The sequence below is a fragment of the Streptococcus mitis SK564 genome (assembly GCF_000148525.1).
Taxonomy (GTDB): Bacteria; Bacillota; Bacilli; order Lactobacillales; family Streptococcaceae; genus Streptococcus; species Streptococcus mitis_H.
Map to the genome: position 1 here is coordinate 1 of NZ_AEDU01000009.1, position 100,637 is coordinate 100,637.

Consider the following 100,637-nt stretch of genomic DNA (forward strand, 5'->3'; position numbering starts at 1 on the left):
TTCCCCTTTGTCAGTCACAACAGCTTCTGGTAACGCTGGTTGAACTTCAGGTTCCCCTTTGTCGGTCACAACAGCTTCCGGCAACGCTGGTTGAACTTCAGGTTCTACAAGGTTTGTACCTATTGGTTGCGTATAGTCAGGCTTCTCTGCTTTAGGAGCCTCGTCTGGAACAGTACCTACAGGTTCAGTGTACTCTGGTTTTTCATGAACTACTGATTCTACAAGGTTTGCATCTATTGGTTGCGTATAGTCAGGTTTTTCTACTTTAGGCGCCTCGTCTGGGACTGTACTTACAGGCTCAGTGTATTTAGGTTTCTCAGCTTTAGGCGCTTCATTAGGGATACTTTGAATTTCAGATACTGGAACATTTTTTGTCCCCTCATTCTTATGTTGAATTTCTGAAATTGCATTATCATTAAGGGGTAAGTATCCAATATAACGATATCCAGCAATTTGAACTACTCCTTCATTACTTGGAGCTTTCAAAGGATTGCTTATATCGAGAGCTTGCATACTAGAAAGACTAATCAGTCCGATAGTAGTAACTAAGAACAGACTAGCAACTTTTTTCTTTTTATGAACTAAAAGAACTAAACTCCCAATAGCTAATAGACCTAAAGCTGTAAGCACAGAAGTCGATGAACTTGTTGCAGGAAGAGTTTCCTGCTGATAAATAAGAGCATAAGTTTCCTCATTATCAGTAGGAATTCCTGCCTGAATCTTAGTTTGTTCTTCTTGTGTAAGAGCACTTTTTTCAATGTAATGATAGGTAGAAGCATGGATGACTGACGGTGCAACCAAGACACTTCCTAGTAACACCGAACCAACAATCCCACAGATTTTTCGGATCGAAAATCGTTCTTTTTTAAATAATGACAAGCGTAATCACCTTCTTTAATTTCATTTCCTAACAGTAAACACTATTTTTTATTCTCAAAAATTGAACTTCTAAAATCATCAGTTTGGTCAAGATAAGCTTTAAAGATTGCTCTCTTCAACTTATGAACCGCACTGTCAGTCTCTGGATTATAGTTATTCCAATAATAATAATTACGTTCTTCTGCATCCTTCAGAACAGCTTCATCCATTAGTTGTTGTAAATCATTTACTCTTTGAATGGTCTTGGTGGCATTACTCATCCATGATTGCGTCGGATCTTTAAAAGTAACTTTAGTTAAATGATTAAACTGAGCAATGCGCTCTTGATACATATCTTTTTTAAAGGCTGCCCAAGATGAATACTTACCATCAAATAGCTTTTCTAAAACAAGTTTATCTGTCACCAATCCTCGTTCTTTACCATAAATAGTTATTTTTTTACCATTTTGTTTAGCAAGGTCTTCGTATTGATTTGAAATATACGGTACCATACCATCTTTAAAGCCTTTTGCAGCCAATAGTTCATAGGCCATACGACGTCCCATTAGGTCACCCGGAGTTCCGTCATCATTACTTAATGCTGCATAAATCGGCGCAAATAGTTTTATAGTAAAATAGCCATTTCTTTCGTATGTTTTTGACGCATATTCTCTAGACGAAAGAATATTATTATCAATCATATCATTGAATGAATGTAATTTTTCAGCTTCTTCTATTGTTAGATCTCTAACAACATTTGTTGCATAGACCTTATTTCCATCTGATGGATCTTTCACATACTTATTCTCAATTTTTCTGAGAGCTTCCATTTTCTGATAAACACTTAGTTTATTAACGATCGATTGTCCCTCAAGATATTCCAACATATAAACAACATCAAACATGTTGTGTACATATTTTTGAAGATCTGTCGCGTCTTTAAATCTCGTAGTTGGATCAAGTACTTGTAATCGTTCTCCTTCTTTACTATCCGATTTTAAATGTCTCAAGATCGAGTTGATGGTGATTGTCGCATCTTCTGGATGGTCTGGTGCTTGCAATAAGCCTTTGGCAAAGAACTCTGGTCCCAAGCCACTTCTTCGACCATAGCCACCAAGATAGATGTCCTGATCTGAGTCATGCGTCATTTCATGTGTATAAGTGATAGCTCCATCCTTATCCAACATACGATAACCCATATAATAAACGGCATCCCCTGTAGCGTAAGCACCGTGTCCATTATGGCCAACTTTATTTCCAACAGGTCCAAAGAAATGTTTCATTGCAGGATTTGGATTATCAAAATCTGCTACTTCTGTAGCCTTTCCTTCAGTATTATCAGTTCCAAATTTATAGGCATCATAAAGCAAGATATTTCGATAAAGTTTTTCACGCCCTTTTTCATCTAGAATACGATACCAATAATCGTAGTGATCTCGTTGACGTTCGGCAGTTTCGTGAGCACTCTTTTCAACAAAGCTATTCAGATCACCACTTGCTTGATGATCTTTATTACGATAGCGATCATAAGCACCAAAGCCTAGGCTAGAGATAGTTGAAATGACAAATACGGATCTTTCTGGCAAGGTAAGTAGAGGTAGTACCATATTACGGTATTTCCAGCTGTCGTTAGTGATGCGATCATAGACACCGATAGAATACTTGCTTCCTGCTTTTTCTTGCTTGGCTTTCACTTCTGGAATATTAGATTTTTCTTCAACGATGTAAGCCTTGGTCTGAGATTTAAACCATTCATTGTTGCTTGTGTTTGGTAGAAAGACTTTTCGGTAATTTTCAAGCGTGTTAAATAAATCTTTCGTTCCATGATGGCTAGCTAAACTAATAGCATAAGTATCAACGTTGTTCTTGGCAAGAAGATTATTAAATCCTGATTTACCTAACTCTATTAAGGTATCTAACGGAGAAGCATTTCCTTTGCCAAAGAAATCTAGATGGTACATTACAAGGTCTTTTGCACTCACTTTATCATAACTAAAGTTATACCAGCGTTCTAGGTAGCTCATACCAAGTAGCAAGGCCTCCTTGTTACGCTTGATTTTATCTACAATATAACCCGTCATCACTTGATTGTTTTCCACTAGAGCAGCATCCGCAGACAAGAGTTTTTTTAGACTTTCTTCAAGATGATCCTTCGTTTTAGCAAACTGGTCTTCTAGATATAGCTCGGTTAACTTAACTTCTGGAGAAATACCAAGTGTGTTTCTGATAGCCTCTGAGTTGTAGGACACCTGCTGCAATTCAGGTAAGACTTGCTTGATGATAGAGTTTTGGTCATACAAGAATTGGTTAGGAGTATAGAGAAGACCTGTATCTCCTAGGCTATATTCTGCTAGCTTGGCAAAATCAGTCTGATACTTGAGATCAAGCTTCTCAGATGAATGGTCCTTGTAGTGAAGCAAGAGTTTGTTTGCAGTCTGTTTGTTGGAAACAATGTCTGTGATGACTTGGTTATCCTTCATCATGACTGATGACAAGAGTTCTTTCTGATATAAAAGACTGTTCTCATTGACCAGATTTCCATATTTGACGATGGTTGCCTTGTTATAGAAAGGTAACAATTTTTCAATGTTCTTATAAGCCAAGGCTCGCTTAGCTTGATAATTGGCTACCTTAGAAAAATCACTTTCTTTATTGCCACTTGTTGAAAGGGGCTCCACTGTTGGTGGGGTGAGAGGATTGATTTCTGCTTTCTTGCTTGCAATTTGAGAATCATCTAGCATCTTTCCTCTTTCTTCAAAGGATTCCTTGCTGACGACTTCATCGTTTTCCAAGGCAACTTTGATAACTCTATTAGCTTTATTGCTGAATGTAGCTGTCACCTTCATATTGTTATAGTGGTAAGCGGTGATGGCGTTCCCGTTTGTTACATTGACATCGCTAAGAACATTGGTCAAGCTTCCAGCATGCTGTTCCTTACCAGAAGTTCGATCCCATAAATAGCCTGCTACACCAGCGACTTCTCCGAACTGTTTGACATTATTAATATCTCCCTCAGCATAACTATCACGGACATGTGCATCATTGTCCACAAGTCCCACAAGACCACCGACAGTCTGATCTGAACTATTTGCATTTGAGGAAATGGCTATTGTAGCTTTGGATTTAGCAATAGACGCGTTTTCACCTGTCAAATGTCCAACCAAGCCACCAATATTGTAGGTAGCAGTTGTTTCATAGGTATTGACAATTCTTCCCTTGAAACTGCTCTCTGTGATGCTTGATTGTTCGGACTTGGCAAGCAATCCACCAATACCACGTTCCCCAGCTAAGACACCGTCGACATGAACCTGGTTAATTTTTGTCCCATTTTTAGCTTCATTTGCCAGTGAACCGATATCATTCTTTCCTGAAATAGAGACATTTTTCAGGCTCAGTTTTTCTACTGTAGCATTACTTAAGTTGTTAAATAAAGGTTTTTTCAAATTGTAAATAGCATAATGTTTGCCATCTTTTTCACCAATCAACCTACCAGTAAAGTTGCCCTTAATATAAGACTTCGCATCAGACTCCAGTTCCATTTCGTTAGCATTCAAGCTAGCTGATAAATAATAGGTTCCACCAAGATTTTGGTTGATGGCATGAACTAGATTACTAAAGGAAGTAAAGTTTGTCGTTTCCTCTGTAGTCTTCTTAGCTAAATAGAAACTGAAATTTTCAACATATTTATGGTCTATCTCCTGCTGGAGTTTATCAACTCTCGCTGTAATTTTATAAAATGTGCGTCCATCTTTTAACTCCTCGGATATCGATGCAACCGGAAGGTAAACATCTTTAAACGCAGAAGATTTTACCTTTACAAAATAAGTATCTGGATTACTTGGAACACTGTCCAAAGAAACATGTTGTTTGTAAGTTCCATTCGTTTGATGACTATACAATTCAATATCAGAAACATTTCTTAATTCAAGTGTTTTCTCTGGATCTGTTTCTTTTGGCTTCTCAACGGGAGTTTCAGGTTTTAGTTGCTCAATATTCCCCTTGTATTCAGGAAGTGGATCTACCTGTTCTGGTTCTACTATTGCTCCGGCCTGTGGACCTGTGTATTCTGGTAGGGGGGCAATCTGCTCTGGTTCAACAATAGCCCCAGCCTGTACGCCTGTGTATTCTTTCGGTGCTTCTACCTTCTCTGGTTCTACTATCGCTCCAGCTTGTACTCCTGTATATTCTGGTAGGGGGGCTACTTGTTCTGGTTCTACTATTGCTCCGGCTTGCACTCCTGTGTATTCCTTCGGTGCTTCTACCTGCTCTGGTTCTACTATCGCTCCAGCCTGAACTCCTGTATATTCTGGTAGTGGTGCTATCTGTTCAGGTTCACCTTTATCACTTACCACGGTATCTGGCGACTCTGGTTGAACCTCAGTCTCACCTTTGTCAGTCACAACCGCTTCCGGTAGCTCTGGTTGGACTGCTGGTTCGCCTTTTTCAGTTACAACTGCTTCGGGTAACGCTGGCTGAACTTCTGGTTCACCCTTGTCTGTAACAACTGCTTCGGGTAACTCTGGTTGGATTGCAGGTTCAACTACTGCCCCTGCCTGTGGACCTGTGTATTCTGGTAGTGGTGCTACCTGCTCTGGTTCAACAATAGCTCCGGCTTGTGGTCCTTTATATTCTGGAAGCGGTGCCACCTGTTCAGGTTCTCCTTTATCACTTACCACAGTATCTGGCGACTCTGGTTGAACCTCAGTCTCACCTTTGTCAGTCACAACCGCTTCCGGTAGCTCTGGTTGGACTGCTGGTTCGCCTTTTTCAGTTACAACAGCTTCGGGTAACGCTGGTTGGACTTCTGGTACACCTTTATCTGTTACAACTGCTTCTGGCAACTCTGGTTGGACTGCTGGCTCACCTTTGTCGGTTACTACAGCTGCTGGTAGTTCAGGCTGAATTGCGGGTTCAACAATAGCTCCAGACTGTACTTCCTTATGTTCTGCACCAGTCTCAGGTTGTTCCTTTATAACTTGAGCTTTTTTAGTACCTTTTTCGACTATTCTTGTAACAGGCGCAGTCGTTGAAGTTGAAACAATTTCTCGTGAAACCTCTTCATTGTTTACAGAGAATATTCTGATGACTTCAACTTTCTTACCTAATTTACCTTCTTGTTTGACTCTTACAGTTCCTTCAGCTAAATCAGGATTTTCTTGAATTTCTTCTTGAAAATCTATTTTTGTCTCTATAGTTTCCTCACGATATAAGAGTTCAGGTTTATTCAACTGGCCTGATAGAACTTCATCCTGTGGATTTAATGTATTTACCCCAGTCTTTTCTTTTGGAGAAACCTTCTCATCTTTCTTCGCTTCTAGATTCTTATGTTCTGATAATTGTACTTGAGAATCTAAAGATTGTTTCTCTTCTTTTGTTGGATTCGTTAATTCTGTAGAAAGAGGTTTTTCAACTACTTGAACTTCTGTTGGCTTAGTTGAAGAAACAGGTTTTTCTTCCTGCATAGCTTGTACTGTTGATGGATTCTCTACAAAATTCGGTGTAACATTATAATCCACCTTTTGTTGTTTTGTAGGAGTGGCTGCTGATTTTTCTTGATTATTTACTTTAGACTCAGAAGTTATGTTTTCCTCTTTGATATATCCAATATATGTGTAACCTGAAATGTCTTTAGGAAGAGGTAATTTTTCTCCAGAGGTCAATTCATAGTCCGTATTATAATTCAGTAAAAGATTATTTTCTAAAGCATGAGCTGAAATTAGGACACCATTTCCTATTCCTGCAACCAATACTAAATGTAATACTGTTTTATTCTTAACTTTTTTCTTAGAAACGGCAAAAATTAAAATCCCCAAAGCAGCTAAGCTAGTACCAGCAACTAAGGCTTGCATCTCATTCTTGCTTCCAGTATTTGGTAAGTCTCCCAGTTGATTTTGGGAATTTAACTTATAAACAAGATAATAAGTCTCATCATCATTCTCCATGTATGTCGGAATATCATAGACAAGCTGCTTCTTTTCTTCTGATGATAACTCTGACTCTGTCACATATTTATAGTGAACACCTTTAGTCTCTTGAGCCTCTACAGATGAACTAGCTAATACAGACATAAAAAACAAACTTGAAATCGTAGCAGATACAAGTCCTACTGATAATTTTCTAAATGAAAAACGCTGCTGTTTTTCACCAAAATACTTTTCCATTATTCCTCCTTGAAATAAAATTTAAAAATATGTAAGGCCAACTTTATTATATTAGCTTGTTATCTTATAAAAAGGTAACATACTTTAATTATACTCTTAATTTACCAAAAAGTCTTAAAATTGCCTTGCGTTTTCATACTTTGTTTTATATATAAAATACCAAGGAGCAAGGTTTACCATTTCCTATTTTCTCTTTTTGGATAAAATATAACCTACCATGGCATTTCCACGGTAGGTGTTACTTATATCAATAATCGTTCTAAAAATGGTTTGATGCAGTTGAAGAGAATTCCTTCTATCCAGCTTTCTTGTGCTGCTGATAAATGTTCTGCTTGAAGGCTTTCTTTTAAAAAGTCTCGGACTTGTTCTGGTGCAATTTCAAACTCAAAAGCTTTCATTTTATAGAAAAAGTCGATGAGATGATCTGACAGATACTCGGATGAAAATGGTACTTCACCACTTTTTCGATATGCTAATAAGAGACGAGCAAAGCGAGATTTTTCTTCAGGAAGCTCACGGAAATAGGAATTGAGGAGCCAGGTCTGCTTCTGCTTTCTTTCAACTGGATCCTGACTGGCAATTCGTTGGTCTTTTTCCAACTCTTTTTGGTATTGTTTGGCCTTGATAGCCCGTTCTGTTCTATTTTTACCAAAAAGAATTTTCTCCCACTTGCGTTCTTCTTGAGTCAGGGTCTCTGTAAAGCCAAAGTAATCTTGATAGGCACGCTCTGCTGGTCCCATGGCTAGAACTAGATTGTCTGCATATTGCTTGGCGATTTTATCCCTCTTCCTGCGCTCTTTCTCTGCCTGGACACGGAGTTCTTGTTCGTAGTCAATTTTCTCCTTACCTAGCTTGACAAGGTAGAGTTGGTCATCTGGTTTGCCAAGTAAAAAGGGTTTGATACACTTTTCAAGGACTTCTTCCATACGAGCCTTTTTCTTGGGCTCTGCCTTGGTCCAACTTCCTCCTTGAAAGACTTCTAGGAAGAGCTGGTAGTCTCTCTCAGGTGCAAATTGATTACCGCGATTGGGTTTGAAAACACCTTTTTCCCAGAGCCATTTTAGAAGTCGCTCGTCAAAGTCACTTTTATTGACCTTGATTTTCTCCTTTTTCTGGGCTTTTCTGGTCAGATTTTCAACCTTTCTGAGCAGTTTTTCTTCCTCTTCCAGTTGCTGGTCAAGGGACAATCGATGAAAATGACGAACACAGTCGCTACCAATCGGAAAGAGGCGTTGGCCTGTGACACCGTTAAAGAGTTCGTAGGCGTACTTGATGGCATTCCCACAGACACAATTGCTACGGCCGATACCGTTAAAAATCAAGGAAACTTCATTCCATTCCTTGGTAGCTTGTTCCCAAGTATCAGCTTTTGAAGCCTGTAACACCGCATCGTGCAGGGATTTTCTAACTGGAAGTGTCATGAGGTCTCCTTTCTAGATTATACTTTTACAACTTGAACCTCGTCTTTACCGAGTAAAATCAAGTATTTCTCAATATTTTCAATCGAATAGGCTCGAGATAAGGCCTCTCCATAAAGGGCTAACTGAGCACGATAGCGGTTTATGAGTTGACTTGGTTCATCATAGCGGTCTGTCTTATAGTCGAACAGAACGATTTTGTCTTCGTAAAGTAGATAGCCATCAAGGATACCACGGACAACAAAGTCTTCCTGACTCTTTTGGTCTCGTTTGAGCATGGAGAAAGGTTGCTCGCGATAAAGATGGTTGGTATTAGCGAGAATTTCCTGACCGAGTGCTGTGTCAAAGAATGCAAGAATTTTCGAAAGATTAATCTTGTCTTTGACAGCTAGGCTGGTTTGAACTTGTTTGAGAGTTTCTGTCAGGCTAGCAAGCGTTGGTCTCTGGCTGAGGTCCATTCTCTGCATGAGTTCGTGGGTAGCACTACCAATCTCAGCTCCTGTCATCTTTTCTTTGCTTGAAAAATCTGGCAAATCAAAGCTGATTTTCTTGTCTACTGACTGTCCTTGACCTGCAATCTCGACACCTTCCAGATCCATAACTGGTTCATAGAATTTCTTGATTTGGCTTGGGGTTTGAACACTAGGAAGTTCAATGGCTGCGCGGTGAAGAGTATTATATACTTCCACTTCTTTCAGCATTTCAAGGGCTTCCTTAATGGTTTCTGACTGGCGATTGTCTGCTTGAGAGTTATCTTGGAGAGGGCCATTGTTTTCTAATTCTCCGATGGCTTCTCTAGTCAGCTGATCTTCACCAACAAAACTATAACTAAAGTTGAGATTATCCTTGGCAAACACTTTATTGATAGCCCAAATCCAATCTTGGAAATTCCTTGCTTGCAGTCTAGTATTGCTATTTAGTTTTCCATTTTTAGCTGCTGGGTATTCTTTGGATTCCAGCTTTTCACGAGATCCCTTACCGACAAGATAGAGCTTTTTCTCAGCACGCGTCATGGCAACGTAGAGGAGACGCATTTGCTCAGAATAACTTGCCAGCTGTAATTCCTCTTCGTTCTGCCTATAGGTCAGACTAGGAATGGAGAGTTTGATGGTTTTAGGATAGTGATCTTCCACTGCTCCTGTATCCATTTTGGCAATATATTTGACACCAAGACCATTCTGACGACTGAGAATGATCTCTGACATGCTGTCTTGCTTGTTGAAATCTTGATCCATATTGAGGATAAAGACGTAAGGAAACTCCAGTCCTTTACTTTTGTGGATTGTCATGAGCTCTACTGCATCTTTTGGAGGTGCGATGGCTACGCTTGCCAAATCGTGCTGGGCTTCCAAGACTTGGTCAATCATACGAATAAAACGCGACAAACCTTTGAAATTGCTCTTTTCAAACTGATCAGCACGCAGTGCTAGGGCATAGAGATTGGCCTGTCTAGCAGGACCATTTGGCAAAGCTCCAACATAGTCATAATAAAAACGGTCGTTGTAAATCTTCCAAATCAGGTCATAGAGGGAGTGGGTTTTGGCATACAAGCGCCAAGAAGCCAAGATATCCATGAATTGCTTTAGTTTCTCAGCTAGAGCTGTTTGAATCAAGCCTTTTTGACTACTTACCAGTTTTTGAGCATTTACTAGTTTCTCATAGAAATTTTCGTGGACTTTATCCTCTGCTTTCTGAAGAGATAAACGTGCTAACTCGTCCTCATCAAAGCCAAACATAGGAGACTTCATAAGGGCAACCAAGGCATAGTCTTGAAGAGGATTGTGAATGACACGAAGGGTGTCCAGCATGACTTGCACTTCTAGGGATTGGAGATAATTGTTTTGCTCACCGTCTGTTTTGACAGGAATCCCGTACTCAGACAGGGCGAGAAGAATCTGGTCATTACGACTGCGGCTGGAGGTCAGAAGAGCAATTTCTTTAAAGGCAACACCTTTTTCCTGATGAAGTTTAAGAATCTCCTTGATAACCAAGCGCATTTCGCCTGTTAGTTTCGTTTCTGCCTGCCCCTCTTCTTCCTCACCTGTGTCGTCCTTGTCATAGAGGAGAAATTCTGCCTTGTTGTCTGGATTGGGAGTCAGTTTGCTATTGGCAAAAACAAGCTGGTGCATGTTATCATAGTTGATTTCGCCGACCTCTTGGTCCATGAGACGTTCAAATACATCATTGGTTGCTGATAGTACTTCTGAACTACTACGGAAATTTTCCTTGAGAAGAATTAGCTTGCCTTCTTGTGGATTTTGCGCATAGCGTTGGAATTTTTCATTGAAAATCTGCGGATCTGCCTGACGGAAACGATAGATAGACTGCTTGATATCTCCCACCATAAAGCGATTGTGGCCATTAGACAGCAATTCCAACATCCGTTCTTGAATATGGTTGGTATCCTGATACTCATCGACCATAACTTCGTGGAAGCGATCATGATAAGCCTCACGAACTTGCGGGAAATTCTCTAAAATCTCAATGGTGTAATGGCTGATATCAGCGAATTCAAAGGCGTTTTCCTGACGTTTACGCTGACGATAAGCTTCCACAAAGTCACTCATGAAGGCTTGGAAGGTTTTAGCTAGTTCCCATGTATCTCCATGATAACGTTCTTGATAGTCGAGAATGGTTATCTGATCTGCTAGTTGTCCTAGTTTAGCAAACTGGGTCTTTCTCTCTTCGTTGTAGGCATCGGCCAGTGGCTTCAAATCAGCCTTACGGCTGGCATTAGTAAGAGATCGACCGTTTTTCTCTTTCGAAATTGCGACAACACGCGCAAGCACCGCTTGATAAGCCTGACTATCGGACTCTTGATTTAAGGAGCCAATTTCATCCAGAATCAACTGAACATTTTCTAAATAAGCAGCCTTTGCAAATTCCTTGGCATCATTATCCAGATGATAACGGAAAAAGCTTTCCAAATCCCAAAGGGCTTGTTTGATTTGCTCAGTCAGTTTTTCTTTTTCACTGCTAAAATCAGCTTTTTCAAAGCCTTTTAAGAAAGATTCACTCAGCCATTTCTGAGGATTGCTGGTGGATTGGAGGAAGTCATAGATTTTATAGACCTGCTGGCGTAGCCCCCGTTCATCTTTGCCACTCCCTGCAAAATTTTTCAGCAAATGACTAAAGGTCTCTTTCTGTTTACCTTGGTAATGGGCTTCAAATACCTCATGAAAGACTTCGTTTTTTAGAAGGAGTTGTTCACTTTGGTTTTGTAAAATACGGAAATTAGGCGCAATATCAATCAGATAGCCATGTTTACCAAGGAATTTTTGTGTGAAAGAGTCCATGGTTCCGATGGCTGCGTTTGGTAGGTCTGCCAACTGACGTCCTAAGTGTTGTTTGAGGTCAACATCGCCACTTTCTTGGATTTGTTGGCTGATTTTCTTTTCCAAACGTTCCTTAAGTTCTGTGGCAGCCTTAACCGTAAAGGTTGAAATAAAGAGTTGAGAAATTTCGACACCACGCGCTAACTGGTCCAGAATACGCTCGGCCATGACAAAGGTTTTACCAGAACCAGCCGATGCTGAGACAAGGATATTTTGACCAGAAGTGTAGATGGCTTCAATTTGCTCAGCAGTTTTCTTTTGTTCCTTGCTCGAATTCGCTTCTGCTTCTTGCAATTTTTGAATTTCCTTCTCAGTTAAAAAGGGAATAGGCTTCATCAATTCAACTCCTCTCTTATTTTTTCAAACCAAGCTTGCTTGAGTTTTTCTCCGACCAGACGTTTGCCGTCAGCCAAGTCTAACTTCTCTAGGAAACGGGCTTGACCCAAGTGGTAATTGGCTTCAAATCCTGTGATGGCTTGGTGTTGCTGGACGTATGGGGCAATACTTCTGCCATTTTCGGTATAAGGGTTAATGGCGAACTGGCCTGCTAAAATCTTCTCAGCAGCTTTCTTGTAAAGATGGGAATTGTAGTCCAGTAGGAGCTGGAATTCCTCATCTGTCAGCTGATTGGACTTGTTTTTGTTGTAAAATTCGCCCAAATGACTGCTTTCTTTTTCTAAAAAGAGGCCTTGATATTTCATAGACTTGCTGGCTTCTACTACTGCACCTGCCAGACTTTTAACGGCCATCAAAGATTGGACAGGCTCAGCCATTTCCAAGTACATGGCACCGAAAAAGTTCTGCTCCCCTTCTCTTTTTAGGGCAGCTAGATAGGTTGGCAACTGGGAATTAAGGCCATTAAAGAAATGAGGAAACTGGAACTGAGTCAGACTGGATTTGTAGTCTACCACTCCTATCGCCCCATCAGCTTTCAATCGGTCAATACGGTCAACCTTACCTCGTACAAAGATACTGCGTCCATTGTCCAATTGAATAAAGGCCTGCTCTTTACCCCCGAAATTCGCCTCTTCTTTGATGGTTTCGATGGCTGGATTGTGTCGGAGAATATGTCCAGTCGTCCGCGCCACATCAAGCAGAACTTCTTTAGTAAACTGGGCTTCCAAACTTTCTTGATAAATAGCCTCAAATTCGCGTTCTTGACTGGTTTCTTGAATAGCTTGTTCTAAACGTTGGTCAAAGGAATTTTCGTCAGGTAACTGCAAGGCTCGTTCAAAAATACGGTGTAAGAAATTCCCGTGACTACGGGCATCTGGACGCAGGCGCAATTCTTCCTGCAAGCCTAAAACATAACGTAGGAAATAACTGTATTGGTTCCGATAAAACTCCGTCAAACCAGAGGTAGACAGGTAAAACTCCTGATCAGTAGGATAGAGAGCTTGTAAGGTATCTTTGGTCAACTGCTTACTGCTTGGACTAGTTGGAAGGGCAGGATTTTCCAGACCTTGCTGGTCAAGTTTTTTCCCCATGACACGCGCCAGAACCTTAATAAAGGTCAAATCTTGCTCAGTATAGCTCATCTTACCCTGCTGGTGATAGACAACCAGACTAGACAAAAGACTGTGATAGGACCCCATATCCTCCTTAGACAGCCCTTTGTGATTCATCTTCTTCTCTTTCCTGCTAAATCCAAAATGGACTAGCTCTTGAAGATAGGCAGATTCTTTGCTTTCACTTTCATTAAAAAGGCTTGGAGCCGACAAGACCAACTGCTTACGAGCAGAATTGACCAAGGAAAGCATAGTATAGCGATTTTTCTTGAGATTTTCACTGCTGGCAATCAGCAATTGAGCGCCTTCTTCGGTCGCTTGGTTTAAGCTTTGTCTTTCTTCGTCTGTCAAAAGACTGGTATTTTGCGCGATTTTTGGTAAATTGTCCTGAGTTAGCCCAATGGCATAGACAAAGTCAGCAGTCAGTGGTGCAATCAAATCGTAACTCTGCACCAGAACAGTGCCCACTGTCGCTGGAATGGTACGGTATTGGGACAAACTCATTCCAGAATGTAGCAAGGCAAGGAAGTCCTCTAGACTAACCTGTGAACTAGCAAAAACAGTCGCAAATTGTTCTAAAACATGACAGAAAGCCTTCCAAACTTCGGCCTGTCTTTCCTGTTCAAGAGTTTCTATAGTAGCTGTCAAATCTTGTAACTGCTTAGTTACTGCTCCTTCTTTCAGAAAGATATTCCACTTTTGCAAGAGATTTTCAGCCTTTTGTTTTCGGCTGGCAAAGAGAGTCTCAAGAGGTGTTAAAATACGCAGACGAAGAGCATTTAAACGCTCTAAATCAAATTTTCTGTGATGGGATTTGGTAAAGGTTTGCTGAAAGGCTGGCAAGCAATTGATACCAAGATAACGGATATATTGCTCAAAAGCATCAATATCAGCCTGACTAAGGTCGGTATACAAACCTGTTCTGAGGAGATTAATCAAATCTTCCTGACGGAAACGATAGCGTTTCAAAGCCAAAATAGACTCAACAAACTGTGTCAAAGGGTGGTGGGCCATGGATTCGCTTTTGCCTAGATAGAAAGGAATCTGATACTGGTCAAAAATGGTTTTGAGCGATAACTGATATGAAGCTACATCCCCCAAGAGAATACGAAAATGCTTGTAACTCAGATTTGAGTTCTCGTGCAATTTCTGACGAATGCTACGGGCTACTAGCTCCAACTCCTCCTTTTGCGTCAAGCAAGACCAGATTTGTAAGTTTTCACGATCATTCTCATCGACATCCCATGTTAATTCTGAAAAGTCATAAGAAGACTCCAGCAAACGAGAGGCCTTGTCAAAACTATCCATCTTCTCATGAGTCTGAGAACGGTCTTGAGCAGGAGTTTGGTATTTAGAGGCTAGATGATGGAGAAACTCCACACTGGCTTGGTAGAGATTGCCCTCGCTAAAGGGACTGGTATAAGCTTTCTTACTAGCATAAGCCCCAATAACAATCTCAACACCCTTACCGTGAAGTAAGTCCACAATTCGCTCTTCCTCAGCAGAAAAACGAGTAAAGCCGTCAATGACCAAGGCGATTTGAGTAAAATCACTACTAACTTTGTCATTCTCAATAGCCTCAATCAAATGGGACAATTGACTTCTCTGAGCCAACTGACCCTGATCAAGGTAGGCCGTTACCTTCTCAAAAATCAAGAATAAGTCTGCTCGCTTGTCCTCATCCGTCAAACTTTCCAAGTCCAAAAAACTCATCTGAGCAGTCGCTATCTCATGATAAAGTTCAATCAACTGCTGGATAAATTGAGGATCCTGCTTGATAGCTCCATAAACACGTAAATCCTTAGGATCAAGTTCGGCAAGGCATTTGTAAAAGGCCATCCCAAGACCGATGTCATCTAGACTGGTCTTGGCAGGCAAGTCATTCAAGATCAGGTAACGAGCCATCTGCGCAAAGCGCGTGACGGTAATCGCAAAAGAAGCCTGCTGGGACAAGCATTCCAGCACGGCGCGTTCCTTTTCAAAAGAAAGAGAGTTGGGAGCGATGTAGAAGACCCGCTTGCCAGCAGCAACTAGCTCCTCCGCCTCTCTGGTTAGAACCTCAGTCAAAGAAGTCCGAATATCAGTATAAAGTAATTTCATCTCTGCCTCGTTGGAATTTTTCATTACCTTTTATTATACCATGATTAGCCACCCAAGTCTGAAAATAATCAGTTCTTGCTCATCTATTGAAAAGAAAATGCCGGAAAGTTCCGACATTGTTTTAGTAAGCTAACTTCCTGAAAATAGGAGTAACCACACATTCCAGAAGGCAGTGATATTGATGAGAATGTGAACTAGTATTGGATAATAGAGATTTTTTGTCATGCGATACAATAGAGCCAAAATAAGCCCTCCACTAGCATAAATGAAAAAAGCAAGAGGAGTTAAAGCGAAATTGATATGAATATAACCGAAAATAATAGCAGAAAGCAAGACATCTCCGTACCAAGGCGAGTTTTTGAAAAAGGTTATCATAAGCACACCGCGATAAATCAATTCCTCAGCAATAGGGCCGATGAAGCAAGTTATGAGCAAGAAATAGGGTAATTCCTGTCTCCCTATCATTTCTATCGTTTCATTCAAAGAAATTTGATTTGAAGACGAGGGTATGAAATAAGACAAGAAGAAGTCAGACATATACGAAATGATATAGCCCAGTAAAAGGTAGATAAAGTACCTCAGGTGCCATTTAAAATGAAAAGTTTGCTTTCCTGCAAAAACTAGTAGATAGATGACCGCTAATAAAAGAACTACACTCTCCATCAAAAGCAGAATCTGAAAAAATTCACGACTTGCTGGTAGATAGGACTTTGCGAGATGATTGAAAAGCCTCCAAAACCAAGTTGATTTGTAAAAAATTAAGGACAATGCTAGTAAAATCTGAATAATCCGTTTTTTCATATTAAATCCTCTGTTTTCCTTGACTAGATTATTGGATATAATGGTTTATTTAACTGCATAACAAGTTTAGTATAGAATATCTTTTCAAAATATACTCTTCAAATCATAAATTGTCATCAAAACATCCTAGACTGTAAAATCAATTAAACCCTACCCTTTTACCATTATCTCCTCTAACAAAGGAAGACCTATGATTAAGTTACTAACCTTGGACATAGATTGATTTCTCCTAAATGAAGCCAAAGCCCCCCAAAAAAATCAGGTGGTTTATTTAGCCTGAACCTTACGGAGCAAGATAAATAAAAGCCAGTATTGCTACTGACTCTTACATCATTTTAATTTAACAGGATAAATTTATGCTTCTGATTTCGTCATAACTGACTCACTACCTTTTTAACAAAGCAAGTAATTTTTCTGCTTCTGCCATGATACCATTATTATCCATGGTTTGGAGACTCAGATTATTTCGTAAACCAGCTAGGCTCTCTGTCACATTGTTTTTCAATCTAGCATCCGTTACTTTATCAAGTAAAGCTTCTACTTCTTTGAGTTTGGCTTCTACTTTTTCAGTCTCTACTTGAGGGACTTCAGCTTCGTCTGTTGTATCGTTAGCTACTCCCTCTGTCTCGTCTTCATCAGTGCTTGGTTTATAAAGATTATCTACTGAAGGGTTTAAACCTGCATGATTCTCTTTTTCATCAGATTCAGGGCGAGTTGGCTCACTTACTTTATCATGTTCCTTATCTTCATCAGGTTTACTGTCTTGGTCTGCCTTATTTTTACGAACATGGTCACTGGCATTTCCCCAACCATTATCTGAATGAGGGCGTTCATTTGGATGTTCAACATAATATTTTACAGTCGCAAAGAGATCCTCTAAACTATAGCCTTTAGGTGCCTCATAAAGTCCTTCGTCAAACCAAGAAAATTTAATGTTATGGTAATGATCATAATGAGGTATAATCAAGCTACCGTTTTTAACTTCAACAGTATGTTGGAGATTGTAAGGCATGTGATCAAGTGGAACTTTCTTAGCTGCCTTCACTTTATTATAGATTGCTTCTACTCCTTTAACCTCAGTATTTCCTGACCCCTGATTATCTGTTGAAGGAGGCGTCAAACCTTTCTCTTTAGCATAAGCCTGAGCTGCTGCTCTTTCAGCTTCAGACAAACTTTCTTTCTTGATCCAATGACTATGAGTCATATGCGGAGTTACATAGGCATCGCCTTCATCGCTAGTTATATCACGAGGATCAAAGATATAGCCATCTTCTGTTGTATACTTACCTGCTAATTTCGCTAATTTAATTTCATCGTCCGTATAAGCAATTTGAGCATTTGATTTGCCAAGTCGCTCTGGATGGGTAATTGGTGCTAGGAAGGTAAGAATATCATCAACTAACTTGACCTTATCACTTGAGACATCATTAAGACGTTCCAATAGTTTATCCAAAGCGTCAAAATCAGCTTGGCGCCCCTTATTAGAAATCAAATCTTTATGAATTCTTGCTAGTAAATCATAAACCTTGTTGTAAAATTCTTGCTCACTAGAAGGGATGGTACTTTTCTTAGCTCCTAACTCATGAGACAAACTTTCTTGTTTGGAAAGTTTATTATCAATGGCTATAACAGTTTCTGCTGAAAGCTCCTTAGTAGAAATATAACGCGAGGTTCCATTCTCTTCAAAGACATAACCATCAGCTACCTTTCGAACAGCCTGTTTCACCAATTTTCCATCAAATGGATTGCTTGGAGATGGTTGAGGATTTGGGGTAGGTTGCGGACTTGGTACTGGGGTAAGCTCTGGAGCAGGGATTAGATTTGGTCTTGATGGTAACCAATGACTTGAACTATAATGAAGTGGAATCATTCTTGCAATCTTCTGCTCTAGATCAGACATTTGTGAATAAGGAATAAAGTGATAATGATCTCCGTGTGGCACTGCTACACCGTTAGCTGTACGTTTGATGATTTGTGCTGGATCAAAGACTAAGCCATCAGATTCTACATGTCGTTCTGATAAAGGTTTGGCATACAATTCACTTAAAAGTGTTGAAATGTCTTCCCCTTGATTTTGATGATAAGTTGGAGTGACAGTCAGGTTTGGAGTCTCTGTCAAACTTGGTTGGGCTGGAGCTGTATTTGGATTGTTACTACTTGGTTTACTTGAACTTGTAGCAGAATGTGAGCCCTGCTTCCCATTCCAATAGGCTTGGGCTGCAGCCAATTCCCCTGCAGACAAAGCACCTTTTGGTATATAGTGGAAATGGTTGCCGTGCGGTACAATAAAAGCGTCTCCTGTATCTTCAATTACATCTGTCGGACTAAAGACATACCCATCATCCGTTGTATAAGCGCCTCCAGTTCCTCGATTTGGTGCCTGCGTATTGAGATTAAAGTTTGGTTTAATCGGTGAACTTGGTGTTGAACTTGGTTTATCTGTACTTCTTGGTTTCGTATTATCAGAATGACTTTGAACTGGCTGACCTCCAATTGGTAGATTTCGAGCCAATTTTTCTTCCAGCGGTGACATTTGTGAATAAGGAACGAAATGGAAATGATCCCCGTGAGGAACTGCAACACCATTGGTAGTACGTTTTGTAATCTGTGCTGGGTCAAATACCAAGCCATCAGACTCCACATGACGTTGGCTAAGTGGTAAGGCGTACAATTCTTGAAGGAGACTAGCTAAATCTTCACTTTGACTTTCAGGAGCTTTGGAAGAATCTTGAGGTGCCTCAGATGGACTCGTTCTCACACTAGATCTTGTTTCAGCTCTGCTAGAACGATATTCAACCGTACTTAATTGCCCACCTTTTCCAGATAAGAAGGCTTGGGCGGCAGCTAATTCACTAGCAGACAAGTCACTCTTAGGAATATAGTGGAAGTGATTGCCATGAGGAACAATATAAGCATCACCCGTGTCCTCAATGATATCAGATGCATTGAAGATATAACCGTCATCCGTTGTATAGCGACCTTGGGCTCTGGCTGCAGCAACAGCATTATCTGTACTTGAATTATGATTATGACTATGTTCCTGCTTCTGACGTTTAATCTCTTCTTTTGTCCGAATATTGTCCGCGTGGGCAGCATCTTTGAGGTAAACATAGTATTTCCCGTCTACCTTAATCACATATCCACCCTTAATTTCATTGACAATGTCTGAATCCTTCAACTGATAATTCGGATCTTTCATGAGGAGTTCTTCACTGATGATAGCGTCATAAGGAACCTTGCCATTATAGTAATGATAATGGTCTCCATGAGAAGTCACATAACCTTGATCAGTAATCTTGATAACAATTTGTTCGGCGTTGATTCCCTCTCTCTTACTGACTTCATCTGGTGTCAAATTCTCTGCCTTTTGACCAGCCTGATCACCATCTATATAAGCAACTCGATTAGAATCTTTCTTAACTTGTCCAGCTTGATACCGTCCAAGTTCATAGGAACAAACACTTAGGGCAAGAACTGCCACTGAACCTGCTACATATTTTTTATTGATTTTCATTCTTTCCTCACTTTAATTCTTCTGCTAGAACACTCATATTTTCTTCCAGATTTTCTAAATAAGTCTTATCATTTTGTGGGTCTGCCTCTAAAGGATTCAGAGTTTTAAGACCCACACCTGTTGATTTGACAAGAGTTTCAGCTACTTTGGAAGAAGCGTTACTTTCTGTAAAAATCGTTTTAACCTTATAGGTTTTTACAAATTCCTGAATTTCTGTAAGTTGTCGTGGACTTGGTTCTTGTTCAGGAGAGATACCTGCAATACCAAGTTGATTAAGTCCAAATCTCTTCGCTAGATAAGAAAAGGCTGTATGTTGTGTTACAAATGTTTTCTGAGTAGCTTTTTCAAATTTAGGCTGGAATTTCTTAGTCAATTCTTGAGCTTTTTTGATAAAGGCTTGCGCATTTTTCTGGTAAGTTTCTTTATGCTCACTATCCACCTCTGAAAGTTTATCAGCGATAATCTGAGCTTCTTCTCCAGCTTTTTCAGGATCTAGCCAAGTGTGAGGGTCATAGAGCGTTTTTTCATCAACTCCATCCCCTGCTTCCACATCTTCTAGCCCTGGAACACGGTCTAAAGTCATTCCCTCTGAAGCCTCTAAAACCTTCACTTTAGATTTTTTTAGATTGGGATCTAAACTTCCTGCCCAAGATTCTAGCGTATGAGAATGGTAGACAAAGACATCTGCATCATAGATGGCCGCGATGTCATTTGCCGAAGGTTCAAAGGAGTGAATCCCACTACTTGACTGAATCATTCGAACATCATTCAAGTCACCTGATACTTCCTTTACCATAGCGTAGATAGGATAAAAACTGGTCACAATCTTCATCCCTTTACCTGTCTGACTTTCCTTTTGACCACAAGCACCTAAACACAAAAGAAAGATACTTAACAATACTAAAAATAAACTTTGTTTTTTCATGGATAACCCCTTAACTATTTAATTAACTGGTAAACATTCTACTCCTAAAAATTTAATCTGTCAAGCTATTTTAAGAAAAAAATTGAAATTTCTTTCACATATAAAAATCTGCTGAGTTTCAACAACTCAACAGATTCTCACTTTATATACTCAATGAAAATCAAAGAGCAAATTAGGAAGCTAGCCGCAGGCTGCTCAAAGCACGACTTTGAGGTTGCAGATAGAACTGACGAAGTCAGCTCAAAACATGTTTTTGAGGTTGTAGATAGAACTGACGAAGTCAGCTCAAAACACTGTTTTGAGGTTGTGGATGAAGCTGACGTGGTTTGAAGAGATTTTCGAAGAGTATTATTCTTCTATGGTAGAATGCTTATAGCCATAAGTGAAGTAAATAATACTTCCTACTAACAACGCAACTAGGAAAGCAATCCAAGTTTCCATATTATACTGCAACATAAAGGATAAACAAATGATGATTGATAAAATTGGTAATAAGGGTACCAATGGTGTTTTAAATTCTCCAGCTTTGGGCATCCCCTTTTCTCTCCGTAAGCGAATCAAGCCGTAAGCAAGCATAATCAAGTATGCCAAGGTACAAATGTTTAAGAAGGCTGCGATACTGGCTAGTGGGAACATTCCTGCAGCTACTGCTGAAGCTAGACCTGTCAAGATAGTAGCATTCTTTGGTACCTTGCTAGTCTTCGTTAGTTCTTTAAAGGCGGCAGGCATCAATCCGTCACGCGCTAAACTGTAAATCATACGTGATAGGGCATAGGTCATCGAAATACAAACTGTAATCAAGGTCAAGATAGCCACTAATGACACATAGTTGGCTGCCCAACTAATCCCAACGCTACGAAGAGCAAAGGCAACGGCATCGTCGACATTTAGATGGCTATAATGGACCACACCAGTCAAGACAAGCGTCACCAAGGCATAAAGAATGGTTACGATAGAAAGCGATAAGACAATCCCTCTAGGAATATTTTTTTGAGGAGTCTTAACTTCATCTACGGCCATAGAAATGGATTCAAATCCCAAAAAACCGAAGAACATCAAGGACGCACCAGCCATAATACCAGTACTAGCACCATAGATTTGTCCAAAACCATAAGGAGCAAAATTGCTCCAATTATCAAGCTTAATATTCCAAATTCCTACTAAAACAAAGAGAGCTAAAGCGGAAAATTTCAAAATAACTAGAATAGAATTAAAGCGTAAGGCTGCTTTAGCATTGAGTAAAACAAGTGAGGTCACCAAGACCAAGACAAGAATAGGCAATAAATCAACAAATGTTCCTGCTTGAGGATTAAAGGTACCATTTAAAGCCTGAGGAAGGGCTATCCCATATTGAGAAAGCAAGCCTTTAAAATAAGCTGCCCAACCCGAAGCCACACCAGATATGGCTGTCATGAACTCCATCATGGTTAACCAACCAGCCAACCAGGCTGGGAATTCTCCTAAAATAGCATAGAGATAACTGTAGGCACCACCTGTAGCAGGTACTCGTGAAGCAAATTCTGCAAAAAAGAGGGCTGATAATCCTACACACAAGGCAGAAATGACGATTGAAATCACTAGGGCTGGACCAGCAAGCGTTGCAGCTGCAGTACCTGTGATTGTAAAGACACCTGTCCCTACCATGGCTCCAATACCCAGCAAAATCAAATCCCATAACTTCAAATGCCTATGCATCTCCGTTTTATCTAAACTAACATTTTTTGTTCTAAATATATTCATCTTTGACTCCAAAATAAAATGATGATTCTATTTTACCATAAATATAGGAGATTTGTGAATATTTATAAAACATTTTTCTGAAAAAATCTGACTACCTTTTTGTAATAGCTTATACTCAATGAAAATCAAAGAGCAAACTAGGAAACTAGCCACAGGCTGTACTTGAGTACGGCAAGGCGACGTTGACGTGGTTTGAATTTGATTTTCGAAGAGTATTAAGAACCAAAACTCTTGAAGAAGTTGACAATGGCTTGCCAGAGGGAGCTTAAAAAGTTCCCGCCGTCCTCTATCGCCTTATCAGCATCAAAGTTAAGGTTGATATTTTTAAAACTGTCACCAGCTTGTGAAACAATGCTTTGTTTAAGGTCATTCAAGGTTTTAGTGAAGTCTGCATTGCTGAGGATATCACTTTTTGAGAGATTTAAAGCAAAATTGATGATGATATTGATCTGGTTTCCTGTTATAACCTGATCAAGTTTGTAATTTTTCAAGGTATCTTCAACAATTTTACGGACATCTTCCTCTGTCAGATTTCCCTTGCTTTCCTTCGCTTTGGCGAGTCCTGACTTGATATCGGCTAAGGCAACGTTTAATTTATTAGCATCATAGCCTGACTTGTCCTTGTTTTCAGCATTGATATCTGACAAAGCCTTTAGCTCTTCTTGAGCCAAATCTTTGTTGGCTTGTGGCACCTTGGCTCCATTAGCTTCCAGCGAATAGTAAATCCCTGCTAAAGCACTTTCTCCTGTAACGGGAATAGGTGCTGCTACAGTGATTTTGGCGTGTTCCACACCTAAAGTTACGGCCGCATTTCGGTACATATCCTGCGTCACCTTAGTGATGTTTTCTGGTGTTTCAATCTTGACCTCAAGTGGCGACTTGTCACCTAGCTTTTGAATCTTGGCTGATGAATACAATTGTAAGCTAGAGTCATTGGCAACATTCATAATCTTAGAATAGACATCAGGCGTCATAGTCTTGAGTTCTTTAGTATCTGTTGAGGCATTGTAGCCTAGTTTTTTTAGAGTTTGATTTTTTTGGTCTTCAGACAATGATGAACCTAGGACATATTCAGGTTGAACATAGGTTTCATCGATGACTTTTTGCACATCTGTTGCTGCATGGGCGCTATTCATAGCTGTTACTGCCCACAAGACCGCAGCACTGGTCAGAAAGAGTTTCTTTCTCATAGGGAATTCCCTCCTTTACCTTTCTAGAGTAATATATCTATCTTAAAGAAAACTTATAACAAAAACACCTGAACTAGCCAGATGTCGAAAAGAGAGTGAAACATTTGATGATGTAAAGGTTGAGTTGCACCTGTCTAGAATAATAATAGTTTCCTCCATTTACATAGAGTTCGGCTCCATGAAAAATGGAAATAGGGTGAATATAACTATAAGTCTTTCCAGTGGTATTGCCAAGCAAGGGAGCAACAGTCTCACGAGAGTACTGTTTGGCCAGAGCTAGGGTATTTTCCTTGCCATTTTGGGCGATAAAATCGATATAGGCAGGTCCAAAATTATAGGATTGAACAGCAGTCCAGACATCAACACCCTTCTTCTGGGCCAGATAGAGATTGTCTGTCAGAGTTTGAACGCCTTGCCGAATGCTAGAGGCATTATCATTGATGGTATTGGTTGAACCACTGGCAGACTCACTAGACTGCATAACATCGCCTTCTTTTCCTTTGGTTTCGGTATAAATCATAGCGAGCACAAGCTCTTCGTTTGCTGGGGTATCTTTTTCACTCAAGATTTCTCGTACCATGGGTTGATAGGTCATGACTTGCTTGACATCTTGGTGAACGCGGTAAGTTTTATAGCCAGCAAAAAGGAAGACTGCTAGTACAAGCACTCTTCGAATTCGTTTAAACATTATTTACTTTGGATATCCTCGATATTTTTGATTAAGATAGAGTAGGTTCCATTGTCATTTTGGATAAATTCAACAGACTCAGCGTCTTGATAGACGTTATTGGGAACGATGAGCTCAATTCCATTTGACAAGGAAAGTTTTTGGTTTTCAAATTTCTTTAATTGGCGACTGGCATCGATTTCATCGAACTGAACTGGTTCTGGTACAGCTTCCTTGACTTGATCAATAAAGCTCAAACGAGCCGTCAGGTTGTTATCAAAAAGGTCGTTAGCCAATTTCTCAGGCGATAATTCATTGCTTTCTTCTAGGTTGTTGAAAATAGCTGATTTGACCTTGGATTGAAATTGAAAATCATCTGTGTTAAAGGTTTCAGCAATTCTCTGTGCCGTTTTTTCTAGTTCCTTGATGGATTTCTTAGGAGAAATCTTAGGGGCGACGGCAAGGAGATTTTCTGAAAAATAGTTCAAAAAAGTCCCGTTGTACTTGATTCGTTTTTCAATCAGATGGTACTTGCGGCTCTGAAGATTGACTACCAAGGCCTCATCAGCCCCTGTTCCAAATCCAGGCAGGTTATTCTGAGTCAGCTTGATTGGATTATCAACTTCTCCTCCGAGGTGAGTCAAGGTCTCACGCAGGGCAATTCTCAAGAAAGCGAAATGTTCCACACCTTCTTTAGAAAATTGCACAAAAATCAAGTCATTGGTCTTGAGATTTTCAGAAATGCTAAACTCCTCTTTCCAGAGATTAGCCAGTGTTACTGATGTCTCCAACAAATCGTCAGTGATGTGATTGAAGAAGGGATTTTCTTCTTCGAAAATCCCAGTCTTGGCTTCATCTGAATACACACGTTCAATTTTTTTACGTAGGTATTCTTCGATTTTTGGAGTAATATTGAGAAATTTATCCGCTAGAAACAGCTCGGTATCATCCGGGCTAAACTGATGGATAATAGCTTTCTTAATATAAATATCCATAAAAGTTTTAGTCCTCGTATAGTGGGAAGGCATCTGTCAATTCTTTGACTGCACTTCTCACTTCTTCTAAGACAGCTTCATTTTCTGCATTCTTAAGGGTTTTAATGATGAGCTCAGCCACTTTGCGACTTTCTTCTTCACCAAATCCACGTGCAGTAATGGCTGCTGCTCCGATACGAATACCACTTGTCTTGAATGGTGACAAGGTTTCGTAAGGGATTGAGTTTTTATTTAGGGTAATATTGACTTCATCCAGCAAGTTTTGGGCAACTTTTCCGTTTTCTACAACTTTAGTCACATCCACTAGGAAGAGGTGATTTTCAGTCCCGCCAGAAATGATACGGAAATCAGTGTCTTGCAAGAAGACAGCTGCCATAGCCTTGCTGTTCTTGATAACATTAGCAGCATATTCCTTGAAGGCTGGATCTAATACTTCTTTGAAAGAAACAGCTTTAGCTGCCACAACATGCTCCAAAGGGCCGCCCTGAATACCTGGGAAAATAGCTGAGTTGATTTTCTTAGCTAAGTCTTCATCATTAGTCAAAATTAAACCACCACGAGGTCCACGAAGCGTTTTGTGAGTCGTTGTTGTCGTGATGTGAGCGTATGGCACTGGGCTTGGGTGAAGACCAGCTGCAACCAAACCAGCGATATGAGCCATATCTACCATGAGCTTAGCGCCAACAGCATCTGCAATTTCACGGAATTTTGAAAAGTCGATAATTTGAGAATAGGCTGAAGCACCTGCTACAATCAGTTTTGGTTTTACTTCTTGGGCTTGTTTCAAGATAGCATCAAAGTCCAAGAATTCTGTTTCAGGATCCACACTATAAGAAACAAAGTTGTAGGTTTGACCAGAAAAGCTGACAGGAGCTCCGTGGGTCAAGTGTCCACCTGCTGCTAAATCCATCCCCATAACGGTATCACCTGGCTCAATCAAGGCCATGTAAGCCGCACAGTTGGCTTGGCTTCCTGAGTGAGGTTGTACATTGGCAAATTTAGCACCGAAAATTTCTTTTGCGCGTTCAATAGCAAGAGTCTCTACCACGTCTACCACATCCGTTCCACCATAATAACGGCGGCCTGGGTAGCCTTCGGCGTATTTATTCGTCAAGATAGACCCTTGAGCTGCCATAACAGCCTTGGAAACTACGTTTTCCGAAGCAATCAACTCGATATTATTTTGTTGGCGTTCTTCTTCTTTGGCAATAGCATTCCAGAGATCAGCATCGTATGCTTTAAAATCATCTTTATCAAAAATCATAGGTCTTCTCCTTTATTGTGTGACTAGTCCATTAGTTTGATTTTACAATAAGAAAATAAACTAAAAGATGCGAATAAACCGTTTCTGCACTTTATCACAAGTATAACCAACTTTTTCATAAAATGCATGAGCTCCCAGACGATGATCGGCAGAGTTTAAACGGATAAACCCATAACCACGTCTTTTGGCTTCTTCTTCCAACCCTTGTAGTAAACTTTTACCAATACCTTGACCTTGCGCTTGAGGTGAAACTGCTAAGGCTAAGATATTAAATCCTGCTTTGGAATAGAGTGATTCGTAAACTTCAGCGTGGACATATCCAAGCAAGGCATGACTAGCTTCATTCTCATAGCCAAGTAGGAAATGATGGGAATCCTGAGACAGTTTAGCTAGTTGGCTAGCCGTTTCCTCTGAACTAAAAGAATAGCCCAAAGCCTCTCGGTTAATTTCACAAATGGCTTTCACATCAGTTTCTCTTAAATCTCTTAGCATCTCATTCCTCCTCAAAAGAAATCTCTGGCAACTGAGCAAGAATATCTTCTCGCTTAATGGCCCCTTGGCGTAAGATTTTCACCTTGTCTCCAGACAAATCCAAAATAGTTGAATCCTGTCCAGTTAGAAAAGCATCGTCTTCCAAACCCAGAACATCTTGGTCAAAATCCTTCAGAATTTGTTCAAAGGTTACACCACTTGACTGACCTGAAATGTTGGCAGACGGTCCAATCAGGGGTCCTGTCACTCGAATTAAATCCAGTGTGATAGGGTGACTGGGCATCCGAAATCCAACAGTTGCAAGACCAGAATTGACCCAATAGGGAACTCGGTCATTGGCTTCGAGAATAATGGTCAAGGGACCTGGTAAAAAGGTCTCGACAAGTTTTTGTAGATAAGTTGGCTGATTCTTTGAAAAGTGCAAGATGTCCTCGAGAGAATCGATATTGAGATTGAGTGCCTTGTCTCTAGGACGACGTTTGAGTTGGTAAACATGGTCAACTGCTTTTTCGTCTAAAGCCTTGGCAAAGAGACCGTAAACAGTCTCTGTAGGCAGAACGACAGCTCCACCATTTTCCAACTCTTGTTTAATCCTGTCCATCATCAACCACGACCATCCTATCTTGACCAAATTGATCCTTGAGTGTTCGAACTCGCTGTTCAGGAAGATGTTTCCTAAAAAGTTCAGGAACACTTTGACCTTGCTTGTATCCAATTTCAAGGTAAATCTTACCACCATCTTTGAGATAGTCTTTTGCATCTTCCGCAATTCTACGGTAAATAGCTAGGCCATCCTCGTCTGCAAAGAGAGCTAGATGAGGCTCCGAATGCAAGACATTCAAGCCGACCTCTGACGCATCTTTACGAGAGATATAGGGTGGATTGGAAACAATTATATCATATTTTTCAGAAATTTCTGTAAAACAGTCAGATTTTTTTAAAAATATTTGAAGATTTTGATTTTTAGCATTTTCGTTAGCTAAATCTAAAGCATCTTGGGAAATATCTGCTGCTGTCACTGACCAATCTGGTCTGTTTTTTGCTAGAGCGAGAGCAATAGCTCCACTACCTGTTCCAATATCCAGAACTGAAAGATTCGTCTCAGGATTTTCAGCTAGGATAAGCTCCACCAATTCCCCTGTCTCTGGTCGAGGAATCAATACTCGCTCATCAACTGTTAATTGCATTCCATAAAAATCTACCTGTCCAATGATGTATTGTGCCGGTTTATGAGCTACTAACTGTTGGAAAATTTCTTTTACAAATACTTCTTCCTCTTCCGTCACTTCCTTCTGAAGAACAAAGACAAAGTCAGTAAAAGAGAGATTTTTCAGGCTACGATAGACAAAAGAGAGGCTTTCAGCTTCCTCTCCTTGTCTTATCAATTCTTCTTCAAAATCTGAAAATAATTGAGCTAATTTCATTATTTGTTTAATTCTTCTAATTTTTGTGTTTGGTCATATAGCACCAAGGCATCCACAACTTCGTCCAATTTACCAGACAAAATGGTATCTAGTTTTTGGAGAGTCAAGCCGATACGGTGGTCCGTGACACGGTTTTGTGGGAAATTATAAGTACGGATTCGTTCTGAGCGGTCCCCAGTACCAATCGTTGACTTACGCTCAGCGTCTTGTTCGTCTTGTGCAATCTGAGCAAAGTGGTCAGCAACACGCGCACGAATGATTTTCATGGCTTTCTCACGGTTTTTCTGCTGGGTACGTTCTTCCTGCATCTCAACCTTGATATTGGTTGGCAAGTGAACGATACGAACGGCAGTCGCAACCTTATTGACGTTCTGTCCACCAGCACCAGAGGCATGATAGATGTCGACACGAAGGTCTTTTGGATCAATGTCGTATTCAACCTCTTCTACTTCTGGCATAACAAGAACTGTCGCTGTCGAAGTATGAACACGGCCTTGGCTTTCTGTCACAGGGACACGTTGCACACGGTGAGCACCTGATTCGTACTTGAGTTTAGAGTATACAGACTGACCAGAAACCATAGCAACCACTTCTTTGAAACCACCGACACCGTTTATAGAGGCTTCCATAACTTCAAAGCGCCAGCCTTGGGCTTCCGCATACTTTTGGTACATGGTTAGAAGGTCACCCGCAAAAAGTGCTGCTTCGTCTCCACCAGCAGCGCCACGGATTTCAAGGATAATATTCTTGTCATCATTTGGATCCTTTGGAAGGAGCAAGATTTTCAGTTTTTCTTCGTATTCTTCTTTTTCAACCTTGGCATCTTTGAGCTCTTGCTTGGCCATTTCTTCCAAGTCAGCATCTCCGCCTGATTCCTTAATCATCTCTTCGGCGTCAACGATGTTTTGAAGGACTTGTTTGTACTCACGGTAGGCTGTAACCGTGTCACGGGTAGAAGCCTCTTCTTTCGAAAGTTCCATGAAACGCTTGGTGTCAGACACCACATCAGGGTCACTGAGCAATTCTCCTAATTCTTCATAACGGTCTTCTACTGCTTGTAGTTGATCATAGATGTTCATTTTTTCTCCTTATTTCTCAATTGTTAAATCATAGATTGCTTATACTTCGTTCTCGGATATTTCCCCAGTTTCTTTAAATCCATAACTGAGGTAACAAGATCTTGCATGTTCATTTTCTGGTTCATAAGACAACCAAAGTTTATTGCTTAAACCTGCTGGCGCTGTCCGAACATAGTCTAGTACTTTATCCATAATTGGTTTAAAATATCCTTGATTTTGAAAATTCTTATCAATCATAAAACGAAATAGTAAATAATTTCCACTACTAATTCCGATCTTTTTATCATAAGCTATCATCACAAAACCTATAATTGCATCATTATCATAAACTGCCAATGGAGCTACAAAATCTCCATTTTTAGTGTAGACGTATGCTTCAGCTAAACTAATTGCGTTGGTTGCAATGAATTGTTTTTGATATTCCTTGACATCCAAATTCAAAACATCAAAATAATTTTCCATTGTAACATCTCTTAGTTCAATTGTCATAGTTTTGCTCCTTGTTAGAGGTTATCATTGGCGCAAAATAATGTTTACGGCAAACCGAGATATAGGTTTCATTTCCACCAATCTGGATCTGCTCGCCATCATAGACTGGCAGTCCATCCTGTGTACGCAAAACCATAGTTGCCTTTTTCTTACAATACTGACAGATGGTTTTAATCTCATCGATTTTATCTGCTAAAAGCAAGAGATATTTTGAACCTTCGAATAGTTCATTTCGAAAATCATTTTTCAAACCAAAAGCCATGACAGGTATGTCTAACTCATCAACAACACGGGCTAGATTGTAAACATGGTGACGCTTGAGAAACTGGGCTTCATCAACCAACACACAGTAAGGCTTTTCTGCTAGGTCTCGGATATAGCCAAAGATATCCGTCGTCTCCTCAATTGCAAGAGCAGGGCGTTTCATACCGATTCGACTCGACACATAGCCAACACCGTCACGCGTATCCAGAGCCGAGGTCATAATCACAACACCTTTTCCTTGCTCCTCATAGTTATAGGCCACTTTGAGAATCTCAATCGTCTTACCAGAGTTCATGGTCCCATAACGATAATACAACTGTGCCATGTTTCTTGCTTCACGTCCATTTCTAAATTTTTGCTACATTCTAGTATATCATAATTTTCTTAAGCTTTAAACGGCAAAATGTGGTAAAATAGAAGAAATCAAAACTAGCGGAGGAAGCTATTATGCCATTTGTACGCATCGATTTATTTGAAGGACGCACGCTCGAACAAAAGAAAGCTCTGGCAAAGGAAGTAACGGAAGCTGTTGTCCGTAACACTGGAGCACCTCAATCTGCTGTCCATGTCATCATCAACGACATGCCAGAAGGAACTTACTTCCCTCAAGGGGAAATGCGCACCAAATAAGCTAGCTTAAGCAGAATTGCTTAGGCTTTTTCAATCTCCAAGTAGCATCCATTGAAGAAATAGTTCAAATTTGTTACAATTTGAAAAGAGACTTGGAAAAATTTCCAAGAAAAGAGCTATTTATTAAAGGAAACATTATGATTACACGTGAATTTGATACCATCGCTGCTATATCTACTCCACTAGGCGAAGGAGCTATCGGTATTGTCCGCCTGAGCGGAACAGAAAGTTTTGCTATTGCGCAAAAGATTTTTGAAGGAAAAGACTTGAATCAGGTTGCTAGCCATACCCTTAACTACGGTCACATCGTTGACCCTCAGACAGGAAAAGTCATGGACGAGGTTATGGTTGGAGCTATGAAGTCTCCAAAGACATTCACTCGTGAGGATATTATCGAGATTAACACCCACGGTGGGATTGCGGTGACCAATGAGATTCTCCAGCTAGCTATCCGTGAAGGAGCTCGATTGGCAGAACCTGGTGAATTTACCAAACGTGCCTTTCTAAACGGTCGTGTAGATTTGACACAGGCCGAGGCGGTGATGGATATCATCCGCGCCAAGACAGACAAGGCCATGAAGATTGCGGTTAAACAACTTGATGGTTCCCTTTCTGATCTTATCAATAATACCCGTCAAGAAATCCTTAACACACTTGCCCAAGTCGAGGTTAATATTGATTATCCTGAGTATGACGATGTTGAGGAAGCCACTACTGCTGTTGTCCGTGAGAAGACTATGGAGTTTGAGCAATTGCTAACAAATCTCCTTAGAACAGCCCGTCGCGGTAAAATCCTTCGTGAAGGAATTTCCACAGCTATCATCGGACGCCCCAACGTTGGAAAATCTAGCCTTCTCAACAACCTCTTGCGTGAGGACAAGGCTATCGTTACAGATATTGCTGGTACTACTCGAGATGTCATTGAAGAATACGTCAACATCAATGGTATTCCTCTCAAACTGATTGATACAGCAGGTATTCGAGAAACAGATGACATCGTGGAACAAATCGGTGTCGAGCGTTCGAAAAAAGCCCTCAAGGAAGCCGACTTGGTTCTACTGGTGCTAAATGCCAGTGAACCACTAACTGCCCAAGACCGCCAACTCCTAGAAATCAGTCAGGAGACTAATCGCATTATTCTTCTTAACAAAACTGACCTGCCTGAAGCGATTGAAACTTCAAAACTTCCTGAAGACGTTATTCGTATTTCAGTTCTTAAAAACCAAAACATCGATAAGATTGAAGAGCGCATTAACAACCTCTTCTTTGAAAATGCAGGTCTTGTAGAGCAAGATGCAACCTACTTGTCCAACGCCCGTCACATTTCCTTGATTGAGAAGGCCGTTGAAAGCCTACAAGCTGTTAATGAAGGTCTGGAACTAGGTATGCCAGTTGACTTGCTTCAAGTTGACTTGACTCGTACTTGGGAAATCCTCGGAGAAATCACTGGGGATGCTGCTCCTGATGAACTCATCACCCAACTCTTTAGCCAATTCTGTTTAGGAAAATAAGAAAAATCCATGATCGTTCTTGCGGTCATGGATTTTATTGTCTTATTAGTAATCTGGTCTTAAAACCCCTGTTACAGTTGCCTTGGTTGCTTCGTAGTCGCCATCTACGACGACTTTGATAATGCGTTTGGCATCTTCTTCTGGTGCTGGAACAAGAGGTAGACGAGTTGGACCAGCTTCAAATCCCATATAGTTCAGAACTGCCTTAACAGGAGCAGGACTTGGATAAGAGAAGAGGGCATTGACTTTAGGAATGAATTTACGCTGAATAGCTGCTGCTTTCTTCATATCGCTTTCTGCAATGGCGGTAAACATCTCGTGCATCTCATCCCCATTTGTATGGGATGCAACAGAAATAACCCCGTCCGCACCAAGGTTCATGGCATGGAAAGCATCTCCATCCTCACCAGTATAGACCAAGAACTCTTCTGGTTTGTGCTCAATCAAGTAAGCCATATTGGCCAAGCTGGTACATTCTTTAACACCGATGATATTTGGATGGTCAGCCAAACGAAGCATAGTTTCTGGAGTCAATTCAACAACCACACGCCCTGGAATGTTATAGATAATAATTGGTAGGTCAGAAGCATCTGCAATAGCCTTAAAGTGCTGATACATCCCTTCTTGAGAAGGTTTGTTGTAGTAAGGAACAATAGCAAGACCAGCCGCAAAACCGCCAAATTCTGCTACTTCTTTGACAAACTCAATAGAGTCACGCGTATCATTGGTACCTACACCCGCAATCAAAGGAACGCGTCCATTGACAATCTTTTGTACAGCCGCAAATAGCTCCAACTCTTCATCGTGGGTCAAAGTTGGACTCTCAGCAGTCGTTCCAGCTAGAAGAATTCCGTCTGTATGATGCGCTAACAAATGCTCAATCAAGGCTGGAATGGCATCAAAATTGATGGAACCATCCTCATGGAAGGGGGTAATAAAAGCTGTGATGATTTTACACTCTTTTAAATCTTGATAAGACATGAAAACACCTCTCTATTTCAAAGAAGGAGTTCATCTGAACTCCTAAACGATATGACTATTTTAATTCAAATTTCAATTCGGCTGTTGGACGAACCAATCCACGTTCATGAAGAGTTTCAGCAATCTGAACTGAGTTCCAAGCAGCACCTTTGAGCAGGTTGTCTGAAACGACCCACATGTGAATTCCTTTTTCTGCATCCAGGTCTTTACGGATACGACCAACAAAGGTATCACGCGAACCCACTGCATTGATGGCTTGCGGATAGATTTGATGAGCTACATCATCTTCGAGAACAGCACCTGGGAAGGCTGCGATAGCTGCTTTGACTTCTTCGATTGGAGCAACTTCTTTTGTTTCGATGTAAACAGACTCAGAGTGAGCTGACAAGACTGGAATACGCACACATGTTGCTGAAACGGCAATACTGTCATCTTCCATGATTTTCTTAGTTTCCTTAGTCATCTTCATCTCTTCGTAAGTATAATCATTGTCCGTGAAGACATCAATTTGTGGAAGAGCATTGAAGGCGATAGGATAGTGTTTCTTGTCACCGCCTGAAGGTAAGATTTCCGCATGCAAATCACGCGGTTTCACTCCATCATTCAAGACTTCACGAAGTTCACGTTGTGTTTCAAGAATCGCTCCCATACCAGCACCTGAAACGGCTTGGTAAGTTGAAACAATGATACGGTCCAAGCCCCATTTTTGACGGACAGGTTCAAGCGCCACCATCATTTGAATTGTTGAACAGTTAGGGCAGGCAATGATCCCGTTGTGGGCATCAAGTGCATGAGCATTGACCTCTGGAACAACCAAAGGAACATCTGGATTTTGACGGAAGTAAGATGTATTGTCTACTACTACCGCTCCAGCTTTAACTGCGTATGGTGCATACTTAGCTGATGTAGAACCACCTGCTGAAAAGAGAGCAATATCAACTCCTTCAAAAGCTGTTTCAGTCGTTTCTTCAATCGTAATATCTTGATCTTTAAATTTCAAAGTCTTGCCTGCTGAACGTGCAGAAGCAAGTAAACGGATTTTATCGATTGGAAGTGTTGATTCTTCCAACATTTTTATCATCTGAGCTCCGACAGCACCTGTCGCGCCGACTACAGCAACTGTATATCCCATAAATAACCTCTTTCGGAATTTTCTAAAAATTTCTATAATAGATGTATTATACTACTTTTTCCATGAATTGCAAAGCTTTTTCATCATTTTTTGGAAAATAAAAATCCCCAGTCGCTAGACTAGGGACTAAGAGGCATCTTCATGTGATGAGCAGGTTCACACAACTCATCAAGGTCCGCTCCTGCGTTATGACCTCCTTATGCTCAATAGTAGTCCGAAGACTACCTATCGACTCATCGCATCTATTATTCTACTAGATAGAGTCACTTTTGTCAACAGCCAAAACGCTTTAACTTCATTTATACAGGTGCATAAGAAAACCAAGGTTATTTCTTCTCTTTCATGCTAAGAGATATTTTTGAAACATTTGGGGCAGACATAACAAAAAGCCTTGTAAATCAAGAGCTTTTTGTCTAGTTTATGCTAATTGCCGGGATTGAACCGGCGACCTCATCCTTACCATGGATGCGCTCTGCCAACTGAGCTAAATCAGCTTACTTAAGAAGTATACTATAATCAGAAAAACTTGTCAAGTTTCCTTAGAAATTTTCTATAAGAAAAAGCCAGGTAAAGGCTACCTAGCTTGTCCTGTTCTATTTGCTTAAATCGATTCGACGACTAATTTTACCAATAATAATCGCTCCAATAATCAATGAGGCAAATTCACCGATCCCTGTTGTGAACCAAGTAAGGAAAAATGGTAATTCTGCTACAATATTTAACTCTGCAGCGATAGTAAACATGGAAATTGAAAAGAGGATTGAAAAGAAGAAATGATCTTTTCGAATCAATCCGTTAAAGAAGTAATCCTTGCTATATTTTGCAAAAAGCCAAACACCTAAACTGAGGAATACCAAGGTTGATCCGCCACCAACAAAGACATCTAGTAGTCCGAAGCTAAAGAAATTAGCAATCATACAACCGATAGTAACTCCGATGATGTACTTAGGATTGTAAAAAGCCATAAAGTTCATCATTTCTGAGATACGGAACTGATAAGCACCATAGCTGATTGCATTTAGGGGCGGTGTGACAGTCAAAACGACATAAATAGCAGCAACGATTGCAATATCTGCAACATCACGAATAGTTAATTTTTTCATCTTTTCTCCTTTAGCGGTTATCCGCGTGTAATATGCTTGGTGAAAGAAGCTAAGCACCAAGGGTTGCTTTATTCAACCTTACTAGTATAGCACAATAGCCTGCTTTATGCTATACTTAAAACATGAAAATTCGTATTCAAAAATTTTTTAACAATGAAATCTTAGCCTATCTCTTTTTTGGCCTTGCAACAACTCTAGTTTCGATTCTCTCGCGATTGGTCATTTATCAACTAAGTCATCAGGAACTTCTTGCTACTGGCCTAGCAAATATTATTGGTATCCTATTTGCCTTTATCACAAATGATACGATTGTATTTAAGCAAGCTAGGCAGAATTGGCCAAGACGTTTAGTGAAATTTTCTCTTGCCCGCCTTTCTACTTTTCTGTTAGACTTGCTCCTTACTTTTCTATTTGTAACCCAGTTTCCTAATATTATTGGTCAGTTCGTAAACGGGAATCTTGATAAAGTAAATGCAATCGAAACAATTCTTGCACAATTATTGATAATTATCCTTAATTATATTTTTAGTAAGGTTTTTATTTTTAAAAAATAAAATTTTTGAGCATATAGCTTGCAAGTTCTTCTCGATTAATATAAAATGAAGAGTAAAAATTTTTGAAAGGTAAAATAAAAATGTTAAAAGATCTTAAATCATTTTTGCTTCGTGGTAATGTTGTTGACCTTGCTGTCGGTGTGATTATTGCCTCTGCTTTTGGTGCTATCGTAACTTCATTCGTTAACGATATCATCACTCCACTTCTATTGAATCCCGCTTTGAAAGCTGCGAAAGTACAAAATATCGCTGAGCTTGCATGGAATGGTGTTACTTATGGTAAATTCTTGAGTGCTATTATCAACTTCCTTGTAGTTGGTACTGTTCTCTTCTTTGTGATTAAAGCAATGGAAAAAGCTCAAAACCTTACTAAGAAAGAAGAAGCTGCTGAGGAAGCTCCAGCTGGTCCAACTGAGTTGGAAGTACTTCAAGAAATCAAAGCCCTTCTTGAGAAAAAATAATCGATTAAAAGGATCTAGCGCAAAGCTAAATCCTTTTTCTTTACTCTTTTGGTAACTTACCTGCTTTCTCAAGCATTTTCTTGATAAGATAAGGCATCTTAACATTTTCTCGACCTTTTTTCTCAATCAATTTTTTCACAAATTCTGGCATTTGTAAATCTTGAGATTCAGCCAAAATGTTTTTCGTCTCGTCTGAAGGAACTAACTCATCAAAGGTTTCTTCTTCTGGGAGAAATTCCTTAAACTCCTGATGTTCATTAGCTCTGACTGTATTGACCAAGGCATCAATCAAGCGAGAATCCGTATTGGGCATTGGTGGACGATGGTAGTTCACACCCAATTCTTGACACAAGTCATAACATTCCACATCATTATCAAACAAGACTTCAATATGCTCGCTAATGAAGCTGATAGGAACAAAAATATAATGGTCTGGATGTTCTGTCTGTTCTCTGAGATACTCCAAAACATCTGGCTTAATCCAAGGAATACCGATATCACTTTCACTCTGCCAAGTGTTAGTATATTGCTCAGGACTCAAACCTAGTTTTTCAGCAACTAACTTGCTATTTTCGAAAATTTGGTCAATATATGGGTCACCAAAATCCAAAGCAAAAATAGGCACACTATGGGCTGAAAAGATGACTTTAAAGCTATCCTGCTTTACTTCTTCTTTTAAAATCTTAGCAATTTCATCTGCCCAATAGTTTAAGAGCGCTTCTTCCTGATACCAGTCCTTAATGACCAAAAATTGAATTTGCTTGCTTTCTAAAAATTTCTCATAACCCATGACAGAGTAAAAAGAATAATGAGGCTCCAAAATCAAGCAAATACACTGTTCAATGCCGTCTGCTTCCATCTGACCAATCACATCTGGAATAAAGGGACTGGAAAACTTATTGGCAAAATAGACACTATACTCATTCCCCAGTCTAGCTTCTACTAAGGCAACTTCTTCACGGGTAATTCTTTGCAGAGGCGTACCTCCAATAAGTACATAATTATCATAGAGTGTTTGAATCTCGTGATCTTGAGGTCTCACTCCACGACGAATATTTGTGAAAAAATCAGCTACACCTTCAAAGGTAATCTCTTCTGGCGAACCGAAAGTCATCATTAAAATTGCTTTTTTCATAATTGCTTCCTTGTGATATTTTTATCAAGTTTATTTTATCATTTATCCATTAATAAGTAAACGCCAACATAGCGAATTTCCCGAACTTCTGTGTTTTGTTTTTCTCTCTTTTCTATGATACAATGGAAAAAATGAATTCAAAAGGAGTTTTTTATGACTTATCCAAATCTCTTGGATCGCTTCTTAACCTACGTTAAGGTCAACACGCGCTCTGATGAACACTCTACTACTACTCCAAGTACGCAGAGTCAGGTAGATTTTGCTACAAATGTTCTTATTCCTGAAATGAAACGTGTTGGACTTCAAAACGTCTACTACCTTCCAAATGGTTTTGCAATTGGGACCTTGCCAGCTAACGATCCAGCTCTAACACGAAAAATTGGCTTCATCTCCCATATGGATACTGCTGATTTTAATGCCGAAGGAGTCAATCCACAGGTAATTGAAAACTACGATGGTAGTGTGATTGAACTTGGAAATTCTGGTTTCAAACTCGATCCAGCCGACTTCAAGAGTCTTGAAAAATATCCAGGACAAACGCTCATCACAACCGACGGAACAACCTTGCTAGGTGCTGATGACAAGTCAGGAATTGCTGAAATTATGACTGCTATTGAATATCTGACTGCCCACCCTGAAATCAAACACTGTGAGATTCGTGTTGGTTTTGGTCCAGATGAAGAAATCGGTGTTGGTGCTAATAAATTTGATGCAGAAGATTTTGATGTTGATTTTGCCTACACTGTTGATGGTGGTCCATTAGGTGAGCTTCAGTACGAGACCTTCTCAGCAGCTGGTGCTGAATTGCATTTCCAAGGCCGTAATGTCCACCCTGGTACTGCCAAAGGGCAAATGGTCAACGCCCTTCAGCTAGCAATTGATTTTCACAATCAACTTCCAGAAAAGGACAGACCTGAGTTAACGGATGGTTACCAAGGTTTCTATCATCTAATGGATGTAACAGGTAGCGTTGAGGAGGCAAGTGCTAGCTACATCATTCGCGATTTTGAAAAAGATGCCTTTGCAGCGCGTAAAGCAACTATGAAGTCTATCGCTGATAAGATGAATCAAGAACTTGGGAGCGACCGTGTCACTCTCAACTTGACAGACCAGTACTACAATATGAAAGAAGTCATTGAAAAAGATATGACTCCAATTACCATTGCTAAAGCCGTTATGGAAGATTTGGGGATCACTCCTATAATCGAACCAATCCGTGGTGGAACAGACGGCTCTAAAATTTCTTTTATGGGAATCCCAACTCCTAATATCTTTGCGGGAGGAGAAAATATGCACGGACGTTTTGAATACGTCAGCCTTCAGACCATGGAACGTGCAGTTGATACCATCATTGGTATCGTAGCTTATAAATACTAAAAATAGGCTGGACAAAAACTAAATTTTAAGAGAAAATGAAGTAAATCTTCACACAATAAAACGCATAGTATCAAGGTTTTCGGCTCCTGATACTGTGCGTTTTTTGATTATAAATACGAATTATTTAGTAGTACTTCTCTTTATTGATGAACTGCTTGAGCTGCTGTGATAAGGGTCAACTTGTAAACATCATCTGCATTACATCCACGAGAAAGGTCGTTAACTGGTTTGTTCAAACCTTGCAAAACAGGTCCTACAGCTGCAAAACCACCAAGACGTTCAGCCATCTTGTATCCGATATTTCCTGCCTCGATACCTGGGAAGATGAAGACATTTGCTTGACCAGCTACCGTACTTCCAGGAGCTTTCAAAGCTGCAGTTTCAGGAACAAAGGCTGCATCAAATTGCAACTCACCATCAATTTCAAGGTCAGGACGCAAGTCGTGAGCAATTTTAGTTGCTTCTACAACCTTATCGACGCTCTCACCAAATCCTGAACCTTTAGTAGAATAGCTTAGCATAGCAATTTTAGGTTCGATACCAAACATCTTAGCTGTGATTGCTGAGTTGATGGCAATTTCAGCCAAGGCTTCCGCATCTGGATTGATATTGATAGCACAGTCTCCAAATAGGTAACGTTCAGAGCCACGAACCATGAGGAAGGCTCCTGAAGTACGAGTCACGTTTGGACGAGTTTTGATGATTTGTAGGGCTGGGCGAACTGTTGAAGCTGTTGAGTGAATCGCACCTGATACCATTCCATCAACCAAGCCCAAGTAAACCAACATAACACCAAAATAGTTGACATCTTCAACCAAAACCTTGCGTGCATCTTCTTCAGACATTTTGCCCTTGCGACGCTCCACCAATGCAACAACCATTTCTTCAAATTGAGGATAATGTTGAGGGTCAATAACTTCATAACCATCCATGATCCCTTCAATTTCAAGATAAATTTTAATTTTTTCAGGATTTCCAAGCAAAACAGGAATCACTTCTGTTTCTTTTACCAAGCGTTTAGTCGCTTGAAGAATACGTGGCTCTTCCCCTTCAGGGAGAACGATACGAGCATTTTTACCAACTAGGTTGGCTTTGAGACTTTCAAAAACTTCCATGAGTTTTCTCCTTTAAGATAATAATTATACTCTGAATCAGTTTTTATAGAGTATTGGTTGATAACTGGGTAATAAGGTTGCTGAAATCATCCGGCAAGGGACTTTCTAACTGCAAGTCTTGCTTTAAAAATGGATGATAAAAAGATAGGAAATGGCAATGCAGGGCCTGACGTTGAATGCCGTCATCCAGACTACCTCCGTACAAATCATCGCCCAACAAAGGGAAACCAATATGAGAAAAATGGACTCGGATTTGGTGGGTTCGCCCAGTGTGCAGGCGAATATCGACCAAGTGAATATTTCCATAGGAAGCGACAATCTTGTAAGAAGTATGGGCATACTTTCCACCTTTAGCCACCCGTCTGGTGATAATAGAGTCTTCATCACGCGCAATCGGGGCAATAATTTCTCCTTCTGGTTCCAAGTGTCCATCACCTTTAACCAAAGCAAAGTAGCGTTTTTCAATGGACTTCTTCTGCAACTGCTTGTCTAATCGTGCATGAGCATAGCCGTGCTTGGCAAAGAGCATCAAGCCAGAAGTGTCTCTATCAAGTCTGGTCACAATGTGAACCTGCTGATTTTCATAATTTTGCTTGACATAGTAACCCTTGATAAAATTGGCAATGGTATTAGAGTGATTGACACTAGGAATAGAGGCAACTCCATAGGGTTTATTCAAGACTAGAAAGTGGTCATCCTCATAGAGAATATCTAATGGACGCTCAATGGCCTCCAAGGTTTCAAAGCCTTCCTCAGCGGGAATATCAATAGTAACGCGGTCCCCAATATCCAATAGATAGGTTGCATTTTGCGGTTGGTCATTGACCAGAATAGCTCCGCCTCGAAACTTAATCTTAGCCAGCAGCCCCTTAGAAACCTCGTGCTTTTTTAAGAAGGTCTTAACCTTGACATGTTCATCTGCGATAAATTCAAACCTCATTCGTCCACCTCGCCGATAAAGGCATCCTTAACGCGGTTCCAGAAACTGGTATGGCTAGGAGTCGCGACAAAGTGAATCTTATGATGATCAATTTGATACTCGATTCGCTCGATACTACGAAAAGAATAGACACTATTGTCAACCGAAATGGTGTGGTAATCATTTCTTGTTGGAATGAGTTCAATCTTATCCTTCTTAGGCACAATAATGGAAGAGCCCAGCGTTCGATAGACACGATTATTAAGGCTGGCAATCTCCGTTAATTGCAAAGCTTCAATGGTAGGGTGTAAAACAGCACCACCAAGAGACTTGTTATAGGCAGTACTACCAGTCGGTGTCGAAACTGTTAGCCCGTCTCCTCGAAAACGTTCAAAGGGGACACCATTGATTACAATATCCGCTACCATGGTTCGATCAGACCTGCGGATGCTGGCTTCATTGAGGGCACGAAAAATCTTGACCTCTCCATTTCCAAGAAAAACCTTCACATTTAGAACAGGGTAAGAAACCCTTGCTCCGGTATCCAGCTGCAAATTGGTCATTAACTTATCCAACTCAAAATCACGATAATCGGTATAAAAGCCCAGATGTCCTGTATGAAGACCGATAAAGCGTACCTTATCAAGTTGGTCTTCGTACTTATGAAAGGCCGACAAGAGCATGCCATCTCCACCAATGGAAATGACAATGTCCGGACTGCTATCATTGAGTATAAACTGATTTCTCTTCAAACGATCTCGCAATTCATACAAAACCCTTTGACTCTGCGGTTTTCTATTGGCTATCAGGTCAATTCGTTTACCTGTATTCTTCATCTGTATCGTCACTGTTTCCTACACCGTCATTTAATTTTCTACTCAAAGGATCAAAAAGTGCCTGGGCTTCTTGGATATCATCTCGAATTTTACCCATTTCTTCATCCAACTGATGGGCGATTCTAGCTGTAATTTCCAGTCGCTTCTTAATCTCCTCTGGGAAATCCCCTTGGTACTTGTAGTTGAGAGAATGTTCTATCGTTGCCCAGAAATTCATGGCCAAAGTACGAATTTGAATTTCTGCCAAAATAGTCTTAGCTCCATTGATGGTATCAACCATATATTCTACTACCACATGATAGGAACGGTAGCCTGAAGCCTTTCGATGAGTAATGTAATCTCGCTCCTGTATGATACGCATATCCTGACGCTTACGCAAAATAGCCACAACTTCTTGGACGTCATCTACAAACTGAACCATCACACGTAAACCAGCAATATCCTGCAAATCGTGTTCCAAGGTCGCATAAGTAATGCCACGACGAACCATTTTTTCTTTGATGCTCTCAATTGGCTTGACCCGACCTGTCACAAACTCAATCGGAGAATGCTTATTTTGCTTACGATATTGCTTCCGAATACCACGAAGTTTAATTTTTAACTCACCAACAGCTTGAATGTAAGGATCTAGAAATTCTTCCCATTCTAAGGTCATATATTCTCCCTTATTCTCATATTATCCTTCAAAAATATCTTTGATTTTTTCTCCAGATTCATATACAATAAATACAATGCTTATTATACCATAAATCCGCTTTCAACGATAAAGAAAAGGTAAGAAAAATGAAACATTTAGAAATTGAATTGAAAACACTCTTGAAAAAAGATGAGTATGATCGTCTAAAAGACCAGTTCACAGGTGTCACTCCTGTTCTTCAAAAAAATTACTACATCGACACACCTGATTTTGAGCTGCGAGAAAAGAAAGTTGCTATGCGCATTCGAACCTTTGAAGACTGGGCAGAATTGACACTCAAAGTCCCGCAAAGTGTTGGAAACATGGAATACAACCAAAAATTGCAACTAAAAGATGCTGAAAACTATCTGATCAAGGAAGAACTTCCTCAGGGGCTGGTTCTTGATGAATTAGCTAAACATGGTATTAAAACAAGTGAATGGCAGATCCTTGGTTGTCTAACAACGCTTCGCTATGAAATGCAAACAGCTATTGGTCTCATGGCACTGGATGAAAGTCAGTACTTTGATATGACAGATTACGAATTAGAGCTTGAAGTTGAAAATCACGAGCAAGGGAAACGAGATTTTCAACAATTTTTAGAGAAAAATCAGATTTCCTACCAAAAAGCCCCTTCAAAATTGGTTCGATTTGTCAAAAGTATGAAAAATAGCTGAAATAATCTCCATTTTTTGGTAAAATAGAAAAGATAAAAATACACGAATCCCAGTTCATATATGTAAGGCAAATATCACTAGGATTTATAAAGTTTACAGAGGACGGTCTATAATGTCAGATAGAAAAAACATGAAACTTTTCGCACTCAACTCTAACCAAGAGATTGCACAGAAAATTGCTCAAGCTGTTGGTGTCCCACTTGGAAAACTATCATCACGTCAATTTTCAGATGGAGAAATCCAAGTAAATATCGAAGAAAGTGTCCGTGGTTATGATGTTTACATCATCCAATCAACAAGTTTCCCTGTTAACAACCACCTAATGGAATTGTTGATCATGGTTGACGCTTGTGTGCGTGCAAGTGCCCACAGTATCAACGTTGTCCTTCCATATTTCGGCTATGCACGTCAAGACCGTATTGCTTCACCTCGTGAGCCACTTACAGCTAAACTAGTTGCTAATATGCTGGTTAAGGCTGGAGTTGACCGTGTCCTTACGCTTGATTTGCATGCTGTTCAGGTGCAAGGTTTCTTTGATATTCCTGTCGATAACCTCTACACAGTTCCCCTATTTGCAAAACATTACTGCGATAAGGGCCTACTTGGTTCAGATGTTGTTGTCGTTAGCCCTAAAAATTCAGGTGTCAAACGTGCTCGTAGCTTGGCTGAGTATCTTGATGCTCCTATCGCCATTATCGACTACCCTCAAGACGATGCAACTCGTAACGAAGGTTATATTATCGGTGATGTTGAAGGTAAAAAAGCTATCTTGATTGACGATATTTTAAATACAGGGCGTACCTTCTCTGAAGCTGCTAAAATCGTTGAACGTGAAGGAGCTACAGAAATTTATGCTGTTTCTAGCCACGGTCTCTTCGTTGAAGGTGCTGCTGAACTTCTTGACAATACTAAGATTAAAGAAATTCTTGTGACCGATTCAGTAGCAACAAAAGAAAAAACTCCTAAAAACGTATGCTACATCACTGCTAGTGAGTTAATTGGTGATGCCATCGTCCGTATTCACGAAAGAAAACCAGTCAGCCCACTCTTTGCCTACAACAAAAAGAAATAAGGTGATTTTTTGATTTATTTGGACAATGCTGCAACGACTCCTATGTCAGCAGTTGCTATTTCAGCTATGACCAAGGTTATGCAAGAAACCCACGGAAACCCTTCTAGTATTCATGGTCATGGTCGTCAAGCTGGCAAACTCTTGAGAGAAGCCCGTCAGGAACTAGCCCAGTTACTGGGGACAAAACCTCAACATATCTTTTTCACTTCTGGTGGGACAGAAGGCAACAATACTGCTATCATTGGTTACTGCCTTCGTCACCAAGAACAAGGAAAACATATTATCACAACTGCTATTGAGCACCATGCTGTCCTTGAAACCATTGATTACTTGGTTCAACACTTTGGTTTTGAAGTAACCATTATCCAACCAGAAAAGCAAGAAATCACAGCTCAACAAATTCAAAAGGCTTTGCGTGACGATACAATTTTGGTTTCTACCATGTTTGCCAATAATGAGACAGGAAACCTACTGCCCATTGCTGAAATTGGCCAAATACTCAAACAACACCCTGCTGTCTATCATGTTGATGCAGTTCAGGCAATCGGAAAAATCCCTATACAGCCAGAAGAATTGGGCATTGATTTTCTCACTGCTTCTGCCCACAAGTTCCATGGTCCTAAGGGAATCGGTTTTCTCTACGCTTCTAGCATGGACTTTGATTCCTATCTACATGGCGGAGACCAAGAACAGAAAAAACGTGCAGGGACTGAAAATTTATCTGCCATCGTAGGCATGGTTGCAGCCCTAAAAGAAGACCTAGAAAAACAAGAAGAACATTTTCAACATGTACAAAATCTAGGAACCGCCTTTCTGGCAGAGCTAGAGGGAGTTCAGTATTACTTAAATAGAGGAAAACATCATCTCCCTTATGTCCTCAATATTGGATTTCCTGGCCAAAAAAATGACCTCTTACTCCTTCGTCTAGATTTAGCTGGAATTTCTATCTCTACTGGTTCAGCCTGTACGGCAGGCATTGTCCAATCTAGTCATGTTCTTGAAGCTATGTACGGGGCAAATTCAGAACGCTTGAAGGAATCCGTTCGTATCAGTTTGTCGCCCCAAAATACTGTTGAAGACCTACATACCCTAGCAAAAAACTTAAAAGAAATTATCGGAGATTAGCCATATGGCATTTGAAAAAACCATTCAGTTAAAAAATTGTCGTTACGACTACACTCTTAGCCCTTCTGTTAAAAAATTCACCCTCAAAGATAACACCTTTTTTGAGACTAAGGTTGGTAACTATGAACTGACTCGCCTTTTGGAAAAAGTGCCAAACAGCGGTGAAGGCTTCCAACTCAAAATCATTATTAACAAGGAACTTACAGGGGCTAAAATCAATATCACTGACAAGTTTGGGCTACGTCTAGTTGATATTTTCAAATCAGAAGACCACCACATTCATCAGGAAAAATTCTACTTCCTCATGGATAGTTTAGTAGAACGTGGTGTCTTTACAAAATCTGAAAGATAGGTCCCATATGTTTGAACTGACCTATAAGGATAGCTATCATGTAGAGCGTACACTCAAGTATGAAGATTATGAGGCTCTCATGCTGGCTTTGTCAGGATGTGTGACCCTACCAGATACACTTTATGTGACTTCTCTGACTTTTAATGGCCAGAAAGTTTATCAGGGTCTGGTCGGAGACCTCTACCGTTTTCTATCACATGCAGATTTTTTACATCAAAACTAAGATTTTTCTTAGTTTTTTCTTATTTTTGTTGATTTTTTCACAATGTTTCTATAAAATAGAAGAATAGAAAGGTTGTGATTTTGTGAAAGATAAACAGTCTGCTATTCCAAAAGCTACAGCAAAAAGACTCTCTCTCTACTATCGAATTTTTAAGAGATTTCATGCAGAAAAGATTGAACGTGCCAACTCTAAGCAAATTGCAGAGGCTATCGGTATTGATTCAGCGACCGTACGTCGTGATTTTTCCTATTTTGGTGAACTAGGTCGTCGTGGTTTTGGCTATGATGTCAAAAAACTGATGACGTTTTTTGCCGATTTACTCAATGATAACTCTATCACCAATGTCATGCTGGTTGGTATTGGAAATATGGGCCATGCCCTTCTCCACTATCGCTTCCACGAACGTAACAAGATGAAGATTATCATGGCCTTTGACCTAGATGACCATCCTGAAGTCGGTAGCCAAACTCCTGATGGAATTCCCATTTACGGGATTTCTCAAATCAAGGATAAAATCAAGGATGCTGATGTCAAAACTGCTATCCTGACCGTTCCCAGTGTTAAGTCACAAGAGGTTGCTAATCTCTTGGTTGATGCTGGCGTAAAAGGAATTCTTAGTTTTTCACCAGTCCATCTGCATTTACCAAAAGATGTGGTCGTTCAGTATGTCGATTTGACAAGTGAACTCCAAACCCTCCTCTATTTCATGCGAAAAGAGGATTAGAAAGCGAAAATCATTTTATGAAAAAACCAGTTATAGGGATTACAGGAAACGAAAAAACTCATCCAGATGATGACATCATGATGAGCTACGCAGCAAAAGGCTTTGTTGAAGGCGTTAAAGACGCTGGAGGGATTCCCATCATCCTACCGATTGGTGATCAAGAAATGGCCTGCCACTATATCAGTATGATTGACAAGCTCATCTTGACAGGTGGGCAAAATGTTGATCCTAAGTTCTATGGTGAACCAAAAACCATTGATAGCGATGACTACCACCTTCAAAGAGATATCTTCGAACTGGCCCTCATCAAGGAAGCGATTAAACAGAAAAAGCCAATTTTTTCTGTTTGCCGTGGAACTCAACTCTTTAACGTTGCCATGGGTGGAACTTTGTACCAAGATATAGAAGACCATTGGCAGGATTGTTCGGCTGAGTACACAACCCAACGCTTGGTGACAGAACCAGATACTGTTCTCCGAGAAATCTATGGAGAAATCTCCCATATCAACTCCTTCCATCACCAGAGTATCAAGGATTTAGCACCAAATTTAAAGATTGCGGCTCATGATCCTAAAGATGGTATCATTGAAGCTGTCATGAGTACGGATGATGTTGCCTTTCTCGGTGTCCAATGGCATCCAGAGTTTCTTTTTGAAAATCGTCCCAAAGATAAAAACCTCTTTGACTATGTCGTTAATGAACTTTAGATTAAATCTGTTTTTTCACGGTAACTAAAGTAACTAGAATATGAGACAATCAAATGGTCCAAGAGGACAATCCCCATCAGGTCGCAGGCTTCTTTAACAAGTTTAGTGACATGATCATCATTTCGACTGGGGGCTACCGCTCCTGAAGGATGATTGTGAACCAATATGATAGAAGTCGCCATATGCTTGATAGCATAGTGAAGGATCTCTCGTGGCTCAGCAATACTGCGAGTGGCAGAACCGATAAAAATGGTCTGTTGATGGATGATTTGATTTTGAGTATTGAGATAGAGCGCCACCAGGTGCTCTTGTTTTTTGTCCCCTAATTCCTGTTGCATCTTCTTGGCCAACTTTTGACTGCTGAGAATACTTTCCATCTCAATAGTCTCGTGTTTGTGAATACGATGCCCCAGTTCAATCATAGCTTGCAATTCTATAGCCTTAACTCGCCCGATACCAGATAGACTCTGCAATTCCTGCAGGGTCATTTTTTTCAAATCCGTTAGGCTTGAAAGATTGCTCAAGACTTTCTGGGCAATTTCAAAAACGCTAGCTTGACGTGTTCCTGTCCTGAGTAAAATAGCTAGCAACTCTTGATTACTGAGCGCTTCTACTCCTTCCTTGGCCAATCTCTCTCTTGGCAATAATGAATCTTCTTGGAATGAAATACTATACATAAAAATCCTCCTCACTTTATTATTCGTGAGAAGGATGGAAAATTATATTTTTTTCTCAATTGGGGCTACACTAGCCAAAAGTTTTTTCAAACCAACATCTGGGAAATTGATTTTTAATTCCTGCGTAGCACCACTACCTGAAACTTCCAGAACAGTTCCCTCTCCCCATTTCTTGTGGAGGGCAATGTCACCAATAGACCAATTTGCCTCGCTAGACGCTGATTTTGCTCCAGCTGTAAATTGACCAAACGGAAGACCGCTTGACTGGATAGTTTTTGGGGCCGCACTACGTTTACGGTCTTGAAGAGCCTGGGCAAGACTCATACCTTGACCGAAGGCAACCCCACCACTGCTATAAGATGCCTTAAAGCTTGTATTGGCTGGACGGGCCAATCCTTGATACTCAAGTAAGTCTGAACTAATTTCATTAATAAAACGAGTCGGACGGTTGTAGTTGGTACGACCGAAAAGCAGGCGCGAGTTGGCATTGGTCAGATAGAGAATTTTCTCTGCACGCGTAATTCCTACATAGGCCAGACGGCGTTCTTCTTCCAATTCATCTTGATCTTCAGCCGCACGGCTAAGCGGAAAGACATTTTCTTCCATCCCAATCAAAAAAACAACTGGAAACTCGAGACCTTTGGCAGCATGTAAGGTCATCAAGGTCACTTCTGATGTCTCCTGACTACCTGAATCTGTGTCTGCAATCAAGGCCAAGTCATTTAAGAAACGACTTAGTTTATCCAGACCAGTTTCCTCTTCTGGCACATCAGAGGTGTCATCAAAGTTTTTCGTTACAGAAAGGAACTCTTCGATATTTTCAACCCGAGCCTTGCTTTCTAGAGTTGCTTGGACATTAAGAATATCGATGTAACCTGTTTTTTCTAGAACCTCCTCAACCAACTCTGTAATACTTAACTGGTCCAGTTGCTCCCGCAAATCCAGAATCATATTGGCAAAATCCCAGATAGACTGGGCTGCTTTACCCTTGATACCAGATAACATGATGTTTGCAGAAGCATCTAGCATGGACATGTCTTGCACATTCGCAAAGTCACGGATTTTCTCAACTGTACCTGGACCAATTCCACGTTTAGGTTCGTTGATAATACGTTCAAAACTGATATTGTCACTCAAATTGGCAATGAGGTTAAGGTAAGCGATAATATCGCGGATTTCCTTACGGCTGTAGAACTTTGTCCCACCAACCATGGTATAAGGAATGTTTGACTTGAGCAGGGCTTCCTCAATAGTACGAGACTGCGCATTAGTACGATAAAGAACTGCAAAATCCTTGTGAAGGAAGTTTTGACTCCGACCAAGTTCATCGATGGTTTTGGCTACAAATACAGCCTCATCTAGTTCATCATTGGCACGATAGTAAACGATTTGCTCCCCATCAGCGTTTTGAGTCCAGAGATTCTTAGGACGGCGATTTTTATTGTTTTTAATGACCTCGTTGGCCGCTTGCAGAATAGTTTTAGTTGAACGGTAATTCTCCTCCAACAAAACAACCTTAGCTTGGGGATAGTCTTTCTCGAAGTCCAAGATATTCTGCATATCAGCACCACGCCAACCGTAGATAGACTGGTCCGCATCCCCAACCACACAGATGTTTTTAAAGCGCGAAGCCAAGAGTTTGACCAATTGGTACTGGGCATGGTTGGTATCTTGGTACTCATCAACGTGGATGTACTGAAATTTCTGTTGATAGTAAGTCAAAACATCAGGATTTTGATCAAAGAGACGCAAGGTCAGCATAATCAAATCATCAAAGTCAACCGACTCCGACTGACGTAATTCTTTCTGATAGGCTGTATAACACTGAGCCACGATTTGCGTATACATATCGCCAGCTTGAGCAGCATAAGCCACATCATCAATCAAGTCATTCTTAGCATTGGAAATAGTCCCCAAGATGCTCCGCTCATTCCATTTTTTAGGATCCAAGTTCAACTGCTTGAGAATACGTTTCATGAGAGTTCGTTGTTCACCAGGATCCACAATAGTAAAATTACGGTTGTAGCCAATATGGTCCGCATCGCGACGCAGAATACGCACACACATGGAGTGGAAGGTCGCAATCAGACAGTCCTGAGTAGCTGGATTGAGGCTATAAGCACGCTCTTTCATCTCACGCGCAGCCTTATTAGTAAAGGTAATTGCCAAGATATTCCAAGGATTGACCATCTTTTCATCGATTAAATAAGCGATACGGTGGGTTAAAACACGGGTCTTCCCAGAACCAGCCCCCGCCATGATTAACAAGGGACCTTCTGTCGTTTGCACCGCCTCAGCCTGACGGTCATTCATTCCATTTAATAATGCGTTCATCTTCTCTTCCTTACTCTTGAAGTCAATATTTCTATTATATCAGAATTCAGGGAAAATAGAAATTTTACAGAGACTAGACAAATAGCAAAATCCCATCCGAATATAGATGGGACTTCTCACAATACTTAACGTGATTATCTAGTTGAATTATTTAAATTATAAAGAACCTCTAGTAAAGGTGTAGTATTCCAAGTATAAAAATAGTTATTTTTTTCTTCAATCCATCTACTAAAGTAATTTGGAAATTCACTTTTGAACTTACTTTCTAATTCATCAATCGTTTTAATACCTAATTGTTCACAATAATTGACAATTTTAGAAATTCTATCATCTTTAAATTTTCCACCAGGATACCTAATTTCTATATTATGTTGATCATAATTTTCTTCAATAAAGTTGATATAAGATTCACTTTCTAATAAGGCTGAAATACTTATAGAATCAATTTTTATACTTTTAGAATTCTCTTTGAATCCTTCTTCAACTCTATTAGTATATTCCTTTTCATATCGTTTAATTTCCATGAATTCATCGTCAGCTAACTCAATTAAACCAGCTAATCTTGAAAATCTTCTTCTAATTTTTTCAGGAACATCTTGATCAGATTTATATCCAAAGTCATGTTCTATCTCCGCCCAAGCATGCTGCAAAATAGTCCTTATCTGAACTTCAAATTTTAATTCTTTATAATTAATATTTTCAGTTAATCCTGCTCTACTTCCTCCTAATTTTAAAATATAGTGTAAAGATACATAGCCAAATTTAGTAGGATCTTGAGTTTTTCGTTTATCAATAGAATTGTCCTGATCTAAATCAAATTCCTCTTCAAGTAAAGAAGCAATTTTATCTACATCGTCCGAAAAATATGTGATAATTCTAATTCCACAAATATCAGTTATTTCTGACAAACTGGAATATTTATAGTCTTTAGTTTCAATTTTTTTGCTTAAACTTTCTCTATCTTTAATCCTTCCTTTAATTTCATGAATTTGTATTTTTTCATTTTCCATAAGACTTTTAATTGTGGCTTCAATATATTCTAAAAGTCTCTCGTAATTATTTTTAGTTGAATCAAATTGTGACAATATTTCTTTCAAATTTTTTCCATAATTCTATATCTCTCAATATACTAGAACAAACCTAGAACTGTTCCATCACTTTCAACATCCATGTTGAGAGCAGCTGGTCGTTTTGGAAGTCCTGGCATGGTCATGACATCACCAGTTAAGGCAACGATGAAGCCTGCACCTAATTTTGGTACCAATTCACGAATGGTAATTTCAAAGTTTTCAGGTGCTCCAAGTGCATTCGGATTGTCTGAGAAACTATATTGAGTTTTAGCCATACAGATTGGCAATTTGTCCCAACCATTTTGAACAATTTGAGCGATTTGCGTTTGAGCTTTCTTCTCAAAATTTACTTTGCTACCACGGTAGATTTCAGTAACAATCTTTTCAATCTTTTCTTGAACAGAAAGGTCATTGTCATACAAACGTTTATAGTTAGATGGGTTTTCAGCGATAGTCTTTATAACTGTTTCGGCAAGTGCTACTCCACCTTCTGCACCATCAGCCCAGACACTTGCTAGTTCAACTGGTACATCGATTGAGGCACAAAGTTCTTTCAAGGCTGCGATTTCTGCTTCAGTATCAGATACAAATTCGTTAATAGCCACAACTGCTGGAATACCGAACTTACGGATATTTTCAACGTGGCGTTTCAAGTTAGCAAAACCAGCACGAACTGCTTCTACGTTTTCCTCTGTAAGAGCATCCTTAGCCACACCGCCATTCATCTTAAGGGCACGAAGGGTTGCGACAATGACAACTGCATCTGGAGATGTTGGCAAGTTTGGTGTCTTAATATCAAGGAATTTCTCAGCACCAAGGTCTGCACCAAAACCAGCTTCAGTAACTGTGTAATCAGCCAAGTGAAGGGCTGTTGTCGTTGCCAAGACAGAGTTACATCCGTGAGCGATATTGGCAAATGGACCACCATGTACAAAGGCAGGTGTTCCGTAAATTGTCTGAACCAAGTTTGGCTTAATAGCATCCTTCAAAATCAATGCTAAGGCACCCTCGACCTGCAAATCACCTACAGAAACAGGGGTACGATCATAGCGATAACCGATAACAATATTAGCCAAACGGCGTTTCAAGTCCTCGATGTCTGTTGCCAAGCAAAGAATCGCCATGATTTCGGAAGCGACGGTAATGTCAAAGCCATCCTCACGAGGAATACCGTTTAGAGGACCACCAAGTCCAACGGTCACATGACGAAGTGCACGATCATTCAAGTCCACAACACGTTTCCAAAGGATACGACGTTGGTCAATTCCCAACTCATTCCCTTGGTGCAAGTGGTTGTCAATCAAGGCAGAAAGAGCATTATTAGCAGTCGTAATGGCATGCATGTCTCCAGTGAAGTGAAGGTTGATGTCTTCCATTGGCAGAACTTGGGCATAACCACCACCTGCCGCACCACCCTTGATACCCATTACTGGACCAAGAGATGGTTCGCGAATAGCAATCATGGTTTTCTTGCCCATCTTATTCAAGGCATCCGCAAGACCAATGGTAATGGTTGATTTTCCTTCACCTGCAGGTGTTGGGTTGATGGCAGTAACCAGAATCAATTTTCCAACTGGATTGCTCTCAACTGCACGAATTTTATCAAAGCTGAGCTTAGCCTTGTACTTTCCGTACAACTCCAAATCGTCGTAAGAAATACCAAGTTTCTCTACAACATCAACAATTGGCTTCAACTCAATACTCTGTGCGATTTCAATATCTGTTTTCATTCAAAACTCCTCTAACCTCTTTTATGATAATTCATTATAACACAAAACAAGATTTTTAACATCCCAAAACTCTCTAAACGTTCGTAAATATCCCTGTTTTTAAGGTTTTTAGAGTTCTTTCTTAAATTTTATATGGCTTTATAGTTTGAAACTATATTCTTTCCTTTTACCAAAATTTTATCACTTTCATTTTACTTACCGTTTATTTTTGTGTACAATAGTGCTATGAAAATTTTAGTTACATCGGGCGGTACCAGTGAAGCTATCGATAGCGTCCGCTCTATCACTAACCATTCTACAGGTCACTTGGGAAAAATCATCACAGAAACCTTGCTTGCTGCAGGGCATGAAGTTTGTTTAATTACTACAAAACGAGCTGTGAAGCCAGAAGCCCATCCCAACCTAAGCATTCAAGAAATTAACAATACAAACGACCTTCTTCTTGAAATGCAAGAACGTGTTAAGGATTATCAGGTCTTAATCCACTCAATGGCTGTTTCTGACTACACTCCTGTCTATATGACAGGGCTTGAGGAAGTCCAAGCTAGCTCCAATATAGAAGAGTTTTTAAGCAAGCAAAATCATCAGACTAAGATTTCTTCAACTGATGAGGTTCAGGTTTTGTTCCTGAAAAAAACACCCAAAATCATCTCTCTAGTCAAGGAATGGAATCCTGCTATTCATCTGATTGGTTTCAAACTGCTTGTTGATGTCTCTGAGGATTATCTCATCGAGATTGCCCGAAAAAGTCTTATCAAGAATCAAGCAGATTTAATCATCGCCAATGACCTGACTCAAATCTCAGCAGGTCAGCACCGAGCTATCTTTGTTGAGAAAGATCAGCTTCAAACAGTCCAGACTAAAGAAGAAATTGCAGAACTCCTCCTTGAAAAAATTCAAGCCTATCATTCATAGAAAGGAAAACTATGGCACATATTCTCTTGGCTGTAACGGGGTCAATCGCCTCTTACAAGTCGGCAGATTTAGTTAGTTCGCTTAAAAAACAAGGCCATCAAGTCACTGTCTTAATGACCCAGGCTGCTACAGAGTTTATCCAACCTTTGACTCTACAGGTCTTATCACAGAATCCTGTCCACCTGGATGTCATGAAGGAACCCTATCCTGATCAAGTCAATCATATCGAACTTGGAAAAAAGGCAGATTTATTTATCGTGGCCCCTGCAACTGCTAACACTATTTCAAAACTAGCCCTTGGCTTTGCGGACAACATGGTAACCAGTACAGCTCTAGCCCTGCCCAGTCATATTCCTAAACTAATAGCTCCTGCTATGAATACAAAAATGTATGACCATCCAGCAACTCAGGCTAATCTAAAAACATTAGAAACCTACGGCTATCAGCTGATTGCTCCTAAGGAATCCCTACTAGCTTGTGGAGACCACGGACGAGGAGCTTTAGCCGACCTCACAATTATTTTAGAAAGAATAAAGGAAACTCTCGATGAAAAAACGCTCTAATATTGCACCCATTGCTATCTTTTTTGCAACCATGCTCGTGATACACTTTCTGAGCTCACTTATCTTTAACCTTTTCCCATTTCCAATCAAACCAACCATCGTTCATATTCCTGTCATTATTGCCAGCATTATCTACGGTCCACGAGTTGGGGTTACACTTGGATTTTTAATGGGACTACTTAGCTTGACAGTTAACACGATTACAATTCTGCCGACAAGCTACCTCTTCTCACCTTTTGTACCAAACGGAAATATCTACTCAGCTATCATTGCCATCGTTCCACGTATTTTGATTGGTTTAACTCCGTATCTAGTCTATAAACTGATGAAAAACAAGACAGGTCTGATTCTAGCTGGTGCCCTGGGTTCACTTACCAATACAGTCTTTGTACTTGGTGGAATTTTCTACCTTTTTGGAAATGTCTTTGATGGTAATATCCAAAAACTCCTAGCAACTGTTATCTCAACAAATTCGATTGCCGAATTAGTCATTTCCGCAGTTCTAACCCTAGCTATTGTCCCAAGACTACAAACATTGAAGAAATAAAAACATCTCCACTTTCAAGCTTGAAGGTGGAGATTTTGCTCTATACAGTTTCTTTTTAGTGAAATCTTTACCAAAATTTAATTTAAAATGGCCTATAGACTTAAGTAAATCCTTGATTTATTGTCTTGTTTGTTGTACTATACTAGTGTATATACAGTCAAAAAAGGAGATTCTTATGAATACACGAAAAAAGACACAATTTATGACAATGACTGCCCTCTTAACGGCTATTGCAATTTTGATTCCAATTGTTATGCCTTTTAAAATTGTCATTCCTCCTGCTTCTTACACTCTAGGGAGCCACATCGCTATTTTTATCGCCATGTTCTTGTCGCCCTTGATGGCAGTTTTTGTCATCCTAGCCTCTAGTTTTGGATTTTTGATGGCAGGCTATCCCATGGTTATCGTTTTTCGAGCTTTTTCCCATATCTTTTTTGGGACTTTGGGGGCTCTTTACCTACAAAAATTCCCCGATACCCTAGATAAACCAAAAGCTTCCTGGATTTTCAACTTTGTGTTAGCGCTTGTCCATGCCCTTGCTGAAGTATTAGCTTGTGTCATTTTTTATGCAACTTCCGGTACCAATGTAGAAAATATGTTTTATGTTCTCTTTGTGCTAGTTGGATTTGGCACAATTATCCATAGTATGGTAGACTATACATTAGCACTAGCTGTCTATAAAGTGCTTCGAAAACGCCGTTAAAAGGAAAAGCTATGACAAAAGATCGCAAACAAGCTCTGCTCCAACTCTTGAAAGAAGCTCCTAAAGCCCTTAATGGCCAAAGTTTGGCGGAACATTTTCATGTCACACGTCAGGTCATTGTACAGGACATTGCAATTTTAAGAGCCGATGGCGCTCCTATCCTATCCACCAATCGTGGCTACATCTATAAACAAATTGAAACCAATCCTTATGTTCACAAACTTTTCAAAGTGAAACATGAAGTTGAAGAAATCGGTCAAGAACTCCTTGCTATCGTTGATAATGGTGGACGTGTTCAAAATACCTTGATTGACCATCCCGTTTATGGAGAAATCGAAACCTTGCTTAAACTGTCTTGTCGCAGAGATGTGCAACATTTTCTAGAACAAGTCGAGCATTCTGACTTTAGACCTCTGTCTGAATTGACAGATGGCATCCATTACCACCTAGTCGAAGCCGAAACACAACAAGACCTCCACTATATCGAGGAGGCCTTGGATCAGCTCGGTTATTTAGTAAAAGACTAGAAGATTTTCTTCTCCCAGCCATCATCTGTACGGCGAGGGTAGAAAAATTCAGATTTGTCAGGAGCTTCCATCATCTCCATCAAGGGTAACATATCATAGGCCAGATCCAAGTTTGGAATCTGGTCTTTTTGCACCCAAGAAACTTCTCCTTCATCTGAAGAGCGAAGGGTACCAGAGAACTCAGTCGCCTTATAACAAACGACAATATAGCGCCCACCTGTATCTAGTGGCCAATTTTTAATGCCGACAAGTTGAGGATTTTGGATAGTCAACCCTGTTTCTTCATAGATTTCACGAATGACAGACTCTGCTAAAGATTCGCCATTTTCTACATGGCCTCCTGGAAAGGCATAACCTGACCAGCGATTGGTTTCAGGAGAGCGATACTGCATAACCACGCGCTGGGTTTCTAGATCTTCAATCAGACAAATATTTGTTAAAATCGTTAATTGGGAACGGGACATATTTTCTCCTTCTATGATTTGGTTAATACTTTTGTCATATTTAAAATTATATTTATTAGACTTTGCCTAATATACTCAAAAATAGCTCCTACAAAAAATAATAAAAGTGTTACTATCAAAATAATAATAGCAAACATAAATAATTCTTTCCCATCAATTAAGAAATTTATGCTAGGTAGAATTCTCCTGAAAATAAGAGGATGAACATGAAATAGATAAACCCCCAATGTAAGCGGAGATAAAACTAGAACTATTTTTTCAAGTGAAGGTGGAATGTTTTTTATATTTAAGCATAATAAAAATATCAATATTCCTTGAAGAGTCACTGTCGGTGAACTATAACTCCTCCACTGTTCATAATTAAAGAAGTACAATACAAAGGTTAGACTTGTTAATAATAATATCCCAAAAATAACTTTCCATGATTGAAAATAACTTTCATACTTAAATTTTCTGATTATAGCACCCACTATATAGAGTAATATCATCCATAGAACACTATAACCTCTCCATATTCCTAATGAATCTTGTTTGAAAATTGTAGGAATAATAGAGAAATATATAAATCCTCCTATTATTATCTGAATCAATAATTCTTTCTTCATTGTTAAAATTGCCTGATTTAATATTGGTGCTATTAATATCAAGCCAAAATAACAACTCATATACCAATACTGACCATTACTGATTGGGGTTAAGGCATAAAACCATTCAGTTGGAGTTACAGATAATTTTGAAAACACTGCAAAAGTCAATGTAATTGATATAGTATAAAAAATAATTTGTAACCAAAACTTAGACATTTTTTTATAACTAAACTGTGAATATAGACCCACGTAACCACTAATTAAAATAAAAATATTGACAGCTGGATAAGAAAAAGCTTCTAAGATATTAGCAAGAAAATAATATATATCTTTTTGATTCCCGACTTTATCTAAGACTCCTCCAATACCTAAAACATGCAAATTACAAATCATCAACATAGCTATAATTCTACAGCATTCAATCCCTATATATCTTGTTTTATTTGTTACCATATCTTCCTTATCTATTATCCTATAATGTTTGTTAATCCAACGCCCTAACTTCCAGCATCATATCACGAATCTGAGCTGCGAGTTCAAAGTCAAGTACTTCGACGGCTTCTTGCATTTGTTTTTCTAGTTTCTTGACGAGTTCTTTGCGCTCTTGTTTGTTGAGACTATTGATATCGACTTCCTTGTCTTCTTCCTTAGCAACTGCCTTGGTCACGGCAATCAGATCACGGATTTCTTTCTTGATTGTCTGAGGCACAATACCGTGTTCTTCATTATAGGCCATCTGGATTTTGCGACGACGGGCAGTTTCATCGATAGCACGTTGCATAGACTGGGTCACAGTGTCCGCATACATAATGACATGTCCCTCACTATTACGAGCAGCACGACCAATGGTCTGGATGAGTCCACGCTCGTTTCGAAGGAAACCTTCCTTGTCAGCATCGAGAATCGCTACGAGGCTCACTTCAGGAACGTCAATCCCCTCACGGAGCAGGTTGATTCCGACCAAGACGTCAAAGACACCCAAGCGCAGGTCACGGATAATCTCTGTCCGCTCCAAGGTCTTGATATCCGAGTGCATGTACTTGACCTTAATGCCCATTTCTTTAAAGTAGTCGGTTAAATCCTCTGCCATTTTCTTGGTTAAAGTGGTAATAAAGGTACGCTCATTCTTTTCAACACGGGCATTGATTTCACCTAAGAGGTCATCAATCTGTCCCATAGTCGGACGGACTTCCACCTCTGGATCCAAGAGTCCCGTCGGACGAATGATTTGCTCAATCACTGTCTCGGTCTGTTCATTTTCATAGTCTCCCGGTGTCGCTGAAACGTAAACAATCTGATGGACATGGCTTTCAAATTCTTCACGACGGAGAGGACGATTGTCCAAGGCTGATGGCAAGCGGAAACCATAATTTACTAGCATTTCTTTACGCGAACGGTCTCCATTGTACATGCCTTTGATTTGTCCCATAGTCATATGGCTCTCGTCAATCATGATTAAGAAATCATCTGGGAAGAAATCAAGAAGCGTATAAGGAGGCTCTCCTTCGCTCCGTCCATCCATGTGACGTGAATAGTTTTCAACCCCATTTGTATAGCCCATCTCGCGCAGCATTTCGATATCATACTCTGTCCGCTGTTTCAAGCGCTGGGCTTCAAGCAATTTACCTTCCTTCTCAAAGACAGCTAACTGCTCTTCTAATTCTGCCTGAATCTTGGCAATGGCAACTTCCATGTGGTCATCATTGATCACGAAGTGAGTCGCAGGGAAAATCGCCAAATGATCCACTTCTCCCAATACCTGACCAGTCAAGGCTTCAACCTCACGAATACGGTCAATTTCGTCTCCAAAAAATTCTACTCGAAAGGCGTGTTCATCACGAGAGGCTGGGAAAATCTCCACTACATCCCCACGAACGCGAAATCTTCCGCGTTGGAAATCAATATCATTTCGCTCAAACTGGATGTCAACTAAGTCATTCAAGAGTTTATCACGAGAAATTTCAAGACCTGGACGGAGACTAACGACACTATCAGCGTATTCCTTGGGCGAACCCAAACCATAGATACAAGAGACTGAAGCCACGACAATAACATCATTGCGCTCCAAAAGGGCTGAAGTCGCTGAGTGTCGGAGCTTGTCAATCTCGTCATTGACAGAGCTATCCTTTTCAATATAGGTGTCGCTAGAAGGGACATAAGCTTCTGGCTGGTAATAATCATAGTAAGACACAAAGTACTCAACTGCATTTTCAGGGAAAAATTCCTTAAACTCCCCATAGAGCTGTCCTGCCAGAGTTTTATTGTGGGCAATAACCAGAGTTGGTTTATTGACTTTGGAAATGACTTGACTCATGGTATAGGTCTTCCCTGTTCCAGTCGCCCCCATCAGAATCTGAGCTTTTTCTCCACCCTCGATATTATCAACCAACTGCTCGATAGCTTGGGGTTGATCTCCTGATGGTTGATATTTTGATACTAGTTTAAATTGATTATCTGTAATGCGGTTAATCATAAGAATCCTCTCTCGATGTGCTATTCCTATTTTAGCATACTTGTAGCATTTTCACGAAGAAAAGGACGGACCGAAGTCACATCCTTTCATTTTCTTTCTTTAATTTATAGCCAAGATAGACAATCAGTAGTAACAAGACCAGACTTGTCATGATAGATCCTTCTATGCCAAAAGATCCACCTGATAACCAGCCTTGATTGCCTTGTGGTAAAAAGGTCATCAGCGATGCTCCTGACGGTTGACCACTAACTAAAATCCCAAATAGATTTCCTTGAGCAAAATTCCAAGCCCCATGAATACCTGCAACACCCCAAACTGTATCGGTTTTGATAAGGTAAAGAGCCATGGCAACTCCGAATAAAAAGAGATTTACTAGAGATAGTGGTGTTAGACCAGAATTTCCCATATGAAGCAGGGTAAAGAATAGGCTAGATATAAGAACAGCAAGTTTTAGATTGGTTCTTGAGGCCAATTGAGGAAGGAGCCAAGCACGGGACACCACTTCTTCTGCTGTCCCCTGTAAAATCCAAAATGGGATAGTAAAGACAACAAAGGAAAGCGAATAAGGATTCAAGTGAATAGACTCAAAACGATATTGCCCCAAGGTCACTAAACCTAACAAGGTCAGAAGAAAAAGTGCCAGACCTAGGCCAAATCCTTTCAGAAGATTGCTGAGAAAATTCTCTCTATAAAATCCCAAAGTTCGAATAGGTCTTTTCTCAACTTTTCTAGTCCATCTGAACACAGTGTTAAGAATAAAACCAAAGGCTAGCAATTCTAAAATTAAACGAAAATCACCTGTTTTATCCGTCAAGCTCTGATGCAAGGTCTGCAAGTAGGTTGCAAGATTTTGACCAGCCTCTCCAAAATTTCTAGCAAGTTCGATGAGAGCTAACAAACTAATACCATACAGAGTATAAGCCACAAACTCTCCTATGAAGACAAAAGCAAAGGCTAACAAGGGGCTTGTGTAAATGTTTAAACTCATTTTTGAAGCTTGGAAGTCTTTAAATATTCTTTTGTTCTTCATATCCCTGTCCTCTTTTCTTCTATATATACTATTATTATAGCACTTTATAGTAGCAATTCAAGAAAGAAAAGGAAAAAAACAATGTTATATTTTCTGACACAAAAATATAAAAATTTGCCTTTTTTTACTTTTTCTGATATAATGGGAAAATATTCGGAAAAGGAGACTAAAAATGAAGAAAAAATTTCTAGCATTTTTGCTAATTTTATTCCCAATTTTCTCATTAGGTATTGCGAAAACTGAAATGATTAAGATTGTTTCTGATACCGCCTATGCACCTTTTGAGTTTAAAGATTCAGATCAAACTTATAAAGGAATTGATGTTGACATTATCAACAAAGTCGCTGAGATTAAAGGATGGAACATTCAGATGTCCTATCCTGGATTTGATGCAGCGGTAAATGCGGTTCAAGCTGGTCAAGCTGACGCTATCATGGCAGGGATGACAAAGACTAAAGAACGTGAAAAAGTCTTCACCATGTCTGATACTTACTATGACACAAAAGTTGTCATTGCAACTACAAAGGCACACAAGATTAGTAAATATGACCAATTAACTGGCAAAACCGTTGGTGTTAAAAACGGAACTGCTGCTCAACGTTTTCTTGAAACAATCAAAGATAAATACAGCTTTACTATTAAAACATTTGACACTAGTGATTTGATGAACAACAGCTTGAGTGCTGGTGCCATCGATGCCATGATGGATGACAAACCTGTTATCGAGTATGCCATTAACCAAGGTCAAGACCTCCATATTGAAATGGATGGTGAAGCTGTAGGAAGTTTTGCTTTCGGTGTTAAAAAAGGAAGCAAATACGAGCACCTAGTCACTGAATTTAACCAAGCCTTGGCTGAAATGAAAAAAGATGGTAGTCTTGATAAAATCATCAAGAAATGGACTGCTTCATCATCTTCAGCAGTGCCAACCACAACTACTCTAGCAGGCTTAAAAGCCATTCCTGTTAAAGCTAAATACATTATTGCCAGCGATTCTTCTTTTGCACCTTTTGTGTTCCAAAACTCAAGTAACCAATTTACTGGTATTGATATGGAATTGATTAAGGCAATCGCTAAAGACCAAGGTTTTGAAATTGAAATCACCAACCCTGGTTTCGATGCCGCTATCAGTGCTGTTCAAGCTGGTCAAGCTGATGGTATCATTGCTGGTATGTCTGTCACTGATGCTCGTAAGGCAACTTTTGACTTCTCAGAATCCTACTACACTGCTAATACAATCCTTGGTGTCAAAGAATCAAGTACCATTGCTTCTTATGAAGATTTGAAAGGGAAGACAGTTGGTGTTAAAAACGGAACTGCTTCTCAAACCTTCCTAACTAAAAATCAAAGCAAATACGGCTACAAAATCAAAACCTTCGCTGATGGTTCTTCAATGTATGACAGTTTGAATACTGGTGCCATCGATGCCGTTATGGATGATGAGCCTGTTCTCAAATATTCTATCAGTCAAGGTCAAAAATTGAAAACTCCAATCGCTGGAACTCCAATCGGTGAAACAGCCTTTGCCGTTAAAAAAGGATCAAATCCTGAATTGATTGAAATGTTCAATAACGGACTTGCTAATCTTAAAGCAAACGGAGAATTCCAAAAGATTCTTGATAAATACCTAGCTAGTGAGTCTTCAACTGCTTCAACAAGCACTGTTGACGAAACAACTATCTGGGGCTTGCTTCAAAATAACTACAAACAGCTCCTTAGCGGGCTTGGTATCACTCTTGCTCTAGCTATTATCTCATTTGCTATTGCCATTGTCATCGGGATTATTTTTGGTATGTTTAGCGTTAGCCCATACAAATCTCTTCGTGTGATTTCTGAGATTTTCGTTGATGTCATTCGTGGTATCCCATTGATGATTCTTGCAGCCTTCATCTTCTGGGGAATTCCAAACTTCATCGAGTCTATCACAGGCCAACAAAGTCCAATTAACGACTTCGTAGCCGGTACTATTGCCCTATCTCTCAATGCAGCCGCTTATATCGCTGAAATCGTTCGTGGTGGTATTCAAGCCGTTCCAGTTGGACAAATGGAAGCCAGCCGAAGCTTGGGTATCTCTTATGGAAAAACCATGCGTAAGATTATCTTGCCACAAGCAACTAAATTGATGTTGCCAAACTTTGTCAACCAATTCGTTATCGCTCTTAAAGATACGACCATCGTATCTGCTATCGGTTTGGTTGAACTCTTCCAAACTGGTAAGATTATCATCGCCCGTAACTACCAAAGCTTCAAGATGTATGCAATCCTTGCCATCTTCTATCTTGTAATTATCACACTTTTGACTAGACTAGCGAAACGCTTAGAAAAGAGGATTCGTTAATGGCAAAATTAAAAATTGATGTAAATGATTTACACAAAAACTACGGAAAAAATGAAGTCCTAAAAGGAATTACGACTAAGTTCTATGAAGGAGATGTTGTTTGTATCATCGGTCCTTCGGGTTCTGGTAAGTCAACTTTCCTCCGTAGTCTTAATCTTCTTGAAGAAGTCACTAGCGGCCATATCACTGTGAACGGCTATGACTTAACTGAAAAAACAACCAATGTTGACCACGTCCGTGAAAATATCGGAATGGTGTTCCAACACTTCAATCTTTTCCCACATATGTCTGTTTTGGACAACATCACCTTTGCTCCTATTGAGCACAAGTTGATGACTAAGGAAGAAGCTGAGAAATTGGGAATGGAGTTGCTTGAAAAGGTTGGACTAGCAGATAAAGCTAATGCCAACCCAGATAGCCTATCAGGTGGTCAAAAACAACGTGTGGCTATCGCTCGTGGACTAGCAATGAATCCAGACATCATGCTCTTCGATGAACCAACTTCTGCCCTTGACCCTGAGATGGTTGGAGACGTACTAAACGTTATGAAAGAATTGGCTGAGCAAGGCATGACCATGATTATCGTAACCCATGAGATGGGATTTGCCCGTCAGGTTGCCAACCGCGTTATCTTTACTGCAGATGGTGAATTCCTTGAAGACGGAACACCTGATCAAATCTTTGACAACCCACAACACCCACGTCTGAAAGAGTTCTTGGACAAGGTCTTAAACGTTTAAACTTAAACTGTAAGGATTTCCTTGCAGTTTTTTTCTATCTCGTATTGGATTTTTTGATTTTTCGGAAAATTATGTTAGAATTAAGTTTATGAAATGAGATTTCCTCATACCTAGCAAGACTAGGAATAAAAATAGAAATTAGGTAGCTAGATGTCATCTAAGGTTATTGTTACAATTTTCGGTGCGAGTGGAGACCTGGCTAAACGCAAGCTCTACCCTTCCCTTTTTAGACTATATAAATCCGGCAATCTTTCCGAGCACTTTGCAGTTATTGGAACTGCCCGTCGTCCTTGGAGCAAGGAATATTTTGAATCTGTTGTAGTCGAATCGATCCTTGATTTGGCAGATAGTACCGAACAGGCTCAGGAGTTCGCTAGTCACTTCTACTATCAAAGTCATGATGTCAACGATACAGAACACTACATTGCTTTGCGTCAATTGCAGGCTGAACTAAATGACAAGTACCAAGCTGAACACAACAAGCTCTTCTTCTTGTCTATGGCACCTCAGTTCTTTGGAACTATCGCAAAACACCTCAAGTCTGAAAACATTGTGGATGGTAAAGGTTTTGAGCGCTTAATCGTTGAGAAACCATTTGGTACAGATTACGCAACTGCAAGCAAGTTGAATGACGAGCTCCTAGCAACATTTGATGAAGAACAAATTTTCCGTATCGACCATTATCTTGGTAAAGAAATGATCCAAAGTATCTTTGCAGTTCGCTTTGCAAACTTGATTTTTGAAAACGTTTGGAACAAAGACTTTATCGACAATGTTCAAATTACCTTTGCGGAGCGCTTGGGTGTAGAAGAACGTGGTGGCTACTATGACCAATCTGGTGCCCTCCGTGACATGGTACAAAACCATACACTACAACTTCTTTCTCTCCTTGCCATGGACAAGCCAGCAAGCTTCACAAAAGACGAGATTCGTGCTGAAAAGATTAAGGTCTTTAAAAACCTCTATCATCCAACTGATGAAGAACTTAAAGAACACTTTATCCGTGGTCAATACCGTTCAGGTAAGATTGATGGCATGAAATACATCTCTTACCGTAGCGAGCCAAATGTAAATCCAGAATCAACAACTGAAACCTTTGCATCTGGTGCCTTCTTTGTAAACAGCGATCGATTCCGTGGCGTTCCTTTCTTCTTCCGTACTGGTAAACGTCTGACTGAAAAAGGAACTCATGTCAACATCGTCTTTAAACAAATGGATTCTATCTTTGGAGAACCACTTGCTCCAAACATTTTGACCATCTATATCCAACCAACAGAAGGCTTCTCTCTTAGCCTAAATGGGAAGCAAGTAGGAGAAGAATTTAACTTGGCTCCTAACTCACTTGATTACCGTACAGATGCGACCGCAACTGGTGCTTCTCCAGAACCATACGAAAAATTGATTTATGATGTCCTAAACAACAACTCAACTAACTTTAGCCACTGGGATGAAGTTGGTGCGTCATGGAAATTGATTGACCGTATCGAAGAGCTCTGGGCTGAAAATGGTGCCCCACTTCATGATTATAAAGCTGGAAGCATGGGACCTCAAGCAAGCTTTGACTTACTTGAAAAATTCGGTGCCAAATGGACTTGGCAACCAGATATCGCCTATCGTCAAGATGGTCGTTTAGAATAAAAAATTTCCTGCAAGTTTGTTCCTTGCAGGATTTTTCTTCTAATTAGATTAAGCCTTCCAAGAGACCCTTCATAAAGTTTTCTGAGTTAAACTCTCCAATATCATTGATTTTTTCACCAAAACCAATCAATTTTACAGGAATATTGAGTTCTTCACGGATGGCTAGAACAACACCACCTCGAGCCGTTCCATCAATCTTAGTCAAGACAATTCCTGTTAAAGGAGTGATTTTTGAAAATTCTTTGGCCTGTACAAGAGCATTTTGACCTGTTGATGCATCAAGTGCTAAGAAGGTTTCATGGGGTGCTTCTGGTACAACACGCTTGATAATGCGTCCAATCTTCTCCAACTCAGCCATAAGGTTATCCTTATTTTGCAAACGACCAGCAGTATCAATCATGAGAATATCAATGCCTTCAGCTACGGCACGTTCCATGCCATCAAAGACCACACTGGCTGGATCAGCTTTTTCAGGTCCAGTTACAACTGGAACATCTACACGACGGCCCCATTCAGCTAGCTGAGCTACCGCCCCTGCACGGAAAGTATCTGCCGCAACTAGCATAACCTTCTTACCTGCTTGTTTGTAGCGGTGGGCTAATTTCCCGATAGAAGTCGTTTTCCCAACACCATTAACCCCAACAAAGAGCATAACTGTCAAGCCCTCTTGGAAGTGGATACGTTCATCGTAGTTGCCATCCTTTTCATAAAGCTCAACCAATTTCTCAATGATGACACGACGAAGTGCATCTGGTTTCTTGGCATTCTCAAGTTTGGCTTCGTATCGTAGCTCCTCAGTTAGGTTAGAAGCAACCTGGACACCAACGTCACTCATGATTAGCAGTTCTTCTAGTTCCTCGAAAAATTCTTCGTCAACAGAGCGGAAATTAGCAAAGAAGGTATTCAAGCGAGCTCCGAAGCCCGTTCGAGTTTTCTTAAGACTACGGTCATATTTTTCCTGAACAGTCTCTTCTACTTGAGGCGTCTCTGCTTCAAGAACTTCAGAACTATTTTCTTCTACAGTCTCTAAGAGCTCAGTATTCTCTTCCTCTGAGACTTCTTCTGAGTTTGGAAATTCTTCTACTTGTTGAACTTCTACAACTGGCTCTGAATCCTTATTTTCTTCAACTGTGTCTTGAATTTCCTCTTCTTGGAGCAAAGCTTGTTCAACAATTTCAACCTCTGCTTCTTCATGAGGAAGTTCCTCAGCTTCTGTTAAGGCAGGCTCAACATCTTCAGACAAATCAAGATTTTCCAGAGCTTCTTTTACAACTTCTTCGATTTTAGGTTCTTCTTTTTTTCCGAATAGACGGTCAAATAATCCCATATCTTAGTTCTCCTTTAGCACGTATTCTTCGATAGCCCAGGCGACAGCTTCCTCATCATTGGTCATTGGCGTCACTACATTTGCGACTTCCTTGACTTCAGGAACAGCGTTTTGCATGGCAACACCGAGCCCTGCCCACTCAATCATAGAAAGGTCATTGGCCTCATCTCCACAAGCCATGACTTGGCTTTGATCGATTCCAAGATGGCTGATTAGTTTTGCCAAACCTGTTGCTTTGTGAACATTCTTTGGTGACCACTCTAGCAACATTTCACGTGATTTAAAGATTTCATATTGATCAAACAATTCTGGAGAAATCTTCTGAATGGCTGCATCCAAGGGTTCTTGAGCAAAGGCAGTCACGCATTTGTTGTAGGTCATTTGACTAGACAAGTCTGCAAAGTCCACTGGAACAAAGGTCAAAGCTGGATTGAATTTGGCATAAAGACTTTCTTGGTCCGATTGGATTTGATAAACAGTTCCTTCTGAAATAGCATCAAGAGGCAGTGATAATTTCTCTGTTTCCTCATACAAGCGTGCCACATCATCATATGAAAAGACTGTCTTATCAAGGATTTCACCTGTATTTTTCTGAACTAATCCACCATTAAAAGTAATGGTATACTCATCTTCGTGGCCGTCAGTCCCTAGCTCATGGAGGAAGAAATCCATAGCTTTTAAGGGACGACCAGTTGTCAATACAACCTTAATACCACGATCACGCGCTGCTTTCAAGGTTGCCTTGGTACGATCCGTCAACCTTTTATCAGTAGTCAGCAAGGTCCCGTCCAAGTCCAATGCAATCAATTTTATATCTGCCATTATAAGCCCTCCATGTAAGCTATAACCGACTGGTCCTTATGGTGACCAATCACAGTCTTTGCTAATTCTAAAATTTCAGGTCGTGCATTTTCAGGAGCTACAGGATGTCCCACAACCTGCATCATATGCAAGTCATTTAGATTGTCTCCAAAAGCCATAACCTGATCCATTGTGATGCCAAGTTTTTTAGCCAATTCAACAATGGCCACTCCCTTATCGACATAGTCCAGAACAATATCAATGGATTCAAAGCCAGTTGTCATAGCCTTAACACCAGGAACATGTTCATTGACCCAAGCTTCACCAGCTTCCAGCGTTTCTTCTGTGAAGTTAGTCGTAAATTTGAAAATATCATCTGTAATATCTTCCAGACTCGCTACTTTTTGGATATTTTCATTATAGTGCTGACTCACTTTTAAATAGGTCTCATCAACCGTATCTAGCACATAAGAGCCTTTTTCCCCCGTCAAGAGCAGTTTATTGATGTCTACATAAGGTGACGTTTTCAGCTTTTCAAAAGTCGTCAGATAAAAGTCACGAGACATAGTCGCTTCATACAAATCCTGACCTTGATACTCTACCAAACTGCCATTTTCCGCGATGAAAATAATATCATCACGTACATCAGCAAATAATTTTTCTAAGGATAGAAATCCGCGCCCTGAAGCTACCGCAAAGTAAATCCCTTTTTCCTTGTAGGAAACCAAGAGAGACTTGAGGCGGTCCATATCAAAGCGTCCTTTCTCATCTAGGAAGGTTCCGTCCATATCCGTTGCTACTAGTTTAATCATAAATTCTTCATACTCCAATTAATAAATCCATCTTCTATTATACCATAGAAAAAGCAAATAGCGCCTAATCCATTTGAGATTAGACGCTTGATAAACATAAGCGCGTCATAACAAGGTATCTATCATTCATGGAAGACCTCCTGTATACTATTAGTAAAGTAAAACTATTGGAGGATATTGTAATGCCACAACCTATTGTTCCTGTAGAGGTTCCACAATCTCATCGTTTTGATTCTAAAAAGAGAAATGATCTTCTGCTTACAGTTCGTATTGGAAAGCTTGAACTCAGTTTTTTCAAGCTCTCAATCAAGAAATGATAGAAAAACTTTTGGATAAGGTGTTGCTCTATGGCAATTCATCTATCTAGCCTAGGGCAGGTCTATCTCGTTTGTGGGAAAACCGATATGAGACAAGGCATTGATTCACTAGCTTATCTCGTTAAAACCCACTTTGAATTAGATCCCTTTTCAGGTCAAGTCTTTCTCTTTTGTGGTGGACGTAAAGACCGCTTTAAAGCCCTTTACTGGGATGGTCAGGGATTTTGGCTACTTTATAAACGCTTTGAGAACGGTAAACTGACTTGGCCAAGTACAGAAAAGGATGTCAAAGCTCTCACACCTGAACAAGTAAACTGGCTTATGAAAGGCTTTTCTATCACTCCCAAAATAAATTCATCAGAAAGTCGTGATTTCTATTGAAATGAGGACTTTCTTTTTAGTATAGTGAATTGAAATAAGATATGAACATCTCTATCAGGAAAGTCAAATTAATTTATAGAAATATTTTAGCAGTCAAGGTGTACTGTTATAGATTCAATACACTATATAATAAAGTTAGGAAATAAGGAGGAAAGTCTATGGGAGAAGATTGAAAATCATTCAACAACAGAGTGCTATAATTGATAGTCTCACCAATGAACTTGCCCTTCTGCGTGAACAAGTGGCTTATCTAACGCAAAAGCTCTATGGAAAATCCTCTGAGAAAAGTGTTTGCCCCTCTGGACAACTCAGTCTTTTTGAGGAGGAACAAAATCTGGAAGAAGACTCTGACTTACCCAGTTGAAAGAGAAGAAATCACCTACAAACGTAAGAAAGTTAAAGGGAAACGTCAATCTCTTCTTGCCCAATTTAATTCAGAAGAAGTTCATCATCGCTTAGAGGTCTGCATTTGCCCTAACTGTCAGGGAGAGCTAAAAGAAATTGGAGCGAGCCTTCAAGGACAAGAATTGGTCTTTATTCCTGCGCAATTAAAAAGAGTTGATCATATTCAACACGCTTACAAGTGCCAAGCATGCAGTAAGAATAATCCAAGTGATAAAATTGTAAAAGCTCCTGTCCCTAAAGCCCCTTTGGCGCATAGCCTTGGCTCAGCCTCTATTATCGCTCACACCATCCATCAGAAGTTTAATCTGAAGGTACCCAATTATCGCCAAGAAGAAGATTGGGCTAAGATGGGTTTACCAATCACACGTAAGGAAATTTCTAATTGGCATATCAAGACGAGTCACTATTATTTGGAGCCCCTTTATAATCTTTTACGAGAAAAGTTGTTAGAACAATCTCTTCTTCATGCGGATGAAACCTCTTATCGGGTTTTAGAGAGTGATAGCCATCTGACCTACTATTGGACCTTTTTGTCAGGGAAAACTGAGGAACAAGGCATCACTCTTTACCATCATGATCAGCGTCGGAGTGGTTCGGTAGTACAAGAATTCCTAGGAGATTATTCTGGATATGTGCATTGTGATATGTTGCGGCAGTAACTTAGGACTTTAGTCCTCTAGTTCTGCCTATGCGATAGCAGTCCAAGGTTTAGGAGCAAGGCGACGCTAAGCTTGGTAAACTGCGAACCGCTAGAAGCTTATCGTCAACTGGAAGAGGCTGAACTTGTTGGATGTTGGGCACATGTGAGAAGGAAGTTTTTTGAAGCGACCCCCAAGCAAGCAGATAAATCATCCTTAGGAGCTAAAGGTTTAGCTTATTGTGACCAGTTATTTGCCTTGGAAAGAGACTGGGAGGTTTTGCCAGCTGATGAACGACTACAGAAACGTCAAGAAGAGCTCCACCCCCTAATGGAAGACTTCTTTGCTTGGTGTCGGCGTCAGTCAGTTTTACCTGGTTCAAAACTAGGAAGGGCAATTGAATACAGTCTCAAGTATGAAGAAACCTTTAAGGCCATTTTGAAAGACGGGCATCTGGTCCTTTCCAATAATCTAGCTGAACGTGCCATTAAATCATTGGTTATGGGACGTAAAAATTGGTTGTTTTCTCAAAGTTTTGAAGGAGCTAAAGCAACAGCTATTATTATGAGTTTGTTGGAAACAGCTAAACGTCATCAACTAAATAGTGAAAAATATCTATCCTATCTTCTAGAATGTCTTCCAAACGAGGAAACTCTCGTAAACAAAGAGGTTTTAGAGGTTTATTTACCATGGATTAAAGTTGTACAAGAAAAGTGCAAATAAGAAATCTCCAGATTAGGAACTGTCAATGAGTTCTCTAGTCTGGAGATTTTTCAATATACTTCGTTATTGGGCGCTTACAAAGATTATTACTAGATGTTTTGAATATATTCCTATTTTTCAGTTAAGACACCTAACACCAATAATTTTTTGATAATTTTTTCTAAATCTTTTTCGGCTTTCTTCTCCTTTACATCATAATTATTTAATATTTCTGCTAACAAATACTCCCTAGAGATTCCATTTCTGATGCTTTCCCAAATAAATGGAGCAATACCTGTAAGGATGTGAACCTTATTATTATAAATTAGGAATAAATTGTTGTCCTGATATTTTTCAGTGACAAAAGGATTCTTTTCTAACATTCTTAGTTCTCCTCTCCTTTTGATGATTTAAATTACAATATTTTAATAAAAAACTTTATTTCACTAATGCCACAAAATAGATTTATTCTGTGTATTGCGCAATTAATTTTTCGCACTCTAAGTTTATTTTTTGACATTCTTTTAATACTATGACTGTCTTAGCCTTTAAACTTAGTTCATCCGAAAAATCAATCTGATTGTATGATATCACCATTGATTCACTTAAGCTGATATTCAGCTGGTTAGATTTCTCAAGTCTGTGTATTTTTTTAATTAACCATTTTTTATTTGGATTAGTCTCACCAAAAAGTGAAAGGTAGGAACTAATGCAGTCTTCTAACAAAGACAATGCCATATATAGAGAAGTGTCATATGCTCCTTCTTCAAAAGCTCCTTGAATATCTGTAACTCTAATACTATAATACATCCTCACTCCTAGAGGGACAATCAAATTATACTTGTTATAGTCTATAGAATTTTTTAATTTTCTAAAAAATTCTACTCCACCAAGTGGTTGCGCAAATTTTAATCGATGAAAAAAATCATAATAAGGACTATATTTCGATCCTTGTCCTCTATTAACAAGCTCTGCATAATTCTGGATAGCATCTACTTCATGTAACTCAATGTCATAATCAACCTCTCTATATGTAATCGTTAACATTCTTTTATGTTCACGTTTGAATAATGAAAAATCTTGATTTTGATTGACAAAACTTGTTAGAACTTGATCATCAATTCTATTTAAAATTATGAATATATCTATATCAGAGCGACTATTACCAAAACCTTCAAAAATTGAACCTGCAACAAATACTGTATTTATATTAAGAATATTGAATTCCTCGTAGATACTAAATCTCGATAATAAATTTTCTGCTAATTTTTTAGCATTATTATTTAAATGATTCATTAAAACACCTCGTTCTTTTGTTTTTTGCTATAAAGGTACATTCTATAATTAGTAACAAACCAAGGTATATTACACAATACATGGAAAATAATTGAATAAATAATATTATGTGTAAAATAGTATATTAGAAATGAGAATAAAGATAGGATGAATAGTTTCAAGTGAAATGTTATATCATTACTCTGTCCAATATAATGAGCTAGATTAAACAATAAAGTTGTTAGTAAAAAGATAATCAATATTTCCTTTATAGAGCCTGTGATTGGGATTGTTCCTCTATAAAACAGTTCCTCTATAAGAGGCATCACGGTAACCTCGCTAAAACGTGATAATAATTGTTCTTTCCTGACCTCCCCAAAATATGAAAATATTGCAGGATTATTTGAATAAGATAAATTTTTAAAATCAATAAGAATATATATGATACTTAAAATAATTGGTAATAAAATCATATAATTTATAAAAAAACTATATGATGGATACTTTATAATAAGAAATATAGCTAGATATGGAATATTAATACTTAATATCCTGACAATACGTAAAAGTAAATCACCTCTAATTTTGCTTTGAATTTGATAAGATAGAGGCAAAGCAATCCAAAATACAACAATTATTGCTAAAACTAGTCTAATCAATGATTTCTCCTGTTTTTTAAAAAAAGATAAAACCATCTTAAGTATTAGACTTAAGATGGTTTTTAAAATTAACTCTATAACACAATCCTGTTAAGCCTTAACATTAATTCCAGCTGCTGATTTTAACTCAGATACTTTAGGTGTTTGGTATTTTTTCTTTGCCATACACTATACTCCTTTCTAAAAATTAAGAACTACACTCTTATTATATATGATTACTATACAAGTATACTATAAATAGCAATAAAAGGCAAGTCTTTCCGTTAATATTAATAGAAATCGATACTACCATTTTTCCTTAAATGAGCCTCTCCAAGTTTTAGCACAACTATTGTAGTTAATATTATTAAAATATTAACTACTAAAAACACAAAGAAAATTGATGATATTTTTAGTAAGGATTGACCAATTAGTATTTCCCTTAGTAAAGAGATTGTATATGATAGAGGGAATAAGCTTCCAATAATTCTTACAAATTTTGGGGATATGCTCAAAGGTACTTGGACACCACTAAAAGTATCTTGTGGACCTTGAATTAATACAAATAATAATGTCCCGTCTCGCATTATTATGAAAAAGCTTGCAATGAAGGCGGACCAAATCCATACCGCTACTATCATTATTATAATAGCTAACGTAATTTTAAGAACGGAAATAAAATCCTTTTCGCTATATAAAAAAATACCTAAAATAAACAATAATATGAAAAACCATGAGTTACTCAAAACTAGTGAAAAACTTCTAATATATATCCACCTTATTTTGTTAATTGGAGCTAAAAATATTTGGCTTAATGTACCTTGAATTCTTTCCGAACCAAGACGCCATGAACTTTGCACAGCATTTGAAAATAGTATAAAAACACAATAGCCTATAAAAATAAAATAATATAGCTGCTGTTCTGAATTAATATTGTCAATTTTTAATTTTTCAATAGGAAACAAACTCAAATTATAAAACGTATGGATAAAAGAAAAAAGTGGCCAAATAATAAGTGAAAATAAATAGAAGCGATTTATACTATCGTTTAATAATGTTCTCCTCAATTCAGCCCTAAACATACTAATCATCTTTATTCTCTTTCTTTAATTTAATTATAGCGTCTTCAAGAGACGGTTCAATTACTTGTAGTTTATTGAATTTGTACCCATGTGACGTTAAAGTACTTAGCACTTCTGTAACCTCTCGATCTTTTAACTTCAGCCTAAATACACACTCTCCATCCACATCAGTTATTTCACTTTCGGGAAATATATTATTCAGATTTAGTATAGACCGATCATCTGTACCAGTCTCGATAAGATTAATAATAACTTCCTTATCTAAAGAAAGCTTCTGCAGTACTTCGTCTTTCGTTCCTTCTAGTATAATTCTACCCTTGTTCAGTATATAAATATAATCACATAATTCTTCAGCTTCTGCCATATAGTGTGTTGTGAGCAAAACTCCCTTATTTTTATTATTAGCAATATCTTTAATTCTTTCTCTTAGATCCCTAGAAACACTAACATCTAATCCAATTGTAGGCTCATCTAGAAAGAGGTAGCTAGGATTGTTAAGTAATCCTTTAATGATTTGAAGACGCTGTTTCATTCCCTTCGAATATTGTTCAACTGGAATATCGCGACTTTCCCACAGACCGAACTCAATTAGTAATGGTTCTGAGATACTTAATGCATCATCCCTCGATATATTATATAGCGAGGCAAAATATACAAGATTTTCAATAGCTGTAAGACGCCAATAAAGATTTCGTTCACCACCGTTAATAACATTGATTTTTTTTCTTGTAAGAGCCAGGTCATCATTAATATCATTACCATCTAGTAAAATTTCTCCACTATCCGGTAGAAGCAATGTCGTCATCATTTTAATTAGAGTAGTCTTTCCTGCACCATTTTCACCCAAAACTCCTATAATTTTTCCTTTAGGTATATTTATTGATACATTCTTTACTGCATTCTTTTTAATTTTAGAACTGCTAAAAATTTTGCTTCTTTTTTTTATAACATAATGCTTACTTACATTTTTTACTTCTAACAACTTTTATCTCCCCTTATTTTTTAATATGAGATGTATCCAATAACTTTCTGCTCCACTTTCTTGTAGTAAAATAAACCAACAAGATAATATATTACTGCCCCTATCAAACCTTTTAAAACCACATTAAATATGTCGTTATAAGTATAGTTAGAAGTCATAAGCATACGGATAAATTCTAGTGCATGAGTCAATGGAATAAGTTCACCAATAAAGCTCAATGGTATTGGCAATATATGTCTTGGAAATGTTATACCTGATAATAAAAATATTACTACAAAGAGTGTATTTTGACTAAGAAATGTGTCTCGCAACCACAGCATAATATTAGAAAGTAACACTCCCATACAAAACGAAATAAGCGAAACATACACAGTTCCTAATATCCATACAACAGGAGATATACTTAAAATTTCCGCCCCTAACATCAAAGCAAGAAGGATTGTACACATACATTCTATACAAGTTCGTCCCAATTGTTCGATAAAAACCCCAAAGTAATATTTTCTAACTTTATAAGGTGTTATTAGTAAACTTTCTAGAGTACCTTCTTTGACTTCTGTAATTAGCGACCTACCAACATTCATTAGAACCGCTACAGACACATTATAAAATATCATTCCTATAGCAGCGTAGGTGAAGTAGTCTTTAATAAAATAACCAGAGCCAATCTTTGATTGATTAGTAAACATATAATTAGCTATCAACCAAAATACTATTAGTTGAAAAAATGCATCTAAGATTCTATTCAAAAATAAAGTAATTGGAAAGTATCTCTTGTACATTTGCCAATTTCGTTTAATTACAGCTAGAATCATCTGTCTCCTCCTTCATAATAGATCTTTTCATAATAAATATTGTGTAAGTAGCTTTCTATGGCTACTTTGTTTTGTGGAAGTATATTTTTAGGTAAACTATAAAGCTTGGACCAAAATAAACCTTTTATTTGATTAGGCTCGTTTATACGATATTTAATTTCTCCATCAATTGGGAGATCATAAAGAAAATAAGTATAAATATAATTATCTCTAACATTTTGTATCATCGTAATGAATTTCAATTTTTCTGGAACAACTTCCAAATTTAATTCTTCATGAGCTTCTCGAACTGCTGCATCCCTTAATTCTTCCTGATTTTTAACATGTCCACTGACACCTAAATCCCAATATCCGTCCATATAGCCCGTCTGATCACGTAACTGAAGAAGCACCTCATCCCCACTCTTTATAATTATTGAAACTGTCAATTTAAAGTTTCCGTCTTCCAAAATTATCAAATCAATTTTCCTCTTTGTTTAACATCCAATATTCCCAAATATAATAAACCTGCAAAGATTTATTACCACTCCAATTGTTTGTTACACTATTCACATTTATTTTGGATATACTTCTTTCAGGTAAATTATATAGATATTCAATAGCCCGATGCAAGCCTAGATCAGCAACTGGTACAATATCCGGGGCTGTAAAATAAAACAAACCTAACATTTCAACTGTCCATTTACCTATACCTTTGATACAGATCACAATATCTTTCAATTCACTATATGAATAATCATCTAAAGGTTTCTCCATTTTGCGTACTTTAATAGCTAAACTAATGATAGCGTCTGCACGTGTTAAGGGAATTCCAATTTCCCTTAGTTGAGTAACGGTTAAACTTGTAGCAATGAATTCAGCTGTAGGAAATTGAAAGTAGTGAGTTCCTTCGAATTCTATGCTATCTCCATAATACTCAATAAATCTTCTAACTATATTTGAGGCAGCCTTCAAACTAACTTGTTGGCTAATAATCGTTCGTATTATACAATTCAAGATGTTTGTATCCTTTATGATTCGGAGTCCCTTTAATGATTTAAACAATATTGTGGAGTCTACTGTTCCGTAAGCATAAGCATCTATTTTATTATAATTATTATTATGTAAATCAAAAATACTAAATACTTTGTTAAACATCTGCTGAGTCTCACTATCACTTAGTTCACCTAATAGCATAGTGACTTGAAAATCATTACCACATTGTGAGACTTCAAATAAATAATTAGTATCATTATTTCTAATAAAAATTCTACAAGCACTGTCATCAATTCTCACAATTGGGAATAATTTCCCCATCCTCTCAAGACAGTCCAGTGATTTACTCAAAGAATAATTAGTTACTCTAACTTTTTTTATTGTTTTCATTGTTTTCATTATTTTCTATCTCTGTCATAGCCCAGTTCTTGCTCACATATTTAGGGACGCTACAATATTGTAATGTCCATACACTTTCATATCTATGAGTACACTCCCTTTCATCATACTCAACGACTTGTCTAAAATACTTAACTTTATTCCTTATTATGCTATAATACTTATCTGCGGGTTCAAATATCTGACATTCGATTAACTTATATACTGGCACAGTCACACATGTGATTAAAGGTACATACCCCTCTTCAAATGCCTTTTGTTTTACCCAATCAGCATATTTAAAATATTTGTCATCCAAGTCTAATAGTAGGACACTCCTCAATTGATTTGTAAGAAAAATTGTCTGTTCCAATTCTTTGCATTTTTCCCTATTTAATAGTTTGTATACTTCGTCACATGAGTAGTCAAATTCATTAAGCGATAAAACCCATTCCCCTGAAAAAAATTTTTTAACTATATCAATCGGGATAATCTTCACATTAGAGCCCTTATTAGCTTTCCATTCTAAAAATTCAAATATCACACCTTCAGGTAATTGGTGATTTTCATTATCAGAAAAAATCCAAAGCTCATCACAAATTAGCTCAAGAGATACACAATCTTTGACACATTCAAACTTATTATTCTCATAATAAGTAGTTGACAAATAGTAACCCAAATTGTTAGTTGGATTGACAGGAATATTGCCAGTATTTAATACAAAACTTATAAAAAGTTCAATTAAATGGATGTTATCACCATCGTAAGAAGTATATATCAGCTTTTTCATCCTTTTTGTTCTCCAATTTACTACGTTAATTAATATCAGCAATATGAGTTAATATTATCTTTCGTACTCGTATAATCCACTTATAATCAGATGTATTACTAATGTGAGCTTATTGTCTGACATTAAATAATTAAATCTATCGTATCTTTTGCTATCTTTCTTTCATCTAAGATAATTGCTGGTACTTTTCTTTCACGCAAATGAATACTCAAATGACCTAACACGGAGCCTGATTTAAAAATAAATCCCGATACTTTATTTAATAAAGGAAATAAACTTATATCTGGATAAGGTGCTAGCAATATAGGATTGGAAACTGTTGATATTTTCATTTCTAATTCTTTCAATATAGAGTTATTCTCAACATTTTCCATTTCGTTTACACTAGGTACAACGCTAACTAAGGTTTTATTTTGCATCGCTAGCTTAGAAAATAAAATCTCATCCAGCTCTATAATATTTCCAGATAAAGATCCAGTGGAAATCACACGATACCCTTCAATAGTTTGATAGTTATCATTGATAACTGATTTATCGTCGGACATATCATATACTAAAACCCCTCTATCAGTTAATACCCACTCTACGACCACACCCCTATATTCTATATCTAAGGTTGTCGTTATATCTCGTATTTGATTCAAATGTTCATTTGAGATTTTTGGTACCGGTTCATAATAATCCACTCTAACCGAATTGTTTGTTTGATCAAAAGAATACTGTATTTTCTGTTCAGAAATACACTCATGTATTTTAATCCCATTAACAGAAAGAATAACCTCAGACATATAATTTATCACTTCATTCTTCAAGCCAATCAAATCACCTACAATGTATTCTATTATAATGTTCTGGTTTAATATTTTAGAATAGCCAGACAAAATTGGTTTATGAAATTCAGTTACCCAAACTATGCTAATCCCACCCAACATAGCAATTGAATCTATTGAAGTGCTAAATTCACTTCTATTTATTATCTTATTTTGTTTTTTCCCATCCTGAGTCTCAAATATAAGTAATAATTCTTGACTTGAAAATATCCTATCAATCTCACTCTGAATTGTAACCTCACTTGCTCTAACTTTATCAAATACTAAGAATCCAAGTCTATAATCTCTGTTGATACCTGCATTACGGAGGATTTGTTTCATCCAATGTCGCTTCTTCCATTGCTTAGAAATCAGCCCCTTTTGAAATTTCGGGAACCCCATTTTATGCACTTCGTCTGAATCTAAATCGATGAAAAAGCACTTCTCCTTTTGAGCTCTTTCAAAAAATAAAGGTTTCGTTGTGATTGCTCGTATTTGAAATACAAATAATTGACCATCTTGACTAAGTCCCCATTCTAAATCTACTCCTGTCTTACTAAATCCAGCTAATTCTTCAACTTCATAAATTAACTCCTGAATCTTATCTTTATATTCATTATCTTCTTTAAATTGCTTTTCTTCTTGCGTCTCTTCCACTTGCTCGTTATCTATGCTATATATCGAAACATAGTTAATTTCTCCATTAACAACAGATTTATTACTTTTTCCTATCTCTAGTATAAATTCATTTTCCATAGTTAACGGGTTTCTAGAGAATGCCACCCCATTGTATTTTAAGTCAATATACTCTTGAATTAATACCGGAAATATGACATGTTTTTCTTTCCATGTATATTTGTATTTTATATAAGACTCGAATACTCTCATTACTCCACTAACTATGTCAAAATGATTCATTTTGACATTTAACACTGTAGTGTAATTACCCGCACTTGCTGTATCAGTATTATCTTCATTTAATGAGGTACTTCGAATTGCAATCCTTTTATTAACACCATAAGCATCTTCAATCTCATTGAATAAATCATTCCAAAGTGGATTATACTTTGAATCTATTAATTTCTTCTGTAGTAAATTTCCCAAATTTGTAGAATCACTATTAACATCAAAGAAATCACTCCCTATTAAATCCATTAAAAACTCTGAAGAAATGGCGTAAGAATGTGGGGTTTTGACTTTTATTTTTTCTAATAAATTTACATAATAGGCCTTATTACCTATCGTCTTTTTAGTTATATTATTTGCACCATTTAAATTAATTAAGTATTTTTTCATAGATTACCCTTTAAATAAATTTTTATAAATCTTCTTTGGAATAGGACATGTATATTTTGCCGCAGATAAATTATCTGGCTTATGTCCTAAAACTCGCTCTGTATTTTTAAAAGAAAGCTCCCATAAAGCATCTTGCTTCCTTGGTTCTATCATATCTACTGGCATATCAGCATTGTGAGCATCACTAACATTTTTAGCCTTATGATACATGCGTCCAGTATCTTTAACCTTTAACCTTATTACGATTTGTGTAATTGGACATTGCCTAGTTGCTGGAAAATTACTAAACGGTCCCAGTGCCATTATCCATGAGTTATTTTTATTACCCGAGATATCCAGTCTGAGTGAAAGTAATATTAATTCCTCAGAATATTCTTGAGTATTTTCAATAAAAAATGGAGTGTACTCTACTAGTGACTGAATTAACTCTGCAAATCTAACATCAGAATCAATATTTGGAAATAATATTGATAGTACCTCATCTCCTGAAGCTTGCAAATGTTCATTAATTCTACCATATAGCTTACTTATTGAAGATTTAGTGTACTCAGATTCTTTCTCAACAATAAAACGCCAACCGAATTTATCAGCATCACCTGCCATATATTGCGCAAATCCACAGCCAACTTGACCTTGCTTAAACCAATTTTGTGTTAACTCGATAACTAACTCGTCATTCTCCAAAACCTCGTTTTTAGGAATATTATATTTCTTGGAAATATACTCTATATAATCATCTCTATCAGAATAAAATTTACCACTTATATAGTTAGATCTCTTCAATTTTTTAAACTTTTCCATTACAATACCCCGCTTTTTTATATCTTTATAATAAACTATTTTCAGAATATCTTCAACTGCAGCTCTTATTTCATGGTTTAGATAAAAATTAAATATTGTATCAATTTCCTTATCCCGATTTCTGTTGCTACTAGTTTAATTGTCATCCTTCAATACTTTCTAAATCTTTTAACTTAACCGAAACAATTTTTGAGACACCTGACTCTTGCATGGTCACTCCATAGATAGAATCAGCCGCTGCCATGGTTCCCTTACGGTGGGTTACGACGATGAACTGGCTGTCCTTGTCAAAGCGGTTGAGGTAATCCCCAAAACGCTTAACATTAGCTTCGTCCAGCGCAGCTTCTACCTCATCCAAGATGACAAAAGGAATGGTCTTGACACGAATAATGGAGAAAAGCAAAGCAAGAGCTGATAAGGCTTTTTCACCACCACTCATGAGGTTAAGAGACTGGATTTTCTTACCTGGAGGTTGAACAGAAATCTCAACCCCAGCTGTCAGCAGGTCTCCTTCAGTCAAAATGAGGTCCGCTTGACCTCCGCCAAACATCTGTTTGAAGGTCACTTTAAAGGACTCACGAATAGCTTCAAACGTTGATTTAAAGCGTTCCTTTACCTCATCATTCATCTCTGTGATGGTTTCAAGAAGCAGATTTTTCGCTGACAAAATATCATCTCGCTGGCTATTTAGGAAATCCAAACGGTTGTGGACTTCTTCGTACTGGTCAATAGCATCCAAATTGACAGGACCCAGTGAGCGAATAGCCTTCTCTAATTCCTGCACCTCTTGCTCTGCCAGATTGAGGTTTTTCAATTCATGTGCCTTTTCTAGTGCTTCAGTATAGCTAATCTGATACTGGTCTGTTAATTGACTTTGTAAATGGCGTAAGCGCTCGCTGACCTTTTCTTTCTTAGCTTCAGCACGTGTTTGCTTGCGAATCCACTCTTCATTCTGCTGGCGAGCCTGATCCAAATGACTAGCAATATCATCCAGTTGACCTTCAATATCATCCAACTCAAACTGCTTGCGAATTAAACCTTGTTGGAGGTTTGTTTTCTGAGTTTTAGCTTCTTCGGCCTGCTGACTGAGTAAATCCGTATCAACTTTCTCAAGATTGTCAACCTTTTCTTGAAGAAGGCGCTGAATTTCCTCTTGCTCGATATCTAAATTGTCCAATTCCTTGCCTAAACGTTCAATATCTGCAACTCCATAACGTTTTTGTCCTTGCAGTTCTGTCTTAAGCAAGCGAGCTTGCGCTACCTCTTCCTGCAAGTTTTGATAGCGTTCTTGGATAGCATTTTTGTTAGACTTAATTTCTTCAATCTCAGTTTCCAGATTTTGCTTGTCACTGGCAATGGTAGCAAGACGCTCTTGGCATTTTTCCTTATCTGCTTGCCAATCTCCGTCAGAAAGACGATTTAATTCCTCTTCTTGGAGTTTCCAAAGAGTTTCTAGTTCCTCAACTAGCTGACTGGTCTGCTGATAAGCGAGGGATAAGCCCTGCTCCTGAATACGAGCCTGCTCACCCTGAGATTTGATGGCTTCTAATCTTTCTGTCAGTCTAGCCACCTCCTCTTGCAAGGTCTTCAAACTCTCTTCATCTTTACGCAAGCTTGCTTCTTCTTCAGCAATTTCTTTTTGTAATTGCTCCAGTTCTGGCTTGATGAAGATACTATTATTCTGGCGATTGGCACCACCTGCATAAGAACCACCTGTGCGCAACTCTGTACCATCCAATGTCACCATACGAACCTGATAACGAACCTGGCGCGCTGCTGCACGCGCATGTTCTACGGTATCAAAAATCGCTGTCGTGGCTAGCAAGTTTTTGAAAATGGCTTCTAGTCTCTTATCAAACGACACCAACTCATCTGCCATCCCAAGAAAACCTGGGCTTGCAGCGATAGCATCTTGATTCTGGCTAGAAATCGTACGCGCCTTGATCGTTGTCAATGGAAGGAAGGTTGCACGACCGGCTCTGTTTCGTTTAAGGAAATCAATGGCTTTGGTTGCCGACTCTTCATCTTCTACGATGATATGCTGGCTGCTGGCTCCAAGCGCAATCTCTAGGGCAGTTTGATAATGCACATCAAAAGTCAGGTGCTCACTGACTGCACCAATAATCCCACCAAGGCGATCTTTTTCTTGGAGAACACTCTTAACACCTGCATAAAAGTTACTATGATTTCTCAGAATATTTTCCAAACTCTGAGCTCTGGCCTGCTTGTTTTTGAGATTATCCAGACGGTCAAATAGTTGACTTTGTTGAGCTTGATAGGAAGCTTTCTGCTCCTCTTGCTCCTTGGCAATAGCTTGATAATCGGCCAATAATTTTTGAACCTGCTCCTTGGCAGTTTCAAGCTCTTCTTTTTGCTGACTAGCCTTCTCTTTAGCTGTAGTCAGCTGTTCTTTCAGCTTTTCTAGTTGATCTGCTTGTTTTTGAGAAAGCTGACGACTATTTTCCAACTCGTTTTCGATACGGGTCAGCTGGTTTGAGACATCAGCTTCTTCTTGTAAAAGCGCCACAAAGCGTTCACGCAAAAGCTCAATCATCTGATCAGGATCATCTGAAAAAGCTAGCAATTCAGCTTCTAAACGATTGAGTTTTTGATTATTTTTGACTAGATTTTCCTCTAACAGAGTTAAAGAGCTTTCTTTATCAGATTTTTCTTGACTTAGTAAATTTCTCTTATCCTCCAAAGCAGCCAAACGAGCTTGTGCTTCCTGTTGATTCAGGGCTACTTGCTCAAATTCTAATTTCGATAGGGCTAATTTTCTCTCTAAATCACTAATCAGACTAGCCAAGTCCATCAAACTGCCCTGATCTTTGGTCATTTCAGCTTGTAAATCTTGGCGTTGCTTTTTAAGAGTTTGGTTTTCTTCTTCTAATTTTTCACGCTTTTGGTAATAGCTAGTTAAGAGTTCCTGAACCTGTGCCAACTCTTCTGCTGTCGAGTCTAGTTCAGCCTTATTTTCCTTGATTTGAGCAACAAGGACATCCAAGTAAATAGCCTTGCGTTTACCTTCCAAATCTAGAAACTTACGGGTATTTTCAGCTTGCTTCTCAAGAGGCTTGATTTGATTATCCAACTCGTAGATAATATCTTCTAGACGATCCAGATTATCCTGAGTTTGCTGCAGTTTACTCTCAGTTTCTTTTCTGCGAGTTTTGTATTTTAAAACTCCAGCAGCTTCTTCAAAAATAGCTCTGCGTTCCTCAGGCTTGGAGTTGAAAATCTCCTCAACCTTCCCTTGGGAAATGATGGAGAAGGAATCTCGTCCCAAACCTGTATCCAAGAAAAGATCATGAATATCACGCAGACGGACTTTCTTACCGTCAATCTTGTATTCGCTATCTCCGCTACGATAGATATGGCGTTCTACCCTGATTTCTTGACCAGCGTCCTTGATAAATCCGTCATGATTATCCAAAGTCACAACTACAGAAGCATAATTGAGCGGTTTGCGACTTTCTGTTCCAGCAAAAATGACGTCCGGCATCTTGCCCCCACGGAGACTCTTAACACTTGACTCCCCCAAAGCCCAACGCAGACTTTCTGTAATATTCGACTTTCCAGATCCATTGGGTCCAACAACTGCCGTCACACCTTGGTCAAAAACGACCTTGGTCTTGTCAGCAAAAGACTTGAATCCCTGAATTTCGATTTCCTTTAAATACATGAATCCAGCCCTTTCTCAACGGCATTTTTGGCAGCTTCTTGCTCTGCTAATTTCTTAGAACGACCTTGACCTTGACCAATGCTCTTGCCTTCAACAAGAACCTCTACATCAAAGACCTTATCATGGGCAGGACCCGTTTCAGAAATCACCTGATAACGAATAGCCACATCTCCATTGACCTGAAGTAACTCTTGGAGATGGGTTTTGTAGTCTGTAATCATCTCAAATTCGCCAGCTTCTACTTTTGGAATCATGACTTGATAGATAAATTCCTTGACCTTGGCCACATCCTTGTCCAAAAGGAGGGCACCAAGAAAGGCTTCAAAGGCATCACCAAGAATGGTGTCACGATTTCGTCCACCAGACTTTTCTTCCCCCTTACCCAGCTTGATAAATTGATCAAACTGGCAATCACGCGCAAAACCAGCCAAACTCTCCTCGCGGACAATCATGGCACGGAGTTTAGACAAGTCCCCCTCAGGCTTTTTAGGATATTTTTTATACAGATATTCTGAAATCAATAACTGTAGAACAGCGTCTCCTAAAAATTCCAAGCGCTCATTGTGTGAAATTTTTAAGAGGCGGTGCTCATTGGCATAACTCGTATGAGTAAAGGCAGTTTCCAGTAAATTTTTGTCTGCAAATTCGATTGCAAAATGGTTCTTTAGTACAGTTTGTAATTCTTTCATACCAACCTCTTTCTAACTGATAACAGTCCTTTTTATTATATCAAAAAAAGCCCCCTGAGTCACTTTAAAACGGGACTGGAAAGCATTTGGGAATTCTTTAAAAAGAGATTTTCAATTTTAAGGGCCAATTTAGGGCTGTGTAAAGAAAAAAGCCCTATTAAAGGCTTTTTTAGGATGTTTACATCCACCCTGAGGGAATCGAACCCCCATCTCAAGAACCGGAATCTTACGTGATATCCATTACACTAAGGGTGGAAACTTGTTTTATTATAACAGAAATTTGCTCTAATAACAAGTTTTTTTCTAGACGGATAGCCCATCTTAGTGGGAAGCATCCCCATTCCAGATTGAGTTTTTCACGATAACATAATCAACGTGTTTAAGGTCAGCAACCTGACGTCCACCTGCATAAGAAATAGCACTTTGAAGGTCTTGTTCCATCTCAGTTAAAGTGTCTTGCAGATGACCTTTGGCAGGAAGCAAGATACGTTTGCCTTCCACATTTTTGTAAGCACCTTTTTGATATTGTGAGGCTGAACCATAATATTCTTTGAACTGTTCACCATCGACTTCAATCGTTTTCCCTGGACTTTCGATGTGTCCTGCAAAGAGGGAACCAATCATAACCATGCTGGCACCGAAACGGATAGACTTAGCAATATCACCGTGAGTGCGAATCCCTCCATCAGCGATAATCGGTTTACGTGCAGCCTTAGCACACCAGCGTAGAGCAGCCAACTGCCAACCACCTGTACCAAAACCAGTCTTAACCTTGGTAATACAAACCTTACCAGGACCGATTCCGACTTTAGTAGCATCCGCACCAGCATTTTCCAATTCGCGCACCGCTTCTGGTGTTCCTACATTTCCAGCAATGACAAAGGTATCTGGCAATTCTTTCTTTATGTGTTGAATCATAGAAATCACGCTATCCGCATGACCATGAGCAATGTCAATCGTGATGTATTCTGGAGCGTCAGCCTTGAGCTGGCTAACAAACTCATATTCATAGTCCTTAACACCGACAGAAATGGAAGCAATGAGCCCTTGATCGTGCATGCGTTTAATAAAAGGAATGCGTCCTGCCTCATCAAAACGATGCATAATGTAGAAGTAACCCCCTTTAGCCAGTTGCTCTGCTACATTTTCATCCAAAATCGTCTGCATATTAGCTGGCACAACAGGTAGTTTAAAGGTGTGATTTCCTAGAGTGACACTTGTATCTGCTTCTGCACGGCTTTTAATCACACATTTATTTGGAATCAATTGAATATCTTCGTAATCAAAAATTGGAAATTCATTTAACATATCGATGTCTCGTTTCTTTTGTAATGACCTACCTATGCTTGCGCATCACTACGCCTTTTCCGGCGTATCCTTAATTAATTATAAATCAAAGTACAGTTTTTGTCAAATAATTTTATAAATTAAAATATAATGTTCGGATTTTGCTGTATAAATAACAATAAAAAGAGGAGAGATTATTTTCTCCCTACTTCTTTAGTAATATTATTTTTAAAAATTTCTTCGGAGTTTTCCATCATTTCACAAAATTCACTATAGGATGAAGACTTCTGAGGAATTTGGATAGACCATTTCTTTAACAAAGCTCCATAACCTGCTAGCTTTCCTATCTCATTATCAACAACCTTGTCCTTGCTCGGAAAAACAAGACCAGCCTTCTCAGCTTTCAAAATATAAGAATAGGAAATCAGCTGGAATAAGTCCTCACGGTTGATTCCCTTTTCAGTCAATTCCAGTTTTTTATATTTAGTATCTAAGACGATTTTTAACTCTTTATGATAAAAATCTGGATATACTTTTCTTTCACGATTAGAAAATACTGAAATACCGTCCGTCTTATCCTTATTTCTAGGATGTATGAAATCTTTTGGCAACAAGGTATGAACATATTCTTCCCAAAGCCAAGCAACATCAAAGAGAATGCCATGAATTTTTTGCTCTTGATATCCAAAACCGTGCTTTTCTCTGTTTAATATCATCAGACAAAGTTCTTGCAATTTTCTGTACTCTCGAAAGTAGGCATGACGAAGAGGTTTTGTTTGATTTAGTCTTATAATCTTAGCACGATCAGCTTGTTTATACGAAGGTGTTACACGAATTATTTCTGTAATATTTTCACGATTAGTATAAATGATGCCTCTTCCTAGAGATTTTTGATTTTTAATGTACTCGATAGTATGACGAATCAGCTGCATCATCGGATTGTCATAAGTAAATTCTCTTGTAGTATAAGCAATATTACCTGTGAAAGGAAGATTTTTCTTGAGATGATTTACTACATCAATCACTCCCTTGATATGACTATCATTATGGGAAAACCTCTGGTATTCCTTATAAAGTCCCTTTCGCATAGCAGCTTCCAAATACTTTGGAAAGAGGTAGATTAAAAGCTGATAGAGTCTTTCCTCGCGCGATAAAACAACATCCAAACTAGTGAGATTGATATTTAGAACTTTCTGCAATAGATAATGCAAAAAATAGTCATCACTTTTACTCGAAAAGCGAGAAGAAATGGTTAATCTCTCCTGACCACACCCCAGAAATCCAATCACATTCCCTGTCTTAATTTTCTGATTGACTGTTTCCAAAATCTTTTGGTCCTTATCCAAATCAGGAGAATTTTTCAGGTCGTTTGGAAATATAAAGATACTATCTTCTTGAGAAAGATTATCTAGAGTTCTATCTAAAAGAACTTGACTAATTTTAGGATATTCTGTGATAAACTCTTCTTTGTTTAAGGCCTGTTGATTGTCAGTTAACTGCATCGTCATCACCAATATCTTGCTGATTTCTCAAATCATATGCTTTTTTCAAAGTATTCAGTATTTCGTCTTCTTCATAAGAACCACGTAAGTAATCTTCCAAAAGTGGTTTGAGATAATCAGACCAGAGTAATTCATAATCATAATCCAATTCTTTTAAATTACGGAAATAACTTGGTCCGATATGATAATGACTGTTTAGCTCCTGAACATTTTCGATAGCAACATTCAAGTTCCTTAGTCGAGTTTTAGCTTCTTCAGCATGCTCACCTAGTTTTTCATCAAGGATGTATAGTTGGCTTTCAGCAGTAACTTCAACAAAACGGAAACGACGACGCATAGCAAAATCAAATGTATCCACTGATCGGTCAATATCATTCATGGTTCCTATAATATAGACATTCTCAGGAATATAAAACTTGTCATCACTTTCGTGTAGATTGGCATATTGGGTAGAAACTTCCCCATCTCTACCACGATAGCCAGGGTCGATAGAGAAAAAGAGCTCCCCAAAAATCTTAGAAATCTCACCACGGTTGATTTCATCGATGATGAAAACGAATTTCTTATCTGTGTTGATCGTTGGAGACACATAATCACATAAGCCATAACTTTCTTTCATGTGATCTAAAACGATTTTTTGATAAGTTTCGTACTTTAACTTAGTTTCCTCACCCTTGTACAAAAGATACACTTTTTCTTTGGTAGCAACAGGAGAATCAAACTTCACATTCCCTTGACTATTTAAACTGGCTGGAACCGAACTACGAGGGAAGAAATATTGTCCTTGCTTTTCATTGATAGCATCCGTTAGCTTAGCCCACGTTTCTTCAAAATTATCTTGACCTCCAGTCTTCTGAGCTTCTTTTGCCTTCTGGCAAAACTCTTTAAAAATACCATCTTGTAATTTAAACTCAATAGCTCCATCCCCATTTGATACTGGTCTCAACCCCTCCACAAAATCTGTATAATCATAGGAAGGGTGAAATTGTACAAAGCCAATTTGATCTTCATTACCACCCGTTAGCTCTGCCGCTATTTCTTTAGCAAGATAAGTTTTTCCTGTACCAGGTGCACCACGGAGAATGAGGTTTTTGGATTGCAATAAAATATTTTTATATTTGTTAATATTTTCTAACATGTTTACATCTTTTTTCTCTTTTTTCACATAGAAACTAGTAAAATTGTCGTAAAACTCTTTTAAAATATCATTAGGTTCCGCGGTTGATTCCAATTCTAAATCTTTGACAAGGTATTTATAACCTAAATCTTCATCTTGATTATTACTGTACCATTTTACTATTTTAAATTCTGTGAGTTTAAATCTCTGAAAACCACATCTTATATTTATCCATGAGTTATCAATGTCACTCAATCGATAACCAAAATAAGGTGATTTAATATATCCATTACCACTCCTTGGACCAAAATGACCTGTGTTAAGCATTTCAACTTTGTATGGAATACCTTCGATGGTTAGAGCAGGATAAATATGTTCAGCTCCATCTAATTTTTGAGAACGTTTCATTTCTATATCTTTCGAATTATAGATATTTGATTGATTCACAAATTTAGACAAAAATTCTCTGAAGACTTTATAACACTCTGAGTTAGTTCCAGTTTTTACAAACTCATAAGATTTATTTATAAAAGGTAAAATCTCGTCTAATGAATTTTCATCCTCAATAAAATACTCAGCATCAAGTGTCCAACCGAATGAATCAGGCTTCTTATTAAACAACAAAATATCTGAATTATGAAGACTCTTAGAGAGAACGGCAATCTTTATTCCTTTATTTTGAAAATTAATCTCTATAAAATTTTGTAACTTCCCTTTCCTATTTTTAACCTGAAAAGAAATATAACTTTTTGTTTGATTTTCAATTGCATCTGGGAATTCTTTTTTTATCCTGTCAATGAAAGTTTGTTTTGAAACCATTGTGTTTTCCTTGCTTATTAAAAATTTATTGTTAGACTTAAATTATATTTGTTTCGTTCAAAGTAAGATATTTTACTTTGCAGAAACTACATTCTATTAATATATTCTACATCTAGCATATCATATCTATCAAAAAAAGAAAAGAATTTCTAAAGAAAAAGCCTAGTGTAGAGTGGGATATTCACTCTTAACACTAGACTTATTTTTTATCTTAATAATACTCGCCTTGGCGGTAGTCCCATGAGTTAAAGGTGTCTGACAGATGCATCATAATCTTATCAATGTCAAGCCCTTTGCGGATTACAACTGGAGCTGGTGAAGTTGAGCGTGCCCCTCCTTGTTCTGGGATGAGTTTGCCGTCTTTATCGACCATAGAGACCATCACACCTTGCTCGTAGCGAGTTTCAATCGTTTTGTCAGGTTGGATTGATGCTACATAGTCGTCTGCCTCGATGACAAGGTCCACTGCCCCTTCGATGCGTTCTCCGATACCTTCTACCTTACCTCGGTTTCCTTTTCCAGATGGGTTTGCAGATGAGGCGTAGACCATCTTGCCCTCTTCCCAAAGTTTGGCAGCCAATTGTTCACCAGCTTTCCCAAATTTGATAACGAAACAGCTAGTACCACGCACGTCAGTCATAAGTTCTTCACGGCCATCACCGTATGCTTTGAGTTTTTCAAAAGCTTCTGGTTTCCAAGGAAGGATACAACCAAGAAGAATGTCTTCGTCCCAATGTTTTTGGTAAAAGGCTTCAATTTCTGGGTTGAGTTGTGCTAAAGCGCGAAGCTCATCCATGCTACCACAGAGAACCACACCTGGTTTGTTACGGTTACGTTCTTTGGCTTCAAACTTACGTTCAAGACCTGCCTTGTCACTAGTCATGATAATGTAGCCAACTTTAGTAGGGCAAACGATACAACCGCCCTCACCTTTTAAAATGTCATAGCCTTCTTGTGAAAGTGTTCCCTTCCATTGAATGTGTTTTGTCATAGTTCTATTTCCTTTTCTAATTTTCTTCTAATCCTGCCAGTAGGCTGGTCGTTGTTTTTCATAGGCAGCAATCAAATCCTCATACTGCAAGGTAATACCGATATCATCTAAACCATTTAAGAGCTTGTGTTTCCACTCGCTATCGATTTCAAACGTGAATTCTCCAACTGGTGAGATGATTTTTTGTTGTTCCAAGTCCACAGTTACCTGGTCAGTCGGTTGTAGCTGGGCTAGTTTCTCTCTAACCTCTCTAGGCTGTACAATAGGCAACATGCCATTATTGAGTTCATTATTGTAATGAATATCACCGAAAGACCCTGCAATCACGACCTTAAAACCATAGTCCGCTAGAGCCCAAGCAGCGTGTTCCCTCGAAGACCCTGCCCCAAAGTTATCCCCTGAGATGAGAATACTAGCCTTGCGGTATTCAGGTCGGTTAAAGACAAAATCAGGATCCTCAGTGTAGTTATCGTCCAGATAACGCCAAGCATACATAAGGTACTTACCAAAGCCTTTTTTATCAATTAACTTGAGAAACTGCTTGGGTAGGATTTGGTCGGTGTCGATGTTATCATTCATGAGAGGAACGGTCGTTCCTGTATAAACTGTAAATTTCTCCATATCCTCTCCTTACTGGGCTTCTGGCATTTGCCGAACATCTACAAAGCGCCCTGCGATAGCCGCTGCTGCTGCCATGGCTGGACTACAGAGATGTGTCTTAGCACCAAAGCCTTGTCTGTCTTCAAAGTTGCGGTTGCTGGTTGAGGCGCAGTGGACACCATCAGGCACCTTATCAGGATTCATCCCTAGGCACATTGAGCAACCTGGGTCTCTCCACTCAAAACCAGCATCTAGGAAAACTTTATCCAAGCCCAATTTCTCCGCAGCTCGTTTGACAGGACGAGATCCTGGAACTACGATAGCTGTTAGATTAGGGGCTATTTTCTTCCCTTTAACAAATCGCGCAGCCAGTTGCAAATCGCTGAGACGAGCATTGGTACAAGAGCCGATAAAGATATAGCCTAGTTCAATATCCGCTGGCTTTTGACCTGGTGCCAAGTCCATGTAATTGTAAGCCCGCTCATCATTCATATCCTTAATTTCTGGGAAACTACTGTCAAAGTCAACACCCATAGCAGGATTGGTCCCCCAGGTCACCATGGGAGCCAAGTCTGAGACATCCATCCGGATAACCTTATCGTAAACGGCATCATCATCACTGACAAGGGTCTTCCAATCCGCCACAGCCTCTTCAAAGTCCTCTGGAACACATTCGCGTCCCTTGAGATAGTCATAAGTCGTCTGATCTGGGTTCATGATTCCCATCTTAGAGCCAAACTCGATGGACATATTGCAGATGGTCATTCGCTCTTCCATGCTCAATCCATCAATAGCTTGTCCACGATATTCCACGACATAACCAACACCACAGGCAACACCGTATTTAGCAATTAAGGAGAGAATATAATCCTTAGAATAAACTCCCTTTTGAGGAATTCCTGTGAATTCCACCAGCATTTTCTTGGGTTTGACCTGCCAGAGGGTCTGTGTAGCAAAAACATGCTCCACCTCACTGGTCCCAATTCCAAAGGCGATTGCTCCGAAAGCTCCGTGGGTTGCTGTATGGCTATCTCCGCATACTATGAATTTCCCCGGTTGGGTCCGTCCTGTCTCTGGACCCACCATGTGCACGATTCCCTGTTTTTCAGAACCGTGAGCCGCATGCTCAATTCCAAACTCCTCAACATTTTCAGCCAGCTTATCAATTTGAGCCTTGGAAATGACATCTCGAATATCGTAGATATTGACAGTTGGGACGTTGTGGTCAAAGGTTCCAAATGTCAAGTCTGGTCGTCTTAATCTGCGACCTGCGTCTCGCAATCCTTGAAAAGCCTGTGGACTGGTCACTTCGTGAATATAGTGCTGGTCCACATACATGAGTTGGGGCTGACCCTCTTCTCCTGTGATGACATGACGGTCCCATAATTTATCAAAAATCGATTTTCCTGCCATCCATTACCTCCAAATAACATATAAGACTACTAGTGTGGCCACCATCCCCAGAAACCAAACCGTTTTAAAGTACCATTTTCTAGTCTTGTGATGAAAAGTGATTCCTGCTAACCAAGCACCAAAACCACCACAAGTAAAGGCTAAAATGAGTAAGATTTTCTCTGGGATGCGCCAAGTTCTTCTCCTTGCCTTGAATTTGTCAATGCCATAAATCAAGAAAATGATGACATTCCACATCAAGAGAACTAGAGTCATTTTTTCGTCTAACTTCATAACCTTGCAATAATGGCTTCTGTCATTTCCTTGGTCGAAGCCTGACCTCCTATATCTCTCGTTAAAATACCAGCCGCCAAACTTGCCTCAACAGCACGCTCGATACGCTCCGCATCTTCATAACATCCAAAGCTATCTCTCAACATCATGGCCACTGATAAAATCATGGAAATGGGATTGGCAATTCCTTGACCTGCTATATCTGGTGCTGAACCGTGAATGGGTTCATAGAGACTTGGGCCATTTTCAGAATGACTAGCTGATGGCATGACCCCAAGTGTACCAGATAGAACACTCGACTCATCCGAGAGAATATCACCAAAAAGATTCTCCGTCACGATAACATCAAACTTAGCAGGATTGGTAATCATGAGCATGGCAGCTGAGTCCACCAACTGGTGTTCCAAGGACACATCTGGAAAATCCTGCGCGACTTCCTCAGCCACTTTCCGCCAGAGTTTTGAGGTAGCTAGAACATTTTGCTTATCGATGCTAGTAACTAACTTTCTCCTTCCTCTTGCAATTTCAAAGGCTTTACGAATAATTCGCTCCACTTCCTCATAACTATAGTCGTTAATATCACGCGCTTTACGCTCTTCAAGGATATGATCTCCGAAATAGATTCCGCCTGTCAACTCACGTACCACAACAAAGTCTACACCAGCAATTCGTTCCGGTTTGAGAGGTGACAAATGCTTGAGACTATCAAAAATTTTTACTGGGCGAATATTGGCATAGAGATTGAGTTCCTTACGTAGAGCCAGCAAGCCTTGTTCAGGCCGAACCACTGCCCCATCATACTGAGGACTCCCGATAGCCGCTAGGAGAATGGCATCTGCTTCTCTACTTGCCTTGAGGGTTTCAGCTGGTAAGGGATGACCCGCTGCATCAATACCTGCACCTCCAAAAGGTCGTCTGTCTATTTCATAATCAAAACCTGTTTTTTTAGCTAGAGACTCCAGAACTTCTAAACCAGCCTCCATGATTTCTGGGCCGATTCCATCCCCTGCTAGAGCTACTATTTTCTTTATCATAGCATTCTCCTTTACACACTAGGCATATCGCGATAGGAAACGCTACGTCCCATCTCACCAGCATTCTCTTTTTGAACAAAGGTATTGGCATTGATGTAGGCAATAGCCGAAGCCTTCAACACATCAAAATCAAGACCTGCTGCGTTAAAGATGGTTTCTGTATCTCTGTTTTCAACAGTGACCAAGACCCGAGCTTGGGCATCGATTCCATCTGTCACCGCATCAATAGTGTAGGATAGCAAGCGAACAGATTGATTGAAGAACTTGTCGATAGCATTGAAGATAGCCTCAACAGAACCTTGCCCTGTCGCATTAAATTCGACCTTCTCACCATCCATATTGGCTAAGCTAACGAGAGCTTCAATGTCATTATCTTCATGAGTTTGAAGTTGTAAATCATCAAAATGGAAACCTTCTGGATTTTCAACCATGGTTCCAGCTACCAGCGCACGAATATCGGCATCTGTGATTTCTTGTTTCTTATCTGCCAGTATCTTGAATTTAGCAAAGAGTGACTGGATATCCTCTTCTGTAAAGTCTAGTGCTAATTCTCTTAGTTTTTCAACAAAGGCATGGCGACCAGACAATTTTCCAAGCGGAAGGCTATTACTCTTAACACCGACCAATTCAGGAGTGATGATCTCATAAGTAAGAGGATTTTTAAGGACTCCGTCTTGGTGAATACCAGATTCGTGAGAGAAGGCATTGCCACCAACCACAGCCTTGTTTTTAGAAACTGGAATACCAGAGAAGCGAGAAACCATTTCAGAAGTATTAATCGTTTCGTTTAGAACAATGCTGATCTCTGCTTGGTAGTAATCTTGGCGAATGTTAAGGGCTACTGCAATTTCTTCCAAAGCAGCATTCCCAGCTCTTTCACCTATTCCGTTGATAGTTCCTTCGACTCGTCCTGCACCATTCTTGACGGCAGCAAGGCTATTAGCCACTGCCATTCCGAGGTCATCGTGACAGTGAGGCGAGTAAATAATCTGACGATCCGTTTTAACATTCTCAATCAAGTATTTGAAGATACTACCATATTCCTCTGGTGTGGTAAAACCTACCGTGTCAGGGATATTGATATAAGTAGCCCCTGCATCTACTGCTGTCTGAACAACTTGCAAGAGGAAATCCAACTCCGTTCTGGTCGCATCTTCAGGAGAAAATTCAACCACTTCAAACTTAGAACGTGCATAGGAAACATGCTCTCTAATAGCTTCCAAAATTTCTTCTTTGCTCTTATTGAGCTTATACTTGCGGTGAATCGGACTGGTAGCTATAAAGACGTGAACCTGTGGATACTTGGCATCCTTGAGGGCTTCATAACAAGCATCGATATCAGACTTGACAGAACGTGCCAAACCAGTCACCGCCGTTTTCTTCAAGACCTTGGCAATCTCCTGCACTGCTGTGAATGAGTCTGGACTAGCAGCTGGAAAACCAGCTTCGATGGCTGAAACACCCCATTTCTCTAGCTGCCTTGCAATGGCAATTTTTTCCTTGATTGAAAAGTTAACACCTGGTGTCTGCTCTCCATCCCGAAGACTGGTATCTAAAAATTCAACTGTTCTCATGCGATTTCCCCTTTTCCAAATTTGATTGTAAAAAAACATCTCGCTCGGAATCCCAAGCGAGATGTTGATTCACTCCCGCTTGGTAAGCCAAACAGGACTAATGCTTTTTGCACTAGCCCGAGTACCTCAACAACAAAGCAAATTGATTAAACTTAGCTGTTTTCATGTTTGACTTTCTCCTTCGTTTGATATCTTGTTTAGTATTTTAGCATAGACAAAACTACTTGTCAAGAAAAAATCCAATATTTTCTGAAAATTTCTTCAGTATAGAATATTTAGCTAATTGAAAGTTCTTGAAAACCCTTGAAATATTTCATTTTTTAGAGGTTAAGCTCCAACTTTTCTCTATCAATTCTAGCACCTCTTCATCTGAAAACGTATCATCAAAAGCCACACTAATCCAGTAGCGTTTGTTCATATGAAAGGCTGGATAAATGCCCTTTTTTAAAAGCAAGTCAGCTACTTGATCATGTTTGAGGTTGACTGCTTCCACTAATCCTTCTCTCCCCTTTTCCAGCTTATCCCAAGAGATTCTCATCAAAACAGCATACCACTTTTGATTGCCTTCATGTCTTAACACTGCCGTATCAGGCGATTTCTCCCACAGATACTCCAACTGGTTAGCATACTTTTCCTGAACCTGAGCCATGATTCGCTTAGTCTGAGGACAGATAAAATCCTGTACCTCAAAACAAGCCTTCCGAATCTGGTAAAGAATCTCCAGACAAGCTTCACGGACACTTGCAACAAAACTTCCTTTAAAGCTTTCCATATGGACTTGTGGATAGAGGTCACCGGTTTCCTGGTCAAAGACTTGAAAACTCACATTATCAGCAGTGATGGACACAGTCATGACAAAGTCACCCTGCAAAATCTGGCAACTATAGGTCCAGACTCCACTATTTTCTACAAAACCATAGGCACGAGCCTTTTCTTGATTAAACTGATAGGATTTAAAAATTTCAAACATAAGTGAAAACTGCTACCCAAAGCTAGCAGTTCCTTTCTATTTTTTAAAAGACAACCTTAGTACCATGCAATTGTGCTACACCCAGCTGGTCGATAAAGGTTTGACGGTTGTCAAGGTCAATCCCCCCACCTGGTAGAATTTCAATCTTACCTTTAGCATGCTCCAAAATTCTGTGATAGTGAGCAAAACGTTTTTCTAAGGAGTCACCAGACACACCAGCACGAGTTAGGATACGGGTGACACCGGCTTGGCTAAGCCAGTCAATAGCTTCCAACTGGTCTTCATCACTCAATTCATCAAAGGCCATGTGAAAGACAATTTCCATTCCTTTTGATGCAGTAATTAACTTTTCAAGATTAGGTTTATCCAACTTCTTATCAGCAGTTAAGGCTCCAAATACAACTCCTTGACTTCCAGCCTGAGTAGCCAACCGAATGTCTTCTAACATAATTGCAATTTCTAGTTCATTATAGACAAAGTCGCCACCACGTGGACGAATCATGGTCATGATGGTCGTATCGTAGTTAGCTGCCAATTCAACCGCTGCCTTGGTTACTCCATAGCTGGGAGTTGTCCCACCAACTGCTAGATTGTCACAAAGTTCAATTCGACGAGCTCCATCCTCCATCGCTTTTTCAAGCAAGGTCACATTTTCAGCACAAAATTCGTAAATCATTTAATTCTCCTTGAGTATTACTTTGAATTTATTATATCATATTGTTGTGAATTTGCTTTCATTTTTATCAAGGGAAATAACTACTATTTTAACTATTCTTTGTCTGGAATGACCTTGAAGAGATAATAGGTAATAAAGATGGTCAAGGCTCCTAGACCGATTTTGACCGGTAAAAGAGGGGCAAAATAAATAGAAATTCCCATCAAGATGTAGATAGAAACGATGATTTTTTTCTTACGTTCACGCGCAATAGATCTAGTCTCGCGAAAATCAGCTACATATGCTTGATAGAGCTTGGTATGATACAACCAATCTTCGAAGCGCTTGGAACTTCTGGAGAAACAAGCAATAGACAACAAAAGGAAAGGCGTTGTCGGCAACAAAGGTAAAACAACCCCAACAATAGCCAAGGCTAGTGATAAAAAACCAATAATAAGATAAATAATACGCATAACTTCTCCTAGTTAATACTCTTCGAAAATCTCTTCAAACTGCGTCAACGTCGCCTTGACGTAGGTATGGTTCCTGACTTCGTCAGTCTTATCTGCAACCTCAAAGCAGTGCTTTGAGCAACCTGCGGTTAGTTTCCTAGTTTGCTCTTTGATTTTCATTGAGTATAAAATAATCTTCTTCTAGTTTCGCATAAAATGATGAATTTTGTCAAGCTCCAACCAAAAAGAGCCTGAAATTAACTTTCAGGGCTCTCCTCTTATTTAATCTTTTCTTCTTCGTAATCACCCTTGCTACAAACAACCTGCTTGCCACCACCACGGACTTTTTTCTCCATGAGGAAGTTGCCACATTTTGGACAGTCACGACCAACAGGCTTATCCCAAGAGGTAAATTCACAGTCTGGATAGCGATTGCAACCATAGAAAAGGCGGTTACGTTTTGTTTTACGCTCAATGATTTGTCCCTGATGACAGCTTGGACACTCTACGCCGATTTCTTTCACGATTGCTTGGGTATGACGGCAATCTGGGAAATTGCTACAAGCGTAGAACTTACCAAAACGACCAAGTTTAATGACCATTGGACTGCCACACACTTCACAGTCAAATCCAGCTGGTTCATCCTTGATCTGGATTTTTTCCATTTCTTCTTCAGCCTTGGCGACTTCTTTAGAGAATGGTTTGTAAAAGGCATCTATAACACGTTGCCACTGCTCTTTTCCGACTTCGACATCATCCAGTTTTCCTTCCATTTCAGCTGTGAAGGTCACGTTTACGATATCTGGGAAATATTCAACGATGAGCTTGTTAACAATTTCTCCCAACTCTGTCGGTTCAAAGCGTTTGGCTGCAAGGCGAACATAATAACGTTTCTGAATAGTTTCAATGGTCGGTGCGTAGGTTGACGGACGTCCAACCCCATTTTCCTCCAAGGTCTTAATCAATGTCGCTTCAGAATAACGAGCAGGCGGTTGAGTGAAATGTTGCTCTGGTTTGCTATTCACCTGCTTAACCACATCTCCAACAGCCATATCTGGTAACATCTTATTCTTATCAGAATCATTATAAATAGCAAGATAACCATCAAACTTAACCTGACTACCATTAGCAGCAAATTGAACCCCATTTTGAGACAATTTAACAGCCATGGTATCAAAGACAGCAGCTGTCATCTGGCTCGCCACAAAACGATTCCAGATAAGGGTATAAAGCTTGAGCTGATCCTTGTCCAGATACTTAGCGATGCTTTCCGGTGTATTAAAGACACTTGACGGACGAATAGCCTCATGGGCATCCTGAGCACCTGATGCATTTTTCACCTTGCTACCATGCTTAGAATACTTGCTACCAAAACGGTCTGTAATGAAGCTTGCTGCCTCATTTTGCGCCACTGGACTGATACGAGTTGAATCGGTACGCATATAGGTAATCAAACCTTGGACACCAGAACCGATATTAATCCCCTCATAGAGCTGTTGGGCAACCATCATGGTCTTTCGAGTACGGAAATTGATTTTATTAGCCGCATCCATCTGCATAGATGAAGTGGTATAGGGTAATGGAGCATTGCGTTTACGCTCTTTCTTATCCACCTGATCCACTGAAAAATCTTTGCTAGTCAGACGAGACAAGACTTCCTTGACCTCATCATTGCTAGTCAGTTTCATCTTTTTACCATCTACTCCATAGAAGGAAGCCTGAAATTGCTTGGTTCCCTTTTTAAAAACAGCATCAATTGTCCAGTATTCTTCTGGCTGGAAGGCATTGATTTCATTCTCACGATCAATGATTAACTTAAGCGCAATAGACTGAACGCGACCTGCTGATAAGCCTTTCTTGACCTTCTTCCACAAAATAGGCGAAATCGAATAGCCTACCAAGCGGTCTAGGACACGACGAGCCTGTTGGGCATCAACCAAGTCCATATCAATCTTGCGAGGTTCTTTAAAAGCATTTTTGACAGCATCTTTGGTGATTTCATTGAAGACCACACGGTTGGCATCATTTTCATCCAAGTTGAGAATGTGGGCCAAATGCCAAGAAATCGCTTCTCCTTCACGGTCCGGGTCACTTGCCAGAAAGACTTTATTAGCTTTTTTGGCTTCTTTTTTCAAGTCATTGATAAGAGGACCTTTTCCTCGGATATTGATATATTGCGGTTCATAATTATTTTCAATATCGACGGACATACTGGATTTCTTCAAATCACGGATATGCCCGACACTGGCTAAAACCTTGTAGTTTCTGCCTAGATATTTTTCAATCGTCTTAGCCTTAGCAGGCGACTCCACGATGACTAGATTTTTTTTAACTGTTGATTTTTTCTTTTTTGTTGCCGTAGCCACAGTATCACACCTTTTCAAAGTAATAAACTTTATAAAGTGTAAACCATTTTGCCATAACTGTCAAGACTTAGCTCCAATATATAGAAGAAAAGTTTGTCTAGTAAGCGGACTTTCTTCTT

At 39.2% G+C, this 100,637-nt stretch carries 87 protein-coding genes, 2 tRNA genes, 4 pseudogenes and 1 riboswitch; of the genes and pseudogenes, 25 read left to right on the top strand and 68 right to left on the bottom strand.

All coding sequences use genetic code 11. From position 1 onward, the window contains the following. From SMSK564_RS06460 to adcAII, 9 genes and pseudogenes are all read right to left on the bottom strand, one after another. Positions 1-879, bottom strand: an 879-nt coding sequence (locus SMSK564_RS06460) for an SIALI-17 repeat-containing surface protein (RefSeq protein WP_033630771.1), incomplete at its 3' end; no start/stop codon positions are given. Positions 880-920: 41 nt separating this feature from the next. Next, positions 921-5,648: pseudogene (locus tag SMSK564_RS06465) on the bottom strand (ZmpA/ZmpB/ZmpC family metallo-endopeptidase); the annotation flags it as partial. A 255-nt stretch (positions 5,649-5,903) separates the two neighbouring features. Next, positions 5,904-7,019: pseudogene (locus SMSK564_RS13940) on the bottom strand (YSIRK-type signal peptide-containing protein); the annotation flags it as partial. Positions 7,020-7,261: 242 nt separating this feature from the next. Further along, positions 7,262-8,440, bottom strand: a complete 1,179-nt coding sequence (locus tag SMSK564_RS06470; protein ID WP_000174771.1) for a hypothetical protein — start codon at positions 8,438-8,440, stop codon at positions 7,262-7,264. Between the two features lie 17 nt (positions 8,441-8,457). Continuing rightward, the gene (addA, locus tag SMSK564_RS06475) at positions 8,458-12,108 is read right to left on the bottom strand and encodes a helicase-exonuclease AddAB subunit AddA (protein ID WP_000802642.1); all 3,651 of its coding nucleotides are present in this window, start codon (positions 12,106-12,108) and stop codon (positions 8,458-8,460) included. Beyond that, on the bottom strand, positions 12,108-15,380 hold the full coding sequence (rexB, locus tag SMSK564_RS06480; RefSeq protein WP_000772394.1) for an ATP-dependent nuclease subunit B: 3,273 nt from the start codon (positions 15,378-15,380) through the stop codon (positions 12,108-12,110). The genes addA and rexB overlap by 1 nt, the downstream gene beginning before the upstream one ends. 129 nt (positions 15,381-15,509) lie before the next feature. Then, a complete protein-coding gene (locus SMSK564_RS06485; RefSeq protein WP_000746015.1) occupies positions 15,510-16,181 on the bottom strand; it encodes a CPBP family intramembrane glutamic endopeptidase in 672 nt (223 codons plus the stop codon). A 385-nt stretch (positions 16,182-16,566) separates the two neighbouring features. Beyond that, positions 16,567-19,695: a pneumococcal-type histidine triad protein gene (locus SMSK564_RS06490; RefSeq protein WP_000700511.1), complete on the bottom strand. Its 3,129-nt coding sequence runs from the start codon at positions 19,693-19,695 to the stop codon at positions 16,567-16,569. Between the two features lie 7 nt (positions 19,696-19,702). Then, positions 19,703-20,620 (bottom strand): zinc-binding lipoprotein AdcAII, encoded by a 918-nt coding sequence (gene adcAII, locus SMSK564_RS06495; RefSeq protein WP_000744915.1) that lies wholly within the window; start codon positions 20,618-20,620, stop codon positions 19,703-19,705. 153 nt (positions 20,621-20,773) lie between these two features. Between adcAII and SMSK564_RS13620 the strand changes: the two genes are divergently transcribed. Beyond that, the gene (locus SMSK564_RS13620) at positions 20,774-20,950 is read left to right on the top strand and encodes a hypothetical protein (protein ID WP_004236422.1); all 177 of its coding nucleotides are present in this window, start codon (positions 20,774-20,776) and stop codon (positions 20,948-20,950) included. 18 nt (positions 20,951-20,968) lie between these two features. Here SMSK564_RS13620 and SMSK564_RS06505 read toward each other — a convergent pair whose 3' ends face one another. The 11 genes from SMSK564_RS06505 to SMSK564_RS06540 form a co-directional block, all read right to left on the bottom strand. Continuing rightward, the gene (locus SMSK564_RS06505) at positions 20,969-22,360 is read right to left on the bottom strand and encodes an APC family permease (protein ID WP_001020327.1); all 1,392 of its coding nucleotides are present in this window, start codon (positions 22,358-22,360) and stop codon (positions 20,969-20,971) included. 215 nt (positions 22,361-22,575) lie between these two features. Then, entirely contained in the window at positions 22,576-23,550 is a 975-nt protein-coding gene (locus tag SMSK564_RS06510) for a DUF1002 domain-containing protein (protein ID WP_001227750.1), read from the bottom strand. A gap of 73 nt (positions 23,551-23,623) precedes the next feature. Beyond that, positions 23,624-24,238 (bottom strand): cell wall hydrolase Pmp23, encoded by a 615-nt coding sequence (pmp23, locus tag SMSK564_RS0102220; RefSeq protein ID WP_000476389.1) that lies wholly within the window; start codon positions 24,236-24,238, stop codon positions 23,624-23,626. After that, positions 24,238-25,212, bottom strand: coding sequence for a nucleoid-associated protein (locus SMSK564_RS06515; RefSeq protein WP_000356103.1), 975 nt, complete (start codon positions 25,210-25,212; stop codon positions 24,238-24,240). The genes pmp23 and SMSK564_RS06515 overlap by 1 nt, the downstream gene beginning before the upstream one ends. Positions 25,213-25,219: 7 nt before the next feature. After that, positions 25,220-26,476 (bottom strand): serine hydroxymethyltransferase, encoded by a 1,257-nt coding sequence (gene glyA, locus SMSK564_RS06520; protein WP_000575490.1) that lies wholly within the window; start codon positions 26,474-26,476, stop codon positions 25,220-25,222. 60 nt (positions 26,477-26,536) lie between these two features. Continuing rightward, entirely contained in the window at positions 26,537-26,968 is a 432-nt protein-coding gene (locus tag SMSK564_RS06525; RefSeq protein WP_000942967.1) for a GNAT family N-acetyltransferase, read from the bottom strand. Between the two features lies 1 nt (position 26,969). Then, positions 26,970-27,572 (bottom strand): L-threonylcarbamoyladenylate synthase, encoded by a 603-nt coding sequence (locus SMSK564_RS06530; protein WP_000969267.1) that lies wholly within the window; start codon positions 27,570-27,572, stop codon positions 26,970-26,972. Continuing rightward, positions 27,556-28,392 carry a peptide chain release factor N(5)-glutamine methyltransferase gene (prmC, locus tag SMSK564_RS0102225; RefSeq protein WP_000761879.1) on the bottom strand — a complete coding sequence of 279 codons (837 nt, stop codon included), beginning with the start codon at positions 28,390-28,392 and terminating at the stop codon, positions 27,556-27,558. The genes SMSK564_RS06530 and prmC overlap by 17 nt, the downstream gene beginning before the upstream one ends. Further along, positions 28,392-29,471 carry a peptide chain release factor 1 gene (gene prfA, locus SMSK564_RS06535; RefSeq protein WP_001028816.1) on the bottom strand — a complete coding sequence of 360 codons (1,080 nt, stop codon included), beginning with the start codon at positions 29,469-29,471 and terminating at the stop codon, positions 28,392-28,394. Before prfA ends, prmC begins: the two co-directional genes overlap by 1 nt. A gap of 39 nt (positions 29,472-29,510) precedes the next feature. Beyond that, complete coding sequence (locus SMSK564_RS0102230) at positions 29,511-29,960, bottom strand: GNAT family N-acetyltransferase (protein WP_000151328.1); 450 nt, start codon at positions 29,958-29,960, stop codon at positions 29,511-29,513. Next, positions 29,950-30,549, bottom strand: a complete 600-nt coding sequence (locus SMSK564_RS06540; protein WP_000068138.1) for a thymidine kinase — start codon at positions 30,547-30,549, stop codon at positions 29,950-29,952. Before SMSK564_RS06540 ends, SMSK564_RS0102230 begins: the two co-directional genes overlap by 11 nt. 122 nt (positions 30,550-30,671) lie before the next feature. On the opposite strand from SMSK564_RS06540, the gene SMSK564_RS06545 reads away from it, so the two are divergent. After that, positions 30,672-30,854, top strand: coding sequence for a 4-oxalocrotonate tautomerase (locus SMSK564_RS06545; RefSeq protein ID WP_001117401.1), 183 nt, complete (start codon positions 30,672-30,674; stop codon positions 30,852-30,854). A gap of 137 nt (positions 30,855-30,991) precedes the next feature. Further along, positions 30,992-32,365, top strand: coding sequence for a tRNA uridine-5-carboxymethylaminomethyl(34) synthesis GTPase MnmE (gene mnmE / locus SMSK564_RS06550; RefSeq protein WP_000632762.1), 1,374 nt, complete (start codon positions 30,992-30,994; stop codon positions 32,363-32,365). A 45-nt stretch (positions 32,366-32,410) separates the two neighbouring features. On the opposite strand, the gene dapA is transcribed toward mnmE, so the two are convergent. The 4 genes from dapA to SMSK564_RS06565 all read right to left on the bottom strand — a co-directional run bounded on the left by dapA (position 32,411) and on the right by SMSK564_RS06565 (position 35,581). Then, positions 32,411-33,346, bottom strand: coding sequence for a 4-hydroxy-tetrahydrodipicolinate synthase (gene dapA, locus SMSK564_RS06555; RefSeq protein ID WP_000121608.1), 936 nt, complete (start codon positions 33,344-33,346; stop codon positions 32,411-32,413). Positions 33,347-33,401: 55 nt separating this feature from the next. After that, on the bottom strand, positions 33,402-34,478 hold the full coding sequence (locus SMSK564_RS06560) for an aspartate-semialdehyde dehydrogenase (RefSeq protein WP_000542462.1): 1,077 nt from the start codon (positions 34,476-34,478) through the stop codon (positions 33,402-33,404). A 421-nt stretch (positions 34,479-34,899) separates the two neighbouring features. Further along, positions 34,900-34,972 (bottom strand) — tRNA-Thr (locus SMSK564_RS0102235). A gap of 99 nt (positions 34,973-35,071) precedes the next feature. After that, positions 35,072-35,581: a QueT transporter family protein gene (locus SMSK564_RS06565; RefSeq protein WP_000737068.1), complete on the bottom strand. Its 510-nt coding sequence runs from the start codon at positions 35,579-35,581 to the stop codon at positions 35,072-35,074. Continuing rightward, positions 35,579-35,675, bottom strand: a riboswitch (PreQ1 riboswitch). (Overlaps the previous gene by 3 nt.) 28 nt (positions 35,676-35,703) lie before the next feature. Here SMSK564_RS06565 and SMSK564_RS06570 point away from each other — a divergent pair. After that, complete coding sequence (locus tag SMSK564_RS06570; RefSeq protein WP_000702211.1) at positions 35,704-36,135, top strand: GtrA family protein; 432 nt, start codon at positions 35,704-35,706, stop codon at positions 36,133-36,135. Between the two features lie 80 nt (positions 36,136-36,215). Next, positions 36,216-36,596, top strand: coding sequence for a large conductance mechanosensitive channel protein MscL (mscL, locus tag SMSK564_RS06575; protein WP_000910217.1), 381 nt, complete (start codon positions 36,216-36,218; stop codon positions 36,594-36,596). Between the two features lie 40 nt (positions 36,597-36,636). Here mscL and hemH read toward each other — a convergent pair whose 3' ends face one another. Continuing rightward, on the bottom strand, positions 36,637-37,731 hold the full coding sequence (hemH, locus tag SMSK564_RS06580; RefSeq protein WP_000709235.1) for a ferrochelatase: 1,095 nt from the start codon (positions 37,729-37,731) through the stop codon (positions 36,637-36,639). A gap of 153 nt (positions 37,732-37,884) precedes the next feature. On the opposite strand from hemH, the gene pepT reads away from it, so the two are divergent. Continuing rightward, positions 37,885-39,108, top strand: coding sequence for a peptidase T (pepT, locus tag SMSK564_RS06585; protein WP_000222019.1), 1,224 nt, complete (start codon positions 37,885-37,887; stop codon positions 39,106-39,108). Positions 39,109-39,248: 140 nt separating this feature from the next. On the opposite strand, the gene pta is transcribed toward pepT, so the two are convergent. Genes pta through yjbM form a run of 4 tightly spaced genes read right to left on the bottom strand, consistent with a single transcriptional unit; the run spans position 39,249 to position 42,633 of the window. After that, positions 39,249-40,223 carry a phosphate acetyltransferase gene (gene pta / locus SMSK564_RS06590; protein WP_000451587.1) on the bottom strand — a complete coding sequence of 325 codons (975 nt, stop codon included), beginning with the start codon at positions 40,221-40,223 and terminating at the stop codon, positions 39,249-39,251. Between the two features lie 43 nt (positions 40,224-40,266). After that, complete coding sequence (locus SMSK564_RS06595; protein ID WP_001209990.1) at positions 40,267-41,163, bottom strand: RluA family pseudouridine synthase; 897 nt, start codon at positions 41,161-41,163, stop codon at positions 40,267-40,269. Continuing rightward, positions 41,160-41,978 carry an NAD kinase gene (locus SMSK564_RS06600; RefSeq protein ID WP_000799049.1) on the bottom strand — a complete coding sequence of 273 codons (819 nt, stop codon included), beginning with the start codon at positions 41,976-41,978 and terminating at the stop codon, positions 41,160-41,162. The genes SMSK564_RS06595 and SMSK564_RS06600 overlap by 4 nt, the downstream gene beginning before the upstream one ends. Continuing rightward, on the bottom strand, positions 41,962-42,633 hold the full coding sequence (gene yjbM, locus SMSK564_RS06605) for a GTP diphosphokinase (protein ID WP_000171691.1): 672 nt from the start codon (positions 42,631-42,633) through the stop codon (positions 41,962-41,964). The genes SMSK564_RS06600 and yjbM overlap by 17 nt, the downstream gene beginning before the upstream one ends. Before the next feature lie 128 nt (positions 42,634-42,761). Between yjbM and SMSK564_RS06610 the strand changes: the two genes are divergently transcribed. From SMSK564_RS06610 to SMSK564_RS06640, 7 genes are all read left to right on the top strand, one after another. After that, positions 42,762-43,331: a CYTH domain-containing protein gene (locus tag SMSK564_RS06610; protein ID WP_000681272.1), complete on the top strand. Its 570-nt coding sequence runs from the start codon at positions 42,762-42,764 to the stop codon at positions 43,329-43,331. A gap of 112 nt (positions 43,332-43,443) precedes the next feature. Then, positions 43,444-44,403, top strand: a complete 960-nt coding sequence (locus tag SMSK564_RS06615) for a ribose-phosphate diphosphokinase (protein WP_001283822.1) — start codon at positions 43,444-43,446, stop codon at positions 44,401-44,403. Positions 44,404-44,412: 9 nt separating this feature from the next. Next, positions 44,413-45,528 (top strand): cysteine desulfurase family protein, encoded by a 1,116-nt coding sequence (locus SMSK564_RS06620; protein ID WP_000639651.1) that lies wholly within the window; start codon positions 44,413-44,415, stop codon positions 45,526-45,528. A 4-nt stretch (positions 45,529-45,532) separates the two neighbouring features. After that, a complete protein-coding gene (locus tag SMSK564_RS06625) occupies positions 45,533-45,880 on the top strand; it encodes a DUF1831 domain-containing protein (protein WP_000863540.1) in 348 nt (115 codons plus the stop codon). 7 nt (positions 45,881-45,887) lie between these two features. Further along, positions 45,888-46,103, top strand: a complete 216-nt coding sequence (locus tag SMSK564_RS06630; protein WP_000462492.1) for a DUF4649 family protein — start codon at positions 45,888-45,890, stop codon at positions 46,101-46,103. An 82-nt stretch (positions 46,104-46,185) separates the two neighbouring features. Then, positions 46,186-46,827: a redox-sensing transcriptional repressor Rex gene (locus SMSK564_RS06635; protein WP_000653414.1), complete on the top strand. Its 642-nt coding sequence runs from the start codon at positions 46,186-46,188 to the stop codon at positions 46,825-46,827. Positions 46,828-46,844: 17 nt separating this feature from the next. Then, complete coding sequence (locus SMSK564_RS06640; RefSeq protein ID WP_000743337.1) at positions 46,845-47,534, top strand: gamma-glutamyl-gamma-aminobutyrate hydrolase family protein; 690 nt, start codon at positions 46,845-46,847, stop codon at positions 47,532-47,534. On the opposite strand, the gene radC is transcribed toward SMSK564_RS06640, so the two are convergent. From radC to SMSK564_RS06660, 4 genes are all read right to left on the bottom strand, one after another. Further along, the gene (gene radC, locus SMSK564_RS06645) at positions 47,531-48,211 is read right to left on the bottom strand and encodes a RadC family protein (protein ID WP_000286925.1); all 681 of its coding nucleotides are present in this window, start codon (positions 48,209-48,211) and stop codon (positions 47,531-47,533) included. The two genes, SMSK564_RS06640 and radC, sit on opposite strands and share 4 nt — an antisense overlap. Before the next feature lie 42 nt (positions 48,212-48,253). Beyond that, positions 48,254-50,545, bottom strand: a complete 2,292-nt coding sequence (pcrA, locus tag SMSK564_RS06650; RefSeq protein WP_000992906.1) for a DNA helicase PcrA — start codon at positions 50,543-50,545, stop codon at positions 48,254-48,256. A gap of 134 nt (positions 50,546-50,679) precedes the next feature. Then, entirely contained in the window at positions 50,680-51,630 is a 951-nt protein-coding gene (locus SMSK564_RS06655) for a GTP pyrophosphokinase (protein WP_255260764.1), read from the bottom strand. A 44-nt stretch (positions 51,631-51,674) separates the two neighbouring features. Further along, positions 51,675-53,345, bottom strand: coding sequence for a formate--tetrahydrofolate ligase (locus SMSK564_RS06660; RefSeq protein WP_000845270.1), 1,671 nt, complete (start codon positions 53,343-53,345; stop codon positions 51,675-51,677). 225 nt (positions 53,346-53,570) lie between these two features. Between SMSK564_RS06660 and coaB the strand changes: the two genes are divergently transcribed. The 5 genes from coaB to SMSK564_RS06685 all read left to right on the top strand — a co-directional run bounded on the left by coaB (position 53,571) and on the right by SMSK564_RS06685 (position 56,600). After that, positions 53,571-54,260 carry a phosphopantothenate--cysteine ligase gene (gene coaB, locus SMSK564_RS06665; RefSeq protein ID WP_000699484.1) on the top strand — a complete coding sequence of 230 codons (690 nt, stop codon included), beginning with the start codon at positions 53,571-53,573 and terminating at the stop codon, positions 54,258-54,260. A gap of 11 nt (positions 54,261-54,271) precedes the next feature. Then, on the top strand, positions 54,272-54,823 hold the full coding sequence (gene coaC, locus SMSK564_RS06670) for a phosphopantothenoylcysteine decarboxylase (protein WP_000940141.1): 552 nt from the start codon (positions 54,272-54,274) through the stop codon (positions 54,821-54,823). Beyond that, on the top strand, positions 54,807-55,370 hold the full coding sequence (locus SMSK564_RS06675; protein WP_000747412.1) for an ECF transporter S component: 564 nt from the start codon (positions 54,807-54,809) through the stop codon (positions 55,368-55,370). The genes coaC and SMSK564_RS06675 overlap by 17 nt, the downstream gene beginning before the upstream one ends. Before the next feature lie 175 nt (positions 55,371-55,545). Then, positions 55,546-56,073 carry an ECF transporter S component gene (locus SMSK564_RS06680; RefSeq protein WP_001097392.1) on the top strand — a complete coding sequence of 176 codons (528 nt, stop codon included), beginning with the start codon at positions 55,546-55,548 and terminating at the stop codon, positions 56,071-56,073. A gap of 11 nt (positions 56,074-56,084) precedes the next feature. Beyond that, positions 56,085-56,600 carry a transcription repressor NadR gene (locus tag SMSK564_RS06685; RefSeq protein ID WP_000159183.1) on the top strand — a complete coding sequence of 172 codons (516 nt, stop codon included), beginning with the start codon at positions 56,085-56,087 and terminating at the stop codon, positions 56,598-56,600. Here the strand turns inward: SMSK564_RS06685 and SMSK564_RS06690 are convergent. From SMSK564_RS06690 to SMSK564_RS06705, 4 genes are all read right to left on the bottom strand, one after another. After that, on the bottom strand, positions 56,597-57,064 hold the full coding sequence (locus SMSK564_RS06690) for an 8-oxo-dGTP diphosphatase (RefSeq protein WP_000091554.1): 468 nt from the start codon (positions 57,062-57,064) through the stop codon (positions 56,597-56,599). The two genes, SMSK564_RS06685 and SMSK564_RS06690, sit on opposite strands and share 4 nt — an antisense overlap. A gap of 11 nt (positions 57,065-57,075) precedes the next feature. After that, entirely contained in the window at positions 57,076-58,104 is a 1,029-nt protein-coding gene (locus tag SMSK564_RS06695) for an acyltransferase (RefSeq protein ID WP_000258405.1), read from the bottom strand. Between the two features lie 31 nt (positions 58,105-58,135). Next, positions 58,136-60,124 (bottom strand): excinuclease ABC subunit UvrB, encoded by a 1,989-nt coding sequence (gene uvrB, locus SMSK564_RS06700; protein ID WP_000610422.1) that lies wholly within the window; start codon positions 60,122-60,124, stop codon positions 58,136-58,138. Positions 60,125-60,200: 76 nt separating this feature from the next. Further along, on the bottom strand, positions 60,201-61,154 hold the full coding sequence (locus SMSK564_RS06705; protein WP_000792107.1) for a CPBP family intramembrane glutamic endopeptidase: 954 nt from the start codon (positions 61,152-61,154) through the stop codon (positions 60,201-60,203). 172 nt (positions 61,155-61,326) lie between these two features. On the opposite strand from SMSK564_RS06705, the gene SMSK564_RS06710 reads away from it, so the two are divergent. From SMSK564_RS06710 to zwf, 3 genes are all read left to right on the top strand, one after another. Further along, positions 61,327-63,492 (top strand): ABC transporter substrate-binding protein/permease, encoded by a 2,166-nt coding sequence (locus SMSK564_RS06710; protein ID WP_000726279.1) that lies wholly within the window; start codon positions 61,327-61,329, stop codon positions 63,490-63,492. Beyond that, positions 63,492-64,232, top strand: coding sequence for an amino acid ABC transporter ATP-binding protein (locus SMSK564_RS06715; protein ID WP_001096321.1), 741 nt, complete (start codon positions 63,492-63,494; stop codon positions 64,230-64,232). The genes SMSK564_RS06710 and SMSK564_RS06715 overlap by 1 nt, the downstream gene beginning before the upstream one ends. Before the next feature lie 150 nt (positions 64,233-64,382). Further along, positions 64,383-65,870 (top strand): glucose-6-phosphate dehydrogenase, encoded by a 1,488-nt coding sequence (zwf, locus tag SMSK564_RS06720; protein WP_000096104.1) that lies wholly within the window; start codon positions 64,383-64,385, stop codon positions 65,868-65,870. Positions 65,871-65,913: 43 nt separating this feature from the next. On the opposite strand, the gene ftsY is transcribed toward zwf, so the two are convergent. From ftsY to SMSK564_RS06730, 3 genes are read right to left on the bottom strand one after another with little or no spacing between them, the layout of a single operon-like run. Continuing rightward, positions 65,914-67,197: a signal recognition particle-docking protein FtsY gene (ftsY, locus tag SMSK564_RS06725; protein ID WP_000522339.1), complete on the bottom strand. Its 1,284-nt coding sequence runs from the start codon at positions 67,195-67,197 to the stop codon at positions 65,914-65,916. A 3-nt stretch (positions 67,198-67,200) separates the two neighbouring features. Then, on the bottom strand, positions 67,201-68,019 hold the full coding sequence (locus tag SMSK564_RS0102240) for a Cof-type HAD-IIB family hydrolase (RefSeq protein ID WP_000763434.1): 819 nt from the start codon (positions 68,017-68,019) through the stop codon (positions 67,201-67,203). Beyond that, on the bottom strand, positions 68,019-68,810 hold the full coding sequence (locus SMSK564_RS06730; protein ID WP_000594095.1) for a Cof-type HAD-IIB family hydrolase: 792 nt from the start codon (positions 68,808-68,810) through the stop codon (positions 68,019-68,021). The genes SMSK564_RS0102240 and SMSK564_RS06730 overlap by 1 nt, the downstream gene beginning before the upstream one ends. A 182-nt stretch (positions 68,811-68,992) precedes the next feature. On the opposite strand from SMSK564_RS06730, the pseudogene SMSK564_RS13625 reads away from it, so the two are divergent. The 4 genes and pseudogenes from SMSK564_RS13625 to SMSK564_RS13630 form a co-directional block, all read left to right on the top strand. Then, positions 68,993-69,177: pseudogene (locus tag SMSK564_RS13625) on the top strand (hypothetical protein). Next, positions 69,158-69,508 carry an IS66 family insertion sequence element accessory protein TnpB gene (tnpB, locus tag SMSK564_RS06740; protein ID WP_000974360.1) on the top strand — a complete coding sequence of 117 codons (351 nt, stop codon included), beginning with the start codon at positions 69,158-69,160 and terminating at the stop codon, positions 69,506-69,508. The pseudogene SMSK564_RS13625 and the gene tnpB overlap by 20 nt, the downstream one beginning before the upstream one ends. A 169-nt stretch (positions 69,509-69,677) precedes the next feature. Continuing rightward, positions 69,678-69,872, top strand: coding sequence for an IS66 family transposase (locus tag SMSK564_RS06745; protein WP_014017266.1), 195 nt, complete (start codon positions 69,678-69,680; stop codon positions 69,870-69,872). After that, a pseudogene (locus tag SMSK564_RS13630) lies at positions 69,856-71,271 on the top strand (IS66 family transposase); the annotation flags it as partial. The gene SMSK564_RS06745 and the pseudogene SMSK564_RS13630, both read left to right, overlap by 17 nt. 113 nt (positions 71,272-71,384) lie before the next feature. Here SMSK564_RS13630 and SMSK564_RS06760 read toward each other — a convergent pair. The 28 genes from SMSK564_RS06760 to topA form a co-directional block, all read right to left on the bottom strand. Further along, positions 71,385-71,636, bottom strand: coding sequence for a PqqD family protein (locus SMSK564_RS06760; RefSeq protein WP_000890592.1), 252 nt, complete (start codon positions 71,634-71,636; stop codon positions 71,385-71,387). Between the two features lie 82 nt (positions 71,637-71,718). Further along, positions 71,719-72,549 (bottom strand): hypothetical protein, encoded by an 831-nt coding sequence (locus tag SMSK564_RS06765; protein WP_001016194.1) that lies wholly within the window; start codon positions 72,547-72,549, stop codon positions 71,719-71,721. Continuing rightward, positions 72,549-73,223, bottom strand: a complete 675-nt coding sequence (locus SMSK564_RS06770; protein ID WP_250850401.1) for a CPBP family glutamic-type intramembrane protease — start codon at positions 73,221-73,223, stop codon at positions 72,549-72,551. Before SMSK564_RS06770 ends, SMSK564_RS06765 begins: the two co-directional genes overlap by 1 nt. 233 nt (positions 73,224-73,456) lie before the next feature. Next, on the bottom strand, positions 73,457-74,257 hold the full coding sequence (locus tag SMSK564_RS0102250) for an ABC transporter permease (protein WP_000624863.1): 801 nt from the start codon (positions 74,255-74,257) through the stop codon (positions 73,457-73,459). Next, positions 74,250-75,230: an ABC transporter ATP-binding protein gene (locus tag SMSK564_RS06775; RefSeq protein ID WP_000895179.1), complete on the bottom strand. Its 981-nt coding sequence runs from the start codon at positions 75,228-75,230 to the stop codon at positions 74,250-74,252. Before SMSK564_RS06775 ends, SMSK564_RS0102250 begins: the two co-directional genes overlap by 8 nt. A 20-nt stretch (positions 75,231-75,250) precedes the next feature. After that, on the bottom strand, positions 75,251-76,045 hold the full coding sequence (locus tag SMSK564_RS06780; RefSeq protein WP_000599441.1) for an ABC transporter permease: 795 nt from the start codon (positions 76,043-76,045) through the stop codon (positions 75,251-75,253). Continuing rightward, the gene (locus SMSK564_RS06785) at positions 76,042-76,503 is read right to left on the bottom strand and encodes an NUDIX hydrolase (protein WP_000584689.1); all 462 of its coding nucleotides are present in this window, start codon (positions 76,501-76,503) and stop codon (positions 76,042-76,044) included. Before SMSK564_RS06785 ends, SMSK564_RS06780 begins: the two co-directional genes overlap by 4 nt. A gap of 1 nt (position 76,504) precedes the next feature. Next, the gene (locus tag SMSK564_RS06790) at positions 76,505-77,419 is read right to left on the bottom strand and encodes a DNA-3-methyladenine glycosylase family protein (RefSeq protein WP_000855624.1); all 915 of its coding nucleotides are present in this window, start codon (positions 77,417-77,419) and stop codon (positions 76,505-76,507) included. Beyond that, positions 77,388-78,188 (bottom strand): hypothetical protein, encoded by an 801-nt coding sequence (locus SMSK564_RS06795; RefSeq protein WP_000734059.1) that lies wholly within the window; start codon positions 78,186-78,188, stop codon positions 77,388-77,390. The genes SMSK564_RS06790 and SMSK564_RS06795 overlap by 32 nt, the downstream gene beginning before the upstream one ends. Positions 78,189-78,310: 122 nt before the next feature. Then, the gene (locus SMSK564_RS06800; RefSeq protein WP_000760348.1) at positions 78,311-80,293 is read right to left on the bottom strand and encodes a PEP/pyruvate-binding domain-containing protein; all 1,983 of its coding nucleotides are present in this window, start codon (positions 80,291-80,293) and stop codon (positions 78,311-78,313) included. 3 nt (positions 80,294-80,296) lie between these two features. Then, complete coding sequence (locus SMSK564_RS06805; RefSeq protein ID WP_000410458.1) at positions 80,297-81,094, bottom strand: hypothetical protein; 798 nt, start codon at positions 81,092-81,094, stop codon at positions 80,297-80,299. A 142-nt stretch (positions 81,095-81,236) separates the two neighbouring features. Next, positions 81,237-84,776: a chromosome segregation protein SMC gene (smc, locus tag SMSK564_RS06810; protein WP_000280951.1), complete on the bottom strand. Its 3,540-nt coding sequence runs from the start codon at positions 84,774-84,776 to the stop codon at positions 81,237-81,239. Beyond that, on the bottom strand, positions 84,767-85,465 hold the full coding sequence (gene rnc / locus SMSK564_RS06815; protein ID WP_000661487.1) for a ribonuclease III: 699 nt from the start codon (positions 85,463-85,465) through the stop codon (positions 84,767-84,769). Before rnc ends, smc begins: the two co-directional genes overlap by 10 nt. 183 nt (positions 85,466-85,648) lie before the next feature. Continuing rightward, positions 85,649-85,720, bottom strand: a tRNA-Arg gene (locus SMSK564_RS0102255). Between the two features lie 66 nt (positions 85,721-85,786). After that, positions 85,787-86,773, bottom strand: coding sequence for a GMP reductase (locus SMSK564_RS06820; RefSeq protein ID WP_000931173.1), 987 nt, complete (start codon positions 86,771-86,773; stop codon positions 85,787-85,789). Positions 86,774-86,946: 173 nt separating this feature from the next. Beyond that, a complete protein-coding gene (locus SMSK564_RS0102260; protein WP_001177513.1) occupies positions 86,947-88,254 on the bottom strand; it encodes an McrC family protein in 1,308 nt (435 codons plus the stop codon). Continuing rightward, positions 88,241-90,190 carry an McrB family protein gene (locus SMSK564_RS06825; RefSeq protein WP_000253879.1) on the bottom strand — a complete coding sequence of 650 codons (1,950 nt, stop codon included), beginning with the start codon at positions 90,188-90,190 and terminating at the stop codon, positions 88,241-88,243. The genes SMSK564_RS0102260 and SMSK564_RS06825 overlap by 14 nt, the downstream gene beginning before the upstream one ends. Positions 90,191-90,401: 211 nt before the next feature. Beyond that, positions 90,402-91,181, bottom strand: a complete 780-nt coding sequence (locus tag SMSK564_RS06830; RefSeq protein ID WP_000160496.1) for an L-threonylcarbamoyladenylate synthase — start codon at positions 91,179-91,181, stop codon at positions 90,402-90,404. A gap of 27 nt (positions 91,182-91,208) precedes the next feature. Continuing rightward, the gene (gene leuD, locus SMSK564_RS06835) at positions 91,209-91,802 is read right to left on the bottom strand and encodes a 3-isopropylmalate dehydratase small subunit (protein WP_000410642.1); all 594 of its coding nucleotides are present in this window, start codon (positions 91,800-91,802) and stop codon (positions 91,209-91,211) included. 9 nt (positions 91,803-91,811) lie between these two features. Further along, the gene (gene leuC, locus SMSK564_RS06840) at positions 91,812-93,194 is read right to left on the bottom strand and encodes a 3-isopropylmalate dehydratase large subunit (RefSeq protein ID WP_000907560.1); all 1,383 of its coding nucleotides are present in this window, start codon (positions 93,192-93,194) and stop codon (positions 91,812-91,814) included. Between the two features lie 3 nt (positions 93,195-93,197). After that, positions 93,198-93,467, bottom strand: a complete 270-nt coding sequence (locus tag SMSK564_RS0102270) for a DUF1294 domain-containing protein (protein ID WP_000762448.1) — start codon at positions 93,465-93,467, stop codon at positions 93,198-93,200. After that, complete coding sequence (gene leuB, locus SMSK564_RS06845; RefSeq protein WP_000592050.1) at positions 93,464-94,501, bottom strand: 3-isopropylmalate dehydrogenase; 1,038 nt, start codon at positions 94,499-94,501, stop codon at positions 93,464-93,466. The genes SMSK564_RS0102270 and leuB overlap by 4 nt, the downstream gene beginning before the upstream one ends. An 11-nt stretch (positions 94,502-94,512) precedes the next feature. Continuing rightward, complete coding sequence (locus SMSK564_RS06850; protein WP_001261092.1) at positions 94,513-96,075, bottom strand: 2-isopropylmalate synthase; 1,563 nt, start codon at positions 96,073-96,075, stop codon at positions 94,513-94,515. Between the two features lie 313 nt (positions 96,076-96,388). Then, positions 96,389-97,045, bottom strand: a complete 657-nt coding sequence (locus SMSK564_RS06855; RefSeq protein WP_000461594.1) for an MmcQ/YjbR family DNA-binding protein — start codon at positions 97,043-97,045, stop codon at positions 96,389-96,391. Positions 97,046-97,088: 43 nt separating this feature from the next. Next, a complete protein-coding gene (locus tag SMSK564_RS06860; RefSeq protein ID WP_000638767.1) occupies positions 97,089-97,721 on the bottom strand; it encodes a copper homeostasis protein CutC in 633 nt (210 codons plus the stop codon). A 92-nt stretch (positions 97,722-97,813) separates the two neighbouring features. After that, positions 97,814-98,173: a YbaN family protein gene (locus SMSK564_RS06865; RefSeq protein ID WP_001220353.1), complete on the bottom strand. Its 360-nt coding sequence runs from the start codon at positions 98,171-98,173 to the stop codon at positions 97,814-97,816. Positions 98,174-98,185: 12 nt separating this feature from the next. Continuing rightward, complete coding sequence (locus SMSK564_RS13635) at positions 98,186-98,332, bottom strand: hypothetical protein (protein ID WP_000693519.1); 147 nt, start codon at positions 98,330-98,332, stop codon at positions 98,186-98,188. A gap of 98 nt (positions 98,333-98,430) precedes the next feature. Further along, the gene (topA, locus tag SMSK564_RS06870; RefSeq protein ID WP_000179657.1) at positions 98,431-100,518 is read right to left on the bottom strand and encodes a type I DNA topoisomerase; all 2,088 of its coding nucleotides are present in this window, start codon (positions 100,516-100,518) and stop codon (positions 98,431-98,433) included. Positions 100,519-100,637 lie beyond the last annotated feature (119 nt).

Bases quoted from the DNA above. Each gene is read 5' to 3' on its own strand.
- pmp23 (WP_000476389.1), bottom strand. From the start codon at position 24,238: ATGTTTAAACGAATTCGAAGAGTGCTTGTACTAGCAGTCTTCCTTTTT.
- SMSK564_RS06860 (WP_000638767.1), bottom strand. From the start codon at position 97,721: ATGATTTACGAATTTTGTGCTGAAAATGTGACCTTGCTTGAAAAAGCG.
- SMSK564_RS06715 (WP_001096321.1), top strand. From the start codon at position 63,492: ATGGCAAAATTAAAAATTGATGTAAATGATTTACACAAAAACTACGGA.
- SMSK564_RS13635 (WP_000693519.1), bottom strand. From the start codon at position 98,332: ATGAAAATCAAAGAGCAAACTAGGAAACTAACCGCAGGTTGCTCAAAG.
- SMSK564_RS06800 (WP_000760348.1), bottom strand. From the start codon at position 80,293: ATGAAAAAATACTTAATTAATTTAAATGGTGCAAATAATATAACTAAA.
- ftsY (WP_000522339.1), bottom strand. From the start codon at position 67,197: ATGGGATTATTTGACCGTCTATTCGGAAAAAAAGAAGAACCTAAAATC.
- yjbM (WP_000171691.1), bottom strand. From the start codon at position 42,633: ATGACCTTAGAATGGGAAGAATTTCTAGATCCTTACATTCAAGCTGTT.
- mnmE (WP_000632762.1), top strand. From the start codon at position 30,992: ATGATTACACGTGAATTTGATACCATCGCTGCTATATCTACTCCACTA.
- SMSK564_RS06525 (WP_000942967.1), bottom strand. From the start codon at position 26,968: ATGCTAAGAGATTTAAGAGAAACTGATGTGAAAGCCATTTGTGAAATT.
- SMSK564_RS06855 (WP_000461594.1), bottom strand. From the start codon at position 97,045: ATGTTTGAAATTTTTAAATCCTATCAGTTTAATCAAGAAAAGGCTCGT.
- rexB (WP_000772394.1), bottom strand. From the start codon at position 15,380: ATGAAATTACTTTATACTGATATTCGGACTTCTTTGACTGAGGTTCTA.
- SMSK564_RS06510 (WP_001227750.1), bottom strand. From the start codon at position 23,550: ATGAGAAAGAAACTCTTTCTGACCAGTGCTGCGGTCTTGTGGGCAGTA.
- SMSK564_RS06770 (WP_250850401.1), bottom strand. From the start codon at position 73,223: ATGGTTTTATCTTTTTTTAAAAAACAGGAGAAATCATTGATTAGACTA.
- SMSK564_RS06490 (WP_000700511.1), bottom strand. From the start codon at position 19,695: ATGAAAATCAATAAAAAATATGTAGCAGGTTCAGTGGCAGTTCTTGCC.
- pta (WP_000451587.1), bottom strand. From the start codon at position 40,223: ATGGAAGTTTTTGAAAGTCTCAAAGCCAACCTAGTTGGTAAAAATGCT.
- prmC (WP_000761879.1), bottom strand. From the start codon at position 28,392: ATGAAATTAGCTCAATTATTTTCAGATTTTGAAGAAGAATTGATAAGA.
- SMSK564_RS06680 (WP_001097392.1), top strand. From the start codon at position 55,546: ATGAATACACGAAAAAAGACACAATTTATGACAATGACTGCCCTCTTA.
- SMSK564_RS06730 (WP_000594095.1), bottom strand. From the start codon at position 68,810: ATGATTAAACTAGTAGCAACGGATATGGACGGAACCTTCCTAGATGAG.
- SMSK564_RS06675 (WP_000747412.1), top strand. From the start codon at position 54,807: ATGAAAAAACGCTCTAATATTGCACCCATTGCTATCTTTTTTGCAACC.
- SMSK564_RS0102270 (WP_000762448.1), bottom strand. From the start codon at position 93,467: ATGAAGTTAGACGAAAAAATGACTCTAGTTCTCTTGATGTGGAATGTC.
- SMSK564_RS06570 (WP_000702211.1), top strand. From the start codon at position 35,704: ATGAAAATTCGTATTCAAAAATTTTTTAACAATGAAATCTTAGCCTAT.
- SMSK564_RS06660 (WP_000845270.1), bottom strand. From the start codon at position 53,345: ATGAAAACAGATATTGAAATCGCACAGAGTATTGAGTTGAAGCCAATT.
- SMSK564_RS06765 (WP_001016194.1), bottom strand. From the start codon at position 72,549: ATGAATCATTTAAATAATAATGCTAAAAAATTAGCAGAAAATTTATTA.
- hemH (WP_000709235.1), bottom strand. From the start codon at position 37,731: ATGAAAAAAGCAATTTTAATGATGACTTTCGGTTCGCCAGAAGAGATT.
- SMSK564_RS06640 (WP_000743337.1), top strand. From the start codon at position 46,845: ATGAAAAAACCAGTTATAGGGATTACAGGAAACGAAAAAACTCATCCA.
- SMSK564_RS06685 (WP_000159183.1), top strand. From the start codon at position 56,085: ATGACAAAAGATCGCAAACAAGCTCTGCTCCAACTCTTGAAAGAAGCT.
- SMSK564_RS06615 (WP_001283822.1), top strand. From the start codon at position 43,444: ATGTCAGATAGAAAAAACATGAAACTTTTCGCACTCAACTCTAACCAA.
- SMSK564_RS13620 (WP_004236422.1), top strand. From the start codon at position 20,774: ATGAAAATCAAAGAGCAAATTAGGAAGCTAGCCGCAGGCTGCTCAAAG.
- SMSK564_RS06850 (WP_001261092.1), bottom strand. From the start codon at position 96,075: ATGAGAACAGTTGAATTTTTAGATACCAGTCTTCGGGATGGAGAGCAG.
- SMSK564_RS06820 (WP_000931173.1), bottom strand. From the start codon at position 86,773: ATGTTAAATGAATTTCCAATTTTTGATTACGAAGATATTCAATTGATT.
- SMSK564_RS06710 (WP_000726279.1), top strand. From the start codon at position 61,327: ATGAAGAAAAAATTTCTAGCATTTTTGCTAATTTTATTCCCAATTTTC.
- SMSK564_RS06695 (WP_000258405.1), bottom strand. From the start codon at position 58,104: ATGGTAACAAATAAAACAAGATATATAGGGATTGAATGCTGTAGAATT.
- coaB (WP_000699484.1), top strand. From the start codon at position 53,571: ATGAAAATTTTAGTTACATCGGGCGGTACCAGTGAAGCTATCGATAGC.
- pepT (WP_000222019.1), top strand. From the start codon at position 37,885: ATGACTTATCCAAATCTCTTGGATCGCTTCTTAACCTACGTTAAGGTC.
- leuB (WP_000592050.1), bottom strand. From the start codon at position 94,501: ATGATAAAGAAAATAGTAGCTCTAGCAGGGGATGGAATCGGCCCAGAA.
- SMSK564_RS06625 (WP_000863540.1), top strand. From the start codon at position 45,533: ATGGCATTTGAAAAAACCATTCAGTTAAAAAATTGTCGTTACGACTAC.
- adcAII (WP_000744915.1), bottom strand. From the start codon at position 20,620: ATGAAAAAACAAAGTTTATTTTTAGTATTGTTAAGTATCTTTCTTTTG.
- glyA (WP_000575490.1), bottom strand. From the start codon at position 26,476: ATGATTTTTGATAAAGATGATTTTAAAGCATACGATGCTGATCTCTGG.
- SMSK564_RS06760 (WP_000890592.1), bottom strand. From the start codon at position 71,636: ATGTTAGAAAAGAATCCTTTTGTCACTGAAAAATATCAGGACAACAAT.
- coaC (WP_000940141.1), top strand. From the start codon at position 54,272: ATGGCACATATTCTCTTGGCTGTAACGGGGTCAATCGCCTCTTACAAG.
- zwf (WP_000096104.1), top strand. From the start codon at position 64,383: ATGTCATCTAAGGTTATTGTTACAATTTTCGGTGCGAGTGGAGACCTG.
- SMSK564_RS06690 (WP_000091554.1), bottom strand. From the start codon at position 57,064: ATGTCCCGTTCCCAATTAACGATTTTAACAAATATTTGTCTGATTGAA.
- SMSK564_RS06795 (WP_000734059.1), bottom strand. From the start codon at position 78,188: ATGAAAAAGCTGATATATACTTCTTACGATGGTGATAACATCCATTTA.
- SMSK564_RS06600 (WP_000799049.1), bottom strand. From the start codon at position 41,978: ATGAAGAATACAGGTAAACGAATTGACCTGATAGCCAATAGAAAACCG.
- uvrB (WP_000610422.1), bottom strand. From the start codon at position 60,124: ATGATTAACCGCATTACAGATAATCAATTTAAACTAGTATCAAAATAT.
- SMSK564_RS06825 (WP_000253879.1), bottom strand. From the start codon at position 90,190: ATGGTTTCAAAACAAACTTTCATTGACAGGATAAAAAAAGAATTCCCA.
- SMSK564_RS06630 (WP_000462492.1), top strand. From the start codon at position 45,888: ATGTTTGAACTGACCTATAAGGATAGCTATCATGTAGAGCGTACACTC.
- SMSK564_RS0102250 (WP_000624863.1), bottom strand. From the start codon at position 74,257: ATGATTAGTATGTTTAGGGCTGAATTGAGGAGAACATTATTAAACGAT.
- SMSK564_RS06780 (WP_000599441.1), bottom strand. From the start codon at position 76,045: ATGATTCTAGCTGTAATTAAACGAAATTGGCAAATGTACAAGAGATAC.
- SMSK564_RS06610 (WP_000681272.1), top strand. From the start codon at position 42,762: ATGAAACATTTAGAAATTGAATTGAAAACACTCTTGAAAAAAGATGAG.
- SMSK564_RS06865 (WP_001220353.1), bottom strand. From the start codon at position 98,173: ATGCGTATTATTTATCTTATTATTGGTTTTTTATCACTAGCCTTGGCT.
- SMSK564_RS06705 (WP_000792107.1), bottom strand. From the start codon at position 61,154: ATGAAGAACAAAAGAATATTTAAAGACTTCCAAGCTTCAAAAATGAGT.
- SMSK564_RS0102230 (WP_000151328.1), bottom strand. From the start codon at position 29,960: ATGACAATTGAACTAAGAGATGTTACAATGGAAAATTATTTTGATGTT.
- tnpB (WP_000974360.1), top strand. From the start codon at position 69,158: ATGGCAATTCATCTATCTAGCCTAGGGCAGGTCTATCTCGTTTGTGGG.
- leuD (WP_000410642.1), bottom strand. From the start codon at position 91,802: ATGGAGAAATTTACAGTTTATACAGGAACGACCGTTCCTCTCATGAAT.
- addA (WP_000802642.1), bottom strand. From the start codon at position 12,108: ATGAAGCCTATTCCCTTTTTAACTGAGAAGGAAATTCAAAAATTGCAA.
- SMSK564_RS06485 (WP_000746015.1), bottom strand. From the start codon at position 16,181: ATGAAAAAACGGATTATTCAGATTTTACTAGCATTGTCCTTAATTTTT.
- SMSK564_RS0102240 (WP_000763434.1), bottom strand. From the start codon at position 68,019: ATGGCAGATATAAAATTGATTGCATTGGACTTGGACGGGACCTTGCTG.
- SMSK564_RS06470 (WP_000174771.1), bottom strand. From the start codon at position 8,440: ATGACACTTCCAGTTAGAAAATCCCTGCACGATGCGGTGTTACAGGCT.
- SMSK564_RS06565 (WP_000737068.1), bottom strand. From the start codon at position 35,581: ATGAAAAAATTAACTATTCGTGATGTTGCAGATATTGCAATCGTTGCT.
- dapA (WP_000121608.1), bottom strand. From the start codon at position 33,346: ATGTCTTATCAAGATTTAAAAGAGTGTAAAATCATCACAGCTTTTATT.
- SMSK564_RS0102260 (WP_001177513.1), bottom strand. From the start codon at position 88,254: ATGCAGTTAACTGACAATCAACAGGCCTTAAACAAAGAAGAGTTTATC.
- prfA (WP_001028816.1), bottom strand. From the start codon at position 29,471: ATGAACATCTATGATCAACTACAAGCAGTAGAAGACCGTTATGAAGAA.
- rnc (WP_000661487.1), bottom strand. From the start codon at position 85,465: ATGAAAGAATTACAAACTGTACTAAAGAACCATTTTGCAATCGAATTT.
- mscL (WP_000910217.1), top strand. From the start codon at position 36,216: ATGTTAAAAGATCTTAAATCATTTTTGCTTCGTGGTAATGTTGTTGAC.
- SMSK564_RS06540 (WP_000068138.1), bottom strand. From the start codon at position 30,549: ATGGCACAGTTGTATTATCGTTATGGGACCATGAACTCTGGTAAGACG.
- pcrA (WP_000992906.1), bottom strand. From the start codon at position 50,545: ATGAACGCATTATTAAATGGAATGAATGACCGTCAGGCTGAGGCGGTG.
- leuC (WP_000907560.1), bottom strand. From the start codon at position 93,194: ATGGCAGGAAAATCGATTTTTGATAAATTATGGGACCGTCATGTCATC.
- SMSK564_RS06560 (WP_000542462.1), bottom strand. From the start codon at position 34,478: ATGGGATATACAGTTGCTGTAGTCGGCGCGACAGGTGCTGTCGGAGCT.
- SMSK564_RS06830 (WP_000160496.1), bottom strand. From the start codon at position 91,181: ATGACAAAACACATTCAATGGAAGGGAACACTTTCACAAGAAGGCTAT.
- SMSK564_RS06515 (WP_000356103.1), bottom strand. From the start codon at position 25,212: ATGGATATTTATATTAAGAAAGCTATTATCCATCAGTTTAGCCCGGAT.
- smc (WP_000280951.1), bottom strand. From the start codon at position 84,776: ATGTATTTAAAGGAAATCGAAATTCAGGGATTCAAGTCTTTTGCTGAC.
- SMSK564_RS06505 (WP_001020327.1), bottom strand. From the start codon at position 22,360: ATGAATATATTTAGAACAAAAAATGTTAGTTTAGATAAAACGGAGATG.
- SMSK564_RS06805 (WP_000410458.1), bottom strand. From the start codon at position 81,094: ATGGAAAAGTTTAAAAAATTGAAGAGATCTAACTATATAAGTGGTAAA.
- SMSK564_RS06790 (WP_000855624.1), bottom strand. From the start codon at position 77,419: ATGAAAACAATGAAAACAATAAAAAAAGTTAGAGTAACTAATTATTCT.
- SMSK564_RS06595 (WP_001209990.1), bottom strand. From the start codon at position 41,163: ATGAGGTTTGAATTTATCGCAGATGAACATGTCAAGGTTAAGACCTTC.
- SMSK564_RS06530 (WP_000969267.1), bottom strand. From the start codon at position 27,572: ATGATGGACAGGATTAAACAAGAGTTGGAAAATGGTGGAGCTGTCGTT.
- SMSK564_RS06545 (WP_001117401.1), top strand. From the start codon at position 30,672: ATGCCATTTGTACGCATCGATTTATTTGAAGGACGCACGCTCGAACAA.
- radC (WP_000286925.1), bottom strand. From the start codon at position 48,211: ATGTATAGTATTTCATTCCAAGAAGATTCATTATTGCCAAGAGAGAGA.